Source organism: Acidovorax sp., assembly GCF_046291265.1.
Taxonomy (GTDB): Bacteria; Pseudomonadota; Gammaproteobacteria; order Burkholderiales; family Burkholderiaceae_C; genus Acidovorax.
On record NZ_JBKBTV010000011.1, the window covers coordinates 1 to 105,082 of the forward strand.

Here is a 105,082-nt window from a genome sequence, read left to right on the forward strand (position 1 = left end):
CGCCGTCAATCTGACAAAAAGTTTATGCCTGATGACCATAGCAAGTTGGTACCACTCCTTCCCATCCCGAACAGGACAGTGAAACGACTTTGCGCCGATGATAGTGCGGGTTCCCGTGTGAAAGTAGGTCATCGTCAGGCTCTTATAGCCCCAAACCCCCTCAGTCTCCAAAGGACTGGGGGGTTTTGCGTTGGGGCTCAGGAAAAATGAATGCGCGCCGTGTCAGCCCGTATCAGCCCAATATCTTTGGGATAACTTTGCTTTGGTGGTGTGTGTTTACTGCGTATGGGCGTTGTTGATATTGCTTTGTGGCTCGCTTGGCGAGGAGCCTCTACATCTGCACTCTCCTGCCTTCGCAGAACACCAGTAGCTCTCCCCGCCCGAACGCCGTCCATTCCTCATTGGTCGTCAGCGGGCTCGTGACGATTACCGCTACTTCGTCTTTCTCGTTTGTCTCTTGAGCAAAATCCAGCGCCAGGTCTTCGTCGCTCAGCCGGGCCGCTCCGAACGGGTGGCGTCTTTCGATGTAGTACAGGCTGGTCGAGGCGTGCGACCATAAGGCTGAACCGTTTGACAGCAAAAAATTGAACGTGCCGTGTTGGGTGATTCGCGCCGCCAGATCCTTCAGCGTCAACGTGAGCTCTTCTATAGTCGGCACACTGGCGTGGGACTTCGCCAACTCCTGTAGCATCCAGCAGAACGCGTGCTCGCTGTCCGTGTCTCCCACCGGACGAATTTGCCGCGTGATTGTGAATACCTGTGGCCGTCTGGGCCCTGTTCATTCCTCCTGCAAGAGTTGGAATCTGTGAACGCCCGCTGGATCCAGAACCCTTCGCAATTGCCCGGCGAACCACAACAAATGCAAATGGGCGAGTGCTTCGCCGATGGCAAACGTCATCTGGTGCGAATCCAGCTTGCGCTTGAACATGATGGGCAGCACATCGGCGGCAGACAGCGAGCCCTCTTCTGTTGAGTCGAGAATTTCTCGAAGTCGATCACGGTGATGATCTTGCAACTGGCCAATACGCTCGTGCAAGCCTTGAAAGGGTTTACCGTGCGATGGCAACACCAGTGTATTCGCCGACAAGTCTAAATACCGCAGCAGCGACGTCAGAAAAAGCTGTAAGGGATTGGACTCAGGTTCCGCTGCATGCACACTGACATTGGTTGAAATACGCGGTAGCACCATATCGCCACTGATCAGGGTGGCCAACTCTGCGCAGTAAAGCGCAATGTGTTCTGGAGCATGTCCATAGCCACTGATGCACTGCCAGATACGCCCCCCAATTTCCAACCGGTCTCCGTCCATGATCCGGCGAAAGGTGAGGGGTAAAGCGGGAACCAAGGTGGGAAAGTAAGACGCACGCCCTCGCACGTGGCTCAAAAAATCTTCATCCTGCATGCCGTGCAAGCTATAAAAGTCCGCACCGGCCTCCCCGCCAAAGCCATTGCGGTCATAAACGGCGGTTCTTGCAACGTTGTAATCGGTGGCGCTGATCCACAGGCGCACCTTCCACCTTTCGCACAACCAGTGCGCCAAGCCGATGTGATCGGGGTGCATATGGGTGACGATCACCCGCAGAATGGGCAGGCCCTCCAAGCTGTTGGAAAAAACTTGCTCCCATTGCGCCCGCGTTGTCGGGCTGTCGATGCAGCAATCCACCACCGTCCAACCGTCGATCAAAGCGCCCGTGGCGTCGGGTTGCCGGTCGCGCAGCAGCCACAGATTGATGTGATCCAGTGCAAAGGGGAGGCCCATGCGAATCCACTTGATCCCAGGCGCAACCTCCATGGTCGCGCCTTCCGGGGGAAGTGCATCGCCCAATGGATAGTGGATCTGGTGTTCAAGTGGATTCATGGCGATGGTGTGATGGGTTAGCATTGACGTTAACGTAAACGTCATGCATCTGATGCATTGTAGGGAGCGACAGACGCAGAGCTGTCTCCTGTGCGAAACCGACCCTGCCGCGCGCAATAACCACCATGGCCACCACTTACACCATCAGCGACCTCGCCAAAGAGTTTGATCTCACCACCAGGGCGATCCGTTTTTACGAAGACATGGGTTTGCTGCAGCCAGAACGGACTGGGCCCGCAGGCAGAAACCGCGTCTATAGCGCCCGTGATCGCACACGGCTTCGCCTGACGCTCCGAGCCAAGCGGCTCGGCCTGTCGCTGACAGAGGCCAAAGAGATCATCGACCTTTACGACAGCCCGCGAGACACTGGCGTGCAATTGCGCAAATTTCTCGACGTGCTCGTGGTGCATCGCAAACAACTGGAGGAGCAACTGGCTGACCTCCAGGCGAATCTGGAAGAGGTCCAGGAGCATGAGGAAGAGGCGCGAGCCCTGCTTCTGAAGGTCGAAAAACAAAAATGATTCATAATTGACGTTTACGTAAACGTAAATCAGGAGATTGCCGTGAGTACGCCCCCTTTCGAGCCTCGCCATGCCGACTTTGTGGGCCGCGTGCGTGCCAGCTTTGAACTCCAAGGCGCCATGCAGACCCTTGGAGCGCGTCTGGGCTTGCTAGCCCCAGGTGCGGTGGACATCGAACTCCCCTGGGCTCCCGGGCTGACCCAGCAACACGGGTTTTTGCACGCGGGCATGGTGGCCACGGCACTCGACTCCGCATGCGGATATGCCGGCTTCACGTTGATGGCGTCAGATGCCGCCGTGCTCACGATTGAATTCAAGATCAATTTGCTGGCCCCCGCCAAGGGCGAGCGATTCCGTATGGAAGGCCGGGTTTTGAAGCCTGGTCGCACCATCACGGTCTGTGAAGGCCGCGCCTTTGCCATTGATGGCAACCAAGAAAAACTCGTGGCCACCATGGGTTGCACCCTGATGGCGATCACAGGCCGCGACAACATCCAAGGCTGAACAAGCCGCTTTCCTTTATCTGTTTGAGGAGACAACCACCATGAGCATTCCTGCCAACCTTCCCGGCCTGAACTTCCAATTGGGAGAAGACATCGACGCTCTGCGCGACGCCGTGCGCGATTTTGCGCAGGCTGAGATCGCGCCGCGTGCTGCCGAGATTGACCGCAACGACCAGTTTCCGATGGACCTCTGGCGCAAGATGGGCGACCTAGGCGTCCTCGGCATTACCGTGCCCGAGCAGCACGGTGGTGCCGCCATGGGTTACCTCGCCCACATGGTGGCCATGGAAGAAGTCTCGCGCGCGAGTGCCTCCGTGGGCCTGTCCTACGGCGCGCACAGCAACCTTTGCGTGAACCAGATCAACCGCAACGGAACCGAGGAACAAAAGGCCAAATACCTGCCCAAGCTGATCAGCGGCGAGCACGTGGGCGCGCTGGCCATGAGCGAGCCCGGCGCTGGTTCCGACGTGATCAGCATGAAGCTCAAGGCCGAGGACAAGGGCGGCTACTACCTGCTCAACGGCAGCAAGATGTGGATTACCAATGGTCCCGATGCCAACACGCTGGTGGTGTACGCCAAGACCGAGCCCGAATTGGGCGCTCGCGGTGTCACGGCCTTCCTGATCGAAAAGGGCATGCCCGGTTTCAGCGTGGCGCAGAAGCTCGACAAGCTCGGTATGCGCGGTAGCCACACGGGCGAGCTGGTGTTCAACAATGTGGAAGTGCCCGCCTCCCAGATCCTCGGCGGCCTCAACCAGGGCGCCAAGGTGCTGATGAGTGGCCTGGACTACGAACGTGCGGTGCTCACCGGCGGTCCGTTGGGCATCATGCAGTCCGTCATGGACAACGTCATCCCTTACATTCACGACCGTAAGCAGTTCGGCCAGAGCATTGGCGAATTCCAGCTCATCCAGGGCAAGGTCGCCGACATGTACACCGTGCTGCAGGCCGGGCGCTCGTTTGCGTACACCGTGGCCAAGAACCTGGACATGCTCGGTACCGACCACGTGCGCCAGGTGCGTAAGGACTGTGCGTCTGTGATCCTTTGGACCGCTGAAAAAGCCACCTGGATGGCGGGCGAAGGCGTGCAGATTTACGGTGGCAACGGCTACATCAACGAGTACCCGCTTGGCCGCCTGTGGCGCGATGCCAAGCTGTATGAAATCGGTGCAGGCACCAGTGAAATCCGCCGCATGCTGATTGGCCGCGAGCTGTTTGCTGAAACCTGCTGAGCTTCATTTCTTATTTACTCAGACCCCAAGGACAACATGCCTTCATCGATCGACGACCTGTTTGTTCACAACCGCGCCTGGGCCGCCCAGATGGAGCGTGAGCGCCCCGGTTTCTTCACCGGCCTGCTCGCGCAGCAAAAGCCCAAGTACATGTGGATCGGCTGCTCCGACAGCCGCGTGCCCGCCAACCAGATCACCGGCCTGGAGCCTGGTGAAGTCTTTGTGCATCGCAACGTCGCCAATGTGGTGGTGCCCACCGACCTGAACTGCCTGTCCACCATCCAGTACGCGGTGGACCAGTTGCACATCGAGCACCTCATGGTGGTGGGCCACTACGGCTGCGGTGGCGTGCTGGCAGCGTTGGAAGGAATCCGGGTCGGCCTGGCTGACAACTGGATCCGCCACGTGCAGGACGTGCGTGACCGCCACCGCGACCTGATTGCGTCCGTAGCGCCCGAGTGGCGCCACGATGTGTTGTGTGAGCTGAACGCCATCGAGCAAGTGGTCAACATTGCACAGACCACCGTCATGCTGGACGCATGGGGCCGGGGTGAAAAGGTCACCCTGCACGGCTGGTGTTACGGGCTCAAGGACGGCCTCATCAACAACCTGCACATGACCGTGGACAGCACCGAAGGGCTGGACGCGATCTACAAGGCTGCGATTGCAGGCGTGGCGGCTGCCAAGCGGCAATAGCCAACCACGGCCTCCCACCGCGACACGGCTGAGAACCCGGCATGTTCCCGCAACGCCTCGACGCTCCCCAGGCCTACGGTATTGCCAAGGCCATGATGGACGGGTTCAACCGGCACTACCGGTTGTTCCGCACCGAGTCGGCACGGGCCAAACACCGGTTTGAAACCGCGGACTGGCACGGCCAGCAGCGGGCCCAGCGCGAGCGCATCGAGTTCTATGACCTGCGTGTCAAAGAGTGCGTGCGCAGGCTGGAGAAAGAATTCAGCGCAGGCTCGCAGCCCATGGACGTGTGGCACCAGGTCAAGCTGCATTACATCGGCCTCTTGGTCAACCACCACCAGCCCGAGCTGGCCGAGACCTTCTTCAACTCGGTCACCACCAAGATCCTGCACCGCACGCACTTCCACAACGATTTCATCTTTGTGCGGCCTGCCGTCAGCACCGAGTACATCGAGAACGAAGAACCTGCTGCGCGGCCCACCTACCGGGCCTATTACCCGTCGCGCGACACGCTGGGTGACACGCTCCAGCGAATCATCGAGAACCTTCAGTTGCAGCCCGAGTTTGCCGATCTGGCGCGGGACACCGGCAGCGTGGTTGCAGCCATGCGCAGCCGGCTCGACAAGGTCAGGCTGCGCGCCAACTTCCAGATCCAGGTGCTCACCAGCCTGTTCTTTCGCAACAAGGGCGCGTACCTGGTGGGCAAGATCATCAACGGCTTTAACGAAGTGCCGTTTGCACTGCCCATCCTGCACGACGACAACGGCAAGCTGTTCATCGATGCGGCGCTGTTCGGTGAAGACGACATGCAGATGCTGTTCAGTTTTGCGCGTGCGTATTTCATGGTGGACATGGAGATCCCCAGCGCCTACGTGCAGTTTCTGCGCAGCCTCATGCCGCGCAAACCACGCGCCGAGATCTACAACGCGCTGGGCCTGGCCAAGCAGGGCAAGACGCTGTTCTACCGCGACTTTCTGTACCACCTCAAACACTCCAGCGACCAGTTTCGCATTGCCCCTGGCATCAAGGGCATGGTGATGCTGGTCTTCGACCTGCCGAGCTTCCCGTTTGTGTTCAAGCTCATCAAGGATTACTACCCGCCGCAAAAAGAAACCACGCGCGAGCAGATCAAGGCCAAGTACCAACTGGTCAAACAGCATGACCGCGTGGGCCGCATGGCCGATACGCTGGAGTACAGCGAAGTCGCCTTTCCGCGTGACCGGTTTGACGACGCCCTCATCGCCGAGATCGAAAAGTTCGCCCCCAGCCAGTTGGAGATCAGCGACCGCGATGGCGATGGCCAGACCGAAGTCATCATCAAACACCTGTACATCGAGCGCCGGATGATCCCGCTCAACCTTTACTTGCAAGAGGCGTTTGACACCGGCCTGCAGGACCCGCGCGCACACCAGCAGATGGAGCGCAGCGTGATCGAATACGGCAACGCCATCAAAGACCTGGTGGCTGCCAACATCTTCCCCGGCGACATGCTGTGGAAGAACTTCGGCATCACGCGCAACGGCAAGGTCGTGTTCTACGACTACGACGAGATCGAGTACCTCACCGACTGCAACTTCCGCAGTGTGCCCACGCCGCGCAATGAAGAGGAAGAGATGAGCGGCGAGGTCTGGTACAGCGTCGGCCCGCGCGATGTGTTCCCCGAAACCTTCGGCCCCTTCCTGCTCGGCAACGATGCTGTGCGCGAGGTGTTCATGCAGTACCACGCCGACCTGCTCAACGCCGCTTTCTGGCAGTCGCACAAGGAACGCATCCAGGCCGGCCACATGTTTGACGTGTTTCCCTACGACACGGACCGGCGCTTTGCGCATGGCACTGCGGCCCGCTGACCACCGTTTTCACCCCCACCTTTTTGTCTGAACCACCCTGAGGAGACCACCACCATGTCCGCATCCCCCCAAGACCCCATCGTCATCGTCGGCGCCGCACGCACCCCCATGGGCTCGCTGCAAGGCGACTTTTCCAGCCTGGCCGCCCACGACCTGGGCGGCGCCGCCATCAAGGCCGCCATGGAGCGCGCCGGTGTCTCGCCCGACGCCGTGGGCGAGGTGCTGTTTGGCAACTGCCTGATGGCCGGCCAGGGCCAGGCGCCCGCGCGCCAGGCAGCCTTCAAGGGCGGCCTGCCCAAGGGCGCAGGTGCGGTTACGCTCAGCAAGATGTGCGGTTCGGGCATGAAGGCCGCGATGATGGCGCACGACATGCTGCTGGCCGGCACGCACGACGTGATGGTGGCGGGCGGCATGGAGAGCATGACCAACGCCCCGTACCTTCTGCAAAAGGGCCGCGGCGGCTACCGCCTGGGCCATGACCGCATCTTCGACCACATGATGCTCGACGGCCTGGAAGACGCCTACGAGGCCGGCCGTTCCATGGGCACCTTTGGAGAAGACTGCGCCGCCAAATACCAGTTCACCCGCGAGCAGCAGGACGCATTTGCCACCGCCAGCGTGCAGCGCGCCAAGGCGGCCACAGAGTCCGGCGCGTTCGCTGCCGAGATCGTGCCCGTCACCGTCAAGACCCGCGCGGGCGAAACCGTGGTGTCGGTGGACGAAGGCCCGGGCAAGGTCAAGCTCGAAAAGATCGCCAGCCTGAAGCCCGCCTTCAAGAAGGACGGCACCATCACCGCCGCTTCCAGCTCCAGCATCAACGACGGCGCCGCCGCGCTGGTGATGATGCGCGAATCCACGGCCAAGAAGCTGGGCTGCAAGCCCCTGGCCCGCATCGTGAGCCACGCCACGCATGCGCAAGAGCCAGAGTGGTTCGCCACCGCGCCCCTGGGTGCCACACAAAAGGCGTTGGCCAAAGCAGGCTGGTCTGCGGGCGACGTGCAGCTGTGGGAGATCAACGAAGCCTTTGCCGTGGTGCCCATGGCGCTCATGAAAGAGCTGGACCTGCCCCACGACAAAGTCAACGTGAACGGTGGCGCCTGCGCCCTGGGCCACCCCATTGGCGCCAGCGGTGCGCGCATCATGGTGACGCTGATGTATGCGCTCAAGGCGCGCGGCCTGAGCAAGGGCCTGGCCACGCTGTGTATCGGCGGTGGTGAGGCCACGGCCGTGGCGCTCGAACTGGTGTGATGCTCTGCAGAGAGATGGGATGATTCCCATCTCTCTTCAAGGACCGCGATGACCGCACCATCTCCCGAGATTGCCGCCTTCTGGCGCGAGTTTTCCGATGCCCAGGCATCGCTCCAAGCACAGCCTTTGCGCGAACGGGTCGAGTCGGCCAACGTGATCATCGAGCGCCATCTGGCGGGCCTGGCGCTGGAAATGTCCGGCGGTGAAGACGATGCGGTGGTGGACCTCATCGTCACCGCCCATGGCAGCACCGACAACTTTCCGCTGCTCATGCAGGTGGTGGCGGCTGCGCCCGTGTTGCAGAGCTACCGCGTGCGCGCGTTCCGTGAGCGCACCACGCAGCCGGACTTCCCGATTGGCATGGATGGATTCGAGCTGGCCACGTCCGATGTGCTGATTGCCTGCGGGCAGGACGATGGGCAGGCCGCGCTGGAGATCCGCTTTGGCCGCGAGATCCCCGAGGATTATTGGGACCATGCACGCAACATGGCGTTCATCATGCTCGACCACGTGTTGGGCGAATATGACTTTGCCGTGAAAGTGGGGGCGGTGGACTTTGTGGATGAAGCCTCTGACCCGCTGACCCCGTGGGTTCCCCTGAGCCAGTTTGCGCCGGTGTTCGACCGCTACTGGGTGGACACCCTGGGCCGCACCAGCGACTTCCCCATGGGCGAGCACGATTGGACCGGCATGACCTTGGCGTTCAGCGGGCAGGGCGATCCAACCGGTGACAAGGACGATGGACAAGAGTCCGAGGACACCGCCATCGTCATGGTCAACCGCAGCGCCAACCCCGTGGCCATGCGCGCAGACCTGACGTACGCACTGACCCTGGACCTCTCGGTGGGCACCCGCGATGAACTGGCCGCCGTGCAAGACCTGCAAGACCAGGCGGCCACGCTGCTGGAGCTGCCGCAGCTGGGCATCATGGCCTACACCATGACCCGCGCCGGTCGCCGCAAGGCCGTGTACTACGTGGGCGACGAGCAACTGGCCAAACAGGCGCTGGCACCCTTGCTGCTGCGCGACGAGGCCGAGTCTTTGGAGCTGACCATCGCGTTTGACCCCGCCTGGTCCGGCTATTTCGAGTTTGCTGTGCATTGCGAGTGACTGTGTCAGCCACCCCCTTGGAACAAGTTCTTAGGCCACACCATGATTGAAACCCTCGAACAACTCCGCAGCTTGTACGCAGCCCCCGGCGAGCGGGCCCTGCGCAAGCAACAGCCACAGCTGGATGCGCACTGCCAGCGCTTCATTGCCTTGTCGCCGTTTTGTGTGGTGGCCACTGGTGGTGCGGGTGGCGTGGGTGGCGTGGGAGGTGCACTGCTCGATGCCTCGCCGCGTGGCGGCGCCCCGGGTTTTGTGAAGTCGCCCGACCCGCACACCCTGCTGCTGCCCGACGGCAGTGGCAACAACCGGCTCGACACCCTGAGCAACTTGCTCGAAGACCCGCGCATCGGTCTGCTGTTCATGATTCCGGGTGTGGACGAAACCCTGCGGGTGAACGGCACGGCGCGCCTGCGCGACGAGGCGCTGTACACCGACTTCTTCACGGCCGAGCGCCAGCGCCCAAAAATAGTGATCGAAGTGCGCGTGGCCGAGGCGTATCTGCACTGCTCCAAGGCCTTCATGCGCTCACGCTTGTGGTCGGCCGATGCGCAGGTGGACCGTGCACAACTGCCCACCATGGGCCAGATGCTTCACGACCAGATGGGTCTCGCTACCGAGCCCGAGTCGCAAGTGGCGATGCTGCAGCGCTACCGCGCCCAACTGGCGCAAGAGCAGCAACTGGGCGATGCATGATCGTGTTGGCGTTGAGTACTTCAATTTTGATAGCTCCTAGCGCTTGATAGATAAGCGCTAGAGCCCAATTTCATTCAAAGTTCCCCCATGAAATCCATATTGGTCATCGGCGCATCGCGCGGCATTGGGCTGGAGCTGGTGCGCCAGTACACAGAAGCGGGTCGCCGCGTGATTGCCACCGTGCGCGACGATGCGGGCCGCGAGCGGGTACAGGCCGTGGGCGCCGAGGTGCTGACCGTGGACGTGGCCAACCCTGCCAGCGTCAGCGGGCTGGCTTGGCAACTCGACGGCGAGAAGATCGAAACCGCCTGGTATGTGGCGGGTGTCCTCCGCCGCCCCAATGCGCTCACGCCGCCCACGCAGCAGGACTTTGATGCCGTCATGCACACCAACGTGCTGGGTGCCATGCAGACGCTGCCGCAGGTCGCGCCCATGGTGTCCGACGCGCAGGGCGTGTTCGCCTTCCTGTCCTCGTCCATGTCGCAGATCGGCAGCGTGCCGAACAGCGGCTCGTGGCTGTACCGCACCAGCAAGGCGGCGCTGAACATGGCCGTGGCGGCTGCCCAGCACGACTACCCGAATGCCACGCTCATCACCATCGACCCCGGCTGGGTGCAGACCGACATGGGCGGCGAAGGCGCTGCGCTGACTGTGCAAGACAGCGTGCGCGGCCTGCGCGCCACCGTGGCGGGCGTCACCGCCGCTGACAAGGGCCGCCTGCTGCACCACGACGGCCGCCGCGCTGCCCATTGGTAGCCCTCGAATTTCTGAACAACAACTTCCGGAGACAACCCCATGCTGCTGACCCAAGACCAGGAAATGATCCGCGACGCTGTGCGCGACTTTGCGCAGGAACAGCTGTGGCCCCACGCCGCGCGCTGGGACAAGGAGCACCACTTTCCCAAAGAGGCGCACCAGGGCCTGGCCGCGCTGGGCGCATACGGCATCTGCGTGCCCGAAGAATTTGGCGGTGCCAACCTGGACTACGTCACCCTCGCGCTGGTGCTCGAAGAAATCGCTGCGGGCGACGGCGGCACCAGCACGGCAATTTCCGTGACCAACTGCCCCGTCAACGCCATCCTCATGCGCTACGGCAACGCACAGCAGAAGAAGGATTGGCTCACGCCGCTGGCCCAAGGCCAGATGCTCGGCGCTTTCTGCCTGACCGAGCCGCATGTGGGCTCCGACGCCTCCGCACTGCGCACCACGGCGGTGAAGCAGGGCGACGAATACGTGATAAACGGCGTCAAGCAGTTCATCACCAGCGGCAAGAACGGGCACGTCGCCATCGTCATCGCCGTCACCGACAAGGGCGCGGGCAAGAAGGGCATGAGCGCCTTCCTCGTGCCCACCAGCAACCCCGGCTACGTGGTGGCGCGGCTGGAAGACAAACTCGGCCAGCACAGCAGCGATACGGCGCAGATCAACTTCGACAACTGCCGCATCCCGGCCGAAAACCTGATCGGCGCGGAAGGCGAGGGCTACAAGATTGCGCTCGGCGCGCTTGAAGGCGGCCGCATCGGCATCGCTGCGCAAAGCGTGGGCATGGCGCGCAGCGCGTTTGACGTGGCGCTGGCGTATTCCAAAGAGCGCGAGAGTTTTGGCACCGCCATCTTCAACCACCAAGCCGTGGGTTTCCGCCTGGCCGACTGCGCCACGCAGATCGAGGCCGCGCGCCAGCTCATCTGGCACGCCGCCGCGCTGCGCGATGCAGGCCGCCCGTGCCTCAAGGAAGCCGCCATGGCCAAGCTGTTTGCCAGCGAGATGGCCGAGCAGGTGTGCAGCGCCGCCATCCAGACGCTGGGCGGCTACGGCGTGGTGAACGACTTTCCGGTGGAGCGCATCTACCGTGACGTGCGCGTCTGCCAGATCTATGAGGGCACGAGCGATGTGCAGAAGATCATCATCCAGCGCGCGCTGGCGTGATGTTGTTTGCTATTTAAATAATAGCTGCTAGCGCTTATGGGATAAGCGCTAGAGCCTGTTTTCATTCAAATTTCTGCCCGCGCAGCCACTGGCTGAGCACCGCGTGCAGTTCGTCCACATCCACGGGTTTGCGCAGCACCAGGTAGCCCTCGTCCTGCGCGGTCTGTAGCTCGGGCGAATCGTACTCGCCGCTCACCATCGCGCCGCGCGCGTCGGGGCAGCGGTCCAGCAGCGCGCGCAGCACGTCAAAGCCGCTCTCGCCGGACCGCAGTCGCTGGTCGCACAGGATGGAATGGGGTGCAAAGCCGGTGTCCAGGTGGGCAAAAGCCTCTGCCGCGTTGGAGGCCAGGCGCACGTCGATGCCCCAGGTCACCAGCAGCGTGGACCAGGCGTTCAGCACATGCGGGTCGTCGTCCAGCACCAGACAGCGGCCCCGCAACGGTGGGCTGGTGCCGGGTGCTGCGGTGGGTACGGTGGTCAGCGTTGCGGCGGCCTGCTGTGTGGCAGGCAGCTCCAGCCAGAAGCACGACCCCTTGCCCAGGCGGGACTGCAGCCCTTGCCTGGCTTGCATCAGCGCCACGCAGCGCGCCACCACGGCCAAGCCCAGGCCGTGCCCGCTGCGGTGAACCTGCCAGGCGTGCTCGGGGCGGTAAAACGCCTGGTAGATCTGAGCCTGCTCGTGCAGGGCCACGCCCACCCCGGTGTCCCACACCTCGATGCGCCAATGCACGCCCCGTCGCCGTGCGCCCACCAGAACGCCGCCTTCGGGGGTGTAGCGCAGCGCGTTTTGCACCAGGTTGGCCACCGACTGGCGAACCAGTGCGGGGTCGGCCAGCACGGCGGCGCCGTGCGGTGGTGGGTGCAAACGCAGCACCAGGCCGCGTGCGCTGGCATCGGTCGCGAACTGGGTGCGTAGGTCCTCGAACAGTGCAGCCAGCGACACGGGGGCGGGGCGCAACTCCACCGCGCCGGATTCAATGCGTGACAGGTCGAGCAGCGCGTCGAACATGTGGTTCACCGACCGCATGCTCAGCCGCCATTGCACCAGCAGGTTGTCGATGTGGGGGTGGCCACGTCCGTGCAAGGCGATGGCTTCGGCCAGCAATGCCATCGCATGCACGGGCTGGCGCAGGTCGTGCGCGGCGGTGGTCAGAAAATGGTTTTTTTCTGCCAGCGCCCGTTCGGCCGCCTGGCTCGCCTCGCGGTAGCGCTCGGCCAGGTCGCGGCTGCGCTCTTCCAGCACCACCTGGCGCACGAAGAACCGGTGCGAATTCACGGCACTGCGGTAGATCACGGCGGCCGTGATCAGTGTCATGGGCAGAATAAACGGCCACTGCCCGGGAAACGCCCAGGGGATCATCGCCAGCCCACCCACGGCGCCGATGAAGTACATGCGGTAAACGGCGAGCGTGGCGGTCATCTGGGCTGCATTGCCGGCCAGAATGCCCGCCAGCGTGATGTACAGCAACAGCATGAATTCGTAGCTGGCCTGGCCCAACGGCAATACCACCGAGAGCGAAACCCCCACCCCGTGCGCCAGCGCCAGGCGGCGTACGCGGCGGGTCCAGGTGGTCAGCAGGGCTTCGGGTGACTGCACTGTGCGCTCGTGCAGGTAGCGGCGGTGTCCCCACCGAACGAACAGCAGCACCGGCAGATACACGCCTCCCCACACCAGCAGCGGTGCGACGGGACCGCCCTCCCAGCCCAGCAGCAGGCCAAACAGCAGCCCCATGCTGGGCATCACCGTCATGCCCAGCCGCAGGCGCGCAAACGAGGCTTCGAGCAGCAGCAGCCAGCCTTGTGTGCTGGGGGTTTCCTGCACGCTGGACGTGGCGGCGTTGCGCGCGGTCATGCGGGGGCGGACACGCGATCCATGGAGTGCAGGACGGAGGCACGGATCATGGCGGCGGCGGCTGCGGCTGCGGCAGCACCAGCAGACGCCCCCGCAGCCGCGTGATGGCCTCGACGCGGGTGCGGGCGCCCAGGCGTTGCAGGATGGCGGTCATGTGTTCTTTGACCGTGCTTTCGGACAGCGCGTATTGCTGGGCAATGCGCTTGTTGGGCAGCCCCTGCAGCACCAGCGCCAGGATCTCGCCCTGGCGTGCCGACAGGCCCAGCTCGGCCGGGGTGACGGGCAGTTCGCGGCTGCGCGCAGGGCGCTGCGCATGGGTGCCGGGCGTGAACCAGGCCAGGCCGCCCATCAGGGCCTCGATGGCCTGGGCGAAGGTCTCGGGGGGCTCTTGTTTGTGGATGAAACCATGGGCGCCTGCTGCGCGCACCTGGTCGATCACGGCGGGGTCGTCGTCGCCGCTCATCACGGCCACGGCGGTGGCGGGGCACCGGGTGCGGAGGTGGGCAATCAGGTGCAGCGTCGCGCCATCGGCCAGCCAGAAGTCGATGAGCGCGATCGCCGGGGCGCCGCGCGCTTCGATCAGCGGCTCCAGCTCGTCCGCATGCGCTGCCACGGCCACCTCCAGGTGCGGCAGCCGTGAGCGCAGGAACTCGGCAACGCCGCGCGCCACCAGCGGGTGGTCGTCCAGGATGAGTGCGTAGGGAGGCATGGCCAGAGGTGAGCGTTGGCGTCCGAAAGGGGCGGTGGATAGAGGCCTACGCTGGGCGGAATTCTGCCAAGTGTTCCCGCATTGGCGTGGGAGCGCAAACCCTACCAGCGTAGGGTTCCCTTGCGCGGGGTGCGCTGCACAGAATCCGCCCTCTATTCACGACCGACGAGGTTTCCGTTCATGACCACTGCAAGCACCCCGCACACCTGGCACCCCGCACGGCACGCACGGCCCACATTCCGCTGGGCCCCCCTTGGATTGGCGGCCGTGCTGCTGATGGGTTGCGGAGGTGGTGATAACGATGACGATGGCACGTCACCGCCGCCCTCTGCCGGGGCCTTTACGGTGGGCGGCACCGTTGTGGGCCTGGGCGCTGGCAAGACGCTGACCCTGCAGAACAGCGCTGCGGACGACCTGGCGTTGAACGCCAACGGCAGTTTTGTATTTGTTACCCGGCTGAACAGTGGCGTGGCCTATGCCGTGACCGTCAAGACGCAGCCGAGCGGCCAGCGCTGCACCGTGACGCAGGGCACCGGCTCCGCCACAGCGAATGTGAGCGATGTCCAGGTGCGCTGCGAGAACCTGGCGGCAGCCACGTTCACGGTGGGCGGATCGGTCTCAGGGCTGGCGGGCACCGTGGTGCTGCAGAACAACGGGGGCAACGATTTGTCGGTGGCCAGCAACGGCGGGTTTACCTTTGCCACGGCGGTGGCAGGGGGCAGCGCCTACGCAGTCACGGTCAAGACCCAGCCTGCGGGCCAAAGTTGCGCGGTGCGCAACGGCAGTGGCACGGTGGGCTCGGCCAACGTGGGTTCGGTGGAAGTAGCCTGTGCCACCTCGGCGGCAGTGTTGCCGCAGGGGGACTGGAAGCAGGAACTGTGCGTACAGACTGGCCCCGGCCAATGGGGCCGCTCGATGTTCCGTATTTCCAAGCAAAGTGAAACACGCGCTACCGCCGAACAGGGTCTGGCAACTTACGCCGATGCCAACTGCACCGCGGCCGGGCCCATCATTGGCGGGGCGGGAAGCGACCTCGGCACGTTCAACTTTGATCGCACCGGCGCCACGTCCACGCTCAGCGCCTTCTGGGGCAGCTGGGCGCAGCCGACAGGGCAGACGTCACGCACCGTGTGGGCGCGCAAAGGCCCTTATCTGTGCCTGCTGGGTGACCAGACACCCACAGTTTTCCCCACGGCGGCCAGCGTGGAGAGCTACATCAACATCGTCCTTTCGAGCAAGGCCTGCTACACGCAGAACTAACCGGGGCAACGCTGCGGCGGCTTTGGCCGCCCGGCATCGCGCCTTAGCCCGCAGGCATGGCTGTGCCCTGCAACTGCTCCAGCGTCACAAAGTCCAGCGCCCGGGCGTGGGTGCACTCCAGGATCACGGGGGGCGCCACGCCCGCCTCCCACGCCTCCTTCCAGCGCAGCGCACACAGGCACCAGCGGTTGTTGGCGCGCAGGCCTGCAAACCGGTGCTCGGGCCGGGGTGTGACCAGGTCGTTGCCACGGGCCAGCGAAAAATCAAGAAACGCCTGCGTGATCCGCGCGCACACCACGTGTGTGCCGTGGTCATGTTCGTCGGTGTTGCAGCAACCGTCGCGCAGGTAGCCCGTCAACGGGTCGTACGAGCAGGGCATGAGAAGGGTGCCCAGAACATTCAATACAGTCATCGGTGGGTTAGCGCGTGTGCGTGCTCGTGGTGTAGATGGATTTCAGGGCCGTCCGGCGGTCTGGTGGGCAGGGCGCACGGCGTTGCAGTGCCGTGCAGTAAGCCACAGGTTTATCGGCGCCGCAGCACCACGGTGATCTGCCCGTTGGTTTCAATGGTGGCACGCGCCACCTCATGCACGTCCAGGCATCCGCCTGCACGCAGCGCGGCCTCCAGGTCTTCGATGGACAGCAACTCCTTGCGCATCAGTGCCTCGTTCACCTGCCCGTCTTGCACCAGCACCTGCGGCGTGCCGTCAATCAGCCGTTCGAGCCGTTCAAACCGGAACGTGAGCTGCGCCAGCACCACATGGCAGCCGATCAGCGTGAGCGCCGAAACGAGCCCGCCCACCAACGAGTTGTCGCCCGCGTTCATGGAGTTTTGCACCGCGTTGGACAGGATCAGCAGCAACACCAAGTCAAACGGCGCGAATTGCCCGGTCTGCCGTTTGCCCGTCAGGCGCAGAAAGATCAGCAGAAAAACATAGACGATCACCCCCCGCAGCACAAACTCCCACCAGGGCACGCTGGTTTCCCACATGGCAATACTCCTTGTTGCATGACTGTCACGGTGTGCAGTCTATGGTGATGGCGGCGTGGGTGAAAATCAGCGCAGTTCCTGTCGGTCTGTACAAGCCGTGGCCGCACGCTGGCAAAACGCCAGCGCCTTGAGGCTGTTGACGCGTTGCACTCCCGCCACCCTCCAAGAATCCAAGAAAGAACACACCATGCTGCGTCGCCAGTTTCACCACGCCAGTGCAGGGGCCCTGGGCGCGCTGCTTTTGTTGGCCCACCAGCGGGCGCAGGCATTGTCGCTCGCGGACCTGTCCAACGCGGATGCGTCGGGCGGGGTCAAGGCGGCCCTGAGCCAGGGCGCGCAGGCGGCGGTGGCACTGCTGGGCCGTCCGGACGGTTTTTTGGGCAATCCCCAGGTGCGCATTGGCCTGCCCGGCTATCTGGATGACGCGGCCAAGGTGATGAAATCGCTGGGACAAGGGCGGCGCATCGACGAGCTGATCACCTCCATCAACCGCGCCGCCGAGGCGGCCGTGCCCATGGGCAAAGACCTGCTGGTCAACGCCGTGCAGACCATGACCGTGACGGACGCCAAGAACATCCTCACCGGCGGCAATACCTCGGTAACGAACTTTTTTGCCGAAAGAACCCGCTTGCCGTTGGGCGAACGCTTTTTGCCTGTGGTGAACCAGGCCACCGAGAAGGTCGGCCTCACGCAAAAGTACAACGCCTTTGCAGGCAAGGCCGCCAGCTTTGGCCTGCTGAAACCCGAAGAGGCCAATCTGGCGCAGTACGTGACCGGTAAAACGCTGGATGGCCTGTACCTGATGATTGGCGAGGAAGAACGCCGCATCCGCCAGAACCCGGCGGGCGCGGGCAGCGCCATCCTGAAAAAGGTCTTTGGGACCATGAAATGAAGCACCCCCTGAGTCGCTTCGCGCCTTCACCCCTCTCTCGTCTCGCTTCGCGAGTCGGGAGGGGGACGCCCCCAGCGCGGCGGGGCGGCCCTTGCGCGGGGGCACTGGCCTTGGCCGCGCCAAGTTCAGAGCAGCGCTAGTTGATATGGCAATTTAAACCCATGGCCTCCCCTGAACCCAACAATGCCTGCCCCTGTGGCCAGACCACTGCGCGCCAGCAACCCCTTGCCTATGCCGCATGCTGCGCCCGCTATGTCGAGCATTTCGACACCGCTCCCGCCCCGGATGCGGAAAGCCTGATGCGGTCGCGCTACACCGCCTTCGTGACCGAACGGGCCGACTATCTGCAGGCCACTTGGCACGCCACCACGCGGCCCGCGGCGCTGGATTTTGATGCAGGCACGAAATGGCTGGGGCTGGAAGTGCGAGCCCACCGCACAACGGGCGACGACCGGGCTGAGGTGGAGTTTGTGGCCCGCTACCGCGTCGGCGGACGGGCGGTGCGGCTGCATGAAACAAGCCGCTTTGTGCGAGAAGGCGGCCGGTGGTTTTATGTCGATGGCGACATGTCGGCCTGATTTTTAATAAAAATGACCTCTAGCGCTTATCCCATAAGCGCTTATAGCTATGAAATTTGAAGCAATCTTGTTTGACTGTGATGGCGTGCTGGTTGACAGCGAACCCATCACCAATGGCGTTCTGCGCGACATGCTGGTGGAAGCGGGCTGGGCGCTCAGCACCGAAGAATGCATGGCCCACTTCATCGGCAAAACGGTGCGCAGCGAGGCCGCGCTGATCGAACGGCACACCGGCCGCCCGCTGACCGACGAGTGGATGAATCTTTTCTATGCGCGCCGCAATGCCCGGCTGGACGCCGAGCTGCTGGCCGTGCCCGGTGCCAACGACATGGTGCATACGCTGCACACGGCGCTGGGCGGGCGCATTGCCTGCGCCTCGGGCGCAGACCGCTTCAAGGTCGAGATGCAGCTGACCAAGGTGGGCATGGCGCCGTACTTTGCCGGCCGCATTTTCAGCGGCCATGAAATGCCCGCCACCAAGCCTGCACCCGACGTGTACCTGGCCGCCGCCGCCGCCCTGCAAACCCCGCCCAGCCGTTGCGCGGTGGTCGAAGACACGGTCACCGGCATCACCGCCGGTGTGGCCGCGGGCGCCACGGTGTTTGCCTACGCCCCGCTGGACGATGGCGCTGCCCTGCGCGCGGCCGGAGCTGCGTGGGTGTTTGCCGACATGGCCCAGCTCCCGGGTTTGCTGGCCGGTTGGTCGCAGTGACCCGCCACCGGTTGACCTTCTGACACAGATCGGGCGACGCAGCGACATGAAAGGGATTTTGTCTATGCCAGCGATGTGGAAACCATTCCGCGCTAACGCCGCGTTCACCCCGGGTCCGGGCGATGCCGCCGAGCGCCTGGCCCGCTGCTGGGTCCGCCGTGGGGCCCAGGGCGCCGCTTTGGCCGCGGCGGTGTTGCTGTCCGCATGTTCATCGGTGCGCCCGTGGATCAATGAGCCCATGCCCGCCACCGAGCAGGCGGTGTACCAGCACATCTCGTCGCGCGACCCCACCATTCTGGTGGCGGTCACGCTGTCGGGCGGGGGCGCGCGTGCGGCGGCCTTCGGGTTTGGGGTGCTGACCGAGATGCAGGAAACGCGGTTCGAGTGGAATGGCCAACGCACCACGCTGCTGGACGCTACCGACGTGGTCAGCGGCGTGTCGGGCGGCAGCATTGTGGCCGCCTATTTTGCGGCGCATGGCATTGACGGATTGCCACGCTTTGAGCAAGACTTTTTGCGCCAGAACTTTCAGAACAGCCTGATCACGCAGGCCCTGCGACCGGGCAACCTGGTGGACCTGACATCGCCGTGGCTGGGGCGCTCTCACCTGCTGGCGCGGCGGCTGGACGAGCTGTATGGCGGCCTCACGTTTGGCGATGTGGAGCGGCGCCCGCGGCACCCGCAGTTGTTCATCACCGCCACCGACATGTCGCTGGGCACCGGCTTTGAATTTACGTGGGACCAGTTCGCGCTGATCTGCTCGGACCTGCGCACCGTGCCCCTGTCGTTTGCGGTGGCGGCATCGTCGGCCGTGCCGCTGCTGCTGAGCCCGATGACGCTCAAAAACCACGCTCACCATTGCCCCGAGCGCAAGGCCGCATCCGCCACCAGCTCGCTGGCCGCCGTGGGCGACTACCGGGCCCGGCTGTACCGCGCCCATGAGTTGAGCTACCTGGATTCACAGCGCAAGCCTTACATCCACCTGGTGGATGGCGGCTTGGCCGACAACCTGGGCGTGCAGCGCCTGCTCGACCGCGCGCTGGCCGGTGGCGGCCTGCGCCAGACCTTCAGCGAGGTGGGCATTCCCCCCGGCACCATCCGCAAGCTGGTGCTGATCACCGTGAATGCAGAGCGTGACCCCTCGGTCAATATCGACATGAACGACACCGTGCCCAACATGGCGCAGGTGGTGGATTCGCTGTTGTTTGGCACGGGCGCACGCGCCACGCGCGAGACCCAGGAGTTTCTGCGCGACATCACCCGCCAGTGGCGGCAGGCACTGGCCGCGGGCTCCACCGGCAGCACCGACGCATTTGCGCCCGATGCCGAGATCCATGTCATCCCCGTCAACCTGCGCGACGCGCCGGACGACGTTGCACGCCGCCGCCTGCTGCAGGTGCCCACGGCGTTTTCGATTGCGTCTGAAGAGGTGACCGACCTGATCGAAGCCGGTGGCAGCGTGCTGCGCCATTCGCCCGAGTTCCGGGCGCTGGTGCAGTCACTGCAGCGGAATTCGCAGCCGCTGCAGGCCAAAGAATAGGCGGCCCTCGCCAGGGTTGAAAGCGAGGGGCCGGGCGGATCCGGTGCGATCAGGGGCGCGTGTCGGGCGCAGGGGTCGTGGGCACGTCCTGCTCCTTGGCCGCGGCGATCTGGGCGGCCATCGCGCGCTGGTAGCCGGGGCGCTGTTGCAGCCGGTGCCAGTACATCAGCGTGGCCTCGCCAAACTGCGGTGACAGGCCCAGGTGCTCCGCCAGCAGCAGTGCGTAGCCCACGGACACGTCTGCAGCGGTGAACCGGCCCGCGCACAAATAGTCGCTGCGGCTGTGGGTCATGGCCGTTTCCACCGCCCGCAACCGGGCCAGAAACCAGCGGCTGTAGTCCTCCACCACCTGGGGCTGCTTGCGTTCCGCGGGTTCAAAGCGGCTGTAGCGCAGCACCAGCGTTTGCGGAAACGTCAGCGTGGCATCGCTCATGTGCAGCCAGTTCAAGTAAGCGCCGAACGCCGGGTCGGGTGGGCGCACGTCCAGCCCTGCGTCGGGGTGTGCAGCGGCCAGGTATTGGCACATGGCCGCCGACTCGGTCATGCGCGTGTCGCCTTGCACCAGCAGGGGCACCGTGCCCAGCGGGTTCTCGTCCAGAAACCACCGGGCCTTGGTGCGCGGCGGGAAGGGCAGCATGTGGAGCTGGTAGGGCAGTTGCAGTTCTTCGAGCATCCACAGAGGGCGGAAGGAGCGGGCGCTGACGCAGTGGTGGAGGTGGAGCATGTAGATATCTGAGGGTGATGGTGCCGGACCTGACATTCAAGCCTGGACAAAGATTGTGGCGTTGCTAGAGTCTGGCGCCACAGTCAGCAACGAGGGACCCGAATCGCATTCGGCGCTGAAAGGGATCGCCTTGGTGCTTGCCTACCTGGGATTGCTAGATACGAGGAGTGCCTACATGGGTGCGATTTTTCAAACGCTTTACAACTTGAATCCACTGCTACCCGTGATGTATGTGGTCATCATGGCGAATGGTCTCATCGCACCGACCATCTACTGTGCCGCACGCAGGATCCCATACGACATTACGCGAGTATGGGAGCTGGTGAAGAAAGGCGATCGGGGAGCAAGGTATGTATTTTTCTCCTGGGTGGTTTTTTCCATTGCTTCGGTTTTTGTGATCGCGGTCTCCATGTATTTCTGAGTCGCGATAAAGCGTGCAATGTGAAGGTGGAGACCGTAGGCTTTTGGGAGCTTCAGGCTTTACACCCGCACCGCCCTCCGAAACTCCGCCGGTGACTGCCCCGTCCACCCCCGGAACGCCCGAATAAAACTCTTTTCGTTCACAAACCCCGCCGCCTCGGCCACCTGCTTGATGGGGCGGTCGGTGCGGTGCAGCAGGTCGACCGCGCGGGTGCGGCGCACCTCGTCTTTCAGGCCCTGCAGCGTGGCGCCTTCTTCCTTGAGCTGGCGGTGCAGCGTGCGCGGCGATACGTGCAGCAGGTGGGCCAGTGTCTCGGCGCTGTGTTGGGGCAGGGCTGCGGCCGCATGTCCGCCGTGCCCCCCCTGCGGTGCGCCCAGCAGCTGTCGTACCCGCTGCACCAGCAAACGGTCGCGCCGGTACTGCAGCACCGTCAGCGGCAGGGCGTGCTGCAGCATCTCGCGCAGGGCCACCTCGTCGCGCCGCAGGGGCAGGGCCAGGTAGCGCGCGTCGAAGGTGATGGCCGTTTGCGCCGCGCTGAAGGTGACCGGCGCGCGGAACAGTACGCCATAGGCCTCGGCATGCGCAGGCGCCGCAAACGCAAACTGCGCCGACAGCAGCGGAATGCGCGAATCCACCATCCAGCACGACAGGCCCAGCGCATTGCGCAGCATCGACACCAGACAGAACTCGCGCAGTGGCCCCAGGTCGCGCGCCTCGGTGATGCGCAGGGTGGCGGTGTCGCCCTCGGCACCCAGGTGCAGGGCAATGTCGTCGGTGAGCAGCCCATGGTGGCGGCACCAGCGCGCGAGCGCCACGCCAAGATGCGGCGAGCTGATGGACGCCCGCGCCAGCATGCCGTAGCTGCCCCAGGGCAAGCGGCGGTGGAACCAGCCCAGCGCCTCGTCATCCAGCTCTTGCATGGCGGCGTCGGAGATTTGCTCCATTTGCCAGGCGGTGATGCGGGCCTGGTCGTCCAGCAACAGCTCCGGCGCAATCTGTGCCTGGGCCAGGGCGCGGTCGGGGCGCATGTTCCTGCGTTCGTAAGCCAATGCAATGGCGCGCACGAACGCAATGGGCGTTGCTGCAGGGGCTTGTGTGGCAGAAAGCGCCGACCAGGGCGGCTCTGCGGTTGTGGCAAGGGATTTCACCGTGCAGAGTGTGCCGCAGGCGTGGCACGATTTGCAACCTTTGTGGCAACCCGACGAGGGGGCAGGCTCCTATGCTTACGGATCGCCGCCCGCTGTGCGCAGGGCCGACAGGGCACCGTGACCCAGGAGACAAAAAACCAATGACGATTGCAGCCGCTGCCAATCCCGAACCCTTGGTGAACAGCTACGCCCGCGGCGCCACCGATGTGCCGCTGATCGAGCAGACCCTTGGCGCCTTCTTCGCCGACATGGTGGCCCGCCAGCCCGACCGCGAGGCGCTGGTCAGCGTGCACCAGCAACGCCGCTTCACGTATGCCCAGCTGCAGACCGAGGCGCATCGCCTGGCCAGTGCACTACTGGGGCTGGGCCTGAACCCTGGTGACCGCGTCGGTATCTGGTCGCACAACAACGCCGAGTGGGTGCTGATGCAGTTGGCCACCGCGCAGGTGGGCCTGGTGTTGGTCAACATCAACCCGGCCTACCGCACTTCCGAGGTGGAATACGCGCTGAACAAGGTAGGCTGCAAGCTGCTGGTGACCATGGCGCGCTTCAAGACCAGCGACTACCTGGGCATGCTGCGCGAACTGGCACCCGAATGGCAGGGCCAGCAGCCGGGCCACCTGCACGCGGACAAGCTGCCGCAGCTGAAAACCGTGGTGTGGATTGACGAAGCGGGGCAGGGCACGGACGAGCCGGGCCTGCTGCGCTTTACGGACCTGATCACACGCGGCAACACCGCCGACCCGCGCTTGGCGCAAGTTGCCGCCACGCTCAAGGCCACCAACCCCATCAACATCCAGTTCACCAGCGGCACCACGGGTTTCCCGAAGGGCGCCACGCTCACGCACCGCAACATTCTGAACAACGGCTTCTTCATTGGCGAGTGCATGCGGCTCACGCCCGCAGACCGGCTGTGCATCCCCGTGCCGCTGTACCACTGCTTTGGCATGGTGCTGGGCAACCTGGCGTGCCTGACGCACGGCTCCACCATCGTGTATCCCAACGACGGATTCGACCCGCTGACCGTGTTGCAGACGGTGCAGGACGAACGTTGCACCGGCCTGCACGGCGTGCCCACCATGTTCATCGCCGAGCTGGACCACCCGCGTTTTGCCGAGTTCGACCTGTCCACCCTGCGCACCGGCATCATGGCCGGCTCGCCATGCCCCACCGAAGTGATGAAGCGCGTGGTGGAGCAGATGAACCTGCGCGAGATCACCATCGCTTACGGCATGACCGAGACAAGCCCGGTCAGCTGCCAGAGCAGCACCGACACACCGCTGGACAAGCGCGTGTCGACCGTGGGCCAGGTGCAGCCGCACCTGGAAATCAAGATCGTGGACCCGGAAACCGGCGCGGTGGTGCCCATCGGCCAGCGCGGCGAGTTCTGCACCAAGGGCTATTCGGTGATGCATGGCTACTGGGGGGATGAGGCCAAGACCCACGAGGCGATCGACACCGAAGGCTGGATGCACACCGGCGACCTGGCCACCATGGACGCCGAGGGCTACGTGAACATTGTCGGCCGCATCAAGGACATGGTGATCCGCGGCGGCGAGAACATCTACCCGCGCGAGATCGAAGAGTTTCTGTACCGCCACCCGCAGGTGCAGGACGTGCAGGTGGTGGGCGTGCCCGATGCCAAGTACGGCGAGGAGCTGTGCGCCTGGATCATCGCCAAGCCCGGCACCGCACCGACCGAGGACGACGTGCGCGCCTTCTGCAAGGGCCAGATTGCGCACTACAAGGTGCCGCGCTACATCCGCTTCGTCACCAGCTTCCCGATGACGGTGACGGGCAAGATCCAGAAGTTCAAGATCCGCGACGAGATGAAGGACCAGCTGGGGCTGGCCGAACAGACAACCGCCTGAACCTATGACCCCCCTGAGCCGCTTCGCGCCTTCCCCCGAGGGGGACGCCGCCCCTGGCCCGGCGAAGCCGGTTCCACGGCGGCGCGCGCATGGCCTGCTCCGCGGCCTCCAGTGCCACCGGCCAGCCCGGGGCACCACACCACCCATACGACATTCGACGGAGCCTGCATGATTCTCGACACCCAACTCAACGCCCGCTCGGCGGACTTCCTGGCCAACGCCGCGGCCATGCGCACGCTGGTCGACGACCTGCGCGCCCAGCTCGACAAGGTCGCCCAGGGCGGCGGCGAAGCGGCCCGCGCCAAGCACACCGCCCGCGGCAAGCTGCTGCCGCGCGAACGGGTGCAGATGCTGCTCGACCCTGGCACGCCCTTCCTGGAGCTGGCGCCGCTGGCCGCGCTCAACATGTACAACAACGATGCGCCCAGCTCGGGGCTGATTGCCGGCATCGGCCGCGTGAGCGGTGTGGACTGCATGATCGTGTGCAACGACGCCACGGTGAAGGGCGGCACCTACTACCCGCTCACCGTCAAGAAGCACCTGCGCGCGCAGGAAGTGGCGCAGCAGAACCACCTCACCTGCATCTACCTGGTGGACTCCGGCGGCGCCAACCTGCCCAACCAGGACGAGGTTTTTCCTGATCGCGACCACTTCGGCCGCATCTTCTTCAACCAGGCCAACATGAGCGCCATGGGCATCTCGCAGATCGCCGTGGTCATGGGCAGCTGCACGGCGGGCGGCGCCTACGTGCCCGCCATGAGCGACGAGTCCATCATCGTCAAGAACCAGGGAACCATCTTCCTGGGTGGCCCGCCGCTGGTCAAAGCCGCCACGGGCGAGGTCGTCACGGCTGAAGACCTGGGCGGTGGCGACGTGCACACGCGCCTGTCGGGCGTGGCCGACCACCTGGCGCAAAACGACATGCACGCGCTGCAGTTGGCGCGCAACGCGGTGCGCAATTTGAATAAAAACAAGGCTCCAGCGCTTGCTGATCAAGCGCCAGTAGCTCCTAAATTTGTAGCAGAAGAGCTCTACGGCGTGATCCCGGTGGACACGCGCAAGCCCTTCGACGTGCGCGAGATCATCGCCCGCATCGTCGACGGTAGCGAGTTCGACGAGTTCAAGGCGCGCTACGGCACCACGCTGGTCACGGGCTTTGCGCGCATCGAGGGGATGATGGTCGGCATCATCGCCAACAACGGCATCTTGTTCAGCGAATCGGCGCTCAAGGGCGCGCACTTCATCGAACTTTGCTGCCAGCGCAAGATCCCGCTCGTGTTCCTGCAGAACATCACCGGCTTCATGGTCGGCCGCAAGTACGAGAACGAAGGCATCGCGCGCAACGGCGCCAAGATGGTCACGGCCGTGGCCACGGCCGCCGTGCCCAAGTTCACCATCATCATCGGCGGCAGCTTTGGCGCGGGCAACTACGGCATGTGCGGCCGGGCGTACAGCCCCCGCTTTTTGTGGATGTGGCCCAACGCGCGCATCAGCGTCATGGGCGGCGACCAGGCGGCGGGCGTGTTGGCTACCGTCAAGCGCGACGGCATCGAGGGCAAGGGCGGCCAGTGGAGCGCCGAGGAAGAAGAAGCTTTCAAAGCCCCCATCCGCCGCCAGTACGAAGACCAGGGCCACCCCTACTACGCCACCGCGCGCCTGTGGGACGACGGCGTGATCGATCCGGCCGACACCCGCCGCGTGCTGGCGCTGGGCCTGGCCGCCACGCGCAATGCGCCCATCGAAGACACCAAGTTCGGCCTGTTCCGCATGTAAACCACGCAGTAGTCGCCATGGACGCTGTTGCCCACTTCACCCAGCTTGCGCGCTACAACGTGTGGGCCACGGCGCGCCTGCTTGATGCGGTGCTGGCCGTGGGGGACGGGGACTATCGGCGCGATGTGGGTCTGTTCTTCCAAAGCATCCACGGCACGCTCAACCACCTGCTGGTGGGTGAGCACCATCTGTGGTTTGTGCGGTTTGCCGAGGGCATCTCGCCCAAGGTAGAACTGGATGCCGAGCTGGAGACAGACCGCGCCCTGCTCGATGCCCGCTTGCGAGAGGGCGCTGCTCGCTGGGCACCACTGATTGCGTCTTTTGCCCCGGGCCGTTGGAGCGAAACGCTCGACTACACCACCATGCGCGGCACGGCGGCATCGCTGCCGTTTGCGGCCACGCTGGCGCATGTGTTCAACCATGGCACGCACCACCGGGGCCAGATCACCGCCGCCTTGACCGCCCTGGGCCAGCAGTGCCCCGAGCTGGACCTTGTCTACTTCTTGCAAAACCCGTCCAAGCCATGAGCCAGAACCTCTCCATCACCCAATCCGGCGCCGTGGCGCGCATCACGCTCACGCAGCCCGAGATCCGCAACGCCTTCAGCGACGAAGTCATTGCCGAGATCACCGCCGCCTTTTTGGACGTGGGCAGCCGCGCCGATGTGCGCGCCGTGGTGCTGGCCGCAGAGGGCCCCGCGTTCTGCGCGGGCGCCAACCTGAACTGGATGCGCCGCATGGCCGACTACACGCGCGACGAGAACATCGCCGACGCGGGCAAGCTGGCCGAGATGCTGCGCGTGATCTACGAATGCCCCAAGCCAACAATAGCCCGCGTGCAGGGCGATGTGTACGCGGGCGGCATGGGCCTGGTGGCCGCATGCGACATGGCGGTGGCGGTGGACACGGCGGGTTTTTGTCTCAGCGAGGTGAAGCTGGGTCTCATCCCCGCCACCATCAGCCCCTATGTGATCCGCGCCATGGGCGCACGAGCTGCGCACCGCTACTTCCTCACGGCGGAGCGGTTTGGCACAGCCGAGGCGTTGCGCATCGGTTTTGTGCACGAGGTGGTGGCCGCCGACCAGCTCGACGCCAAGGTGGACGAACTGCTCAAAGCCCTGACCAGCGCCAGCCCCAACGCCGTGCGCGCGTGCAAGAAGCTGGTCATCGACGTGGCCGAGCGCGAGATCAACGCCAGTCTGATTGCCGCCACAGTGCAGGGCATTGCCGACATCCGCGCGAGTGACGAGGGCAAGGAGGGCGTGCAGTCCTTCCTGAACAAACGCAAGCCGAATTGGCTGCTGGCCTGACCCGCCCGTACTGAGCAACCCACACCATGGACACCCTCTGGTTCAACATCGTGCAATGGCTCCACACGCTGGGGCTGCATGTCGACGGCGGCACGGCCCGTGCCGTGGGCGACGCGGCGGCAACGGCCACCGCGCAACTCGACATGCCCAGCCTGCTGGCGCTGGCCGCCGCACTGGGCTGGGCCAGTGGCTTTCGGCTGTATGCCGTGGTCTTCCTCGTTGGCATGATGGGGGTGCTGGGCTGGATGCCCCTGCCGCCCGGCCTGGCCATGCTGCAGCACCCCGTGGTGCTGATGGTCAGCGGCTTCATGCTGCTGGTGGAGTTTTTTGCCGACAAGGTGCCCTGGGTGGACAGCGCCTGGGACGCCGTGCATGCCTTCATCCGCGTGCCCGCCGGCGCCGCGTTGGCGTATGGCGTGTTTGGCTCTGACAACGCCACGATGGCGGTGGTGGCGGGGCTGCTGGGCGGCTCCCTCTCTGCCACGTCGATGGCGACCAAGATGACCACGCGCGCGGCGGTCAACACCTCGCCCGAGCCATTTTCCAACTGGGGCCTGTCGTTCTTTGAGGATGGCCTGGTAGTGGCCGTCGTGTGGCTGGCCACGCAGCACCCGGTGGCGTTTGGTGTTGCGCTGGTGGTGATGGTGGTCGTGTCGGTGCTGCTGCTGGTGGTGCTGTTCAAGTTTCTGCGCGCCGTGGTGCGGCGCCTTTCCCGTTTCTTTTCTGGCTCCCCTGGAGTGGCTTAAATGTTTACAAAATTCCTGATTGCAAACCGTGGGGAAAACGGTTGCATGGCACCCGTTTCTACAAATCGCTTGGCACGCGCAGCGTGTGCAGGCGATCTCGCCGCGGGAGGGCAGCATGTTTAAAAAGATCCTCATCGCCAATCGCGGCGAGATCGCTTGCCGTGTGGCGGCGACTGCCAAGCGCCTGGGCGTGAAGACCGTGGCGGTGTACTCCGATGCCGACGCCAACGCCAAGCACGTGGCCGTATGCGACGAGGCCGTTCACATTGGTGGCAGCGCGCCCAAGGAAAGCTACCTCCGCTGGGAGCGGATCATCGAAGCCGCGCAAGCCACGGGCGCGCAGGCCATTCACCCCGGCTACGGGTTCCTCAGCGAAAACGAAGACTTTGCCAAGGCCTGCGCCGAAGCGGGCCTGGTTTTCATCGGTCCGCCACCGTCTGCTATCAAGGACATGGGGCTCAAGGCCGAGTCCAAACAGCTCATGGAAAAAGCCGGTGTGCCGCTGGTGCCCGGCTACCACGGCAGTGACCAGGACCCCGCGCTGCTGCAGCGCGAGGCCGACCGTATTGGCTACCCCGTGCTCATCAAGGCCAGCGCGGGCGGTGGCGGCAAGGGCATGCGCGCGGTGGACAAGAGCGAAGACTTCGCCGCGGCGCTGGAATCGTGCAAGCGCGAGGCCATCAACAGCTTTGGCGACGATGCCGTGCTGGTCGAAAAATACGTGCTGCGCCCCCGCCACATCGAGATCCAGGTGTTTGGCGATACCCAAGGCAACTGCGTGTACTTGTTCGAGCGCGACTGCTCGGTGCAGCGCCGCCACCAAAAAGTGCTGGAAGAGGCGCCAGCCCCTGGCATGACGCCAGAACTGCGAAAGCAGATGGGCGAGGCCGCCGTGGCCGCTGCACGCGCCGTGAAATACGTGGGTGCGGGCACGGTGGAATTCATCGTAGAGCAGCCCGGCGGATACGCAAAGCCTGAGGACATGAAGTTCTATTTCATGGAGATGAACACCCGTCTGCAGGTGGAGCACCCCGTGACCGAAGCCATCACCGGCCTGGACCTGGTGGAGTGGCAACTGCGTGTGGCCTCCGGCGAGCCGCTGCCGCTGCGCCAGGACGAACTGCGCATCACCGGCCACGCCATCGAGGCGCGCATCTGCGCCGAGAACCCCGACAACAACTTCCTGCCCGCCACGGGTTCGCTCAACGTGTACGCGCTGCCTGAATGCGTGACGTTTGAACGCGGTTCTGTGCGCGTGGATTCCGGCGTGCGCCAGGGCGATGCGATCAGCCCGTTCTACGACTCCATGGTGGCCAAGCTCATCGTGCACGGCGACACGCGCGAGCAGGCGCTGGCGCGGCTGGATGAAGCCCTGGCGCAGACCCACATCGTGGGCCTGGCGACCAACGTGCAGTTTCTGCGCCGCGTGGCCCGCACCGACGCATTTACCAACGCCCAGCTGGATACCGCTCTGATACCGCGCGAGCAGGCCGTTCTGTTCCACCAGGAACCGGTGGGCCTGCCCCTGGCCGCAGCGGCCGCCGTGGCGCAAACCCTGCTGCGCGAGCGCGCCAGCGAGGGCGTGGACCCGTTCAGCCGCCGCGATGGTTTCCACACGCATGGTGTGGTGCAGCGCCGCTTTGAGTTTGAGTTTGGTGGCGAACATGCCAAAGCCTGGCTGACCTACGAGCGTGGTGGTTGCCTGCATCTGGCAGTCGGCGAGGGTGATGCCGCCGTGGCCGGACCGCTGGTGTTTTCTGCGCGGGCCGACGGCATCGAGTTGCAGTTCGCAGGCCAGCGCACGCGCGCCGCGGTGTACGCCCAGGGCGAGGTGGACCATGTATTCACCCCGCTGGGTGCCACGCAGATCACCGCCATCGACCTGCTGGCCCACGCGGGCGAGGCAGCGGCCGAAGGCGGGCGCCTGACGGCCCCCATGCCCGGCAAGGTCGTGTCGTTTGCCGTGAAGGCTGGCGATACCGTCACCAAGGGCCAGCCCCTGGCGGTGATGGAAGCGATGAAGATGGAGCACACCATTGCCGCACCGACCGACGGTGTGGTGCAAGAGCTGCTGTACGCACCGGGCGATCAGGTGACCGAAGGCTCTGAGCTGCTCAAGCTGGTGGTGGCTGAAAAGGCTTGATGGAATCTGGCCTGGTTTTGAAGTGCGACGATACCCACCGCATCCGTTCGGGCTGAGCTTGTCGAAGCCGTGGCACTTTTGCGGCCAGCCCTTCGACAGGCTCAGGGCGAACGGGGGTGCGATGCCCCGCGTGACAGCGCGCTGGGTGCAATGCCGTTACCCTTGCACGCCATGAAAATCACCTTTTGTTGTACCGACACCAAGGCCGAGCCTTGGCTCCAGGGCCTCAGCGCCGCATTGCCTGGCGCTGACATTTCTGTGTGGCAATCCGGCGCGCCGCAGGCCGACTACGCCGTGGTCTGGGCGCCGCCCCAGCAGTTCATGGACGAGCAAGCCGACCTAAAGGCCTTGTTCAACATCGGCGCGGGGGTGGACGCGCTGCTCAAGCTCCGCCTGCCCTCCAATGCGCTGGTGGTGCGACTCGACGATGCAGGCATGGCCGTGCAGATGGCCGAATATGTGTGCCACGCGGTCATCCGCCACTTTCGCGAGTTCGATGGCTACGAGGCCGACATGGCGGCCGGACGCTGGGGCTACCGCAAGCCCCGCCTGCGCGGCGATTACCCCATCGGCGTGATGGGCCTGGGCGTGCTGGGCGAGCGGGTTGCCAAGGCGCTGGCCCAGTTTGACTTTCCCATCAACGGCTGGAGCCGCAGCCCCAAGGCCATCGATGGCGTGCGCGGCTTTGCAGGCGCCGAGCAGTTCAACGACTTTCTGGCGGCCAGCCGTGTGTTGGTTAACCTGCTGCCACTCACGCCCGACACCGCCAACGTCATCAACAAAGACACGCTCGCTCGCCTGCAGCCGGGCGCCTACGTGATCAACGTGGCGCGCGGCGCACACCTGGTGGACGAAGACCTGCTGGCGGCCATCGACAGCGGCCATGTGGCGGGCGCCACGCTCGACGTGTTCCGCACCGAGCCACTGCCCGCAGGCCAAGCGTTCTGGAACCACCCGCGCATCACCATCACGCCCCACACCTCGGCGCGCACGCTGCGCGACGAGAGCATTGCCCAGATTGCGCGCAAGATGGCAGCGCTGGAGCGGGGTGAGGCGGTGGCGGGCGTGGTGAACCCCGGGCGCGGGTACTGATTGATCCAGCGCGCGGCACGGCGGACTTGGCAACCAAAGAAAATCGCAGGCATGACCACAACAGCCCCTACCATCCGTCGATTTTTTGGCCTCATTGGCTGGCTCTTGCTCGTGCCCAGCGCCCTGACCGCCTTGGGCGCGGCCTGGATACTTGCCTCGGGCATGAACATGCTGGGTGGTACCCACACGGCGCAAGGCCGGGTGGTGGCGCTTCAAGAGCTGTTTGTGGGCCCGTCGAATCGCAAGGGTATCGCCCACCAAAGCGTCGTGGAGTTTGTCGCCCCGGATGGCCGCGCGGTGCGGTTTACCGATTCGATGGCGCGTCAGAACCAGGCCGCCCACAAGGTGGGTGAAAGTGTGACGGTGCGGTATGACGTCAAAGACCCGTCGCAGGCAGAAATCAGCAGCTCCAGCATCGTCAAGGTCGTGTTTGGCGCCGTCATGCTGTTCGGCAGCGCCGTGGGCATGGGTTTGGGTGGGCTGTTGTTGCGCCTGCGGTCCAGAGCAGACGCCATTGCCGCCAGCGCCACTTCGGAGTGACCTCGGCCCACGTGGACCTGAAGCCATCCATTTCACGAAAGAGACCCCCCCCATGAGCATTCCTTCCCGCGTCCAACTCATCGACGTAGGCCCGCGCGACGGCCTGCAAAACGAAAAGACCCCTGTGCCCGCCGCCGTCAAGATCGAGCTGGTGCACCGCCTGCAGCAGGCTGGTCTGAAAGAGATCGAGGTCACCAGCTACGTATCTCCCAAGTGGGTGCCGCAGATGGCCGACAACCACAAGGTCATGGAAGGCGTCGCGCGGCAGGCGGGTGTGGCCTATTCGGTGCTCGCGCCCAACCTCAAGGGATTCGAGGCGGCGGTGCTCGACAAGCCCGATGAAATCGTGGTGTTCGGCTCCGCCAGCGAGGCCTTCAGCCAGAAGAACATCAACTGCAGCATTGCCGAGAGCATCGAGCGTTTTGCCCCCGTGGTCGAAGCCGCCCTGGCTGCTGGCATCCGCGTGCGGGGTGCCATGAGCTGCACCGTGGGCTGCCCGTACGAAGGCGAGATTGCGCCCGAGCGTGTGGCGTATCTGGCAGGCCTGCTTAAGGGCATTGGCGTGCAGCGCGTGGACGTGGCCGACACCATTGGCGTGGGCACACCGCGCAAGGTGCAAAAAGCGCTGGAGGCGACGTTGCAGCACTTTGGCATCGACGATGTATCGGGCCACTTCCACGACACCTACGGGCAGGCACTGTCCAATACGCTGGCCGCGCTGGAGCTGGGCGTGTGGAACTTCCAGTCGTCCGTGGCCGGGTTGGGCGGTTGCCCTTATGCCAAGGGCGCGACGGGCAATGTGGCCACTGAGGACGTGGTGTACATGCTGCAGGGCATGGGCATCGAGACGGGGATTGACCTGGACAAGCTCATTGATGCCGGGGCCTACATCAGCGACTACCTGGGACGTCGGTCCGGCTCGCGCGTGGCGGTGGCGGTGCTCGCCAAACGAAACCACTGACGCGTCACGGCACCCTGCGCGCTGGCTGTGTGCTTGTTGAAGCAGCCATTGGCCGACTTCACTGCCCGTCAATCCGTGTGAAAGGCGTGGCCGCTGCGAGTCTGCTTGGCCTGGTACATGGCCCGGTCGGCGCAGCGGATCAACTCGCTCAATGTGCGGCCGTCCTGCGGGCTGCACGCGATGCCCGTGCTGACCCCGATGGTGAGGGCCTGGCCCTGAAACTCCACGGGCTGTCGCACGGCTGCGGCCAGGCGCCCGGCCAGTGTGGCCAGCTGTTCTCTGGACAACGGTTGCGCGAGCAGGATGACGAACTCGTCGCCGCCCAGGCGTGCAACGATGTCGCCTGCGCGGACATGGGCCTGCAGCCGTGTAGCCACGGCGCGCAGCACCGCGTCGCCAGCGTCATGCCCGTGTACATCGTTGACGGGCTTGAAGCGGTCCAGGTCGAGCAGCATCAAGGCATGTTCGGCGCCATCGTCCAGCACCCGCGCCGCGCCTTGGGCCAACCCGGAGCGATTGGCCAGGCCGGTCAGCGGATCGGTGGCGGCGGCTTCGGCCAGGTGGGCGGCGTGCAGGCGCAGTTCGATCTGCGACGTGCGCATGCCACTGATGCGGCTGCCCAGTGCAATGGCAAACACCACCATTTCGGCGGCCACACCGATCTGCAGGCCGTTGGCCAGAATGAAGGGTGAATGGATAACACTCCAGTTGCCCAGCACCACCAACAACACCGTCACAAACAGCAGGGCCTGGCCGCCCAGGTACCACCGCGCGGGCGTGAAGCCCCGCCGCATGATGACCACGCCCGCCACCACGGCGAGCACCGCCCCCACACTGGCGATGATTTCGTTCAGGGTCTGGGCGGTGCCAAACAGGCCCAGCAACCCCAGCAGCGCTGTAAACCCCGACAGCACGCCCACGGCCAGTACCAGCCGGTCCAGCCACGGCACCTGCCGCGTGTTGAGGAAACTGCGCGCAAACAGCGTGCCAAAGACCAGCCACAAGCTGGGCAGCACCACATTGCCGCGCTCCTGCCACCAGGGCCACTGGCCCCACAGGTAATGGGCTGCGTGGCCGTTGAAGCTGGCCAGCGTCAGCAGCGCAAAGGCGCACTGGCCGATGTAGTAGCCGTAGGTAGGGTCGCGAAAGATGCCCGCCAGAGCGAGGTTGTAGACCAGCAGCGCCAGCAGGATGCCGTAGCAGATGCCATCGAACAGCCGCTTGTGCTGGCGCCACTGCAGGTATTCGGCGGTGTTCCAGACCGAAAGACCGACCAGTGGCGTTGTTTCGGCAAACATCCGGACATAGACCGTGTAGGTGCCCGGCCCGGGCAGGTGCAGGCGCATGAGGTAGCGCTCGCTGCCCAGCGGGCGAGAGGAGAAGGGACGTGACAGGCCGGTGTGGACTGGTGGGGCCAGCGCTTGGCCCTCAGCGTCAAAGGGGCCGTAAAAACGCACGTCCTTGAGCGCGGTGGTCTGCGTGGCCAGCACCCAGTCGGCGAAGGGCTCGGAGCGTTGCTCCAGCACCACCTTGAACCAGTAGGTCTGTGCACTGTCACCATGCCGCTGTGTGGTTGGCACGGTCTTGAAGCGGACGGCGTTGGCGGGTTCAAGCACCTGGTCCAGCGTCAGCGTGCCGCTGTCGTCCGCAAGCCACAACAGCTGGCCGGTTTCAGCAAGCGACAGCCCTTGCGGATGCGCTTGAAGGACAACAGGCGTGGCCCAGCCACCAGACAGGTTGCCCAGGAGAAGACACAGGAACAGGCAGGCGCGAAGCAGCTTCATGGACAATGGATGGCAGTACTGGGAGCCTGTCGGACGGGGAGCGCGATAGCGTAAACCGCAGGTTTCAACAAAATTGGCCCTGTGAGGACAGAGCGGCATAGCCAAAATTGAACCACTGCGGTCAATTTGCAGCCGACGATTTTTCGGCCCGACAGGCTCCTAGCACTGTAACCGTGCGCGCACCGCATTCATGGGGCGCGGCATGCCAACTGTGGCTGCCGTTGTGCCCGGCGCGGGACCTGTTTTTTCCTGTTTTGCATTGCCTTTCATGAACACCTTCCCCGAAAGTACCGAGAGAGTGGCTGCCGAGCTGCTGCGGTTGTCCCACCCCCATGCGCCCCGCGTGCTCGACGACGCCGCGCGCACGGCGCAGCAGGCAGCCGACCAGTTGGGCGTGGCGCTGGGCCAGATCGCCAAGAGCATCATTTTTCGCCGCAAAAGCGACGACGTGGCTGTGCTGGTTGTCACCTCGGGCGACCGGCGTGTGGACGAGAAAAAGGTGGAAGCCCATGTGGGCGGCAAGATCGGCCGCGCCGATGCCGAGTTTGTAAAGGCGCGCACCGGTTTTTCGATTGGTGGCGTATCGCCCGTAGCGCATGCCACGCCGCCCGTCACGCTGATCGACCAGGACCTGCTGCGCTTTGAGGTGGTGTGGGCGGCGGCGGGGCACCCGCACAGCGTGTTTTCCCTGCACCCCACCGATTTGCAGCGCCTGACCGGCGCGCCCGTGGTGGACGTGGTGCAGGCGCCCATCGCGGCGCCTGACGCTGTGGACGGAAAGCTGGTTGCATGAATGCTACCGAATTGCTAGCTGCACGCGCTTTGCAGATAAGCGCTAGCGGCCATTTTGATGCTAAAAACACCGAGGCCGTGCCTTCGCCCTGCATTTCGGTGTGCCGCATGTCGTCCGACCGCAGCCACTGCGAGGGCTGCTTTCGCACGCTGGATGAAATCCGCATCTGGTCGCGCGCCGATGCCCACTTGCGGCGCGGCATCTGGCAGCAACTGATGGAACGCGCGGGCATTGCGGCACCCACGCCGACGCACGCGCCTGCACGGACACAGACCGCCAAGGCCGAGCCATGAAGCGCATCACCTTCTACCTGGACTTTGTCTCGCCCTATGCTTGGCTGGCCTTCGAGCGTTTGCCGGAGGTGCTGGAGGGCCTGAGCTACAGCGTGGCCTACCAGCCGGTGCTGCTGGGCGCGCTGCTGCAGCAGCATGCCAACCCCGGCCCCGCGGGCATTGCGCCCAAGCGCGAGTGGACCTATCGCCACGTGACGTGGCTGGGCCACGCGCAGGGCACCCCGCTACAGATGCCCGCGCGCCACCCATTCAACCCGCTGCCGTTGCTGCGCCAGGCGCTGGCCTGCAGCGACGATGGCTTCATCAACCGCTATGTGGCAGGCACCGTGCTGCGCCACGTGTGGCAGGGCGGGCACGATGCGCTCGATGCCGAGCGCCTGGCCGCGCTGGCGGCCGAGTTAGCCGAGCAGATCCGCGCGGGGCAGGACATGAACAGCGACGGCCCCAAGGCGCTGCTGCGCGCCAACACCGAGGCCGCGCAGGCGGTGGGAGTGTTCGGCGTGCCTGCGTTTGCGGTGGACGGCAAGCTGTTCTGGGGGCTGGACGGCCTGCCTATGTTGCGCGCCTATCTGGCGGGCGACGACTGGTTTGCCGGGGCCGAGGGCGAAGCACGCTGGGCTGCGCCCGAGCTGCTTCCTTCAGGCCTCAAGAAAAACTGATCGACCTTAGCCCCCGCCATCGCGGTGGCGTGCCAGCCACCGGTGCCGGGCGGCCAGGCGTTGCACATCGCCCCAGCTGCTGCATTGCGCCGCCACCCGGGGCCAGATGCGCTGCAGCAGGTCACATTCCACCAGCGTGTCGGCGGCGGCCTGGTGCCGCACGGCGCAGCGGATGCCGAAGTGCGCCATCCAGTCGTCCAGTGCGCGCGCACGTACTTGCTCGTGGGTGACGGCGCACAGGTGGTCCACGTCCACCCAGGGGTTGGGCAGGGCGTGTCCGAGGTATTCGCGCGCATGGCGGTTGATCATCGTGCGGTCAAAGGCCGCATGAAAAGCGAGCAAGGGGCTGTCTTGCACATAGTTTTCAAAGGCCAGCAGCGCCTGCGCGGGAGGCATGCCGTTGCGCTGCATCTGCGCGCCGATGCCGTGCAGCAGGATGTTGTCTTTGCTGGATGCCTCGTCCTGTTGCAGCACCACTTCAAAACTGTCGCCCAGCGCCACGCTCAGCGTGCGGCGCGGCCAGTCCACCCGCAGCGCAATGGCGGCGATGGCCAGCAGGCGGTCGCGGCGCATGTCCAGGCCGCTGGTTTCGACGTCCAGCATCACCCAGCGGGTGCCGGTGTAGGCGGGCGCTTGTCCGAGGGCGCGCCTGAGCGGGTTCAGCCAGCGCATGGCGGCTACCGGTCGTAGTCCAGCTGCAACCGCTGCTGCAACTGCCGCGCCACGCGAAAGGACTCGCGCAGGATGCGCCGGTCAATGTCGTTGAGCCGCGCCACCACGATGCGGTTGGGCGGTGTTTCTTCACCTTCCCCTGCTTCCAGCTGCACCCGCAGGCGCAGGATCTGCAAGAACTCGAAGCCTCCCACCCAGGCGCCGTACTCCGTCTCCGGCAGGCGCCATTGCGCACCGGCTGCCTCCAGGCGCAGCCGCGTGTTGGTCTCGTGCACCCCCAGCGCCAGGCTGTAAATGCGCGCTGCGTCCACAAACAGCGCCGTGCCCTGCAGCTTCAGGTCCAGCGCGCCTTGCTCGTCGGTGTCGATGGCGCCGCGCCAGTTCAGTGGCGCGCTGCGCCCCAGGGCGTTGTGGGCCAGCATCTTGAGAAACCGCGGGCTGTTGCGCGCGGCCGCGGTCACATCGGCACGCAGCGCCCGCGCCAGCGAGACATCGCCGCACAGGGGGCGAAAATCGAAATAGATGGAGGCGTTGAGCAGGTCCTGGGGCGAGCCCTGCGCCACCCAGTGCCCGAAGCGCTCGCGCCATTCATCGAGCTTGAGGCAGCAGGCGCTCTCGCCCGCCATGATGCCGCCCCGGCACAGCGGATAACCGCAGGTGTCCAGCGCCAGGTTGACGGCATGTGCGAAGTGGCGCACTGCCTCGCGCGACTCGTCCGACACATCGTTGTTCAGGATGATCGCGTTGTCCTGGTCGGTGGCAATGGTCTGCTCGGCGCGCCCCTCCGAGCCCAGGCTCAGCCAGCACAGCCACTGGAGGTCAATGCCGAACTCGTCGGCCTTGAGCTGTACCAGCCGTTCGGTCAGCACATCATTGAGGTGGCTGATCATCGACGTCAGCTGCCGCGCATGCACACCCTGTGCGAGCAGACTGCGCGCCAGGCGCCGGATGTCCTGGGCCGAGGCTTTCAGTGCTTCTACATCGGTGGCCGAGCGCAGCGCAGTGCTGACGCTTTTGAGGCTTTGCCGCTGCATGGCGAACAGATCGCGCTCCGACACCATGCCAATCGCCACGCCTTCGCGGGTGACGGGCACATGGCGGATGCCGTGGCGCGACATCAGCAGCGCAGCGTCTTGCGCCGTGTGTTCGCTGGTGAGCGTGCGCACGGGCGCCACCATGACTTCGGAGATGGGTGTCTCCAGCGGCAACCTGGCCAGCGCCACACGGCCCAGCACGTCGTAGCGCGTGAGGATGCCCACGGGGTGCTGGGCCGCATCCACCACCAGCATCGAGCCCAGGCGCGACTGGTGCATGGTCTGCAATGCGGCCTGCAGCGGTGTGGCGGCTCCGCACGTCACCAGCTTCTTGCCGACGAGCGTGCCCAGAGGGGTTTCAAGGGACTGCTCCGCAGTGGCATGCGTGGCATAGGCGGCCTGCAATGCCTGGCGCGAGAGCGCGAGGAATTGCGCGGTGCGCTGCCCCAGGTACTGCGCAAAGGCCGTGCTGCGGCCGGCCAGCCGGTGCATGTGCGCCACGGCCAGCGCGAGCACGAAGGTGTCGGTGTTGGCGCGGTAAGTGGCGGTAACGGCGCGGCCCGCCCAGGCGGCACTCACCGGGAACAGGTCGCCCGCCTCGTATTCAAAAGCACCCACGGCTTCCGCCAGACCGCGCGTGCCCGTGACGGCGCCCTGGCGCACGTAGTAGAGCCACTGCACGTTCCCGCTTTCTGGGCCGATCACCAGTTCACCGGGGGCGAAATACTGCTGTTCGCAGTGCGACAGGAAATCGTCCACCTCGGCATCGGGCATTTGCGCAAAGGGCGCGTGCTGCTTGAGGTCCTGGCGAAAGTTGGCCAGCAGGTGGTGCGAGGGCTGCAGCGCCTGCACACCAGCGCCGGGCAATGGACTTTGCGGCTTCTCCATGGCCGCAGTCTATGCGTGCATCGGCGTGGCGCAAAGCCCTGTCATGCGCCCTGCAGGTGGTGCCCGGCGTGTCAGTGTTTTCCCGCGATGCTGCGCAGATTGTCTCGATTTATCGCATCACAAAAACGCAGTGCAGGGTTTCTGCTGGTTTTGTAAGTTAGCGATAAGTTACGCGTCAGGTAGCTGTCAGAAGTCCTGCTCAGAGTACGCAGACCTTTCTTTTTCCTTACAGCGAGGCGTCGAGTTCACCATGCTCATGACCGTTGTCATTTTGAAAAGCCTGATCGAGCTGTCCCTGATGTTCATCGTGGGGCGGTTCCTGCTGGGGTTGCTGGCCGGGGCCAAGCGGCACACCAATGTGTTCTGGCAGATGCTGGATGTGGCCGCCAAGCCTTGCCTGTGGGTGACACGCAAGGTCAGCCCGCGGCAGGTGCTGGACCAGCACATTCCGCTGGCCACGGCCAGCTGGTTGCTCATGGCCTGGGTGCTGGTCGTCAAGCTCAAGATCGACCTCTGCCTGGAACTGGGAGCGCAAGCATGCCAGTAACGCAGACCCTTCCCCTTCCCGCGGCCCGCTGGTCGCAGCGGCTGGAGCGCAGCGCGCTGGTCTGGCGTGCAAAAGCCCTGCTGTTTGTGGGCCGCAGGGCGGCGGCCAAGGCGGTGTTCGAGCGGATTCTGGAGCGCTGGCCGCACGACGTGCTGGCCCTCAATAGCCTGGCCTATGACGCGCTGCTCAGCGACCGCAAGGCGCAGGCGCTGCAGCACTACGCCCAGGCACTGGCACTGCAGCCCGAAGTCTGCAATGCCCACTTCAACCATGCCTACGTGGCCGAGCAGCTGGGCCAGCTGGCGCTGGCCGAGGACGGGTTTCGCGCCGCCCTGCTGATCGATGAAAAGATGGACCGCGCCTGGTATGGGCTGGGTCTGGCGCTGGTGCGCCAGGGTCGGCTCCCCGAGGCCCTGGAGGCCCTGCAGCGCAACACCAGCCTGCAGCCCATGAGCCCCTTTGGCTGGTACCAGATGGCGCGCGTCCACGTTGATCTGCACCAGCCCGAGGAGGCACGCGCCGTGATACGGCATTTGAAAGGATTCGAGCCCAAGGTGGCTGCGCAACTGGAGCGGGAGACCGGTTTGCGTGCAGATTTTTAGCGCTGAAGTCCGAGTGAGTTTTCTTTTAACGACATGGAGGAGCAAGCAATGAAACTGACGGCCAAGCACCAGGAGTACTGGCGCAAAAACCTAAAAATCACGGCCCTGTTGTTGGGCATATGGTTCTTTGTCACTTTTGTCGTGGTGTTCTTCGCCCGCGACCTGACGTTCAGCTTCTTCGGCTGGCCGTTTTCGTTCTGGGTTGCCGCCCAGGGCGCCTTGGTGGTGTATTGCCTGATCATCTGGTACTACGCCCGCCACATGAACAAGCTTGACATCGAATACGGCGTTGCCGAAGGAGAAGAATGATGGGACTCTTCGGCGGAGATGGACAGTCGCAAGGCGACTTCAAGAAAGGCCTGAACAAGGTCTACACCTGGTACACCGGCGGCTTCATCGGCTTTGTGCTGGTGCTGGCGGTGCTCGAACAGATGGGCCTGCCCAAAAACTGGATCGGCTACCTCTTCCTGGCGGCCACCGTGTTCCTGTATGCCGGCATCGGCGTCATGAGCCGCACCAACGATGCGGCGGAGTACTACGTGGCGGGCCGCCGCGTGCCAGCCATGTACAACGGCATGGCCACGGGGGCGGACTGGATGTCAGCGGCCTCTTTCATCGGCATGGCGGGCACCCTGTACCTGTCGGGTTATGGGGGGCTGGCGTTCATCCTGGGGTGGACAGGGGGCTACTGCCTCGTGGCTTTGTTCCTCGCGCCCTACCTGCGCAAGTTCGGCCAGTTCACCATTCCCGATTTTCTGGGGGCGCGGTATGAGGGCAACCTGCCCCGGCTGATCGGCGTGGGGGCGGCCATCCTGTGCTCCTTCACCTATGTGGTGGCACAGATCTACGGCGTGGGCCTGATCACTTCGCGCCTCACGGGCCTGGCTTTCGAGATCGGTATCTTTGCGGGCCTGGCCGGTATCCTGGTTTGCTCGTTCCTTGGGGGCATGCGTGCCGTGACCTGGACCCAGGTCGCGCAGTACATCATCCTGATCATTGCGTACCTGCTTCCGGTGGTGTGGCTGTCGGTCAAACACACGGGCGTGCCGGTGCCGCAGGCGGTCTACGGCTACACCCTCGAAAAGGTGACAGCCAAGGAAGCCGAGCTGATCAAAGACCCCAAGGAGCTGGAGGTGCGCGGCATCTACAAGGCCCGCTCGGATGCAGCGGTGGAAAAGCTCAAGGACGTGAACGCCTCGCTGGCCGCCGACCGTGCGGCAGCGCAAAAGAAGCTGGACGACCTGAAGGCCGCCAACGCGCCTGCGCCTGACATTGCCGCTGCTGCGGCCGCGTTGGCCGCAGTGCCCAGCAATGAGGCGGACGCCCGCACTGCCTACACGGCGGCGCGCACCTCAAATGCGGCCAAGTCGGCACCGCCCATCCGCCATGCCGAGCCATTCCCCGGCAAGGACGAAGCAGCACAAAACATAGCGCGCAAGAACTTCATGGCGCTGGTGTTCTGCCTGATGATCGGTACGGCCGCGTTGCCGCACATCCTCATGCGCTACTACACCGTGCCCTCGGTGCGCGAGGCGCGGGAGTCGGTGAGCTGGTCGCTGTTCTTCATCTTCCTGCTGTACTTCACAGCGCCAGCGTTGGCGGTGCTGGCCAAGTACGAGGTCTACACCGTGCTGGTGAACACGCCGTTCGCCAACCTGCCGGAGTGGATTGCGCGGTGGAGTGCGGTGGACAAGTCGCTGCTGTCGGTGGTGGACATCAACAACGACGGCATCCTGCAGCTGGCGGAGATATCGATTGGTGGCGACATCATCGTGCTGGCCACGCCAGAAATCGCCGGGCTGCCGTACGTGGTGTCGGGCATGGTGGCTGCAGGGGGGTTGGCGGCGGCGCTGTCTACCGCAGACGGTTTGCTGCTGACCATCGCCAACGCGCTGTCGCACGACCTGTACTACAAGGTGCTGGACCCCAACGCCTCCACGGCACGCCGCGTGATGGTGTCCAAGCTGCTGCTCCTAGTGGTGGCCCTGGCCGCAGCCTACGTGGCGGCGCAGAAACCGGCGGACATTCTGTTCCTGGTGTCGGCGGCCTTCTCGTTTGCCGCGGCGGCTTTCTTCCCGGCGCTGACACTGGGCATCTTCTGGAAGCGGGCCAACAAGTGGGGGGCATCCCTGGGAATGCTGGCGGGTCTGGGCATCACCTTCTACTACATGGTCACCACCCAGCCCTGGCTGTACAAGCTCACCCATGGAACCGCCATCACGCCCGAGATCGCCAAAGCCAACACATGGTGGGATATCGCCCCCATCTCGGCGGGCCTGTTTGGTGTGCCGCTGGGCTTTGCAGTGATCATCATCGTCTCGCTGCTGACGAAGGCACCTGGCAGGGACATCCAGGAACTGGTGGAGCATGTGCGTTACCCCAGCCTGGATGGAAAGACCTCTGGAGCCAGCGCTGCGCATTGAGCGGACAGCGGTCAATAGACTCTTTAAACCAAAAAGCCCCGCCACGAAAGTGGCGGGGCTTTTTTTGTGATGTTGACGGGTCAGCGGCCCAGCGCTGCCGCCACAAATTCGTCGGCCTTTTTCTCTGAACGCATGGACGCCACGATGGCGCGCAACTCCAGGACCTTGGCCTCGAGTTCTGCGAGGGACTTGCACTTCTCCAGCTGCAAAGCCAAAGGCTCGCACGCGGGCCCCAGCAGGTCCTCCAGCGCCCTGGTGGCACGCCGTGTGCTGCTGCGCAGGTCCTGCGGTGGTGCGGGGGGGCTGGCCCCGGCCTTGGAACTGCGTTCGGATGCGCCAGCTGGCGGGGTTGCTGCTGCACCAGCCGCAGGGGGCGCAGCGCCATCGGACACCACAGCAGCCAGGCCGAGGCCCACCAGCGTTTCGGCAATACGCAATGCCTCGTCCAAGCCGCCACATGCTTGCGCCAGATCCTGCACGCGTTTGGCGCCATCCACAAGGATCAGGGTGGTGCGTTCTCGCGGAGGGAGGGCGCGGTCACGGTGCTTGATCGCCTCCTGGCCAAGGTCCGTCTTTATGAGGATCGTGTGGGTGTGCATGGCTCCCTTGCAAAGGTCGACTGTCGCGGTCTATCAAGGATGGGTGATGTGTATCACCCGGGCGTCTTGTGCAGAGCCCGGCCGTGCACAACAGGTCCATGTGCGTTTGTATCCGCCTGTGTAGGTGCACACAGTCCGTGCACACAAAAACTGTTCGGTGTTTACCCTGCCCATGGTTGTGAAGTCCGGAGTCCCTGAGCACAGCTCACGCTGTGCTGCGCTTTGTAAGTATCAATTCAGTTTACTGCAAGCTTCTGGTGGTCGCCGTCAGAGGGTAGTCACTGCGTGCACGAAGAATGCCCCCAGCCCGCCTCTACGAGGTCTTCAAATTCACCAGGAGACATAGACAGCATGGCGACCGATCTGCAGCAGTTGACAGGTGCTCCGTGGTGGTGTGGTGCAGGTGATTGCCCCCGAGTCTGTAGCATGAATGCTACTAATTTAATAGCTATTTATGCTTTGCAGATAAGCGCTAATGGCCATTTTTATGCTGAAAACACCGAGACTGCGGCCCGGGTGCCTTCGGGCTTGGCGCCCAAAGCGGGCAGACAGCATTCAGGTCAGGGGCTTTGGGGCGCGGCGTACCGCCGCACAGTTTGAGGTGTGGAGTGCAAGCCCGCGCCAAGGCGGCTGTCAGAACGGGGTCAGTGAGCGCTTCAAGAATGGGCGGGCGTTGGAGGTGGCAGCGGGAAACCCCACCACCCCCCACGCCCCCCACAACAACAAGCCGCCTCTGGAGACAACCGCCATGGCCGACGCTGCCGCCGCCCGCGCCATGACGCGGGAGGAAAGAAAAGTCGTCTTCGCGTCCACGCTCGGCACCGTGTTCGAGTGGTATGACTTTTACCTCTATGGCGCGCTGGCGGCCATCATTGCGCGGGAATTCTTCAGCCCGGCAGACCCCGGGGCGGCGTTCGTTTTTGCGTTGCTGGCCTTTGCGGCGGGTTTTGTCGTGCGGCCGTTCGGGGCGCTGGTGTTTGGGCGCCTGGGCGACATGATCGGGCGCAAATACACCTTTCTGGTGACCATCCTCATCATGGGCCTGTCCACATTCATCGTGGGCATTCTTCCGTCGTACAGCAGCATTGGTGTGGCGGCCCCGGTCATCCTGATCGGGCTGCGGCTGCTGCAAGGCCTCGCCATGGGGGGCGAGTACGGCGGCGCTGCTATCTACGTGGCCGAATATGCGCCGCAGGGGCGGCGGGGCGCCGACACCGCCTGGATACAGACCACGGCCACGCTGGGGCTGTTGATGTCGTTGCTGGTGATTCTGGGTACGCGCACGCTGCTGGGAAACGATGCGTTTGCCGACTGGGGCTGGCGCATTCCGTTTCTGGTGTCCATCGTGCTGCTGGTGGTGTCGGTGTGGATCCGACTGTCGCTCAACGAGTCGCCCGCGTTTCGCCGCATCAAGGCGCAGGGGCGCACGTCGCTGGCGCCGGTGTCCGAATCTTTCGGGCGGTGGAAGAATCTGCGCGTGGTGCTGCTCGCCCTGGCAGGGCTGACCGCGGGGCAGGCGGTGGTCTGGTACACGGGGCAGTTTTATGCGCTGTTTTTTCTCACGCAGCAGCTCAAGGTAGACCCCACCACCGCACAGCTCATGCTGGCCGCGGCGCTGCTCATCGGCACGCCGTTTTTTATCGTGTTTGGCGCGCTGTCAGACCGGGTGGGGCGCAAGCCCATCATCATGCTGGGCTGTGTGCTGGCGGCGGCCACGTACTTCCCGGCGTTTCAGGCGCTGGCATGGGCCGCCAACCCCGCGTTGACAGAAGCCCAGTCGCGCAACCGCGTGGTGGTGGTTGTGGCAGACCCGGCGGATTGCTCCTTTCAGTTCAACCCCACCGGCACCGCACGGTTTGCCAGTGCATGCGACCTGGCCAAACAGACACTGGCGGCCCAGTCGGTGAGTTACGACACCGAACCCTCCGTGACATCCGGTGCAAAGGGCCCGCCCGGGCACACGCTGATCCGCATTGGCACCACCGAGATCGTCAGTCCTTCAGCCCACGGCGTACCTGCTGACGAGGCACGGCGCAGTGCCATCGCCTTCCGCCAGGCGGTGGGCCGCGCGCTTGCAGACAGCGGCTACCCGTCGCGCGCCGATCCCGAACGGGTCAACACGCTGTTGGTGGTGGCCATCCTCAGCTATTTGATGGTGCTGGTCACCATGGTTTACGGCCCCCTTGCGGCGATGCTGGTGGAGATGTTTCCCACCCGCATCCGCTATACCTCGGTGAGCCTGCCGTACCACATTGGCAACGGCTGGTTTGGCGGATTGCTGCCCACCTTGTCCTTCGCCATCGTGGCGCAAACGGGCAACATGTACAGCGGCCTGTGGTATCCGGTAGTCGTTGCAGGCGCCACTGCGGTGGTGGGCGTTCTGCTACTGCGCGAGACCAAGGATGTGGATATCTACGCCAATGATTAAAGGGATGGCGTGCAAGGTTCCCGTCCCGGGAGCTGCCATGCCCGCAAGTCGCTGAAACTGGCGCGCCCAAATACCAGCGCCACCGCGGAACCGGCTCTGCCGGGCCGCTGGAGGCGTCCCCCTGAGGGGGACGCGGCAAAGCCGCTCAGGGGGCTTATCGCCTAAACCGCCCGTCGCTGCCAATGATCGACAGATCCGAAAAGTCCAGCCCGGTGTGGTCTGTAGCGCTGTACGTCACTTCCAGCCCGCCCACGTCGAACTTCTTGATGCCTTCGAGTGCGGCATGCAGGCGCGCACGGTCGGGCTTGGCGCCAGCGCGTTTGATGCCTTCCACCAGCACCTTGGCGGCGACAAACCCTTCCACCATGGCGGGGGTCAAATCGCCCACGTTCTTGGCCTTGGCGAGGTCCATGGCTTCTTTGATAACGGCGTAGTTCAGCGAGCGCTCTGACGGAAACACCTGCGTGACCACCACGCCCCGCGCGCTGTCGCCCAGTGCCTTCACAAATCCACCCGATGCATTGTTGGACAGCGTCACGATCTGCCCGCTGACGCCTGCTGTGCGCAGCGCCTTGATGCCGTCCACCACCGCAGCGCCGGTGCCGATGAAGATCACCGCCTGCGGCTGCTTTTGCGACACGCGAGGCGCAATGGCTGCGTAGTCGGGCTTGGCGCGGTCAAACTTCTCGATGAACAGGGCTTCGATGTTGTTGGCCTTGAAGCCAATCAGCGCACCGGCCAGGCCGTCTGCACCAAACGTGTCGTCCACATGCACCACGCCAATGCGTTTGATGCCCAGGGTGTTGAGGTGGGTGATGGCTTTTTCGACCTCGCGCTGGTAGGTGGCGCGCACGTTGAAAACGTATTTGCTGACCGGCTCATGCAGCACCATCGCTCCCGTGGAGGGCCCCACCAAGGACACGCCGTGCTGTTCAAGCACGGGCACGATGCCCTGGGTGTGTGGTGTGCCGCGGGTCATGAACATCCCGATCACGCCCCGCTGCTCGATGAGGGTGCGGGTGTTTTCCAGGGTCAGCTTGGGGTCGAACTTGTCGTCCAGCGAGATGACTTCCACCTTCTGTCCGCCCACGCCGCCTTTGGCATTCACGCTGTCGATGTACAGCGCCGCGCCCTGCATGGACTCTGCCACCGTAGCAGCAGCCGATCCGGTGATTCCCACCGTTTGCCCAATCAGGATCTGTCCCTGGGCGAGGCCCGTGCCCAACACCGCCAGGGCAGCGCCCGCGCGTAACCAATGGGTAAATCTCATGCGGCGGCCCTGTTCCAGAATTGCGTCAATATAGATACAAATTGTGACGAACAACCCGTAAAAACACGCAGGCCCGGGCAAAGCCGGGCCTGCGACCTGGGAATAAAGCTCCGCGTCAGTTTGGGGTGCTATGCGGCATTGAGGGGCTGCTTGGTGGGCTCGCAATGCCCAAGGAAACAGGGCTCAGCGGCGGAATCGCCCATCGGTGCCGATGATGGAAAGATCGGCAAAGTCCAGGCCGGTGTGATCGTCAGCGCCGTAGGTCACTTCCAGCCCACCCAGGTCAAACTTCTTGATGCTTTCAAGCCCTGCGTGGATTTTTTCGCGGTTGGGCTTGGGTCCGGCGCGCTTGAGTCCTTCCACCAGCACCTTGGCGGCGGCATAGCCTTCCAGCATGGCGGGGCTGATTTCGGTCAGCCCCTTGGCCTTGGCCAGCTCCTGGGCTTCTTTGACCAGGGAATAAGTGACGGCGCGTTCGTTGGGGTACACCTGCGTCACGATCACACCCCGTGCGTTGGCCCCCAGGCTCTTGATAAAACCGCCGGATGCGTTGTTGGACAGCGTCACGATCTGCGCCGCCGACCCGGCCGCGCGCAGTGCGGCGCCTGCGTCCACCACGGCCGACCCTGACGCCACCATCAGCACGGCCTGGGTGTCCGCCTTGGAAATCTTGGCGACGATGGGTGCAAAGTCCGGCTTGGTGCGGTCGAACTTTTCCAGCACCACAGGGGTGAGTTTGGCGGCTGCGAGGCCCTTTTGGGCGCCTGCTACGCCATCGGCACCGAAACTGTCGTCGGCATACATCAGCGCAATGCGCGTGATACCCATGGAGACCAGGTGGGTCATCGCCTTTTCGGCTTCACGCTGGTACGTGGCGCGCACGTTGAACACGTATTTGCGCACCGGCTGGTGCAGCACCATCGCCCCGGTGGATGGCCCCACCAGCGCCACGCCGTGTTTCTCCAGCAGCGGAATGATGGCTTCGGTGTGGGGGGTGCCGCGTGTCAGAAACAGCGCAGACACATTGTTCTCTTCGATCAGCTTGCGGGCGTTTTCGGCCGCAATCTTGGGGTCAAACTTGTCGTCGAGCGAGGTCAGCTCGATTTTCTGGCCGTTGACGCCGCCCTTGGCGTTGATGGACTCGATGTACAGCAGGGCACCATCGGTCGTCTCTTTGACGCCTGCCGCGACCTGGCCTGAGAAGCCCGCCGTCTGGCCAATCTGGATCTGCGCATGGCCGGTGCTGCACACCGACAGCGCGAGGGCAGCGCTGGCCCACAGTGTTTGCCATTGCTTCATGGCTGTCTCCTCTTATGAAAAGGGCAGTCTAAACCGATGTTTCGCCAGCCTTCCAAGGGTTTTTTCCGAGGCAGGGCCTGTCGGTGACAAATTTGTGTTTCATCCAGAGCACCGCAGCACGGTTCGGGGGTACTCACACGCAGTGGGCGCAGCGGCCGATGCATCCCTAGAATGTTCCGCCTCACCCTCGAAAGACTGCCTCCATGACCCAGGGACTGATCCGTATCCGCGGCGCACGCCAGCACAACCTCAAGAACCTGGATCTGGACATCCGCACCGGCGAGCTGACGGTGGTCACGGGCCCCAGCGGCTCGGGCAAATCCAGCCTGGTGTTCGACACGTTGTATGCCGAAGGCCAGCGCCGCTATGTCGAAACCTTCAGCGCCTACGCGCGCCAGTTTCTGGACCGCATGGACAAGCCTGCCGTGGACAAGGTCGAAGGCGTGCCCCCGGCCATTGCCATCGACCAGACCAACCCCGTGCGCTCCAGCCGCTCCACCGTGGGCACGATGACGGAGCTGAACGACCACCTGAAGCTGTTGTTTGCACGCGCGGGCCAGTTGTTTGACAAGCAGACGGCGCAGCCGGTGCGGCATGACACGCCGGAAACCATCTATGCCGAGCTGGCCGCACGTTGCGCTGCCGCCAGTGATCCGCGCATCGTGTTGACCTTCCCGGTCGAACTGCCCGCCAACACCTCTGCCGAGCAGGTCGAGCAGTGGCTGTCGGCCAGCGGTTTCACCAAGGTTCAGGCTGAGCGCGAGGTGGCCACGCCCACCGGCCCGCGCAAGGTGCTGGATGTGGTGGCCGACCGGTTCCGCCTGGGCAATGCCGAGAAGGTACGTGTGATCGAAGCCATCGAGGTCGCGCTCAAGCGTGGCACGGGGCGGTTGAATGTGTATGTCATCCCCCAACCCGTTCAGCCTGAGCCTGTCGAAGGCCGGGAAAGCGTTTCGACAAACTCGACGCGAACGGAGCCCGCACCAGAACTGTGGCGCTTCTCCACCGGCCTGCACTGCCCCGACAGCGACCTGCGTTACAGCGACCCCATCCCGTCGGCCTTCTCATTCAACTCCGCCGTGGGCGCGTGCGACAGCTGCCGGGGCTTTGGTCGCGTGATCGGCGTGGACTACGGCCTGGTCATCCCCAACGACAAGCTCACGCTGCGCGCGGGTGCCATCAAGACCATCCAAACCCCTGCGTGGAAAGAGGCGCAGGACGACCTCATGCGCCATGCCGAAACAGCAGGCATCCCGCGCGATACCCCTTGGTACAAGCTCACCGACGACCAGAAAAAGTGGGTGATCGGCGGCACGCCTGGCTACAAGGACGGGCAGTGGAGCAAGCAGTGGTACGGCATCAAGCGCTTCTTTGAATACCTGGAGAGCAAGGCTTACAAGATGCACATCCGCGTGCTCTTGTCCAAGTACCGCAGCTATACGCCGTGCCCCACCTGTGCGGGTGCGCGGCTCAAGACCGAGAGCCTGCTCTGGCGCATCGGTCGCAAGGAAGACGCCGATGCGGTGCTGGAGCCCGGCAAGCGCTTCATGCCTGAGGGGGTGCAATGGTCGCGCGAGCAGCTCGAAGCGCTGCCCGGCCTGTGCCTGCACGACCTGATGCTGCTGCCCATCGACCGCCTGCGGCAGTTCTTTGATCGCATGCAGTTGCCGGTGGGCGACGATGCCAAGGGCGGCGATGCGCAAGCGCTCAAGCTGCTGCACGCGGAAATCACCACGCGCCTCAGATACCTGTGTGACGTGGGCATTGGCTACCTCACGCTGGACCGGCAAAGCCGCACGCTGAGCGGCGGCGAGGTGCAGCGCATCAACCTCACCACAGCGCTCGGCACCTCGTTGGTCAACACGCTCTTCGTGCTCGACGAGCCCAGCATCGGCCTGCACCCGCGCGACATGCACCGCATCACCGAGGCCATGCTGCGCCTGCGCGATGCAGGCAACACCCTGGTGGTGGTGGAGCATGACCCGGCCGTAATGCTCGCGGCGGACCGCATGATCGACATGGGCCCCGGCCCCGGTCGCCTGGGCGGGCAGATCGTTTTTGACGGCACCACGGCCGACCTGCGCAATGCCGACACATTGACCGGCGCCTACCTGGGCGGCCGCAAACACGTGGGCTTTGGCTTCAAGCGCATGGTGACCGAATCCACGCCGCGCCTCATCCTCGAAGGCGCGCGCGAGCACAACCTGCAGAACGTGTCGGTCGAGTTCCCGCTGCAGCGCCTGGTCACCGTCACGGGCGTCAGCGGCTCGGGCAAGTCCAGCCTGATCCAGGATGTGCTGGCCCCCGCGCTGCTGCGCCACTTTGGCAAGGCGACTGATACGCCCGGCGCGCACGACCGCATGCTGGGTGCCGACCACCTGTCGGACGTGGTGTTTGTGGACCAGTCGCCGATTGGCAAGACCGCGCGTTCCAACCCCGTGAGCTACGTGGGCGCGTGGGACAGCATCCGCGAGCTGTTTGCGGTGGCGCCGCTGTCGCGCCAGCGCAGCTATACCGCCAGCAAGTTCAGCTTCAACAGCGGCGACGGGCGCTGCCCGACCTGCGGCGGATCGGGCTTCGAGCATGTGGAGATGCAGTTCCTGTCGGACGTGTACCTGCGCTGCCCGGACTGCGACGGCAAGCGCTACCGGCCCGAGATTCTGGAAATCACCATCGAACGCGGCGGCCGCAGCCTCAACGTGGCGGACGTGCTCGCCCTCACGGTGGCCGAGGCAGCGGATCTGTTTGCGGGCGACCGCGATGTGATCCGCGCGCTGCAGCCCATCGTGGACGTGGGGCTGGAATACGTGGCGCTGGGCCAGCCCGTGCCCACGCTGAGCGGCGGCGAGGCGCAGCGCCTCAAGCTCGCGGGTTTCCTAGCCGAGGCGGCACGCAGTGCGTCCAAGTCCCGCCAGTCGGTCGCCCGCAAGGGCACGCTGTTCCTGTTCGACGAGCCCACCACCGGCCTGCACTTTGACGACATCGCCAAGCTCATGCGCGCGCTGCGCAAGCTCATCGATGCGGGGCATTCGCTCATCGTCATCGAACACAACTTGGACGTGATCCGTGCGAGCGACTGGCTCATCGACCTCGGCCCCGAGGGCGGCTATGCAGGCGGCCTCGTTGTGGCAGAAGGCACGCCCGAAGACGTGCGCGCTCATGCCACTTCGCACACCGGCCTGGCCCTGCGCGACTACGAACTGACGCTGGGCATCGGCGGCCACTCGGTGCATGAAAAAGCCGCAGCGCTACGAAAAAGAGAGCTGGTAGCGCTTGATGGTAAAGCGCTAGAGGCCAAAAACGCCATACAAATCGTCAACGCCAAGGAGCACAACCTCAAGAACCTGAGCGTGGACATCCCGCGTGGCAAGTTCAACGTGGTGACGGGCGTGAGCGGCTCGGGCAAGTCCACGCTGGCGTTTGACATCCTGTTCAACGAAGGCCAGCGCCGCTACCTCGAATCGCTCAACGCCTATGCCCGCAGCATCGTGCAGCCCGCCGGTCGGCCGGAGGTGGATGCGGTGTATGGCATCCCGCCCACCGTCGCGATCGAGCAGCGCCTCTCGCGCGGTGGTCGCAAGTCCACCGTGGGCACCACGACCGAGGTGTGGCACTTTCTGCGCCTGCTCTACGTCAAGCTCGGCACCCAGCACTGCACCAAGGACGGCGCCGCCGTGCAGCCGCAAACGCCCGAGAGCATCGCCGCCCAGCTGCTCACGCAGTTCCGTGGCCAGCACATCGGGCTGCTCGCACCACTGGTGATGAACCGCAAGGGTGTCTACACCGAGCTGGCCGACTGGGCCCGCCCGCGCGGCCACACGCATCTGCGCGTGGACGGCAACTTTTTGCCCACCACCAACTTCCCGCGCATCGACCGGTTCAAGGAGCACACCATCGAGCTGCCCGTGGCCAGCCTGGATGTGTCTCCCGAGAACGAAGCCCAGCTCCGCAAGGCGCTGGCCGACGCGCTCACACACGGCAAGGGCGTGGTGCATGTGCTCAGCAGCATTGAGACGCTGGCCGCCGCCATGGAAAGCGGCTTGCCCACGGCGGGCATCGGGCATCTGCAGGCGTTCTCGACCAAGCGCGCCTGCCCGGTGTGCGCCACGAGCTATGCCGAGCTGGACCCGCGGCTCTTCAGCTACAACAGCAAACACGGCTGGTGCCCGGACTGCGTGGGCACCGGCGTCAAGCTGACCAAGGACCAGCGCAAGGTGTTTGACGACTCGGTGCAGGAAGACAAGGAAAAAGGCCGCGAGCAAACCTTTGCCGAGCCCGAGGTGGAAGACCTGCAGGACACCGCCTGCCCCACTTGCAGTGGTACGCGGCTGAACGCCACAGCAAGAGCGGTCCGATTTGTGGGTGTAGGAATTACCGACATCGCCGCGCTGTCGGTGACCGATGTGCGCCGCTGGATCGAGACTCTGCGCATCGAAGGTGGCATGACCCAGCGCGAAGGCGACATCGCCCGCGACCTGGTGCCCGAGATCCAGAGCCGCCTCGAATTCCTCGAAGAAGTGGGCCTCTCCTACCTCACGCTGGACCGGGGCGCGCCCACGCTCAGCGGCGGCGAGGCACAGCGCATCCGCCTGGCCGCGCAGCTGGGCAGCAACCTGCAGGGCGTGTGCTATGTGCTCGACGAGCCCACCATCGGCTTGCATGCGCGCGACAACCAGATCTTGCTCAACGCCTTGCACAAGCTGGGTGACAAGGGCAACACGCTGGTGGTGGTGGAGCACGACGAAGACACGATTCGCCGCGCCGACCACATCATCGACATCGGCCCCAGCGCGGGCAAACGCGGCGGTCGCCTGGTGGCGCAGGGCAGCGTTGCCGACATCACGGCTGCAGAAGATTCGCAAACCGGCCGCTACCTGCTGCACGCGATGAAGCACCCGCTGCAGCTGCGCCGAAGCATGTCGGCCAGCGAGGTGAGCGCTGAAGCGACGGCCGCCTACGCCCGTGCAGAAGCCGCTGCCCCCACCGGGCGGCAAAGCGCAGCCGTCAAGAAGCGCGCCGCCCAGGCCGCATCGTTGGCGGTCGACGCGCTGACCGAGGCGAAGGAACGCGCCGCGATGCGCTGGCTCACCGTGCATGGCGCGCAGCTGCACAACCTGCAGAACGTGACAGCCACCGTGCCGCTGCATCGCTTGGTCGCCGTGACGGGCGTGAGCGGTTCAGGCAAGTCCACGCTGGCGCGCGACGTGTTGCTGGCCAACGTGCAGGCCTGGGTGCAGCAGCGCAGCACCAAGGCGGGCCGCGATGCCATGGACGCAGGCAAGGCGCCGCCACTGGTCGGTTGCACGGGCCTGTCGGGCTTCGAGAGCATCGACCGCGTGCTCGAAGTGGACCAGACGCCCATCGGCAAAACGCCGCGCAGTTGCCCCGCCACCTACATCGGCTTCTGGGACACCATCCGCAAGCTGTTTGCCGAGACGCTGGAAGCCAAGGCGCGCGGCTACGCTGCGGGGCGCTTCAGCTTCAACACCGGCGAAGGCCGCTGCCCCGGCTGCGAAGGCGCCGGCGTGCGCACCATCGAGATGAGCTTTCTGCCCGACGTGAAGGTGCCGTGCGAAACCTGCCACGGCGCGCGCTTCAACCCCGAGACGCTGGCCGTGACCTGGCGCGGCAAGAGCATTGGCGACGTGCTGCAGATGGAGGTGGACGAGGCCGTGGGCTTCTTCGCCACCATGCCCAGCATTGCGCACCCGTTGCAGCTCTTGCAGGACGTGGGCCTGGGCTACCTCACGCTGGGCCAGCCTTCGCCGACGCTCAGCGGTGGGGAGGCGCAGCGCATCAAGCTCGTGACCGAACTCACCAAGGTGCGCGATGAAGTGGGCCGCCGCGGCCAGAAGGCGCCGCACACGCTGTATGTGCTGGACGAGCCCACCGTGGGCCTGCACATGGCCGACGTGGACAAGCTCATCCGTGTGCTGCACCGCCTGGTGGATGGCGGGCACAGCGTGATCGTCATCGAGCATGACCTCGATGTGATCGCCGAGGCCGACTGGATTCTGGACCTGGGGCCCGAGGGCGGCAACGCAGGCGGCCGCATCGTGGCCGCAGCAACGCCTGAGGATGTGGTGGCCGCAGGCACGCACACGGGCAAGGCGCTGGCGGCGGTGCTGGCGCGCTGAGGATGTGGGTGTCAGTTTGATGTGCCGGTGAAGAGGGCGGCCGCAGCGCTCAGCGCTGTCGGCCCGTGTCCTACGTGCAAGACAGGCCAAGGCGCACATGTGTTGCAAGGTGCCGTTCATACGATGCAGTTCAGGGACAAGCGCTTGGGGCGCAGCTCCCCCTGGCAACCCCATCAAACTCTACGGACGCTCATCACCATGAAATCTATCTTCAAAACCTGCATGGCCCTCGCTGCCACTTCTGTCCTGCTCGTCGCCTGCGGCGGCGGCAATGACGATGACCCGACGCCCAGCAACGAGCCGGGCGTTTTGACGGTCAGCAACGCGACGGTTGCCGGCCTCAATGGCGTGTACGGCAACGGTGCACTGAACCTCACCAACGTGGACAAGGAAAACCCCATCGGCTCGGTGCCAGAGCTGTGCTCTTTCCGTTTTGATGGCGCGAACAAGGTGGGTGCCTCGACCACTGCCTTTGGTGATATCCGTTACCGCCCAGATGCCACTGGTCTGCACCAGGTGTTCGTTACGTTTGAAGGCAAGGAATACGGCAGCGGCGAGCCCACCGATACCGCCGTGGTCCGCGAAAGCGACCAGATCCGTTTCAACGGTAAAACCCTGACCGCCAGCGATGGCTCCAACGCTACGCTGCGTGTCACCGGCATCGTTCCCATGCGTCCTGGCCGTCCTTCCGGCTGCTGAACGCAGCGCGCTCAGCCAACTACCTTTCGATCCCTCCCACCGGTCTTCTGAAGACCGGCTTCGGCCTCCGCTGCTCTGGCAGCGTGAGGCCTTTTTTGCGGCCCGGGAGGGTCCGATATTGGGCCAGGCAAACAACGGTGTTCAGCGTCGCAGTCTTGAGACCAGGAGCGTACCCGCAAGAGCGAGCACCAAGATAATTGAGTTGGAGATCAGCCCCGCGAGAATGGCTTCTGCGACGCTTGCCGAGCCCTTGGGCATGGTGGTGGGCAGCATCACCGCTACAAACACCACACCCAGAACCAGGGGGATTATGCGCCCCGTCACTGCGGCGTTTCGGAGCGTTGTCACCACGAGGGCGATGATCAGGCCGATGCGAAATAAGTCGCTTAATTGCGAAATCACAAGTTCGATCATTGTGACTTTTTCCTTCACCGTAAGTATTCAGGTTCGACACGCCAAAAAAGAACAGGCCAGTGTCCAGAGAGGACACTGGCCTGTTTAGCTAGTCGAGTTTATCGAGCAGCAGAGTCGCCTTCGAAAATATCCTTCTTGTGAGTTCCACCCGGCACGAACAGCGTGCCGATCACCACCGTCATCACGGCAATAACGATGGCGTACCACAAGCCTGAGTAGATGTTCCCGGTCTGGGCAGAGATCGCGAAGGCGGTCGCAGGCATCAGACCACCGAACCAGCCGTTGCCGATGTGATACGGCAGGGAGAGGCCGGAGTAGCGAATGCGAGTCGGGAACAACTCGACCAGCATGGCCGCAATGGGACCGTAGACCATGGTCACCAAGATGACCAGATAGGTCAGGATGACGATGATGGTGGCCTTCTGCGTCGTGTAGATATCGAAAAAGTGCTTTGCCTTGGCGATGGAAGTGTTGTCGGCCGGAACCAGCGGATAGCCTGCACTCTTCAGTGCAGCGTTCAGGCTGGATTCGAAGGTGGCTTTCGCATTCTTCAGCTCGTCGCCCGTCAGCTTGTTCGCGTCATACGACGGGATCACGGTTTCACCGACCTTCACGGAGGCTGCCGTGCCTGCCGCGCTCTCGATGGTTTCGTAGTTCACCGAGGTGCGGGCCAACTGGGCCTTGGCGATGTCGCAAGACGACGTGAACTTCGCCGTGCCGGTCGGGTTGAACTGGAACGAGCAGTCGGTTGGCGACACGGTCACGGTGACGGGGGTCTGGTGCGCCGTGTACAGCGCTGGGTTGGCTGTCTTGGTCAGGAGTGTGAACACTGGCAGGAAGGTGAGCGCTCCCAGCAGGCAGCCCGTCAGGATGATCGGCTTGCGGCCAATGCGGTCAGACAGTGCACCAAAGATCAGGAAACCGCCGGTGCCGAGGATCAGCGACCAGGCCACCATGACGTTGGCAGTAAAGCTGTCGACCTTGATCACGTTCTGCATGAAGAACAGTGCGTAGAACTGGCCGGTGTACCAGACAACGGCCTGACCTGCGACCAAACCCAGCAGGGCCAGCAGGGCGATCTTGCCGTTTTTCCAGTTGCCGAAGGCTTCGCTCAGCGGAGCCTTGGACGTGCGACCTTCTTCCTTCATCTTCTTGAAGGCCGGGCTTTCGTTCATCTGCAGGCGGATGTAGAGCGAAATGGCCAGCAGGAAGATCGAGCCAATGAACGGAATGCGCCAGCCCCAGGCGTTGAACGCCTTGACCATGGTCGGCTTGCCGTCCGCCATCAGAACGGCAACGCCATCCTTCAACAGGGGAACATCTGGATAGGCTCCGTTGACGTAGCCTTGCACCGCCAGAATCACGATCAGGGACAACAGCAGGCCCAGCGTCGCCGTGGTCTGGATGAACGCCGTGAAGTAGCCGCGTTGGTTGGCGGGGGCGTGTTCGGCCACATAGATGGCTGCACCACCATACTCGCCGCCCAATGCCAGGCCCTGCGCCATGCGCAACACGATCAGGATGATGGGAGCGATCGTGCCGATGCTTTCATAGTTGGGCAGGATACCGACCAGGAATGTCGACAGACCCATGATGACGATGGTCATCAGGAAGGTGTACTTGCGACCGATCATGTCGCCCAACATGCCGAACACCAGCGCGCCGAACGGACGCACGATGAAGCCGGCCGCGAAAGCCAGCAGCGCGAACACATTGCGTGTGCTTTCCGGGAACGCGGTAAAGAACTGCGCCCCGATGATGGCGGCCAAAGAGCCGTACAGATAGAAGTCGTACCACTCGAAAATGGTGCCCGCGGAGGAGGCCATGATGACCTTCCTTTCCTCGCGGGTCATCGGGCGGGACCGTTCCCGCACATTTGTAGCTGTGTCAACTGTCGCCATTTTCATACTCCATATGTGTCCAGGCTATTTGCCAGACGGTGGGAACCCGCAGTCGGCCTGCGGATCGCATTTGCTGCTCCGATCACCCAGACCGAAGACGTTGTTTTCTCTCAGGTTTCTTGCCACCTGCTTCTGCTCCCTTTCGTAAGAACCCAAGCTACATGTCTCCGGGACACTTTGACGTCGATGAACGGCCTCAAGCTCTTGCGTCGGCGAGTAGATTCAGAGGGCGGATCAGCAGGCCATCTCATTGCTTTCAGCTTCCAAAGATCTCATCTACCCATAGAGATTGAGAGGTATCCAGACGACTGGTAGTCGTCATGTCTTGCGCTAAAAATTCGGTCGCTAGACGCATGTACTTAGCTACCGTGCTGGACTGTGGTTAAGTTTGCTTACGCCAAGGTTTCATTTGGTCAGCCTTGGCCTGGGCTGAGGGTATGTCCTTAGGAGTCCGGTGAATCGGGTTGGGCCACGAGGCCAACCAGGCGCTTTGTTTGTGGATGTGTTGATGAGCGCTCGGCGGTGTCCAACCCTGTGTTTTGGCGCGGGCGGCGCGCACGTTCTACCTGCTGCAGTTGTGCAAACGATTTTTGCGAACAGCCAAGGCCGAGGCGCTGCTGTGGGCCGGATAGCCGTCGCGCTGTTCTGTCGTGTTGAGTCGGCATCCATCCACTGGAAGCCGTTCACGCTAAGCTTGTCGAAGCGCCGCGCGAGCTTCGACAAGTCTGCCATGAGCCCGTTGAAGGGCTCAGCCCGAACGGGTGTTCCCATTTCAAAGATGCCGATTCAGATGTCGATGGAGATGCCAATTCAATAGCTGCGTGAGCGCACTTTCCTTTTCGTCCTTCGCCAACCATGCCGTCCCCATCCCATCCCGCATCCACCGTCGTATGGCTGCACCCCGAGGCGCCTGCCAAGCCTGCAGAGGGTGCGCCGTGCAATGGCTGCGGGCTGTGTTGCCTGGCCGAGCCCTGCCCGCTGGGCGTGGTGGTGTCGCGGCGGCGCAAGGGCGCGTGCGTTGCGTTGCGCTGGAGCGATGCCGAGCAGCGCTACCTGTGTGGCATGGTGTCCGACCCCGGGGGCGTGACGGGTTTGACGCATGCTTGGGCGGTGCGAGCGATGGCTGCCCTGGCCCGGCGCTGGATCGCATCGGGTGTGGGTTGTGATGCGCGGCTGCAGACGCAGCCGTTGCCTCCGTCGTTGCCACCCACCTCCGATGGGTAGTGCGCAGCGTCTGCTGGGTGATAGCTATGGTTTTTATAGCTATCAGCGCTTTGCCATCAAGCGCTAGAGGCCTGTTTGACTCAAATTTCTGCGGTGACAGCGGCATGAGCGTAGCCCGGCGCGGCGCCGGTCCTGCGCCGCGCGAGGTGCACGCCCGCCAGCATGCAACGCACAGAGCCTCCTGCCTGCTCAACCGTGGGCACTGCCAGTGGCAGCAGGCGCGCGCTGCGTTCGATGGTGCCGCGCTGTGCGGGTGTCAGGCTGGCCTCAGCGCGATGCGATAGTGCCAGCACCCGGCCCTGGGAGCCTGTGAGTTCCAGCGCGTTGCCTGCAAATTCACCGATCTGGTGGGCGGTCAGCTCGATGACTTCGCGGCCCGTCTCGTGCAGGCGCTCGCGCACCGCGTCGCGCCGGGCGGCGTCGGTGATCATGTGGAAGCCGCCCATCGCAAACGCAGTGCCCACACAGAGCATCACGTTGGTGTGATAGCAGGGTCGGCCTTGTGTGTCGGCCGTCGCAAACACCATGGGCTCGTAGTTGAAGTGGGTGCAAAAGCGCTCCAGCGCCACCGGGTTGGCGCGGTTCGACAGCGCGGTGTAGGCCACGCGCGCGATGTGGTCCAGCACCATCGCGCCCGTGCCTTCCAGATACACGCCGTCGGCCTCCAGGCCGGAGTAGTCGATCACGTCTTGCACGCGGTATTCGGCCTTGAGCAACTCGATCACATCGCTGCGTCGCTCGCGGCGGCGGTTGTTGGCCACCATGGGGTAGATCGCCACATGCCCGCCCGCATGGGTCGAGAACCAGTTGTTGGGGAACACCGCGTCGGGGGTATTGCGCTCTCCCAGGTCGTCGAACAGGTGCACGCGCACGCCTGCGGCTTCCAGCTGCGCCGCGGCAGTGGTGACCTCGGCATGGGCCCGGCGCGCCGTCTCGGCTGCGTGTTGGGTGGGCGTGAGGGTCTGAAAGGTGTTGTCGGCCGCGGTTTCGGGGTTGGGGCGAAAGCGGTGGGGGCGCACCATCACGACGGCGCTGGGAGCTTGGGCAGAGGATTGCATGGGGGATGGCGTTAAGGGGAGTCTCTTTTCAAACCGTGTCACCACTGGGGCTTGGACCCGGCGTGGCGTGAAGAGAATTTTCTCGGCAGCCGCCCGCAAACAATAGGCATCAGACTGGTCAAAATGAGTCAAAAATTGGCGATATGCCACCCCAAGGAGACACAGTGACCAAACTCGATGACACCGACCGCGAAATCATCAGCATCCTGCGTGCCGACGCACGCACGCCCGTTTCTGCATTGGCGCAGAAGCTTCGCGTATCGCGCGGCACCGTGCACAACCGGCTGCACAAAATGGAGGAGAGCGGCGTCATCGTCGGCTACACCGTGCGACTGCGGCCCGATTCAGAACCCCAGCGCATCCGCGCCTGGATGAGCATCGCGGTAGAGGGCAACGCCGCACCCGAGGTGATCCGGACCCTGCGCGGCGAGCCCATGGTGGGCACGCTGCACACCACCAACGGCCGCTGGGACATCGTGGCCGAGGTGCGCGCCGAAAGCCTGGAGGCGTTTGATGCCGCGCTGGGACGCATCCGCCTCACGCCCGGCATTGCCAATACCGAAACCAGCATCCTGCTGTCGACCTACAAGGTGTGAAGTCGCCCTCGGCAGCACGGCGCCTCTGGCGCGTTGGCGACAGTCCCTAGGGGGTTTCCTGCATGCTGCAGCGCACCCAAGTGCAGTCCAATGGATAGATCTTTGTCTTTGCTGTTTTCAGGAGCCCGCCATGCAACGTCGTCACATCATCCAATGGGGAGCCGCCAGCCTGGCCGCCCCCGCGTTCATGGCGCAGGCCCAGAGCTTTCCGAGCAAACCCATCAAACTCATCATCGCGTTCCCCGCAGGCGGCCCCACCGACATCACCATGCGCTCGCTGGCCGACAGCGCCAGCAAAATCCTGGGCCAAACCGTGATCGTCGAGAACAAGCCCGGCGCGGGCGGCACCTTGCCCGCCCAGGCCCTGCAGACCGCCCTGGCAGACGGCTACACCGTGGCCCAGATCCCGCTGGGCGTGTTCCGCCTGCCTTACACCACCAAGATCAATTGGGACCCGGTCAAGGACATCAGCTACGTGCTCAATGTCACCGGCTACGCGTTTGGCCTGGTCGTGCCGGCCGACTCGCCGCTCAAGACCTGGACCCACTTTGTGGCCTGGGCCAAGGCCAACCCCGGCAAGCTCAGCTACGGCTCCACCGGCACCATGACCAGCCCGCACCTGACCATGGAACTGATCGCCCAGCAGCTCGGCCTGGAGCTGCTGCACGTGCCCTACAAGGGCAGCGCCGACCTCATGCAGTCCATCCTGGGCGGGCAGATCATGGCCGCCGCCGACTCCACCGGATTTGCCCCCCAGGTCGAGGCCGGCAAGCTGCGCGTGCTCAACACCTGGGGCGCTGAGCGCCTGGCGAAATTCCCCGATGCTCCGACGCTCAAGGAGCTGGGTCTGGACCTGGTGCAAAACTCGCCGTTTGGCATCGGCGCCCCCAAGGGCACGCCCGAAGCGGTGGTCAAGCGCCTGCACGACGCCTTCAAACAAGCCATGGAGCAAGAAAGCTACCGCACTGCCCTGGGCCGCTACGACATGGTGCCGATGTACATGAGCACCACTGCGTACCAGAAGTTTGCGCAAGACACTTTTACGCGGGAGAAGGCGCTGGTGGAGAAGCTGGGGCTGGCGAAGCCGCAGTGAGGCATGTGCTGAAACACATCGGCGCTCTTGCTATTGAATAAATAGCTGCTAGCGCTTATGGGATAAGCGCTGGCGGTCTTTTTGACTCAAAATTGCCCTGGCCACCTCGGCAAACCCCGCGCCCCGCTCGCCCTGCGTCACATAGTGCGGCAAGTGGGTAAGCTGCGGCACGAAGCGGGCGATGTTGGCCACGCCGATGCTGTGCGGGAAGTGCTCGAACATGATCTGGTCGTTGGTCGAATCGCCCACGTAGACCCAGCGGTCCATCTCGGCATCCAGATCCCGCCCGAATAACTCGCGCACGATCCAGCGTGCCCCCTCCAGTTTGTTGTGAGAGCCATACCAGCCGTTGATGTGGATGCTGCTGACCGTGGCGTTCATGCCCGCAGCGCGCATGATCTGCACGCAATGGTCGATGGCAGCCTGGGGCAGGGTGGTGAACTCGCTGTGGTCAATGGCGATATCGCACTCGCGGCCGGGTGAGTCGGTGGCTCGCTGGGCCCCCGCCACTTCACGCTCTATGGTTACGAGGACTTCCTGCATGCTCGCATAGTTACTCGCACGGGTTGTCTCATCTTGTTGGTATTGCTTGGCGAGCGTGCCATCGGCCGTCCGCGTCATAGCGACAGCGCCATTCTCTGCCACGATGGCGTCCACGGGCCAAGTGAGTGCGAAGGGAGCGCTCCATCCCACGGGTCTACCAGTGACAGGAATGATATGCAATCCTGCAGCCTTCAGATGGATGAGCGCTTCGAGCGCTTGGGAGGTAATTTCACCCTCCGTGGTGAGGGTGTCATCAATGTCGGTGAATAAGCCCGCAATCTGTGGCGCAGCGACAGTGGGCCAAGAGGAAAAGGCTTTCAAAGCGCGGCTTTCATGATGGGTTTTTCGATCCACCGATACCAAAGCAGGCTGATGAGCACAATGCACACTGGCATTGCCAGCAGGTAGGGTAGAACTGCCGGGGTACCGTCCAGCGCCCACTGCACGCGCAGTCGCCCCGCCCAGTCGAGTAAGAACGTATGCAGCAGATACAGGCTGTAAGAGGCGTCACCTACCGCCACCAACCACCGAGGAGGCGAGTAGCGGGTTTGCTCCAGCGTCAGCGCCACGACCAAGGCACTGAGTCCCATAAGTCCGAAGCTGATTGCACGCAGTACTTCCACGCGGTCGAAGAAGGGTGAAGTCATGCCTAAAGAGAGGCCTGCAATCATTAGCAATACGCACAGTGGGATGGTGCTGCCCGGGCGCATGAAAAAGCCTGCACGGATCGTATAAAAGTGGGCCAGCAGGGCTCCCGCGAGAAACTCCAGCCCGAGTCCGGTGAGTAGGTAGCGCAGTGGTTGGCGACCCTCCACAACACCGGCAGGGTCAACCAATAACCAACCAATCCCCCAGGCTGCCAGCACCGACATAACCCAGATGATTGCTTTGATTTGGTAGCGAGCTGGCAATAGAGCGATCAGACCGATCCACAGATAAAAGTAGATCTCCATCGTTAACGACCAAGCAGGCGACAACCAGTTATCCCATATGTTGGGATATAGCAGCAGGGTGCTGAACACCATCTTTTCCAATGCAGGAAGCTGCTCTTGGTGCACGTAGACGGTCACCAAAGCGATTGCCAGCAACACGGGCCAGTAGCCGAGATAGATGCGCAGTAGTCGCTTTTTGGTGAACGCCCAAATACCGCGCATAGGAACAGTGCGCTGGGCTGAACGGTATACAACGAAGCCGCTGAGCGCGAAAAAGATGTCTACGCCAGAGAATCCCCAGCGCGCCAACCCGCTGGTCAGCGACAGTATCGGAACCAGATCCCAATGCGGGTGCATGTGAAAGAAAAGCACCATCAGCGCGGCAATCCCTCGCAGAGCCTGGATCCAGTGCAGGTCGTTCTTAACGGGGTTTTGCGCTGCCATCAATTCCATCCGAAGGTTGCAAGAAGCGCTGCACTTTGTGTTTTCAATCGAAATTTTGCTTTTAGGCCTAGTGGCGATATAGCCATTTGCTGGCCCCGAGAAAATTCACCGCCATACCCAACACGCTGCCGGCACATGCATAGATGCCAAGCCAAAAGGGGGTTTGGGCTAGCTTCCAGGCCAAAACTGAATAAGTGGCCAAATTGATCAAACCGCCGCCGAGCATGAGGCCCAGATACTGCACATATTCGCGCCAAATGCCCATGTTGGCCGACCGCCCTGCAAAGCTGAAGTGGCGATTCAGTATCCAGGTTGTAGTTGCTGCGGCCAAGAATGAGGCGACGCGCGCACCATATACCCCCAACAGATCGCGCAATACAGTAAGTAGGGTCACATCCACGGCGAGACCCACAATTCCTACAATGCCAAACCACAACAAACTTCGGTTGAGCTTCATTGCGTGATGCTGACGTTTCCGGTTTCTTTGACGCTCAGATAAACGAATCGCTTGAGTTCGCGACGCATTTGGGTGATGCCATGAAGGATCAGGCCACTCACTCCGGACACCACTCCGCAAAGCATCAAGCCCGTGACCAAGCCGAGAGTGGGAAATCGTCGGACCATTCCGGTAAGCTGAAACTCCATAACAATCGGGGTTGCAAGCGCGATAGAGATGAACATGAGAACCAGCCCCAGCCAGCCGAAGAACTGCAGAGGTTTCTCACTGAGCACTAGTCGCCCAATGGTCTTTAGAATTCGCCAGCCATCCCGATAGGTCGAGAGTTTGCTGATCGAGCCTTCTGGGCGTGTTCCATAGGGCGTGTCAATTTCTGCGCAGGGCATTCGCAGTTCCAACGCATGGACGTTCAATTCGGTTTCAATCTCAAAGCCGTGTGACTGTGCTGGAAAGGATTTGACGTATCGACGAGAGAAAACGCGGTATCCCGATAGCATGTCTCTGAAGCTGCCGCCAAAGATCTGCTGCACGCAACCCGTCAGCAGTTTGTTGCCTAAGCGATGGCCTGGGCGATAAGTAACCCCCGGGCCTGATTCGTACTCTACGCGGGCACCAACAACCATGTCTAACCGTTGATTGATCAGGGTATCAATGAGTTTGCGCACCGAAGGTGCGTGGTATGTCGCATCGCCATCCACCATCACATAGACATCGGATTCCACGTCCGCGAACATCCGGCGGACGACATTGCCTTTCCCGCGCAGGGAAACGTGGATGACGGTGGCGCCATGAGCTGCCGCGACTTTGGCCGTTTCGTCTGTTGAGTTGTTGTCGAAGACATACAAATGGGCTTCTGGTAATGCTGCCTTGAAACCGTCGAGCACTAACCCGATTGCGAGGGCCTCGTTAAAACATGGAATAACGACCGCAATATTCGGATATGGTGATTTTTTGGGGTCCATGTCTTGATTTATTTAGAGATGAATTTTAGGCTGGAGACTCCCGCAGTGACGGCGCCTTCTTCGGGTGCTGAGTGACGTGCATAGAGTGCCGGGAATAGAACCAAGGGCGCGATAAAAAATGTCAGTAGATATCGATATTCGCCTGCAATTGAAAAACCGAAAACCGCTGCGAGATGCAGCGCCAGTACTCCACAGATGATGGTCCCTGCGTAATCTCTGCGATGCCAAGTGCGGAAGCATCCATATATTATTAAAATTAGCCCCACCCATGGCGTCCATAAGATGAATCTGTAATTAAGAGAAAAATCAAACCACTTTGAAATAGTTCGATGAATCGCGCCATTGCGGAAGCGAGGCTCCGAATGCGATAAGGTCTTGGGTAAAATAATCTCGGCGCTTGCTAGGCCGGGAATCCCGCCATTGGCAAATGCCGAGTATAAGAAAATATTAATTCGACTGGCTGCAAATGCTGGGAAATTGTGCCAAACATTGTAGATAAAAAAATCTTGTAAAATCACATTCTTTTCATTTTTTTGTAGAGCCATCAATTGAGGGCCTTCAAGAAAATAAACCAGTGGATCCCAGTAGTAGTGATCATAGAATTTTCTTATGTTTTCAATGCTCTTGCCGCTGGAGGTTAATGCTGCAACTGTCCCAGAAGTTACGCGTGGTTCATTTCGTTCCCACAGGCCCATTGGACGCTCTTCGAGAAAACCGACGGTTTCGTATAGTGCTAGTGGATAAAATATTCCGTGAGATTCTCTTTTGAAATGCGAATTGGCAAAAATGGCAACGATGCACCATGGAAGCACAAGTGCCATCAATCGCCAACGGCCTGTTTTGGGTAGGGCAATGATTAATGCAATCAATGCCAATATGCTGATAATTCCATTGGGGCGGGCAAAAAGAGCAAAGGGAACTGTCAGGAGGAGCATCCAGCACGCGGTACGATCTATTTTTCGTGTGCGGTAACTGCGCCAAATTTCAAATAGCATCCCAATTGTGCAAATCGCATATATCCCATCTCCGTAGAGGCTGCTGGAGTAATAAACAACACTGGGTGCAAGCGCAATACAGAACAGGCTATACAAAAAACTCTTGTACATTCGATGGCGCAGCATCCAGTTTAAAATTCGAGTGCAAATCAGAGCGCAGACGACCATTTGAAAAATGATCGGAATTTCTGTCAAGCGCCAAGAGCCGTAAAAAATCAGGTTGTATAAATACCAAAATGCTGGTTTTCCGGATGCGAAGCTTCGATCTGTCTCAACTTCCAGCATGATGGCTAGGCTATCTTGGCCCAAAACTCCTGGCCAGCACGCAATTAACCAGGCGGAATAGCAAACAATCAGAAAGAAAAGCAAGCTAAAAAAGCGCTGAAATTCTGTCGTTTGATGAAATCTTCTTGCGAAAATTTGAGCTAAGGAGCTGACTGAATTTGTCTTGTGGGCTGAGGGTTTCCATTTCAAGGCTTGTTTTTCGATACAGTGCCAGCTTAAATAAGCTAATAGGAAAGTAGCAGTCAGAGCTAGAAGGAGGGTGCCTACAAAGCCTAAAGAGGGCCATGTGTAGAGAATAATTGTTTGCTGGATCGGAAAAGCAAATAGGTAAATTCCGTAAGACGGATCGCCCCAGCGCCCTGCTCGTCGGATAAAGGGGCTTGCTTGCGTGCCAGCATAAATCACAGCAAACGGTAATCCTATTAATAATGCTGTGTGTCGCCAGCCAACGGCCCAAGTGGCGATAACCGCGATGCTAAGTAGGCCAGCCCATAGTGCCGGGCGGCGGCTCCAGTGGGATTCCAGCGAATACAGCGCAGCACCGGCCAGAAAAAAGGCTGACAATTCGCGGCCGTAGTTCACAGCTCCCGTCAAGTCGGCGTTGCTGAGTGCCAAGAACCCGGCAATCAGGAGCGCAATGCACAGCAGAAATACTCGGGTGTACTTCAGCAGGCCAAGCAAGCCCGCCAAGCCCAATGCAATGTAGCAACGCACTTCGATCGGGATGGTCCACAGTGAGCCGTTGACACCTAGCGGATATGGGTTTTTTTCGAAAACACCCGGCAGAACGAAGTGGATTTTCATCCACAGCCCTTGCAGATAGTTAGCTGTAGCGCGGTGCGTCAGGTATTCGTTGATGGGTAGCTCAGTGACTAGCGTGCCTAAGCCATAAGCGACAATGATGATTGTGGCTGTTAAGGCGGGCCAGATCCGCAAAAATCGCCTGAGGGCAAAACGCCAAAGGCTTGGATCCCGCTGCCAGCTGGCCGTGACCAAATACCCGCTGATCACGAAAAAAATCGTCACAGCCAAGCCGCCCAAGCTGTGTACGCCGAAGAATGTGGGCTCCATTTGCCCAGTTAATGCGTAATGGTGGCTGTAAAGCACTATCGATGCCGCCACTATGCGTATTGCGTCGAAATTGTTACTCGGTGGGGCTGTTGCTTTGCCTTGCTGTGATACGAGCATGGTGATTCTCGGCCTTCTTACGCGCTCGTTTGCAACGCCAACCCCGCATGCTCCCGCAGCGGATGAAAATGAATCTTCGGAAACCGCTCCTGCGCCAACCGCACGTCATAAGGGCTGGTGCACAGATAAGCCAGCGTGTCTGCCGCGTCATGCGCCAAACGCAACGGGTAGGCGTCTGTGAACGCGCGAAGGTCGGCCGGGGTGTCGGCGGTGATCCAGCGGGCGCCGGTGTACTGGCAGCCTTCCAGTCGCACGTCGGCATCGTATTCAGCCTTCAAGCGATGCTGCACCACTTCAAACTGCAACTGACCCACGGCGCCCAGCAGCATGTTTCCGCCAGCGTCGGGCTTGAAGACCTGGATCGCGCCCTCTTCACCCAGCTGGGCCAGGCCTTGCTGCAGTTGCTTGGTGCGCAGCGGATTCTTGAGCACCACGGTCATGAACATTTCAGGGGCAAAGAAGGGCAGTCCGGTGAACTGCAGGTTGGCGCCGTCGGTGATGGTGTCGCCCAGTTGCACGCCGCCGTGCGTGGTGAAGCCGATGATGTCGCCCGCGTAGGCTTCTTCCACCGCTTCGCGGCGTTGCGACATGAAGGTCACCACGCTGGTGGGGCGCAGCTCCTTGCCGGTGCGTTGCACCTTGAGCTTCATGCCGGGCATGTATTTGCCCGAGGCCACTCGCACAAAGGCGATGCGGTCGCGGTGGTTCGCGTCCATGTTGGCCTGCACCTTGAACACCACACCGGCGAAGCCTTCGTCTTCGGGCTGGATGGTCTTGACGACAGGTTGCTTGTTCACCTGCAGTGTGCTGATGCGTGGGCCGGGTGGGGGCGACATGTCCACCACCGCGTCCAGCACCTCCATCACACCGAAGTTGTTGACGCCGGAGCCAAAGAACACGGGTGTGAGCTTGCCTGCCAGAAAATCTTCACGGCTCCATGCGGCCGATGCGCCAACGGCCAGTTCCATGCTCTCCAGCGCATCGTCAAAGCTTTGGCCGAAGCGCTTGCGCAGTCGGTCGGACTCGGTCAGTGGCACCACCTCAAAGTCTTTGGGGCCCCGATCGCTGCCGGGGGTGAACACCGTCATGCTCTGCGTGCGCAGGTTGATGATGCCGCCGAAGCTTTTGCCCTGGCCCACAGGCCAGGTGATGGGGCAGCAGGGCATGCCCAGTTCGCGCTCCACCTCGTCCAGGATGTCCAGCGGGTCACGCACTTCGCGGTCCATCTTGTTGACGAAGGTGATGATGGGCGTGTCGCGCTGGCGGCAGACTTCGATCAGGCGGCGCGTCTGCGCTTCCACACCGTTGGCGGCGTCGATGACCATCAGGGCAGAGTCAACGGCCGTCAACACGCGGTAGGTGTCCTCGCTGAAGTCCTTGTGGCCAGGCGTGTCGAGCAGGTTGACCACGTGGTCACGGTATTCCATCTGCATCACGCTGGAGGCCACCGAGATGCCGCGCTGCTTTTCAATCTCCATCCAGTCGGACGTGGCGTGGCGGCTGGCCTTGCGACCTTTGACCGCGCCCGCGATCTGGATCGCGCCCGAGAACAGCAGCAGCTTTTCTGTCAGCGTCGTCTTGCCCGCGTCGGGGTGGGAAATGATGGCAAAGGTGCGGCGGCGCCGGGTTTCTGGGGCGTAGGACACAAGGGTTCCTGAATGGGGTGGGCGCGGGGCGGATCGCCTTGCGCGGGAGTCGGTCGGCCTGTGCCTGCGAGGGAGTCGCAGGTTGGCGGTCATGGGATTTTACCGTTCCGTCCAACGCAGATCGTGGTTTCTCGGGGTGCCGTGGCGCTGGCAGGGCACTTGCTTTTATAATCCGCCGATCCGAGGAGCGTTGCAGCGTCCCCAGCACAGGCGGGGCGTGAGGCTCGGAGTCATCTAGCAACGACGCTCATCCACTTATCGTGTGGTGAGCTTTTTCACTTTCGCGACCAGTGGTTTTTCAAACATGCTTTGGAGCAAGAAACCATCATGAACGCACGCGTCAACGCCCCAGTCAACACCGACTGCATCATTGCCGACATCGGCCTGGCCGCATGGGGCCGTAAAGAAATCCGCATCGCTGAAACCGAGATGCCTGGCCTGATGGCCATCCGCGAGGAGTTTGCTGGCCAGCAGGCGCTCAAGGGCGCCCGCATCACGGGCAGCCTGCACATGACGATCCAGACCGCCGTGCTGATCGAGACGTTGCAGGCCTTGGGCGCCGAAGTGCGCTGGGCCTCGTGCAACATCTTCTCCACGCAAGACCACGCCGCCGCTGCCATTGCTGCTTCAGGCACCCCCGTGTTCGCCATCAAGGGTGAAACCCTGGCCGAATACTGGGACTACACCCACCGCATTTTTGACTTTGGCCCCGCAGGCAGCGAAGGCGAAGGCCCCAACCTGATCCTGGACGACGGCGGCGACGCCACGCTGCTGATGCACCTGGGCCAGCGCGCCGAGAAGGATGCATCTCTGCTGGACAACCCCACCAGCGAAGAAGAAACCTGCCTGTACGCCTCGATCAAGGCCAAGCTGGCCGTGGACCCGACCTGGTACACCCGCAAGAGCGCCCAGATCATCGGCGTGACCGAAGAGACCACCACCGGCGTGCACCGCTTGAAGGAAATGTCGGCCAAGGGCACGCTGCTGTTCCGCGCGATCAACGTCAACGACTCGGTGACCAAGAGCAAGTTCGACAACCTGTACGGTTGCCGCGAGTCGCTGGTGGACGGCATCAAGCGCGCCACCGACGTGATGATCGCCGGCAAGGTGGCCTGCGTGGCCGGCTACGGCGACGTGGGCAAGGGCAGCGCCCAGGCCCTGCGCGCGCTGTCGGCCCAGGTCTGGGTGACCGAGATCGACCCCATCAACGCCCTGCAGGCCGCGATGGAAGGCTACAAGGTCGTCACGATGGAATACGCCGCCGACAAGGCCGACATCTTCGTGACCACCACCGGCAACAAGGACGTGATCACCCACGACCACATGAAGGCCATGAAGGACCAGGCCATCGTCTGCAACATTGGTCACTTCGACAACGAGATCCAGGTCGCCACGCTCGAGCAGTACGAGTGGGAAGAGATCAAGCCCCAGGTGGACCACGTGATCTTCCCGGACGGAAAGCGCATCATCCTGCTGGCCAAGGGCCGCCTGGTGAACCTGGGCTGCGGCACGGGCCACCCGAGCTTCGTGATGTCCAGCTCGTTTGCCAACCAGACCATTGCCCAGATCGAGCTGTTCATGCACAAGGACCGCTACGAGAACGGCCAGGTCTACGTGCTGCCCAAGCACCTCGACGAAAAGGTCGCCCGCCTGCACCTGAAGAAGGTCGGCGCCATGCTGACCGAGCTGTCCGACGAGCAGGCCGCCTACATCGGCGTGTCCAAGCAAGGCCCTTACAAGCCTGATACCTACCGCTATTGAGTCCCTTGGGACGGCCCGATGCCGTCCCATGTGGGCCGACCCCCACGCAGGCTGGAAAACCGGGCCTGCTGGGGGCGCTGACTTTGCGGCATGCCTGTTGCAGGCGCTCTGGAGTTGTGATTGGGTTACTCCTGAAATAATAGCTGCTAGCGCTTGATGGATAAGCGCTAGAGGCCATTTTCATTCAAAAAGGATGGGCGCATGCGCGCAGATATTTTCTTGGTAGAAGCTGGCCATGCGTCAACCCGTTCGCAGGCGCAGCGGCTGATTGCCGCGGGTGTTCAGTGGCGCCTGTCGCCGCTGTCGCCGTGGCAGAAGGTGAGCAAGAATGGGGATGACATCCCGTCCATTGCCGAGGTCCATCTGCTTGATGACGCTGAGGCCAAGTACATCTCGCGCGGCGGGCTCAAGCTTGAAGGGGCGCTGCTGGCGCTGGGGCTGTCGGTGGCTGGGCGGCGCTGTCTGGATGTGGGGCAGAGCACCGGTGGTTTTACGGATTGCCTGCTTCAGCAGGGCGCGGACCAGGTGATTGGCGTGGACGTGGGGCATGACCAACTGCACGATCAGCTGCGGAGCGACTCGCGGGTGGTCTGTGTGGAGGGTGTGAATGCGCGTTCGCTCACACCGCAGGCGCTGGAGCTGGCCTGTGACGTGGCGCTGTCCGAAGTCATCGAGACCGAAGAAGACAACGAAACCCAGCCTGAGGCCCCCTACAGCTGGATGCGCAACGGCGGCCAGGTCGACGAGGAGTACGACGACAGCGACGACGCCAAGGACAAGGACATCGAGCACTTCAAGTCCGAGCGTGCAGCCCGTGCCAAGGCCCGGGAGCAAGGCACGCTGCCGGTGGAGCGCCGACGCCGCGCTGATCGCGCGGAGGTCAACATCACGCCGGAGTTTGGTGTGGTGACCGGCGATTTGTCGTTCATCTCTCTCACGCTGGTGTTGCCCGCTCTGGTGCCGCTGCTGGCGGCAGACGGCGACCTGCTGATGCTCGTCAAGCCGCAGTTCGAGCTGCAGCCGGGGCAGGTGGGCAAGGGCGGCATCGTGCGCGATGAGTCGCTGTATGCGGTGGTTGAAAAGCGCATCCGTGATTGCTGCGCCGAGCAGGGCTTGGTGGTCAAGGCGTGGCTCGACAGTCCAATCCACGGTGGTGACGGCAACCGAGAATTTTTTGTTTATGCGAGGAGGGCTGCATGACTGCTGCCAGCGCACAAGGCACCGGGTTTCCGGTGAGCTTCGAGTTTTTTCCACCCAAGACCCCGGAAGGTGCCGAGAAGCTGCGCGCAGTGCGCCAGCAGCTGTACGTCTTGCACCCGGACTTTTGCTCGGTGACCTACGGAGCCGGCGGTTCCACCCAGGAGGGCACGTTTGGCACCGTGCGTGAAATCCTGGCAGAGGGGGTCAGTGCTGCCTCGCATTTTTCGTGCATTGGCGCCACGCGCCAGTCTGTGCGCGAACAGCTCGCCACCCTCAAGGCCATGGGCGTGAAGCGCCTGGTGGCCTTGCGGGGTGACCTGCCAAGTGGGTATGGCGCAGGCGGCGAGTTCCATTACGCCAGCGACCTGGTGGCATTTATCCGTGCAGAGACTGCCAGCGACTTCCAGATCGAAGTGGCCGCCTACCCCGAGGTGCATCCGCAGGCCAAGTCGCCGGATGCCGACCTGCAGGCGTATGTGGCCAAGGTGCGGGCGGGCGCTGATGCCGCCATCACCCAGTATTTTTACAACAGCGATGCGTATTTCCGCTTTGTGGAAGACGCCCATCGCCTCGGCGCGGATGTGCCCGTGGTGCCGGGGATCATGCCGATTTCCAGCTCCACGCAGCTGATGCGCTTTTCTGACGCCTGTGGCGCGGAAATCCCGCGCTGGATCCGGTTGCGCTTGCAATCGTTTGGCGACGACACCGCCAGCATCAAGGCATTCGGGCTGGACGTGGTGACAGACCTGTGTGACCAACTGCGCAGTGCGGGCGTGCCTGCGCTGCATTTTTATACGATGAACCAGAGTGTTGCGACCCTGGAGATTTGCCGTCGGCTGGGGATTTGATCAGTGCCTTCATTGGCTACCATTGCTTCTTCAAAAAATTTTGCCGAGGGATGGGGTTGTCATGAAATTTGGAGGCGTTGCCATCTTGCTGGTCTTGTGCGGGGGAATGGCGGAGGTGCAGGCGCAGCTGCGTTATCACTGCCGCGATGACCGTGGGAACACGTTCACGTTGTCACGTCCTTGCCCGGAAGGATCCAGAACCACTGCCGCGGTGGCTGGGCCAGCCCCTGCACAGTATTCGTCACCGCGGTATGACAACACGCCGGTTCGCTCTGCTCCGGAAACGCCGGACCACCACCAGTACATGAGCGCGCGTTGTAGAGCGCTGGATGACAATATGCGGGCGGGCTATTCCCGTGGCATCAAGGCCGATGTACTCGAAGGAATGCGGCGCGAGTATCGGAGGGACTGCCGCGAGGAGGAGCAGGATGCGCAATCACGGCTGTCCACCGAGCGCAGGACCAGGGAGCGGGAGCGAAGGGACGGCGAAAAAGCGTCCCAGCAGGCTGCGCAAGCTTCGAGGGAGCAAGAGGAGCGCGCGGCTCAGCAGTGTGCGGAATCGCGTCGCATCCTTGCGAACAAGCGCGCCAGGACGGATTTGACGGAGGGTGAACGCAATGACCTTCGGCGATTTGAAGAGGCGTTTCTGGCCAGATGCAGGCGCTGAATTCATGCGCTGGGCCCTTTCGCTATCGGCGTTGCTTTTACTGACTTCGGTCTCGCACGGGGCGGAGCGTGCGGACGCTCCCGAGCAATTTCTGGGGCAGTTTGACGCGGGTGTGGAGCTTGAGGCGCAGGATGCGGAGATGCTTCCTCCAAAGCCAGAGATCGTGGAAAACGATGAATCGGTTCCGGCAGAGACTGGAATTGCCTCGTGGTACGGCCCCGGTTTCCACCGCCGCAAGACCGCCAGTGGGGAGCGTTTCGACATGTTTGCAATGACGGCGGCCCATCGCACGCTGGCTTTCGGAACGCTGATCTGTGTGCGCAGTCAGGTCACAGGTCGCGGGGTCGTGGTGCGTGTCAATGACCGCGGGCCCCACGTGCGCGGTCGCGTCGTGGATTTGAGCCGCGCAGCGGCCATTGAATTGGGGCTGCACGGCCTGGGGCTCAAGCCTGTCGAGGTCGTGCCCTTGCCCCCGGGGCGATCAACCTGTCAAGACGACTGAGCGACTTGCCTTCGGCTGGCAGCCCTCAGCCCTCAGCCCAATGATGGGTTGTCAAAACGACTTTCCCGCGAACGCGGATCAACCCCCGGATTCCAGCGTGTGCGTCGCGTGCTTGTCCTGAGTCAGCAACGCTGCCATTTGTGGCAACGCGTCTTTCAAGGCTGCTTTCAGCGTGAACGGCGGGTTGATCAGGAACATGCCGCTGGCCGGTAAGCCCGGGCGTTTGATGTCGCCCGCAGCGTTTTCGGTGAGTTTGCTGTTCTTGACGGTCAGCGTGGCGTGCAGCCAGCTCTTGCCGGCCTTGGTGGCCATGGTCTTGAGGCGACGGGGCAGGTCATGGGCCTCGGGGCGCGGGATGATGGGGTACCAGAACGCATAGGTGCCGGTGGCAAAGCGTTTGAGCGAGTCAGCCGCCATGTCCAGCACCTTGGCGTAGTCGCTCTTGATTTCATAGCTGGGATCGCACAGCACCAAAGCGCGGCGGGCTGGTGGAGGCAGGAATTTTTTGATGCCTTCAAAACCATCTTCGTGCAGAACGGCGACTTGGCGGCCCGCCTCCAGTTGAGCGACATTGCCTGCCAGCGCACGCAAGTCGGTAGGGTGCAGTTCAAACAGTTTGAGCTTGTCGTGGTCACGCAGCAGGCGCTGAATGATGAAAGGGGAGCCGGGATACACGCGCAATGCGTTTCCTTGGTTGAAGGCGCGCACCATCTCCACGTAGGCCTGCAGCGCAGGGGTGAGGGTTGGCGTGTTGGCGGCGAACAGCCGGACCACTCCATCGACGGACTCCCCGCTGGTATTCGCGTAGTCGCCATCCAGACGGTACAGACCGGCACCCGCATGGGTGTCCAGCACGGTCAATGCCGCGTCTTTCTCTGTAAGGTGTTGCAAGGCGGCGATCAATACCGTGTGTTTAAGCACATCGGCATGGTTACCTGCGTGGAAGGCGTGGCGATAACTGAACATGGCGCTATGGTAACCAGTGCAGTGTTTACACTGGGTGAAATGGGGTAGCCGACCCATCATCGGCTTCGCGGTACTTCATGAAGTAATGCGGTTTTGTCATGGTCGCGGGTGGTGTACGCTCGCGCGCCGCGGCACAATCGGCGGTTGGTTGGTCAGGCTGTGACGTATTTGGCAAACAGGAAGCCTTTTGTTTCTACTCTCCGAACTGCCATAAAGCATGATCGCGATGGCGACCACTCTTTGGTCGCTCGCGCAGTCCGCTCCAGCATTTGTAACCCGCCCAAACCCGCCCGTCACGCTTTTCACCATGACCGATAGTTCTAGCCAAGCCCCAGCCAGCGGCGTCAGCCATGTGGATGCGCTGATGCCAGGGAGTCGGCTCGCAGAATTCGAGATCCTCTCTTTGCTGGGGGTTGGCGGTTTTGGCATGGTCTACAAGGCGTTTGACCATTCCTTGCACCGGGCCGTGGCCATCAAGGAGTACATGCCCTCCGCGCTGGCGGGGCGTGCGCAGGGGCAGTCGCTTTGGGTGCGGTCCTCGTCCGATCAGCAAACCTTCCAGACCGGATTGGCATCGTTTGTCGATGAAGCGCGTTTGTTGGCGCAGTTCGATCATCCCTCGCTCGTCAAGGTGTTCCGCTTCTGGGAGGCCAACAACACCGCTTATATGGTGATGCCGTTGTACAGCGGCATGACTTTCAAGCAGGCGCGCTCCCAGATGCGCACCCCGCCGCCTGAGATATGGCTGCGAAAGCTGTTGTGGACGGTGTTGGGCGCGCTGCGGGTGTTGCACGACGGAAATACGCTGCACCGCGATATTTCCCCCGACAATATTTTTCTGCAGGACAACGGGCCGCCTGTGTTGCTGGACCTTGGCGCGGCCCGGCATGCCATCAACGACCAGGACCGCAAACACACCGCGGTCCTCAAGGTGAATTACGCGCCCATTGAGCAGTATTCGGATGGCGATGAGGAACTGCGTCAGGGGCCCTGGAGCGATTTGTATTCACTGGCAGCGGTGGTACACGGCTGTCTTTGCAACGACACACCGTTACCTGCCACGTTGCGCTCCATCCGTGACCGCATGGTGTCGTTTCCGCGGGTTGCAAAAACCGTCAAACGGCAGTTCGGCGTAGAGTATTCGGCGCCCTTTGTAGCAGCTATCGCACAGTCATTGTCCCTGCGGCCGGAGGATCGTCCACAGAGCATCGACGCATTTCTGCAGACGATGGAGATGACTTCGCCGCCGGAAGGGGTGCAGCACTTCGATTTTCGAGCCGATCTGGGCGACATCTGGGTCGAGCCCGCCGATCAACCCGGTCTGGATCTGGTCACGCCCACCGTCGATGTCACGTCAGCCCCCAAAATGGTGGCTGAAATGCATGCACATGCCCAACGTGCGACGTCCAATGGTGCGGCTGAAGGAGGCAGTCATGCTGCGGCCCAAGATGAACTCGATACGGTGATGCTTGATCCGGGAGACACGGTCTTCATCGACGCTGTGGATACGGTGGCGGCTGAAGATTCCCGACACGATGCGGTGGTGCCTGCCCGGAAAGACTCGGGGGAACGCCATCACTTGCCGTCTGACCGGCGCCCCGCGAATGGTGATCGTGACACCGGGCGGTCCGCCAAAAAAACAAAATCCCTTCACCGCGCGCCAGTGATCTGGTTGATGGTGGGTGCTGTTGCCGTAGTGATCGCAGCAGCAGGACTGCGCTGGGCGCAGCAAGCGTCCGAGCCCAAAGACGACATCATCACGGAGATTGCAGAACCGCCGGCTTCTGTTGTCGCGGCGGACGCTGCGTTGGTGGATGCCAGCGCAAGTGCTCCCTCAGCAGAACTTGCTGCTTCCGCAGCCAGTGAGGCGGTGATGGCGGCGGAGGCCGCATCGGCAGTGGTGTCCGTCTCCAAACCAACGCCCCGCGCCGCGCCCAAACGGGTGGTGGCAGAGCCTGTGCCTGCACCTGTGGTGATGCAGGAGGAACCAACGCCCGAGCCTGCGCCGGTCGTGGTTGCGCCCAGGCCCAGGCCGACGCCGGTTCGGGTGCCGCCACCGCAGGAGGTGTGTGCGGACGCCAACTTCCTCGCGCGCCCCATGTGCATCCATCAGGAGTGCCAGAAGCCTTCCCAGGCCGGGCAGTCCATCTGCGTCGAAAACCGCCGTCGCTTTGAGGCCGAGGAGCAACGCCGCCGCCAGACACCCAATTGAGCAAGGATATTGGGTTCTGAAGGGGTCCGCTTTTGGGTGGATGAAGTGGAGTGCTTGCGTTGAAGTACGACAAATTCGTATAATCGAGGGCTTCGCAGCGCCTTTGTGGTCCCGCGGCGAGGATTTTCTGCCACCTAAGAGGCTTCCTTCAGAGAAGCACCGACCGTGGAAAAGGACCCGCCAAACCCTCTTTTAAAGAGAAAACTCATGACTGCTACTTTCAGCGCAAAGCCCGCTGAGGTTGTGCACGAGTGGTTTGTGATTGACGCGACCGACAAGGTCCTCGGACGAGTAGCCAGCGAAGTTGCTCTCCGTTTGCGCGGCAAACACAAGGCCATTTACACGCCTCACGTCGACACCGGTGACTTCATCGTCATCATCAACGCCGCCCAGATCAAGGTCACCGGCACCAAGTCCCTGGACAAGGTGTACTACCGTCACTCGGGTTACCCCGGCGGTATCACGGCGACGAACTTCCGCGACATGCAAGCCAAGCACCCCGGCCGCGCGCTGGAAAAGGCTGTCAAGGGCATGCTGCCCAAGGGCCCCCTTGGCTACGCGATGATCAAGAAACTCAAGGTGTACGGTGGTGCAGAGCATCCCCACACCGCCCAGCAGCCTAAAGTGCTGGAAATCTAAGGAGCCTTGAGATGATTGGTGAATGGAACAATGGCACCGGCCGTCGCAAGTCCAGCGTCGCCCGCGTGTTTCTGAAAAAAGGCTCCGGCAAGATCACGGTGAACGGCAAGGACATTCAGTCCTACTTTGGCCGCGAAACCTCGATCATGATTGCCAAGCAGCCGCTGATGCTGACCAACCACGCTGAAACTTTCGACGTGATGATCAACGTGCACGGCGGTGGTGAGTCCGGTCAAGCGGGCGCTGCCCGCCACGGTATCACCCGCGCTCTGATCGACTACGACGCGACGCTCAAGCCCGTACTGAGCCAAGCTGGCTTCGTGACGCGCGATGCTCGTGAAGTGGAACGTAAGAAGGTCGGCCTGCGCTCTGCGCGCCGCGCCAAGCAGTTCTCCAAGCGTTAAGCTTTGGCGTTTTGCTAGGATGTCCGCCTTGTTGGGCGGGCTCCCTTGCGAAGCTCTCCTCGGGAGTGCTTTACAGAGAAAAACCGCCCTCGGGCGGTTTTTTCGTTTAAGGTGCGTTTTTTCTTGCTAACCCGCCTTCCATGATTCGCTCGTTTCTGCCATGCGCCTTCGCTTGCTTCGCCGTCGGCTGACCATCAGCGCACCACGGGTGGCCATCCGCAGTGCCTTGCCGTGGCCTTTCCGTTGGGTGGCCTTGGCCGTGGTTTTTGGCTTTTGCGCGGCAGTGGCTTTGTGGGCATTCGAGTTTGGCAAATCCATTGCAGGCTTGGACTCGGTCTCGCGCGACGAGCTGCTCCAGCTCCGTGCGGAAGTCACCCGGTTGCGCGACGAAGGCAATGAACAGCAAACGGTGTCACACACGGCGGACAGTCTTCTGGTGGCCGAGCGTGCGACCAAAGAGAGCCTCATGGCGCAGGTTCGGCAGCTGGAGGCTGACAACCGCACCTTGCGTGAAGACCTCGGTTTTTTCGAGAAACTGATTCCTGCCGCAGCGAATGAAGGACTGACGATTCGCGGGCTGCAGGCCGAAGTGCTGGGGGGGATGCAGTTGCGCTGGCAGGTATTGGTGATCCAAGCCTCACGCAATCCCCTGGATTTCAATGGTCGGCTGGAGCTGGTGTTGGCCGGAACCCAGGACGGGAAGTCATGGACGCAGACTCAGCCATCGCAAGGACAAGCGCTTCAGCTTAAGCAATATCGCCGTGTTGAAGGCGTGCTCAATCTGCCACCCAATGCCGTGGTAAAAACAGTCACGGCCCGTGTGATGGAGGGGGCGACGGTCCGCGCTACCCAAACCATGGTGCTGGATTGAGGGTGTCTCCGCGGACCATAGCAATGTTCCCGCTGCGGGATCGTTCTCCAGTTCCTCTCAGTGCCAGCTTTTTGATCAGACTCTCCGATTTTGATCACACCTAGCGGATGCTCCCAATAAGGTGCCTCCGGTAGTTTCTCAATATGCGTGCACTGCCCTCTGGCGTGCGCTTTCAGGAGTACCCGCCATGTTTTCCCGTAAAAAGCAGCCCCCGATCAAAAGCTTGATCGCAGAGGGCACCAAGATTGAAGGCAACCTGCAATTTGCTGAGGGTATGCGCATTGACGGTGAAGTGGTGGGCGATATCCGGGCAGGCTCAGAGCAGCCGAGCATTTTGGTGATCTCGGAGACTGCGCGCGTAGAAGGTGCAGTCCACGCCGATCACGTCATCGTCAATGGACAAGTGATTGGCCCGGTGCATGCCAAGGAACTGCTGGAACTGCAGCCCAAGGCGCGGATCACGGGCAATGTGCACTACAAGGCGCTGGAGATGCACCAAGGCGCCATGATTGCGGGGCAGATGTGCCCTGCGGCCCAATTGGTAGAGGAAAAGCCCCCACTCAAGTTGGCGTCAAACAGCCAGTGATCTGAATTCCCGAGCGGTTTGCAGTAGTATTCACCGCAAACCTGAACCCGGAGTACCCCATGAGCGCTGTTGCCGAAAACATCCAGACCGAAATGCCCGCCCCCATTCTGTTCACGGACAGTGCAGCGGCTAAGGTGGCGGACCTGATCGCCGAAGAGGGCAACCCAGACCTGAAGCTGCGCGTTTTTGTGCAGGGCGGCGGTTGCTCCGGCTTCCAATACGGTTTCACTTTTGATGAAATCACCAACGAAGACGATACGACCATGACCAAAAATGGCGTATCGCTGTTGATCGATGCGATGAGCTACCAGTATCTGCTGGGCGCCGAGATCGACTACAAGGAAGATCTGCAAGGAGCCCAGTTCGTCATCAAGAACCCCAACGCCACCACCACCTGTGGTTGCGGGTCGAGTTTCTCTGCATGATTCGCTCCATCGGCCGATAAGCTGATGGAAGGGAAGCAATTGAGCCGCCTTCGGGCGGCTTTTTGTTCGTCACGCCGGATGGATGGCGCCCAGTACCCGTAGGCCCGCGGCGCCGGTCACGCTGGGCAGGTTGCCGGGTGCGTTGCACACCGTCTGGCGTGCCAGCCAGGCAAAGGCTGCCGCTTCCACCTGCAATGCGGGCAGGCCCAGCGCGTCGGTAGCGACCACCTGAAGGGTGGGGCAGGCGGCCTGAAGGCGTTGCATCAGGTAGTTGTTGAGTGCGCCGCCACCACAAATCGCTAGGATTTTGCTATTATTTTTATGGCTATTGGCGCTTATTGCACAAGCGCTAGCGGTGAATTCTGTCAAGGTTGCTTGCACGTCAGCAGGTGCTGCCGATTCGAACGGCCCGAGCTGGCGGGAAAGCCAGGGTGGGTTGAACAGGTCGCGCCCCGTGCTTTTGGGCGGCGTTTTGTGCAGAAACGGCTCCTGCAGCAGGGAGGCCAGCAGCTCGGGTAGCACCGAGCCTCGGGCAGCCCACGCGCCACCGGCGTCGAATGGTTGACCCGTGTGTTGCTGGCACCAGTGGTCCATCAGCGCATTGCCGGGGCCGCAATCAAAGCCGATGACCGCGCCGTCAGCGCCCAGTACGCTCAAGTTCGAGATGCCCCCAATGTTGAGCACCAGCACCGTCTCGCTGGGACGACCGAACACGCCCTGGTGGAAGGCGGGCACCAGAGGCGCGCCCTGGCCGCCGGCAGCCACGTCGCGGCTGCGGAAGTCGGCCACCACCGCAATGCCGGCCCGCTCTGCCAGCAGGGCTGGGTTGCACAACTGCAGCGTGTAGCCCGTGCCATCAAACTCTTGCGGACGGTGGCGCACGGTTTGCCCGTGGGCACCAATGGCCCGGATCGCGCCCGCAGGCAGCGCGCTTTGCTGAAGCAACGTGTGAACAACGCCTGCATAGGCGCGCGACAGTGCATTGCCCGCCAGGGCTGCGCGATGCAATTCGTTGTCGCCGGGGGTATTGAGCGCCATGAGCTCGGCGCGAAGCTCGGGTGCAAACGGGGCGCTGGCGTGGTGAGTAACCACCATGCGGGGCCCTGAAAAATCAGCCAGCACGCCATCGATGCCATCGAGCGCCGTGCCCGACATCAGGCCGATGTACAGATCGGACATGGCCTGACGTGGGGTCTACAGGAGGGGCTTGTGACCCGGAGGTCAGTCAGCGCTGGCTTGCTCGATCAACGCGGCGGCAGACAGTTGCACGCGCATGTTGCTCGCCAGGCGTTCAAAGGCGGGGCGGCCTGCGGCGGACACGGGTGCTGCTGCATCACTTTGCGCCACGATGGTCATGGGGTCCTGGTGTTGGCCGTTGACCCGGAACTCAAAATGCAGGTGTGGCCCGGTGGCCCAGCCTGTGGAGCCCACGGCGCCCAGGGTCTGGCCCTGCTCGATGGATTGACCCTGGCGCACATCGATGCGGCTCAGGTGGGCGTACACCGTCACGTGTTGGTTGCGGTGCTTGATGAAAACCACATTCCCGTAGCCGTTTTGTACGCCCGCGAACTCCACGGTGCCATCACCGACGGTGCGCACGGCCGTGCCGGTGGGGGCCGCAAAGTCGGTGCCCAGGTGGGCGCGCCAGGTCTTCAGGATGGGGTGCATGCGCATCGAGAAGCCGCTGCTCACGCGGGAGAACTCCACAGGGGAGGTCAGGTACGCGCGGCGCATGCTTTCGCCAGCCAGCGTGTAGTAGGCGCCTTTGGTTGCGCCGGGCTCCTGGAACCAGACCGCTTCGTGGGCTTTGCCGTTGTTGACAAACTCTGCGCTCAGCACGCGGCCGGAGCTGAGCGGTTCGCCGTCGGCTTCCAGCGTTTCATACACCACCGAGAAGCGATCGCCCTTGCGCAGCGCGCGGCGGAAGTCGATGTTGCCCGAGAAGAGTTCGGCCACTTGCACGGCCACGGCATCCGGGATGTTGGCCGCGTCGGTTGCCGCAAACAGCGAACTGTTGATGATGCCGCCCGACAAGCGGCTGCTGGTCGTCATCTTGGCGGTTTCGATGCGCGTGGCGAACTTGTCGCCCGTGCGCTCCACGATCAGGCGACGGAAGTTGCCGCTGTCGTCGGGCACCCAGCGGACCGTCAGGCGCACCAGGCGGTGGTCGTCGGTGGTCTCTGCCGAGACGATGCGACCGGTGCGGCCGAGCACGTTTTGTCGTACAGGACTGTCACTGCGCAGAAAAGCGGCTGCGGCCGGGTCGGCCACGCCCAGGCGCTGCAGTAGCGATTCGGGGGTGTCACTGGTGCGCACCTGCTCAGAGCGATACAGGGAGAAGCCTGGGACTTCCAGCTGGCCCAGCACGAGGTTCTCGGCCAGTGACTCCACCGGGTAGCTCACCATGCGCACGGGCAGCTCGGCAGCGTCGGGGGCCAGCGATGCCACGGCGAATGCGCCGCCGCCGCCGGTCAGCAGGATGGCTGCTACCGCTGCAGTGATGCGTTTGGGGTGTTGTTGGATCGTGCGGGACAGTCGGTCAAGCAAAGCCGAACTGGCGGTGGTCAAGCCGTGAATCAATGGTCTATCCCCAGGGTGAGTGTGAATCCATGACACTTCCCCGGTGCAAATACGGGGCAAGGCAAGGAGCACAGACTGTCAGGCTGCAGCCATTCGACAGCGTTAAAAACAAGTCGAAACAGCGGGCCCACTAGAATCCGCCTCTGCAATGTGGGCTGAAGTATAGCGGCGCATGCTGTCTAGACATCCAAAAAAACCCTTATGAATCAATCTGCTGTTACAACAAACCCGGTCTCCGATGGTGTAGGACGGGCCCTCGAAATTTCGCTGCGCGGCGTGCAAGAGCTGCTGCCACAAGACGAATGGGTCAAAAAACTCGTCCGTTCGGAGGCCACAGGCCAGCCGCTGCGCATCAAGCTGGGGCTCGACCCCACGGCGCCAGACATCCACATCGGTCACACGGTGGTGTTGAACAAGATGCGGCAGTTGCAAGATCTGGGCCACCAGGTGATCTTTCTGATCGGCGACTTCACCAGCCTGATTGGCGACCCCTCCGGCCGCAACAGCACGCGCCCGCCCCTCACGCCTGAGCAGATCAAGGTGAATGCGGAGACTTATTACAAACAGGCCAGCATGGTGCTGGACCCGGCCAAAACCGAGATCCGCTACAACAGCGAGTGGAGCGAGCCCCTGGGCGCGAGCGGCATGATCCAGCTGGCCTCCCGGTACACCGTGGCGCGGATGATGGAGCGCGACGACTTTCACAAGCGCTTCACCACCGGCCAGTCGATTGCGGTGCATGAGTTTTTGTATCCGCTGATGCAGGGCTACGACTCGGTGGCTTTGAAGAGCGACCTGGAGCTGGGTGGCACGGACCAAAAATTCAACCTGCTCATGGGCCGCCATTTGCAGCAGGAATACGGCCAGGAGCCGCAGTGTGTGCTCACCATGCCGCTGCTGGTGGGGCTGGACGGCGTGGACAAGATGTCCAAGTCCAAGAACAACTACATCGGCATTGCCGAAGAGCCCAACACCATGTTCGCCAAGGTGCTGTCCATCAGCGACACGCTGATGTGGGACTGGTACACGCTGCTGTCGTTCAAGAGCCTGGCCGAGATTGCCGCGCTCAAGGCCGAGATCGCGGGCGGGCGCAACCCCAAAGACGCCAAGGTCATGCTGGCCAAGGAAATCACCGCGCGTTTTCACAGTGCCGTGGCGGCCGATGCCGCCGAGCAGGATTTCATGAATCGCAGCAAGGGCGGCGTGCCCGATGAGATTCCCGATGTGGCGCTGTCGGGTGCGCCGCTGGGCATTGGTGCGCTGCTCAAGCAGGCCAACCTGGCGCCGTCGGGCAGCGAGGCCAACCGCCTGATTGATGGCGGCGGCGTGCGCGTGGATGGCAGCGTGATCAGCGACAAGGGCCTGAAACTCGATGCGGGCACCTACGTGGTGCAGGTAGGCAAGCGCAAGTTTGCCCGGGTGACTTTGGCCTGATTTTTAAGTCAAATTGGCCGCTAGCGCTTGATGGGTATGCGCTACTAGCTATCAAAATAAAAGCGCGGGAGCCGCAAGGCCCGGCGCTTTTTTCATGCCCCGTCCAGGTTGTCGTTCAGATCGGTGTCCGGCACATCCCCAATCGCCTCGCGCGTGGCCTGGGCCTGTATTTCCAGCCAGGCGCAAAACGCCTTGATCTCCGGTCGTTGCGCGCTGCGCGGCCCCACCATGAGCCAATAGGTCAGGGGTGAGTCGATGCGGTGGCCGGGCAGCACCTCTACCAGATCGCCAGAAGCCAGGGCATCGGCGATTAGCGGCATGCGCGCCAGGGCCAGGCCCTGGCCGGCCAGCGCGGCCTGCACGATCTGGTGGGCGTAGTTGAAGTACAGCCAGCGCTCGGGCTGCAGCTTGGCCAGGTCGCGGGCGTCAAACCAGCGGCGCCAGCTCAGGTACTCCAGGTAATGCGTGCGGTGGGCGTCGCCCGCTTCGATCAGGGTGAACTGCGCCACATCGGCCGGTGTGCGCAGCGGCTTGCCGCTTTTGAGCAGCCAGGGACTCGCCACCACCGCCAGTTGTTCACCGAACAGGCGCACACCGCCCTGGGTGGCGCCGCCCGGCATGGCGTAGCGCAGGGCCAGGTCCACGTCCGATGTTTCCAGATCAATCTGCACATCACTCGCATCAATGCGGATGTCGATGCCGGGGTTGTCGCGCTGGAACTCCTCCATGCGCGGAATCAGCCACATCGACGCAAAACTGGCCCAAGTGGTGATGGCCACGCTGCGGCGCCCGGCCGTCTGGCGCACCAGGCGCACAGCAGCGTCCATGCGCTCCAGCGCCGGGGCCACGGCGCGCTGCAGCTGTGCGCCCGCGCTGGTCAGCTCGACCGCGCGCGTGTGGCGCAGGAACAGCGCCACCCCCACTTCTTCTTCCAGCGCCTGGATCTGGCGGCTGACGGCCGACTGGGTGAGCGATAGCTCATCGGCCGCCGCGCGAAAGTTGAGGTGGCGTGCCACGGCCAGAAAGGCGCGCCAGTGGCCGGTGGCCACGGGGCGGGTGCGGAGCACGGCGGGGGAGTATTCGGCAGAGGCCATGGCAGCGTTCCTGCGGAGGGTGATTCATGCGTTGATGGAATGAATAGCGTACCGCGTTTTCATTGGACTGTGTGCACGCGCAAGCGCACCATTCAGCCATCGCAACACCTTTTCATTGAAACCAAGGAGCCTGTCATGTCCCCCCGCAACGTTCTGGAATCGCAACAATCCGTCCAAGCCCCACAGGCTGGGCGTTCTGCGGCCGGTTGCTGGAAGCTGGCCAATGGCCGCGCCCTGTCGCTGGTCCCGCACACGCATGGCGTGCTGGAGATTGCGCAGGGGCGGGTGTGGGTCACCTTGGGTGGCGTTGGCAGCGGCAGTGGCGATGGGGCCGATCTGCCCAGGGCCGCCGCCGACCACGTGCTGCACGCCGGTGAACAACTGCGAATTGCACCCGGCCAGCATGTGGTGATGGAGGCCTGGGGCCTGTCCGGCAGCGTGGAGGCCGTGGCCTTTCGCTGGGATGGCGCGATGGCTTCGGCCACTTCGTCCACGGCCAGCCTGGCCGCCCGAGACTGGGAGTGTGGCGTGGTGCAGCCGCTGCGCGATCTGCTGCATGCGCTGGGGCAGGGCGGGCGTGCCCTGGGCGCAACCTTGGTGGATGTGACGGGCGCAGGCGGGCGGTTTGCCGCGGGGCTGGCCCGGTTTGCTCTCTATCGGATAGCACCACAACGCCAGCGCAGGCCCGCCTGACGACCTCATGCCAGAAAAGCATCAATCGGTGCGGTGCTTTTCATTGGACGTGTTGACGCAAGCTGAGCACCATAGCGTCTTATTAGGGTAAACCCTGAGAAAATCATGACCACCTCTCAATCGCTTTCGTTCTTCCGCCCCTCCCGCGCTGTGTCTGTTTCGGCAGCGGGTGGCCCCGGCACCGTCGCGCCGGGCGTTGCGCTCAGCCTGGCCCCCAAGTCCGCCATGACCTTGCGCATTGCCGAAGGCCAGGCCTGGGTCACCCTGGGCCATGGCGCAGACGACCGCAGCAGCGACGTGTTCCTGTGCGGTGGCCAGACGCTGCAAGTGGCCGCAGGCCAGCGCGTGGTGGTCGAAGCGATTGGCGGCCGCACGGTGCAGTACCGCTGGGCGCCGTTCAGCGTGGCCGATACGCGGCCTGTGGCCTGGTGGCGCCGCGCCTCTTTGGGCAACGGCATGCCCGCCCACGGCGAATCCTGCTACGCCTGAGGGGCGCAGATATCGGCCCCTGCGGTGTCCCGCTGCGGTCGGTAAAGAATATGAGTCAAAAGAGCTGCTAGCGCTTATCCATAAAGCGCTAGCAGCTCTTTTTTTGATAGTGACTATCAGTAACTATCGGGGTTGAGCGCCCGTGTCAGTTTGTTTCTCAACCCCCGGTGGCAGCGCCAGGCCCTTCACCCAGCAGATCGAACAACTGGGCCTGCAGCGTGGTCAGCAAAGCCTCAGACAACACGGGGCGCCCGGCGGCGGTCGCGCGGGCCAGCAGCAGTCCGCCGACCAGCGTGGCCAGCACCTGCATGGCTTGCGCCCGGTCTTCGGCCCGCGGGGTGGGGGCGGGCCCGCCCTGCGGGGCGTTGCGCTCGGCAATCAGTTGGGCATAACGCGCGATGTTGTTTTCGATGCCCTGGGCGAACACTTCTGACAGTGGCCCCCCCGCCCGCGCGGCGTCCATGGCCAGCGCGGCAATCGGGCAACCGATGCCCGGCGCATCCCGGTGCCGCGGCGAGAGGTAGGCGCGAATGCGGTCGTCGACATGGCTGGCCGCTGTGGGGGTGGCGTGGTCCAGCGTGTCGGTGGACCCATCGAACGCCCGGGCACAGGCCTCGCGCACCAGCGCGTCTTTGGATTCAAAGTGGCGGTACAGCCCGCCATGCGTCAAGCCCGCTTCGCGCGTGATGTCCGCCACGCCCACACCCGTCAGCCCGCGTTCCCGGTACAAGCGGGCGGCCGCGTCCAGAATGCCCTGCCGGTTTTCTGCAGCCTGTGCTTTCGAAACCTTCATGCCTGCCCCGTAATGATGATGGTCATTAGCAAAAACTGCCCAGACCTTTATGATGACGGCTGCAATCATAAAGGCGCCGCCCCGCGGGTGGCGCATCTGTTGACCCAATCTGTGGAGGTGACCCCATGAAGAAAACAAATGCGAACCGATGCGCGCTGAAGCGTGCGCCGTGTCAAAACCCGTGTCAGAAGGCGGTGGCGTGATGCGGCGGGTGGTCGTCACCGGCATGGGCTTGGTTTCGCCGCTGGGTTGCAGCGTGGAGCTGGCCTGGCAACGCCTGCTGGCCGGTCGTTCAGGCTTGTCGCGTTTGCCGGATGCCGTCACAGAGGGCATCGCCGCCAAGGTAGGGGGTCGCGTGCGGGATGTGCTGGAGGACCCCGAGGGTGGGTGGGATGTGGATGCCATCGTCTCGGGCAAAGACCAGCGCAAGATGGACCGCTTCATTCCGTTTGCGTTGGGTGCCGCCCAGCAGGCGCTGACCCAGGCCGGCTGGCCGCCCCTTGATGAACGCGCGCGCGAGCGTACTGCCACGGTGATCGGATCCGGCATTGGAGGCTTTGGCGCCATTGCCGAAGCCGTGCGCACCACCGACACACGCGGCCCGCAGCGCCTGTCGCCATTTACGGTGCCGTCGTTCCTGGTCAACTTGGCGGCGGGGCAGGTGTCGATCCGCCATGGCCTCAAGGGCCCGCTGGGTGCGCCGGTCACGGCCTGTGCCGCCAGCGTGCAGGCGATTGGCGACGCTGCCCGCCTCATCCGCTGTGGTGAGGCCGATGTGGCCTTGTGCGGCGGCAGCGAAGCGGCCATCGACCGCGTGAGCCTGGGTGGTTTTGCGGCGGCCAAGGCCCTGGGCGCGGGTTTCAACGACACGCCCGAGCAGGCGTCGCGGCCGTTTGATGCGCAGCGCGACGGATTTGTGATGGGCGAGGGCGCGGGCATGCTGGTGATCGAGGCGCTGGACCACGCCCTCGCGCGGGGCGCCACGCCATTGGCCGAGCTGGTGGGCTACGGCACGTCTGCCGACGCGTACCACATCACCTCCGGGCCCGAAGACGGCGATGGCGCGGCCCGCAGCATGGAGGCCGCGCTGGCGCAGGCGGGCCTCACTGCGAGCGAGGTGCAGCATCTGAACGCACATGCCACGTCCACGATGGTGGGCGACCGGGGGGAGCTGGCCGCCATTCGCCGCGTGTTTGGCACCGCGGGTGAGGTGGCCATCAGTTCCACCAAATCGGCCACAGGGCACTTGCTGGGCGCCGCGGGTGCGGTGGCCGCCATCTTTACGGCGCTGGCGTTGCGCGATCAGGTGGTGCCCGGCACCTTGAACCTGCACGAACCCGATGCCTTGGCCCAGGGCCTGGACATGGTGGCGCTGCAGCCCCGGCGCATGGCGCTGACACACGCCATGCTCAACGGGTTTGGATTTGGCGGGGTGAACGCGACGCTGATCCTGCGCCGCTGGCCCCACGCGGAGTGACACGGCAAGGGTGAGGTGCCGCGTGCGTCAGAGTTCGAGTTCGCTGCACACGGTGTTGAACGCGGCCAGCGCCGCGTCGCCGTCCAGCCGCTCCATGCGCGCGAGCGCATCGACGTCTTCCACGGTGCTGAAGGCCAGGCTGAAATTCTGAAACCGCCGACCCGCCAGGGGGCCGTGGTGCAGCACCTCGACGTTGACGTGGCGCGGGTCGTTGCGAATGCGCTCAATCAGCTTGAGCACCGCTTTTTTCGGCCCTTCCAGCTGCTGACAAAACCGCTGGCCGTCAAAGATCAGCAGCCCGGTGATGTCCAGCTCCCCGTTGACCTGCCGCGCGCGCCCGGCAATTTCGGCCACCACGCTCAGCGGTTGTTCGGGGGCCAGCGTGCTGACATAGAGGACCTCATACAGGGCGGCAACAATTTTCATAGATGGCCTGCAATGTAGGGCGCGTATCCGTTTGTTGCAATGTCAAAAGACATACGCGCAGCCGCCGTGTGGCTGCAAAAAAATGCGGCAGGCGCGGGCGCCAAACCGCGCGGCGGCTCCCTAGAATTGCGCCACCATGAATGACACGTCCCCGCTGCCCTTGCCTCACGCGTGCCCGCCGTCTTGCCGCAACTGCCGGTTGCGAAAGACCGGGGCCTTTACGCCCGTGAAGCCCGAGGTGCTGGACTTTATTGAGGGGTTTCGCACCAACACGATGGGGGTCGAGGCCGGTGGCGCCCTGGTGCGCGAGCACCAGACCAACGCCAAGCTGTTCACGCTGTATTCCGGCTGGGCGTTTCGCTACAAGACGCTGAGTGACGGGCGCCGCCAGATCCTGAACTTTCTGCTGCCGGGCGACCTGGTGGGCCTGCAACAGGAGTTTGGCGAGGTGTCCACTCACGGTATCGAGGCGCTGACCGATTGCATGCTGTGTGTGTTCCAGAACGACAGTCTGTGGGACGTTTTCCGCGAGCACCCGCGGCTGGGTTACGACATCACCTGGTTGTCGGCCCACGAAGAAAGCCATGTCGACGACAACCTGCTGACCACCGGCCGCCGCAACGCCACCGAGCGTGTGGCCATGCTGCTGATGCACCTGTACCAGCGGCTCGAACGCATCGGGCTGGTGGAGGATGGCACGGTGGCGTTTCCGCTTAATCAGCAGCACATTGCCGATGCGCTGGGGCTGTCGCTGGTGCACACCAACAAGACGCTGCGGCGCCTGTCGCTGCTGGGCCTGCACGAGCTGAAGAACGGGCGGCTGCGCCTGCTGAACACCCGGGCGCTGGCGCGCATCGCCGAGTATTACGACACGCCGCCGCGGCTGATGCCGCTGCTGTAGGCGCGACCTGTGGCTGCAGAAAAATGGTCAAAATGGCCTCTAGCGCTTATGGAGTAAGCGCTAATAGCTATTGTTTTTGTAGCGTTTTGTGCCAGCGGGGCCGCAGCCGATAATCCACGCCATGCCCGCGCGCCGGGCTTTTGCGGCGCACCCCCAACCCTCATTTTCATGACCTCACTCGACATCCTCATCATGGCGGCCGGCAAGGGCACGCGCATGAAAAGCCGCATCCCCAAAGTGCTGCAGCGCCTGGCCGGGCGCCCGCTGCTGCACCACGTGCTGGACCAGGCGGCGCATCTGCAGGCGCGCAGCGCCATCGTCATTACCGGCCACGGTGCTATAGAAGTAGAAGCGGCCACCGCAGGTGCAGAAAGCGCTGGAGGTACTTTTGACTTGAAATTTGTGCGCCAGGAGCCCCAATTGGGCACCGGCCACGCGGTGCAGCAGGCCGTGCCGCATTTGCGCGATGACGGCACGGTGGTGGTGCTGTCCGGCGACGTGCCGCTGACCCAGGCCGACACCTTGCGCGCGCTGGTGGATGCCAGTGCCGGTGGCAAGCTGGCCTTGCTGACGGTGACTCTGCCCGACCCCACAGGCTACGGCCGCATCGTGCGCAACGCCGACGGCGCCGTGCAAGGCATCGTCGAACACAAAGACGCGAGCGACGCCCAGCGCGCGATCACCGAGGTCTACAGCGGCATCATGGCCGTGCCCGCCAAGCTGCTGCGCGGCTGGCTGGCGCGGCTGACCAATGACAACGCACAGGGCGAGTTCTACCTGACCGACATCGTCGCCATGGCCGTGGCCGACGGCGTGCCCGTGGTGGCCCACCGCATCACCGACGCGCTGCAGGTGGCGGGCGTGAACAGCCCCCTGCAACTGGCCGAACTGGAGCGCGCGCACCAGCTGCGCCAGGCGCGTGCGCTGATGGAGCAGGGCGTGCGCCTGGCTGATCCGGCCCGTTTTGATGTGCGTGACGACCCCCGCACCGGCGTGCGCGGCGATCTGGTGTGTGGGCAGGACGTGGAGATCGACGTGAACTGCGTCTTCACCGGCCGCGTGGAGCTGGGCGAGGGCGTGAGCATTGGCGCCCACTGCTGCATCGCCAACGCCCACATTGCGGCAGGCGCGGTGATCCACCCCTTCACCCACATCGACGGCGAAAAGGCCGGTGCCACGGTGGGCGAGGGCGCATTGATCGGCCCGTTTGCCCGCCTGCGCCCCGGCGCCCAACTGGGCCGCGAGGTGCACATTGGCAACTTTGTGGAAGTGAAGAACAGCACCTTGGCCGATGGCGCCAAGGCCAACCACCTAGCGTATCTCGGCGACGCTACCGTGGGTGAGCGGGTGAACTATGGCGCGGGCAGCATCACCGCCAACTACGACGGTGCCAACAAACACCGCACAGTGATCGAGGCCGACGTGCACATCGGCAGCAACTGTGTGCTGGTGGCGCCGGTGACCATTGGTGCGGGCGGCACGGTGGGCGGTGGCAGCACCATCACCAAGAGCACCGCGCCGGGATCACTCAGTGTGGCGCGCGGCAAGCAAGTCAGCATTTCCAACTGGTCCCGCCCCGCCAAACAACCCAAGCCATGACCTCGCCAGACGCCAGCGCCGACCACGAACTGCAGCAACTGCAGCAACTGCGCGCGGAGCTGGCCCGCAGCCAGCAGCAGGTGGCCGACATGGCCGCCGCGCAAGAGGAGTTCTTGCGCGCTGTGTCGCACGACCTGCGCGCGCCGCTGCGGCATGTGACGTCGTACGGCACGCTGGTGCGCGAGGTGCTGGGCGACTTGCCGCCCGAAGTGCTGCAGGGCGCCGAGGTGCAGGAGGCGCTGGGTTTTCTCGCCACCATGGACCAGTCGGCCCGGCGCATGGGGCTGATGATCGACGGCCTGCAAGCCCTGGTGCAGGCCAGCCGCGTGCCGCTGCGCCTGCAGCCCGTGCCGCTGGCTGCCGCTGTGGCCGAGGCGCGTACTGCAGTGCCGAAGCTGGAGGTGGGCCGTGTCGTGGAATGGCGCCTGGGCACTGATTTGCCGATGCTGCATGCCGACCCCGCGCTGCTGCAGGATCTGCTGGTGCAGTTGCTGGCCAACGCCCTCAAGTTCACGCGCCCCGTGGCGCAGCCTTGCATCACCGTGTCGGTCGATGTGGCGCAGGCGGGCCACGTGGCCTTCACGCTGCTGGACAACGGCGTGGGGTTTGACCCGGCCCGTGCGGGCACCTTGTTCGGCGTGTTCCAGCGCCTGCACCGCGAGACCGAGTTTGACGGTGTGGGCACCGGGCTGGCGCTGTGCCGTGCCATTGCGCGGCGGCATGGTGGAGAAGTCACGGCATCGGCGGTGCTGGGCGGCGGTTGCACGGTGCGGGTGCAATGGCCCGTGGCGGGCGCCGCAGAGAATGCAGGCGCTGTGGCCCCTAGCCAGTGATGGCTTGCTTTCAAAAAAGCACCCGCCATTCACGCTGGGCTTTTTGAAGCGCTGCGCGAGGCTTCGACAAGCTCAACCCGAACGGGATGGAGTGGTTGCCTGAATCCGTAGGGAGCCGCGGTCCGGTGGCCAATGGCCCGGTGGCGGGCCTCACAGCGCAGCCTTACACCGCAGGCACCAGTTCCGGCTCCATGCACCCCGCCACCCGATTGCGCCCGCCATGTTTGGCGGCATACAAGGCCGCGTCGGCAGCATCAATCCAGGCGCGCAGGTTGTTGTGGCGGTGGTCGGCAGGTGCCACGCCGATGCTGCTGGTAATGCGCACACCGGGCAGGCTGCGCAGGCGCACGCCTTCGGTTTGTTCGCGGATGCGGTGGGCAATGGCCAGTGCGTCTTTGGCCTGCATGCCGGGCAGGATGATGGCGAATTCGTCGCCGCCGTAGCGCCCTGCGCAGTCGCCCGCGCGCACGTTGCCGCGCACCACGTGCGCCAGCGCGCGGATCACTTCGTCGCCCACGGTGTGGCCGTGGGTGTCGTTGATTTCCTTGAAATGGTCGATGTCCAGCATCAGCATGCAGGCAGGCTCGTCGCTGGTGTGGTGGCGGCGCAGCGCTGCCTCGGCCTGCTCTTGCCAGTGGCCGCGACCGAACAGGCCGGTGAGCGCGTCCACGCGCCGCAGTTCGTCCAGCAACTGGTTCTGGTGGGCGGTTTTGCGGATCAGCTGGTAGCTGACGACGCTGACCGAAATGGTGTGCAGCGCCATCACTGGCAGACAGGCCATGATGACGCGCATGGACGTATCGGGCGCCCAGTGCAGGCCCGCCAGCGCCACGCCCGCCAGGCCCCCGCCCAGCATGGCCGGAATGGAGCGCGCCCACAGCCCGCGGATGCCGGTGGTGATCTTGTCCACCATGGCCAGCGTCAGCAGCAGCACGCTGGGCAGCAGGTTGAAATGGATCAGCGGCACAAAACTGGCGGCCATGGCCGAGTCGATGAGCAAATTGCGGGTTTCAGCGCGGTATGGGTCGGCGCTTTGCCGGGTGATCAGGTAGGCCACATGCGGCCAGACAAACGCAGGCAGCAGCATGGCCAGCCAGGCCGCGACGCTGGCCTGCCGCTCCCACAACACCACGCCCACCACCATGCCCCCGAGCCCCATGCCCAGAATGCGCAGGGGGTAAATACGGCGGGGCATCTGGCGGCGGGGCGTGGGCATGAAGGGTGAAGGGTTGCGTGGCGCGGTGCGGTGCGGTCATCAGCACGCGCGCGGTGTCAGGTTTTGTGGAGGGGTGGCGCGGGAGCTTACCTGCCGACGCTGCGTGCTGCCAGCAGCAAATGACCAGATCCTGCACGCCCCACCGTATTGGCGCAGGCGAAGAGGACTTGCCACGGTGGGTGTGCCGGTTGATGTGTGGTGTGGGTTGCCTGACCGGTTTTTCAAAAATGATAGCTGCTAGCGCTTATGCAATAAGCGCTAGAGGCACTTTTGTATCAAATTTTGCCCGCCGGGTTGCAAAAAACGTTTTCACGTTGCGCACGTTGGCATCGCCCGTGAACAGGCGCTGCGACAGCGCCAGGTAGCCGGGCATGTCCCGGGTGTGCACCACCAGCACAAAGTCGGGCCCGGGCGACACGCGCCAGCATTGCTGCACGGCGTGGTCGGCCACGGCACGGGTTTCAAACGCATCCAGCTGCTCGGCGCCTTGGCGGTCGAGCGACACCTCCACGATGCACGCCAGCCCGTGGCCCTGGAGGGCGGCCAGCCGGTCGGGCTGCAGGATGGCGACCTGGCGCTCGATCAACCCGGCGTCCTGCAGGCGCTTGACGCGCCGCAGGCAGGTGGGTGGGGAGACATGCACCTGCTCGGCCAGGGACTGATTGCTCTGCGCGGCGTCGGTTTGCAAGAGGTTGAGCAATTGCAGGTCGGTGTTGTCGAGGGTGATTGATTCCATTTTTATTGATTGTTTGATTGAATATTTCATATCCAAGTGATGGTGAAATTTAAGTTCAAAAACACATAAATATCAATCATTAATTTTTCTCATGGCTGCCTACCATCGCGCCATCGCTTCCAACCCAAGGCAACCACCATGTGCGGCATCGTCGGCGCAGTCTCTGCGCGCAACATCGTTCCCATCCTCGTTCAGGGCCTGCAGCGGCTCGAATACCGGGGTTATGACTCGTGCGGCGTCGCCGTGCATGCGTCCAGCCTGGACGCGACGCGCCCCGCGGGCTTGCAGCGCGCCCGCAGCACCGCCCGCGTGGCCGAGTTGTTGGATCAGGTGACCACTGAACACATCGACGGCGCCACCGGCATCGCCCACACCCGCTGGGCCACGCACGGCGCACCGGCGGTGCACAACGCCCACCCGCATTTCAGCCACGGCACGGGCGCAGACGCGCAGGTACAAAGCGCGGGTCGCGTGGCCCTGGTGCACAACGGCATCATTGAAAACCACGAAGAACTGCGCAAGGCACTGCAGGCGCGCGGCTATGTGTTTGTGAGCCAGACCGACACCGAGGTCATCGCCCACCTCGTGGACAGCCACTACAGCGGCGACCTGTTCGACGCGGTGCAGGCCACGGTGGCCGAACTGCACGGCGCCTACGCCATTGCCGTGATGCACAAAGATGAACCCCATCGCGTGGTGGGCGCCCGTGCGGGCTCGCCACTCATCCTGGGGGTGGGCAAAGACGGCGCAGAACATTTTCTGGCCAGCGACGCCATGGCCCTGGCAGGTGTCACCGACCAGATCGTCTACCTGGAAGAGGGCGACTTGGTAGACCTGCAACTGGGCCGCTACTGGATCGTGGCCAAAGGCCAGAGCGCGCGCCAGGCGCTCACGCCCGAGCAGCGCCCCGTGCGTACCGTGCTGGCCCACAGCGGCGCAGCCGAGCTGGGGCCGTACCGCCACTACATGCAAAAAGAAATCTTCGAGCAGCCCCGCGCCATTGCCGACACGCTCGAAGGCGTGGAGGGCATCGTGCCCGAGTTGTTTGATGGTGCTGGCCAGCATGGTGAACCCGGTGCTGCCGCGTGGCGCGTGTTCAAGGAGATCGACAACGTGTTGATCCTGGCCTGCGGCACCAGCTACTACAGCGGCTGCACCGCCAAATACTGGCTCGAAGACATCGCGGGCATCCCCACCCAGGTCGAAGTGGCCAGCGAGTACCGCTACCGCACCAGCGTGCCCAACCCGCGCACCCTCGTCGTCACCATCACCCAGTCGGGCGAAACCGCCGACACCTTGGCCGCCCTGCGCCACGCGCAGTCCTTGGGCATGCAGCACACGCTCACCATCTGCAACGTGGCCACCAGCGCCATGGTGCGCGAATGCAAGCTCGCGTACATCACCCGCGCCGGGGTCGAGATTGGCGTGGCCAGCACCAAGGCGTTTACCACCCAGCTCGCAGGCCTGTTTCTACTGACACTGGCGCTGGCCCAATCCAAAGGCCGGTTGAGCGAAGAGCAGGAAGCCGCCCACCTCAAAACCATGCGCCACCTGCCCGTGGCCTTGCAGGCTGTGCTGGCGCTGGAGCCGCAAATCATCAGCTGGTCCGAAGACTTTGCCCGCATGGAAAACGCGCTTTTTCTGGGCCGGGGCCTGCACTACCCCATCGCGTTGGAAGGCGCCCTCAAACTCAAGGAAATCAGCTACATCCACGCCGAGGCCTACCCGGCTGGAGAGCTGAAACACGGCCCCCTGGCCCTGGTCACCAGCGCCATGCCCGTCGTCACCGTAGCGCCCAACGATGCGCTGCTGGAGAAGCTCAAGAGCAACATGCAGGAAGTGCGCGCGCGCGCTGGCGTGCTGTATGTGCTGGCCGACGCCGACACGCACATTGAAAGCAGCGAAGGCATCCACGTCATCCGCATGCCCGAACACTACGGCCCTTTGAGCCCGCTGCTGCACGTGGTGCCGCTGCAATTGCTGGCGTATCACACGGCGTGTGCGAGGGGGACGGATGTGGACAAGCCCAGAAATTTAGCCAAAAGTGTCACAGTGGAGTGACGTGCGGGGCGCGGATTTTTCAAATATTCTGGGTAAATAAAGTCGTAAACACGCAAATAAAGTCGTAAACAAGCCTCCAGCATTCATGCGGGTTTGCGGGGTGGTCATTTGTAACAGTAAAGTCGTAAACTCGAACTTGACGGGTAAAGACGATCTGGAAATACGAAGCAAACCGCAGCCCTGTTTGGGCTTGTTGCTATATAAAAAGAGCGCTCAGTTTGAGCGCTCTTTTTCTTTGGTTTTTCTAGAAGTTCTTGCGGTCCGAGCAGCCCCCCTAAACGCTCCGATCACTGCAAGAGGCTGCCTGCGGGTCACTCGGCCGAAGTCCTGACCGCTGCATTGAATCCCGCAAAGCGGCCGCTGAAGGTCGAGGCCCCACTGCCATCGATGATCCGATCAAGCAAAAGCGGCTCACGGTTAAGCTTGGCCCTAGCGCGCATGCACCCCGAACAGCGCGGATCATTTCGGGCGTGTCCTTGAAGGTCTCCACCAGCCGCGGCTTCACGATTGTGGGCGAGAAAGCGCCTGGGCGACTGTGTAGGCCGGACGAGCGGGTAGAACGGCGTCATTGAACAGACACCACCAGCTCTCAGCCACCTCGGTAGCCATGAGCTGATCCATCATCCCGAGCAGCAAGATCTCGAAGCCTGTCGGTAAACTGGGCGATCAAAATCTTCAAAACTTGTCCTGCGATCTAATGCCAAGGTTGCAGGCAAATTGCTGGTCTGCCGTCAGATCTGTTACGGGTAGAGGACATGAGCTGGCCGGTCACCAAGATGCCGCCTACTGTTATCGAGTTGCGCCGTGTTCAAGGCATAGGTTCTCAGCAGCCATCTCGAGTGCCCGCCGATGTCGCCACCCACTTCTGCGCGGCCATGCAGGCACAGCCGGTTGTTCACGAGCAGCACGTCTCCCGGCTCGATCGCCACAGGCTTGGCGATCTCGCCGCAAGCCTTTGCAAAATTCTCGGCGGCTATTTCTGCTGCCCCACCAGGCTCGGTTGGGGACACATTGGAGTGACTGAAACGAACCATTGTGCCGATGGCCGCGTCCTTGAGCACTGGCTCATCGATCGCGACGTGAACTTCCCCGAGGATGTCCTGCATACCTTCGAGGAAGGTTGTCTGGGACCCGATGGAAAACTGCCCCTGCTTCAACTCGTGCACATCCTCCGGAGACAGCTTCGCCAGAGCTTCGTCTAGCACCATCACTGTCGTTGGTACCTCGTTCGGATTCCGCAGGCCAACCAACGTCACCAAGTCGGGGGATGGCGCGATTCTGGCGTTCGAGGCATCGCTGTCCCCGTTGAATGGGAAGCTCACCGCATCGGTGTGGCCGCGAAGCCCACCCTGCGATTTGAGCGCAAACTTGCCCTCGCCAGGAATCGCCGTCAGACTGACAAACAGTTCGCCGCTGTTCTCGGAGCCGTAGGAAACGGTCTCCAAGCCAAGAAAAGCATGGGCAGCAATAGCCGCAGCGCGGCCCAGCTGCGTTCCGCTAACGTCCGGAACAGGCGTAAACCATTCCGGGGTGTCGGGCAGTTCGCCAGGTTCAAACACTCCAGCAAGAAGAACGAAGGGGGCGGCGACGGCGTTTTGCCGCATAGCGGTCAGATTCTCGCCTGCGCTCTCCAACCTCTTCGCCACCGCGCTGCCAAGGGTCATCCCGAGTTCATCAGGAGAAGCCAGAGCAGTCGTGCGTTGGTCTAAGGTAGTCGCCTGCTCCCAGTCTGCGACGGCAGCCCTGACGGCCACAGCCAGCTTTGGCGCAGTCATAAATTCTCCACGGGTTGATACATTATTGATATACGTCTATACTTGTGTCAAGGGGCAAGCGCACGCCCCTGTAGCCATGGAGGGCGTTTATGCGAACCGCGCTAGACCCGGCAAGCTTTGCTCAAGGGCAAATGCTCTTGTCTCGGCTCCCGGACACATTTTCTAACATTCTTCGGACAGCCAAATTGCATTCGGATGCCGATGGTCGCGTGTCCGTCTCCTATGAAGTAGCCAGTGCTGGAAGACGCCAAGTGGCCGCGACATCTTCCAACGAGGCCATCCGGCTAGTCCTCTTGGAGATCGCGTCTTTGCTCACAGCTTCCGCCGCACCATCGGAGATCGTTCAAATGAACTCAAGCGAGATTGACGCCACATTGAGGGAAGGGTCCTCCTTGCCCGAACGAGTGCTGTCGAAAGCGAGGCAGCAGACGCTTGGTGCCTCGTTGCCTTTGCGTTTGAAAGAACATCTAGATTCGGTCGCTGCTGAAGAGGCGACGAGTTTTGCGGAGGTCTGCCGCCGATTTGTGCTCTTCGGGTTTGAAGACGTCGTCGCACAGTCGCTTCATGCGAGCCCGACGTCGCTCTTCGAGATGCTTGGCCACGAGCTCCAGGAGTGGGATGGCTCGACGTCCGAGCAGGTCATGGTTCGCTTGGATCCGGGGCACGCCGTTCGCCTTCGATCCATTGCAAAGGAGTATCAGAAGTCGATCTCCGAACTGACGGTTCTGTGCACGGCTCACGGCGTTTCATTGCAGAGGACATTGGCGTCACTCGAGTCCAAAGTTTCGAGTTACAAGGGCGCTTCGATTCGAAATCTGGTGGTGAAGCTTGGACTTCAGCCCGCAGCAACCCCGCTCGTTTCCAGCATCCTTGCAGGAAACGTGAAGGCTCCGAGAAAGTTGCTTGCACGTCTTGCGTCGGCCTTCGAGGCTCCCGAATCGCTGCTGTCGACATTGTTCCGGGGTAGCTTCGACCGCCGGCTAGTGCCTGCGTTCAAGGCGGAAGGGGTTAAACCTCGGCTTTCGACGGCACCCACAACATGGACTTCCGCAGTGAAGTCATTAAATCTCTCTGCCGATGACGCTAAGGCGCTTCTTGATTTGGGAGTTTGAGACCTATGAACCCATTCCAGCGTGCTCGAAGTGAAGCGCATGCGATCCGAGCCCAGCTGGAGCCAATGCTCGCGCACGGGCCAATTGCAGCAAAGGACCTTCTTCACAAGATCGAATCCGTCCTGAACATTGCGATTGAGCCAGTCGCGCCGTCCTATACCGATCTCGGCGGTGGGACAGCCGTCCTACAGCGCGAGCAGATGTTCATCTACGTTAGCTCGGAAATTGAGGAATGGAGCGCCGACTTTTGCGGCCTCGTTGCGCACGAACTGGGCCACTACTTCCTGGACGCGACGAAGCCGGCGACCACGGTTGCCCACCTAGAGACGCTGCTTGGCAGCGCGGGGAGTCCCGCTGTCCTCAAAGTTGAGGCTTACGGAGCGAGAGAGCGGCAGGAGCTTCAGGCAAATGTGTTCGCCCGCGAGCTCTTGTTGCCGCGAGCTGTCGCTCGTCAACTTACATCGGCTGGAAAGGGGCCTGCGGAGATCGCAGTAGAACTGGGCATCCCGTTGGAGTTCGTTCGACAGCAAATGCTAGACGGGCTGCTCCTTCCCGAAGCCCCCGAGACAACGAGCACCCTGAGTGCGCCGAGTCCTGACCAGCTCGCCGCAGCCAGAGCCCAGGAACGTGCCGCGAACGTGGTCGCAGGGCCAGGTACGGGTAAGACCACGACGCTCATCCATCGGGTCAAGTACCTGGTGGAAGAGAAGCATGTGCATCCGAGCCATATTCTGGTCCTCACATTCACGAACAAGGCGGCGCTGGAACTGGTCGAGCGACTGCGCAGCGTCGGGATTCCCAACGCTTCCGACATCTGGGCCGGTACCTTCCACTCTTTCGGGCTGGAGTTCCTTCGGAAGTATCACCAGCATTTCCAGCTCGACTCGGACCTTCATGTTTCGGATCTGATGGGCTCGATGACCAGTCTGGTCAAGGCACTGCCTCGCGTCGACCTTCAGCACTTCCTACGTGTCGAAGACCCGTACGAATGGCTTAGGCCCGTCGTTGACGGCATCACAAGGCTCAAGGAGGAATTGGTCTCCCCCGCAGCCTATCGGAGCTTCGTCGAGAGCGATGAAGTTGAAGACGCCGAGCTTCTGCAAAAGAGGCTCGATGTGGCCTCGCTTTTCGAGTTGAATGAGACGCTGCTCAAGGAGCGCCGCACCGTTGACTTCGTTGACCTCATCTCGAAGCCAGCGATTGCCCTCAAAGATGACAGGGCACCCTTCGTTGAGCTGGTCGACCGCTACCAGTACGTTCTGGTCGATGAGTACCAGGACGTCACACGGGCCATGGTCGAGATGCTTCGCCAACTGGCGTACAGAAAGCATATCTGGGTTGTCGGCGACGTTCGGCAAGCAATTCACCATTGGCGAGGCGCTTCGCTGAAAAGCCTCCAGAAGTTCGATGTTGAGTTCAAAGCGCACGCAGCTGGAACTTCAATCCAACGGTATCCCCTGACGTTCAATCGCAGGAGTTCGCAGGAGGTCGTCGACCTCACGCAGCATGTTGGACGTGACCACGCTCTTGAGAGCTCACTGAGGCTCGATGAGGTCATAGCCACCAAGGGCGTATCGGGCTCAAAGCCGGTTGTTGTCACTTGCCGAGATGGCGACGCTCTACTCGGCGCGATTGCCGAAGTCATTCGCGAACTGCAGGCCGGCGGGGTACCTTTCGGACGCCAGGCAGTGCTTTGCCGCAAGTCGAGCGACGTAGAGCGGTCCGCAGAGCTATTGGAGCAGTCGGGGCTTCCCATCATTTACGTCGGTGACCTGACCGCACGGACCGAGGTCAAGCGCATCCTCTGTCTCATCCAGCTCTTGGTCGAGCGTAGACCAAAGGCGTTAGTCGGACTGGCAGGGATTCCATCTCTCAACATGCCGTTGGTGGACGTAGACGTGCTGCTAAAGGCCGCAGAGAGCGATGTGGCCTTCCAGAGAGGTCGTTGGATTCATGCGCCGCCGCCGGGGCTTAGTCCTCGCGGACTGGCGGTGACGGCATCCATCCGTGAGCTCATCGGGCGTTTCCAGCACGGCTCGAATCCATGGGCCTTCATCTGCCATCTATTGCTGGATAAGCGCTTTGGCCTCCCACCTGCCGCTGACAACAGCGTGCGAGCTTGGGTGAGCCGTGTTGCGCTCTGGCAGTTCGCCTATAGCGTGCGGAACGGCGACGGCGAGATGAAAGAGGCGAGGCTGTCTCGGTACTTGCTGCGACAACGGCTGCGGCAGCGAATCGGCGATGGCCAGGGTCAGCGTGAGCTTCCGCCGGAGGCTGCTGTGCTCGACGGCGTACGCGTGATGACCGTTCATGGCAGCAAGGGGCTGGAGTTCGAGGCTGTGCACGTCGGCTACGTGAGCGCCGACAGCTACGGAAGCCGAGAACCCAGTTGGCGGCCTGATGGAATACTCGACATTGTGCCGCCTGAAGCACTCGGCAGTACGACGGAAGAATACAAGTTTGAGGAATCGGTAGAGCGGAACAACCTGCTTTATGTGGCTGTCTCAAGAGCGAAGCATCACTTGTACCTCTATCAGGATACCAAGTTCAAGAACTCGACCGCTCCACAATTGGAGCACTACCCCAGGAAGTACCTGTCAAGGCAGTACAGCGGACCTTCGCTGACTGCGGTGAAGTCCTCTTCGGAAGCCGCGTTTTCTGCACCTAAGGCGATGCCTTTCGAAGACTTCTACAGCTACGCAATGTGCTCGTTGCGCTACTGGTATAGCCACGTCCTGGAGATGCAGAGCGAATCCGATATTGACGTTTCGCTACGTGCTCGATGGGCGGTGATGGACGCGCTCAAAGCATTCTCAAGCGGCTCGTCGGGCTCGGCACAACTCGCGCTTGGTGTCGCCTGGACTATCCGCAAGTTGCCTAGCGCCGTAGAAGACCCCTCGCTGTGGGCTGACGCACTCTATGCGCTCAAACGGGGCGAAGGTCAGGTGCAGGCCTTGAAGGAACGAGGTGGAAGGTTCGAACAGACCACGGCAAACATTGCTGGATTAACGCTGCAGATGCCATGGGGTTTTCGAATCGACGGAACCTACGGCGGGACCGAGTATGCAATCCTGCGCTTCTCTCGCCGTGGGATCAGCGACTACAAGACCATCATGAACCCGGTGCTGCGCGGGTTAGGTTTGCCCGGGCCGACCTCGATGTCGCTGCACCATGTGCTGTCCGAGAAGACCGACAAGGTCGACGGCTCGAAGGCCATAGAAATGACGAAGGCCTACAAAGCCGCTGGGCGTTTCGCCGCCGGCGACAACACGCCCGCCGTCGGTCATCACTGCGGTCGCTGTGACTTCTCGACCATCTGCCCTTCAGCGCCGCGGTAGCGCTCCGACTCGCAAGGTTGGAAGCTCTGCATGCTCAGCCGCACTTTTCAGAAGACTGCATTAGGCTGAGAGCCGCCGTTCGCACAGCCATCGGTGAACGACCGCAGTGATGAACTTTGGGCCCTCCACTCGATGAGGGACCATATCAAGTGAAAAAACGGCTTGGCTTGTCAGATGAGCTTAAGCATGCGGACCAACTCTACAAGTTTTAGTACGTCGGATGCTGAACTTACACCTACCCATTCAACCCAGCCGCGTATAGGGCCGCCAAGTTTGCTTTCCTCATACGCCATGTCGACTACTTCTTTGCTGCGCGCTGAGCTGAAGCCCATCAAGTGAGTGCAATAGCGCTCAACCTCCCATGAGGTGAAGATCCTGTGTGCATTGGCCGCGCTCAATGGAGGGCTTGCCCACTCGATGAGATCTACTTCGCTTCGAGCATGCTCCAGCGCCTGCACCAGTTTTTGCGCTTTTTCGCGGTCCAACTGCCGTTTCAACATGGACTGCCTGCGATGCACATCGTCGAGAGTTCCTTCTGGCTCGGCCAAGTCGGGAAGCAAAGCGGGGAGCATCACCCCAATGAGCGAGTCATACTGGTTGTGGCGGGCAAATTTATGCTCCCCTTTTTTGATGGATTCCCAGGCGTACCTTCTGGCTGTGGCTAACTTCTGTTTTTGTATAGCTGTGAGTTGGACGCCAAATCGCTTAATGGCACGTAGCACCAATGGGAAGAACGTGGGTTCCTTTTGGTAGAGATTCAAGACTTGGTCAACGAGTTTGTCTCGCGTCGTTGGGGGTAGTTTTTCCCCCCAGGCCAACGATATGAGAAGCGTCATGGTGCCGTCCAAGGTCCAAAAAAATCGGTCTCCGGCGTTTTTGTACCCGGCTCTACGCATTTCCACAGCAAGCTCAGAAGGCACTACGCAGCATTCCTCGGTCTTTCCGCGCATGACTTGGGTTAGGTAGTACACGACGGCATCTTTGAAAATCTCAGCCAGAGCTTCGACTGGGGCGCTGGTGATCTTGAACTTGTAATGCTCCTTGGCGATGTTGATTTCCTGAAGCCGCCGTGCTTCCTGCTCTTGAGCTTTGCGCTCAAACTCTTGGCGCTCAGCCCGTTCTATCGCTACCCGGGCGTCATGCTCTTTAATGCGTGCATGTGCCGCATCTAGGGCTGAGTCAATGACTGGGTGATGCTTCCATACCTTTGAGTTGGGGTCGTTCAGCACCAGCTCGCGCAGCTTTTTAATAGAGAGCTGGCCATGCTCCTTAAATCGAGCAACATCGACCTCTAGACAACGCAGATTTTTGACTTTGATGGTGTTGAGCTTTCGCGGGGATATACCGTGGGTGACAAATACCTCTATAGCCAGTGGGTAGGTTGTGCCGTTCTCAACGATATCGCAGTAGACATCTGGGACAATACCCGGCAAGGCATGTTCTAGCCGCACGTTCTGCAGCGTATGGCGCGCACCAGGGAGTCGCACCACTTCGTCGTACACGAAGTGATGCCCGTATGGGATGTGCTCTACGAAGTCTGGGGTGATGATGTAGCCCGCGTGCGCAATGATGTGCTTGATAACTAGGTGCAGCAGACTTTCGCTTGTGAGTTTGACGTCCCCTAGATCTATGGCTACTTCATCAGAGAGCCAGTCGAGCGCATCAATGGCATCAGCCTTGGCTTGCTCCAGCGCCTTTGCGTTTAGCTCACCATCTTCCCAGTGACGCACCCAGCATGTGTGCTGGTCACTGAGGACAACGCGTGCGAGGATTTCTTCGACCGTCAGCCCTGAAATTTCTGGATCGTCGCATCGGACACTGATAACGCCATCAAAGTCTTGGTCACTGGTATCCAGATGGCTGCTCTCAAGGACAACCAAGACCTTGCGGCCGTCTTCCAGAGTAAGGCTGGCACGCTGGTGGTCAATCCACGCGCTACGGCACACAAGCAGGCTTTGCGGCCGTCCGCGCATCTCGGATGAGTATTCCTTGCCGGACACGCCCTGAAAGCGTTGGCGTGAAATCGGAGCTGGGACCTCAATGAGTCCATGCTTCCTAAAGAGCGTCAGCGTTGCGAGCTGGGATGCTTTTTGTAGGCAGGACGTTCGGGAATGGCCCGATGGGTGCCGAAAGAACTGGCTCATGGTTCGTCCGGTGCGGCTGGCACTCCACACGGGGGTGCCCTTTGGCACATTCAGGCGAGCGTTTACGGCTTGCAGTGGCTCTTGGCAACCCGGGCATGTGCATTCGCATGCGATGCCTGTTTTCTCCGGGGGGATGCTGAAGATGTGCGTTGCTGTGCCATCGGGACCTAAGGCCCATCGCATAGGGCTATCTTTTTGCGCAGTCTCCGTCCCTTTGCTGCCACCAAGGTCCTCACCGTCCGCAATCATCCCCGTTGCCTCCTCTTTTCGGGGATTGTGGCACCGTCACAGGAGAAGAGTACATAGGAAGTTGGTATATAGCCCACACTAAGCCAATGGCAGGGGCCCGAAGTTTGAGATGGGGGACTGCTGTCAGGCTTTAATTCAAAATCACAGTGGCTATCAAGAGCCGTCTGTCACCACATTTGCCGAGCGGGCTGCTTCAGGCTGGGTACTGTCGTTCGTCGTTGATGCCGCGAGCGGCGGCTTTGACCGGCACCGGTAATTGATCGCGACGGCGCCCACCGGGGCGGCGGCGCA

The 105,082-nt window shown here is 62.8% G+C and carries 90 protein-coding genes, 1 rRNA gene, 1 pseudogene and 1 riboswitch; of the genes and pseudogenes, 59 read left to right on the top strand and 33 right to left on the bottom strand.

Features of this window, described 5'->3' with window-relative positions; translation table 11 throughout:
* The first annotated feature begins 27 nt into the window (after positions 1–27).
* Positions 28–140 (top strand): 5S ribosomal RNA (gene rrf / locus ACK41V_RS06230).
* A 191-nt stretch (positions 141–331) separates the two neighbouring features.
* Here rrf and ACK41V_RS06235 read toward each other — a convergent pair.
* Together ACK41V_RS06235 and ACK41V_RS06240 are read right to left on the bottom strand one after the other, a co-directional pair.
* Positions 332–733 (bottom strand): annotated as a pseudogene (locus tag ACK41V_RS06235) (class II glutamine amidotransferase); the annotation flags it as partial.
* Between the two features lie 45 nt (positions 734–778).
* Entirely contained in the window at positions 779–1,858 is a 1,080-nt protein-coding gene (locus tag ACK41V_RS06240; RefSeq protein ID WP_409779344.1) for an MBL fold metallo-hydrolase, read from the bottom strand.
* A gap of 125 nt (positions 1,859–1,983) precedes the next feature.
* Between ACK41V_RS06240 and ACK41V_RS06245 the strand changes: the two genes are divergently transcribed.
* The 10 genes from ACK41V_RS06245 (at position 1,984) to ACK41V_RS06290 (ending at position 11,634) form a co-directional block, all read left to right on the top strand.
* On the top strand, positions 1,984–2,379 hold the full coding sequence (locus ACK41V_RS06245) for a MerR family transcriptional regulator (protein WP_409779347.1): 396 nt from the start codon (positions 1,984–1,986) through the stop codon (positions 2,377–2,379).
* A gap of 42 nt (positions 2,380–2,421) precedes the next feature.
* Entirely contained in the window at positions 2,422–2,883 is a 462-nt protein-coding gene (locus ACK41V_RS06250) for a PaaI family thioesterase (RefSeq protein ID WP_409779350.1), read from the top strand.
* A 40-nt stretch (positions 2,884–2,923) separates the two neighbouring features.
* Positions 2,924–4,114 carry an isovaleryl-CoA dehydrogenase gene (locus ACK41V_RS06255; protein ID WP_409779352.1) on the top strand — a complete coding sequence of 397 codons (1,191 nt, stop codon included), beginning with the start codon at positions 2,924–2,926 and terminating at the stop codon, positions 4,112–4,114.
* Between the two features lie 36 nt (positions 4,115–4,150).
* Positions 4,151–4,810 carry a carbonate dehydratase gene (can, locus tag ACK41V_RS06260; RefSeq protein ID WP_409779355.1) on the top strand — a complete coding sequence of 220 codons (660 nt, stop codon included), beginning with the start codon at positions 4,151–4,153 and terminating at the stop codon, positions 4,808–4,810.
* A gap of 41 nt (positions 4,811–4,851) precedes the next feature.
* Entirely contained in the window at positions 4,852–6,657 is a 1,806-nt protein-coding gene (gene aceK / locus ACK41V_RS06265) for a bifunctional isocitrate dehydrogenase kinase/phosphatase (protein ID WP_409779358.1), read from the top strand.
* Between the two features lie 54 nt (positions 6,658–6,711).
* Positions 6,712–7,905 (top strand): acetyl-CoA C-acyltransferase, encoded by a 1,194-nt coding sequence (locus ACK41V_RS06270; protein WP_409779361.1) that lies wholly within the window; start codon positions 6,712–6,714, stop codon positions 7,903–7,905.
* A 48-nt stretch (positions 7,906–7,953) separates the two neighbouring features.
* Complete coding sequence (locus tag ACK41V_RS06275) at positions 7,954–9,015, top strand: DUF695 domain-containing protein (protein ID WP_409779364.1); 1,062 nt, start codon at positions 7,954–7,956, stop codon at positions 9,013–9,015.
* A 42-nt stretch (positions 9,016–9,057) separates the two neighbouring features.
* Positions 9,058–9,708 (top strand): MSMEG_1061 family FMN-dependent PPOX-type flavoprotein, encoded by a 651-nt coding sequence (locus ACK41V_RS06280; RefSeq protein ID WP_409779367.1) that lies wholly within the window; start codon positions 9,058–9,060, stop codon positions 9,706–9,708.
* 87 nt (positions 9,709–9,795) lie between these two features.
* Positions 9,796–10,464, top strand: coding sequence for an SDR family oxidoreductase (locus ACK41V_RS06285; RefSeq protein ID WP_409779369.1), 669 nt, complete (start codon positions 9,796–9,798; stop codon positions 10,462–10,464).
* Positions 10,465–10,503: 39 nt separating this feature from the next.
* Positions 10,504–11,634: an acyl-CoA dehydrogenase family protein gene (locus tag ACK41V_RS06290; protein WP_409779371.1), complete on the top strand. Its 1,131-nt coding sequence runs from the start codon at positions 10,504–10,506 to the stop codon at positions 11,632–11,634.
* Between the two features lie 61 nt (positions 11,635–11,695).
* On the opposite strand, the gene ACK41V_RS06295 is transcribed toward ACK41V_RS06290, so the two are convergent.
* Positions 11,696–13,486 (bottom strand): ATP-binding protein, encoded by a 1,791-nt coding sequence (locus tag ACK41V_RS06295; protein ID WP_409779374.1) that lies wholly within the window; start codon positions 13,484–13,486, stop codon positions 11,696–11,698.
* Between the two features lie 46 nt (positions 13,487–13,532).
* Positions 13,533–14,195, bottom strand: a complete 663-nt coding sequence (locus tag ACK41V_RS06300; RefSeq protein WP_409779377.1) for a LuxR C-terminal-related transcriptional regulator — start codon at positions 14,193–14,195, stop codon at positions 13,533–13,535.
* Between the two features lie 180 nt (positions 14,196–14,375).
* Here ACK41V_RS06300 and ACK41V_RS06305 point away from each other — a divergent pair, with 180 nt between their 5' ends.
* Positions 14,376–15,455 (top strand): hypothetical protein, encoded by a 1,080-nt coding sequence (locus ACK41V_RS06305; protein ID WP_409779379.1) that lies wholly within the window; start codon positions 14,376–14,378, stop codon positions 15,453–15,455.
* A 43-nt stretch (positions 15,456–15,498) separates the two neighbouring features.
* Here the strand turns inward: ACK41V_RS06305 and ACK41V_RS06310 are convergent, their stop codons facing one another.
* Positions 15,499–15,867 (bottom strand): DUF2237 family protein, encoded by a 369-nt coding sequence (locus ACK41V_RS06310; protein ID WP_409779383.1) that lies wholly within the window; start codon positions 15,865–15,867, stop codon positions 15,499–15,501.
* Between the two features lie 110 nt (positions 15,868–15,977).
* Positions 15,978–16,445, bottom strand: a complete 468-nt coding sequence (locus ACK41V_RS06315) for a DUF421 domain-containing protein (protein ID WP_409779386.1) — start codon at positions 16,443–16,445, stop codon at positions 15,978–15,980.
* A 187-nt stretch (positions 16,446–16,632) separates the two neighbouring features.
* Between ACK41V_RS06315 and ACK41V_RS06320 the strand changes: the two genes are divergently transcribed.
* The 4 genes from ACK41V_RS06320 (at position 16,633) to ACK41V_RS06335 (ending at position 20,167) form a co-directional block, all read left to right on the top strand.
* On the top strand, positions 16,633–17,337 hold the full coding sequence (locus ACK41V_RS06320) for a DUF4197 domain-containing protein (RefSeq protein ID WP_409779388.1): 705 nt from the start codon (positions 16,633–16,635) through the stop codon (positions 17,335–17,337).
* A gap of 161 nt (positions 17,338–17,498) precedes the next feature.
* Positions 17,499–17,915 (top strand): YchJ family protein, encoded by a 417-nt coding sequence (locus tag ACK41V_RS06325; RefSeq protein WP_409779391.1) that lies wholly within the window; start codon positions 17,499–17,501, stop codon positions 17,913–17,915.
* A 49-nt stretch (positions 17,916–17,964) separates the two neighbouring features.
* Positions 17,965–18,627, top strand: coding sequence for an HAD family hydrolase (locus tag ACK41V_RS06330; protein WP_409779394.1), 663 nt, complete (start codon positions 17,965–17,967; stop codon positions 18,625–18,627).
* Between the two features lie 64 nt (positions 18,628–18,691).
* Positions 18,692–20,167 (top strand): patatin-like phospholipase family protein, encoded by a 1,476-nt coding sequence (locus tag ACK41V_RS06335; protein ID WP_409779397.1) that lies wholly within the window; start codon positions 18,692–18,694, stop codon positions 20,165–20,167.
* 49 nt (positions 20,168–20,216) lie between these two features.
* Here ACK41V_RS06335 and ACK41V_RS06340 read toward each other — a convergent pair whose 3' ends face one another.
* Positions 20,217–20,891, bottom strand: a complete 675-nt coding sequence (locus tag ACK41V_RS06340; RefSeq protein WP_409779400.1) for a glutathione S-transferase family protein — start codon at positions 20,889–20,891, stop codon at positions 20,217–20,219.
* Between the two features lie 175 nt (positions 20,892–21,066).
* Here ACK41V_RS06340 and ACK41V_RS06345 point away from each other — a divergent pair, with 175 nt between their 5' ends.
* Positions 21,067–21,312: a hypothetical protein gene (locus tag ACK41V_RS06345; RefSeq protein ID WP_409779403.1), complete on the top strand. Its 246-nt coding sequence runs from the start codon at positions 21,067–21,069 to the stop codon at positions 21,310–21,312.
* Positions 21,313–21,371: 59 nt separating this feature from the next.
* Here the strand turns inward: ACK41V_RS06345 and ACK41V_RS06350 are convergent, their stop codons facing one another.
* Positions 21,372–22,460, bottom strand: a complete 1,089-nt coding sequence (locus ACK41V_RS06350) for an AraC family transcriptional regulator (protein WP_409779406.1) — start codon at positions 22,458–22,460, stop codon at positions 21,372–21,374.
* A 140-nt stretch (positions 22,461–22,600) separates the two neighbouring features.
* Between ACK41V_RS06350 and ACK41V_RS06355 the strand changes: the two genes are divergently transcribed.
* The 9 genes from ACK41V_RS06355 (at position 22,601) to ACK41V_RS06395 (ending at position 32,895) form a co-directional block, all read left to right on the top strand.
* Positions 22,601–24,331: an AMP-binding protein gene (locus ACK41V_RS06355; protein WP_409779408.1), complete on the top strand. Its 1,731-nt coding sequence runs from the start codon at positions 22,601–22,603 to the stop codon at positions 24,329–24,331.
* Between the two features lie 168 nt (positions 24,332–24,499).
* The gene (locus ACK41V_RS06360; RefSeq protein WP_409779411.1) at positions 24,500–26,104 is read left to right on the top strand and encodes a carboxyl transferase domain-containing protein; all 1,605 of its coding nucleotides are present in this window, start codon (positions 24,500–24,502) and stop codon (positions 26,102–26,104) included.
* Positions 26,105–26,121: 17 nt separating this feature from the next.
* Entirely contained in the window at positions 26,122–26,631 is a 510-nt protein-coding gene (locus tag ACK41V_RS06365) for a DinB family protein (RefSeq protein WP_409779413.1), read from the top strand.
* Positions 26,628–27,413, top strand: a complete 786-nt coding sequence (locus ACK41V_RS06370; protein WP_409779416.1) for an enoyl-CoA hydratase/isomerase family protein — start codon at positions 26,628–26,630, stop codon at positions 27,411–27,413. The genes ACK41V_RS06365 and ACK41V_RS06370 overlap by 4 nt, the downstream gene beginning before the upstream one ends.
* A 26-nt stretch (positions 27,414–27,439) precedes the next feature.
* Positions 27,440–28,159: a DUF4126 domain-containing protein gene (locus tag ACK41V_RS06375; protein ID WP_409779419.1), complete on the top strand. Its 720-nt coding sequence runs from the start codon at positions 27,440–27,442 to the stop codon at positions 28,157–28,159.
* Positions 28,160–28,274: 115 nt separating this feature from the next.
* Positions 28,275–30,302, top strand: coding sequence for an acetyl/propionyl/methylcrotonyl-CoA carboxylase subunit alpha (locus ACK41V_RS06380; protein WP_409779422.1), 2,028 nt, complete (start codon positions 28,275–28,277; stop codon positions 30,300–30,302).
* Between the two features lie 171 nt (positions 30,303–30,473).
* Positions 30,474–31,394: a 2-hydroxyacid dehydrogenase gene (locus ACK41V_RS06385; protein WP_409779425.1), complete on the top strand. Its 921-nt coding sequence runs from the start codon at positions 30,474–30,476 to the stop codon at positions 31,392–31,394.
* A 51-nt stretch (positions 31,395–31,445) separates the two neighbouring features.
* Complete coding sequence (locus tag ACK41V_RS06390; protein ID WP_409779427.1) at positions 31,446–31,934, top strand: DUF3592 domain-containing protein; 489 nt, start codon at positions 31,446–31,448, stop codon at positions 31,932–31,934.
* Between the two features lie 52 nt (positions 31,935–31,986).
* Positions 31,987–32,895, top strand: a complete 909-nt coding sequence (locus ACK41V_RS06395; RefSeq protein WP_409779430.1) for a hydroxymethylglutaryl-CoA lyase — start codon at positions 31,987–31,989, stop codon at positions 32,893–32,895.
* A gap of 68 nt (positions 32,896–32,963) precedes the next feature.
* Here the strand turns inward: ACK41V_RS06395 and ACK41V_RS06400 are convergent, their stop codons facing one another.
* Complete coding sequence (locus ACK41V_RS06400; protein WP_409779433.1) at positions 32,964–34,679, bottom strand: 7TM diverse intracellular signaling domain-containing protein; 1,716 nt, start codon at positions 34,677–34,679, stop codon at positions 32,964–32,966.
* Between the two features lie 268 nt (positions 34,680–34,947).
* Between ACK41V_RS06400 and ACK41V_RS06405 the strand changes: the two genes are divergently transcribed.
* Genes ACK41V_RS06405 through ACK41V_RS06415 form a run of 3 tightly spaced genes read left to right on the top strand, consistent with a single transcriptional unit; the run spans position 34,948 to position 36,424 of the window.
* On the top strand, positions 34,948–35,472 hold the full coding sequence (locus tag ACK41V_RS06405; protein WP_409779435.1) for a YbaK/EbsC family protein: 525 nt from the start codon (positions 34,948–34,950) through the stop codon (positions 35,470–35,472).
* Positions 35,469–35,765 (top strand): DUF1289 domain-containing protein, encoded by a 297-nt coding sequence (locus tag ACK41V_RS06410; RefSeq protein WP_409779438.1) that lies wholly within the window; start codon positions 35,469–35,471, stop codon positions 35,763–35,765. The genes ACK41V_RS06405 and ACK41V_RS06410 overlap by 4 nt, the downstream gene beginning before the upstream one ends.
* Positions 35,762–36,424: a 2-hydroxychromene-2-carboxylate isomerase gene (locus ACK41V_RS06415; RefSeq protein WP_409779441.1), complete on the top strand. Its 663-nt coding sequence runs from the start codon at positions 35,762–35,764 to the stop codon at positions 36,422–36,424. The genes ACK41V_RS06410 and ACK41V_RS06415 overlap by 4 nt, the downstream gene beginning before the upstream one ends.
* 6 nt (positions 36,425–36,430) lie before the next feature.
* On the opposite strand, the gene ACK41V_RS06420 is transcribed toward ACK41V_RS06415, so the two are convergent.
* Positions 36,431–37,096, bottom strand: a complete 666-nt coding sequence (locus tag ACK41V_RS06420) for a 3'-5' exonuclease (protein WP_409779443.1) — start codon at positions 37,094–37,096, stop codon at positions 36,431–36,433.
* A gap of 5 nt (positions 37,097–37,101) precedes the next feature.
* Positions 37,102–39,018 (bottom strand): DUF294 nucleotidyltransferase-like domain-containing protein, encoded by a 1,917-nt coding sequence (locus tag ACK41V_RS06425; RefSeq protein ID WP_409779446.1) that lies wholly within the window; start codon positions 39,016–39,018, stop codon positions 37,102–37,104.
* 250 nt (positions 39,019–39,268) lie between these two features.
* On the opposite strand from ACK41V_RS06425, the gene ACK41V_RS06430 reads away from it, so the two are divergent.
* From ACK41V_RS06430 to ACK41V_RS06445, 4 genes are read left to right on the top strand one after another with little or no spacing between them, the layout of a single operon-like run.
* Positions 39,269–39,565 carry a hypothetical protein gene (locus ACK41V_RS06430; RefSeq protein WP_409779448.1) on the top strand — a complete coding sequence of 99 codons (297 nt, stop codon included), beginning with the start codon at positions 39,269–39,271 and terminating at the stop codon, positions 39,563–39,565.
* A complete protein-coding gene (locus tag ACK41V_RS06435; protein WP_409779451.1) occupies positions 39,556–40,167 on the top strand; it encodes a tetratricopeptide repeat protein in 612 nt (203 codons plus the stop codon). The genes ACK41V_RS06430 and ACK41V_RS06435 overlap by 10 nt, the downstream gene beginning before the upstream one ends.
* A 48-nt stretch (positions 40,168–40,215) precedes the next feature.
* Positions 40,216–40,476 (top strand): DUF4212 domain-containing protein, encoded by a 261-nt coding sequence (locus tag ACK41V_RS06440; RefSeq protein ID WP_409779454.1) that lies wholly within the window; start codon positions 40,216–40,218, stop codon positions 40,474–40,476.
* Positions 40,473–42,590 carry a sodium:solute symporter family protein gene (locus tag ACK41V_RS06445; RefSeq protein WP_409779457.1) on the top strand — a complete coding sequence of 706 codons (2,118 nt, stop codon included), beginning with the start codon at positions 40,473–40,475 and terminating at the stop codon, positions 42,588–42,590. Before ACK41V_RS06440 ends, ACK41V_RS06445 begins: the two co-directional genes overlap by 4 nt.
* An 80-nt stretch (positions 42,591–42,670) precedes the next feature.
* On the opposite strand, the gene ACK41V_RS06450 is transcribed toward ACK41V_RS06445, so the two are convergent.
* Complete coding sequence (locus tag ACK41V_RS06450) at positions 42,671–43,189, bottom strand: hypothetical protein (RefSeq protein ID WP_409779460.1); 519 nt, start codon at positions 43,187–43,189, stop codon at positions 42,671–42,673.
* A 748-nt stretch (positions 43,190–43,937) separates the two neighbouring features.
* Between ACK41V_RS06450 and ACK41V_RS06455 the strand changes: the two genes are divergently transcribed.
* A complete protein-coding gene (locus tag ACK41V_RS06455; RefSeq protein WP_409779463.1) occupies positions 43,938–45,617 on the top strand; it encodes an MFS transporter in 1,680 nt (559 codons plus the stop codon).
* A gap of 154 nt (positions 45,618–45,771) precedes the next feature.
* On the opposite strand, the gene ACK41V_RS06460 is transcribed toward ACK41V_RS06455, so the two are convergent.
* Positions 45,772–46,887, bottom strand: coding sequence for an ABC transporter substrate-binding protein (locus ACK41V_RS06460; protein ID WP_409779466.1), 1,116 nt, complete (start codon positions 46,885–46,887; stop codon positions 45,772–45,774).
* 183 nt (positions 46,888–47,070) lie between these two features.
* Complete coding sequence (locus ACK41V_RS06465; protein WP_409779469.1) at positions 47,071–48,186, bottom strand: ABC transporter substrate-binding protein; 1,116 nt, start codon at positions 48,184–48,186, stop codon at positions 47,071–47,073.
* 203 nt (positions 48,187–48,389) lie between these two features.
* On the opposite strand from ACK41V_RS06465, the gene uvrA reads away from it, so the two are divergent.
* Positions 48,390–54,323 (top strand): excinuclease ABC subunit UvrA, encoded by a 5,934-nt coding sequence (gene uvrA / locus ACK41V_RS06470; RefSeq protein WP_409779472.1) that lies wholly within the window; start codon positions 48,390–48,392, stop codon positions 54,321–54,323.
* 198 nt (positions 54,324–54,521) lie between these two features.
* The gene (locus ACK41V_RS06475; protein ID WP_409779475.1) at positions 54,522–55,022 is read left to right on the top strand and encodes a hypothetical protein; all 501 of its coding nucleotides are present in this window, start codon (positions 54,522–54,524) and stop codon (positions 55,020–55,022) included.
* Between the two features lie 141 nt (positions 55,023–55,163).
* Here the strand turns inward: ACK41V_RS06475 and ACK41V_RS06480 are convergent, their stop codons facing one another.
* Together ACK41V_RS06480 and ACK41V_RS06485 are read right to left on the bottom strand one after the other, a co-directional pair.
* Positions 55,164–55,436 (bottom strand): hypothetical protein, encoded by a 273-nt coding sequence (locus ACK41V_RS06480; RefSeq protein ID WP_409779478.1) that lies wholly within the window; start codon positions 55,434–55,436, stop codon positions 55,164–55,166.
* Positions 55,437–55,534: 98 nt separating this feature from the next.
* Positions 55,535–57,289, bottom strand: a complete 1,755-nt coding sequence (locus ACK41V_RS06485; RefSeq protein ID WP_409779481.1) for an MFS transporter — start codon at positions 57,287–57,289, stop codon at positions 55,535–55,537.
* A gap of 903 nt (positions 57,290–58,192) precedes the next feature.
* Here ACK41V_RS06485 and ACK41V_RS06490 point away from each other — a divergent pair.
* Positions 58,193–58,561, top strand: coding sequence for a hypothetical protein (locus tag ACK41V_RS06490; RefSeq protein ID WP_409779484.1), 369 nt, complete (start codon positions 58,193–58,195; stop codon positions 58,559–58,561).
* Between the two features lie 80 nt (positions 58,562–58,641).
* On the opposite strand, the gene ctlX is transcribed toward ACK41V_RS06490, so the two are convergent.
* Positions 58,642–59,619, bottom strand: coding sequence for a citrulline utilization hydrolase CtlX (ctlX, locus tag ACK41V_RS06495; RefSeq protein WP_409779487.1), 978 nt, complete (start codon positions 59,617–59,619; stop codon positions 58,642–58,644).
* Between the two features lie 164 nt (positions 59,620–59,783).
* Here ctlX and ACK41V_RS06500 point away from each other — a divergent pair, with 164 nt between their 5' ends.
* Together ACK41V_RS06500 and ACK41V_RS06505 are read left to right on the top strand one after the other, a co-directional pair.
* The gene (locus ACK41V_RS06500; protein WP_409779490.1) at positions 59,784–60,215 is read left to right on the top strand and encodes an Lrp/AsnC family transcriptional regulator; all 432 of its coding nucleotides are present in this window, start codon (positions 59,784–59,786) and stop codon (positions 60,213–60,215) included.
* 130 nt (positions 60,216–60,345) lie between these two features.
* Complete coding sequence (locus tag ACK41V_RS06505; protein ID WP_409779493.1) at positions 60,346–61,308, top strand: Bug family tripartite tricarboxylate transporter substrate binding protein; 963 nt, start codon at positions 60,346–60,348, stop codon at positions 61,306–61,308.
* Between the two features lie 48 nt (positions 61,309–61,356).
* On the opposite strand, the gene ACK41V_RS06510 is transcribed toward ACK41V_RS06505, so the two are convergent.
* From ACK41V_RS06510 to ACK41V_RS06535, 6 genes are read right to left on the bottom strand one after another with little or no spacing between them, the layout of a single operon-like run.
* Positions 61,357–62,172, bottom strand: coding sequence for an HAD-IIB family hydrolase (locus ACK41V_RS06510; protein WP_409779496.1), 816 nt, complete (start codon positions 62,170–62,172; stop codon positions 61,357–61,359).
* Positions 62,169–63,236 carry an acyltransferase family protein gene (locus ACK41V_RS06515; RefSeq protein ID WP_409779498.1) on the bottom strand — a complete coding sequence of 356 codons (1,068 nt, stop codon included), beginning with the start codon at positions 63,234–63,236 and terminating at the stop codon, positions 62,169–62,171. Before ACK41V_RS06515 ends, ACK41V_RS06510 begins: the two co-directional genes overlap by 4 nt.
* 58 nt (positions 63,237–63,294) lie before the next feature.
* Complete coding sequence (locus ACK41V_RS06520; protein WP_409779501.1) at positions 63,295–63,684, bottom strand: GtrA family protein; 390 nt, start codon at positions 63,682–63,684, stop codon at positions 63,295–63,297.
* Complete coding sequence (locus ACK41V_RS06525) at positions 63,681–64,646, bottom strand: glycosyltransferase family 2 protein (protein ID WP_409779503.1); 966 nt, start codon at positions 64,644–64,646, stop codon at positions 63,681–63,683. The genes ACK41V_RS06520 and ACK41V_RS06525 overlap by 4 nt, the downstream gene beginning before the upstream one ends.
* 8 nt (positions 64,647–64,654) lie before the next feature.
* Positions 64,655–67,114 carry an acyltransferase family protein gene (locus tag ACK41V_RS06530; RefSeq protein WP_409779506.1) on the bottom strand — a complete coding sequence of 820 codons (2,460 nt, stop codon included), beginning with the start codon at positions 67,112–67,114 and terminating at the stop codon, positions 64,655–64,657.
* A 17-nt stretch (positions 67,115–67,131) separates the two neighbouring features.
* Complete coding sequence (locus tag ACK41V_RS06535; protein WP_409779508.1) at positions 67,132–68,760, bottom strand: peptide chain release factor 3; 1,629 nt, start codon at positions 68,758–68,760, stop codon at positions 67,132–67,134.
* 176 nt (positions 68,761–68,936) lie between these two features.
* Positions 68,937–69,016, top strand: a riboswitch (S-adenosyl-L-homocysteine riboswitch).
* 71 nt (positions 69,017–69,087) lie between these two features.
* Here ACK41V_RS06535 and ahcY point away from each other — a divergent pair.
* The 4 genes from ahcY to ACK41V_RS06555 all read left to right on the top strand — a co-directional run bounded on the left by ahcY (position 69,088) and on the right by ACK41V_RS06555 (position 73,738).
* Positions 69,088–70,521: an adenosylhomocysteinase gene (gene ahcY, locus ACK41V_RS06540; protein WP_409779510.1), complete on the top strand. Its 1,434-nt coding sequence runs from the start codon at positions 69,088–69,090 to the stop codon at positions 70,519–70,521.
* Positions 70,522–70,722: 201 nt separating this feature from the next.
* The gene (locus tag ACK41V_RS06545) at positions 70,723–71,721 is read left to right on the top strand and encodes a TlyA family RNA methyltransferase (RefSeq protein ID WP_409779513.1); all 999 of its coding nucleotides are present in this window, start codon (positions 70,723–70,725) and stop codon (positions 71,719–71,721) included.
* The gene (metF, locus tag ACK41V_RS06550; RefSeq protein ID WP_409779515.1) at positions 71,718–72,569 is read left to right on the top strand and encodes a methylenetetrahydrofolate reductase [NAD(P)H]; all 852 of its coding nucleotides are present in this window, start codon (positions 71,718–71,720) and stop codon (positions 72,567–72,569) included. The genes ACK41V_RS06545 and metF overlap by 4 nt, the downstream gene beginning before the upstream one ends.
* Positions 72,570–73,186: 617 nt before the next feature.
* Positions 73,187–73,738: a septal ring lytic transglycosylase RlpA family protein gene (locus ACK41V_RS06555; RefSeq protein WP_409779518.1), complete on the top strand. Its 552-nt coding sequence runs from the start codon at positions 73,187–73,189 to the stop codon at positions 73,736–73,738.
* Positions 73,739–73,816: 78 nt separating this feature from the next.
* Here the strand turns inward: ACK41V_RS06555 and ACK41V_RS06560 are convergent, their stop codons facing one another.
* Positions 73,817–74,704 carry a 23S rRNA (adenine(2030)-N(6))-methyltransferase RlmJ gene (locus ACK41V_RS06560; RefSeq protein WP_409779521.1) on the bottom strand — a complete coding sequence of 296 codons (888 nt, stop codon included), beginning with the start codon at positions 74,702–74,704 and terminating at the stop codon, positions 73,817–73,819.
* Between the two features lie 307 nt (positions 74,705–75,011).
* On the opposite strand from ACK41V_RS06560, the gene ACK41V_RS06565 reads away from it, so the two are divergent.
* From ACK41V_RS06565 to erpA, 6 genes are all read left to right on the top strand, one after another.
* Positions 75,012–76,916 carry a serine/threonine protein kinase gene (locus tag ACK41V_RS06565; RefSeq protein ID WP_409779585.1) on the top strand — a complete coding sequence of 635 codons (1,905 nt, stop codon included), beginning with the start codon at positions 75,012–75,014 and terminating at the stop codon, positions 76,914–76,916.
* A gap of 207 nt (positions 76,917–77,123) precedes the next feature.
* Positions 77,124–77,555, top strand: coding sequence for a 50S ribosomal protein L13 (gene rplM / locus ACK41V_RS06570; RefSeq protein ID WP_409779524.1), 432 nt, complete (start codon positions 77,124–77,126; stop codon positions 77,553–77,555).
* Positions 77,556–77,566: 11 nt separating this feature from the next.
* The gene (gene rpsI, locus ACK41V_RS06575) at positions 77,567–77,959 is read left to right on the top strand and encodes a 30S ribosomal protein S9 (RefSeq protein WP_100409161.1); all 393 of its coding nucleotides are present in this window, start codon (positions 77,567–77,569) and stop codon (positions 77,957–77,959) included.
* 160 nt (positions 77,960–78,119) lie between these two features.
* On the top strand, positions 78,120–78,830 hold the full coding sequence (locus ACK41V_RS06580; RefSeq protein WP_409779528.1) for a DUF6776 family protein: 711 nt from the start codon (positions 78,120–78,122) through the stop codon (positions 78,828–78,830).
* Positions 78,831–79,017: 187 nt separating this feature from the next.
* Complete coding sequence (locus ACK41V_RS06585) at positions 79,018–79,416, top strand: polymer-forming cytoskeletal protein (RefSeq protein WP_409779531.1); 399 nt, start codon at positions 79,018–79,020, stop codon at positions 79,414–79,416.
* Positions 79,417–79,475: 59 nt separating this feature from the next.
* Positions 79,476–79,841, top strand: a complete 366-nt coding sequence (erpA, locus tag ACK41V_RS06590; RefSeq protein ID WP_100409164.1) for an iron-sulfur cluster insertion protein ErpA — start codon at positions 79,476–79,478, stop codon at positions 79,839–79,841.
* 69 nt (positions 79,842–79,910) lie between these two features.
* Here erpA and ACK41V_RS06595 read toward each other — a convergent pair whose 3' ends face one another.
* Positions 79,911–81,020, bottom strand: a complete 1,110-nt coding sequence (locus tag ACK41V_RS06595; protein ID WP_409779535.1) for an anhydro-N-acetylmuramic acid kinase — start codon at positions 81,018–81,020, stop codon at positions 79,911–79,913.
* Between the two features lie 42 nt (positions 81,021–81,062).
* On the bottom strand, positions 81,063–82,421 hold the full coding sequence (locus ACK41V_RS06600; RefSeq protein ID WP_409779538.1) for a peptidoglycan DD-metalloendopeptidase family protein: 1,359 nt from the start codon (positions 82,419–82,421) through the stop codon (positions 81,063–81,065).
* A gap of 201 nt (positions 82,422–82,622) precedes the next feature.
* Between ACK41V_RS06600 and tyrS the strand changes: the two genes are divergently transcribed.
* Positions 82,623–83,855 (top strand): tyrosine--tRNA ligase, encoded by a 1,233-nt coding sequence (gene tyrS / locus ACK41V_RS06605; protein WP_409779541.1) that lies wholly within the window; start codon positions 82,623–82,625, stop codon positions 83,853–83,855.
* A gap of 92 nt (positions 83,856–83,947) precedes the next feature.
* On the opposite strand, the gene ACK41V_RS06610 is transcribed toward tyrS, so the two are convergent.
* The gene (locus ACK41V_RS06610) at positions 83,948–84,949 is read right to left on the bottom strand and encodes a LysR substrate-binding domain-containing protein (protein WP_409779543.1); all 1,002 of its coding nucleotides are present in this window, start codon (positions 84,947–84,949) and stop codon (positions 83,948–83,950) included.
* A gap of 135 nt (positions 84,950–85,084) precedes the next feature.
* Between ACK41V_RS06610 and ACK41V_RS06615 the strand changes: the two genes are divergently transcribed.
* Together ACK41V_RS06615 and ACK41V_RS06620 are read left to right on the top strand one after the other, a co-directional pair.
* A complete protein-coding gene (locus tag ACK41V_RS06615) occupies positions 85,085–85,642 on the top strand; it encodes a DUF2917 domain-containing protein (protein ID WP_409779546.1) in 558 nt (185 codons plus the stop codon).
* Between the two features lie 105 nt (positions 85,643–85,747).
* Positions 85,748–86,131, top strand: coding sequence for a DUF2917 domain-containing protein (locus ACK41V_RS06620; protein ID WP_409779549.1), 384 nt, complete (start codon positions 85,748–85,750; stop codon positions 86,129–86,131).
* A gap of 157 nt (positions 86,132–86,288) precedes the next feature.
* Here ACK41V_RS06620 and ACK41V_RS06625 read toward each other — a convergent pair whose 3' ends face one another.
* Entirely contained in the window at positions 86,289–86,924 is a 636-nt protein-coding gene (locus ACK41V_RS06625) for a TetR/AcrR family transcriptional regulator (protein WP_409779551.1), read from the bottom strand.
* A 202-nt stretch (positions 86,925–87,126) separates the two neighbouring features.
* On the opposite strand from ACK41V_RS06625, the gene fabF reads away from it, so the two are divergent.
* Positions 87,127–88,401 carry a beta-ketoacyl-ACP synthase II gene (gene fabF, locus ACK41V_RS06630; protein WP_409779588.1) on the top strand — a complete coding sequence of 425 codons (1,275 nt, stop codon included), beginning with the start codon at positions 87,127–87,129 and terminating at the stop codon, positions 88,399–88,401.
* A 27-nt stretch (positions 88,402–88,428) separates the two neighbouring features.
* Here fabF and ACK41V_RS06635 read toward each other — a convergent pair whose 3' ends face one another.
* The gene (locus tag ACK41V_RS06635) at positions 88,429–88,827 is read right to left on the bottom strand and encodes a BLUF domain-containing protein (protein WP_409779554.1); all 399 of its coding nucleotides are present in this window, start codon (positions 88,825–88,827) and stop codon (positions 88,429–88,431) included.
* A 136-nt stretch (positions 88,828–88,963) separates the two neighbouring features.
* Here ACK41V_RS06635 and ACK41V_RS06640 point away from each other — a divergent pair, with 136 nt between their 5' ends.
* The 3 genes from ACK41V_RS06640 (at position 88,964) to ACK41V_RS06650 (ending at position 92,160) form a co-directional block, all read left to right on the top strand.
* The gene (locus tag ACK41V_RS06640) at positions 88,964–89,728 is read left to right on the top strand and encodes a Crp/Fnr family transcriptional regulator (RefSeq protein WP_409779557.1); all 765 of its coding nucleotides are present in this window, start codon (positions 88,964–88,966) and stop codon (positions 89,726–89,728) included.
* Positions 89,729–89,896: 168 nt separating this feature from the next.
* Positions 89,897–91,327, top strand: coding sequence for a bifunctional UDP-N-acetylglucosamine diphosphorylase/glucosamine-1-phosphate N-acetyltransferase GlmU (gene glmU / locus ACK41V_RS06645; RefSeq protein WP_409779560.1), 1,431 nt, complete (start codon positions 89,897–89,899; stop codon positions 91,325–91,327).
* A complete protein-coding gene (locus ACK41V_RS06650; RefSeq protein WP_409779563.1) occupies positions 91,324–92,160 on the top strand; it encodes a sensor histidine kinase in 837 nt (278 codons plus the stop codon). The genes glmU and ACK41V_RS06650 overlap by 4 nt, the downstream gene beginning before the upstream one ends.
* Before the next feature lie 163 nt (positions 92,161–92,323).
* Here the strand turns inward: ACK41V_RS06650 and ACK41V_RS06655 are convergent, their stop codons facing one another.
* Together ACK41V_RS06655 and ACK41V_RS06660 are read right to left on the bottom strand one after the other, a co-directional pair.
* Positions 92,324–93,376: a diguanylate cyclase gene (locus ACK41V_RS06655; RefSeq protein WP_409779566.1), complete on the bottom strand. Its 1,053-nt coding sequence runs from the start codon at positions 93,374–93,376 to the stop codon at positions 92,324–92,326.
* A 244-nt stretch (positions 93,377–93,620) separates the two neighbouring features.
* Positions 93,621–94,112 carry an Lrp/AsnC family transcriptional regulator gene (locus ACK41V_RS06660; protein ID WP_409779569.1) on the bottom strand — a complete coding sequence of 164 codons (492 nt, stop codon included), beginning with the start codon at positions 94,110–94,112 and terminating at the stop codon, positions 93,621–93,623.
* A gap of 138 nt (positions 94,113–94,250) precedes the next feature.
* On the opposite strand from ACK41V_RS06660, the gene glmS reads away from it, so the two are divergent.
* Complete coding sequence (glmS, locus tag ACK41V_RS06665) at positions 94,251–96,173, top strand: glutamine--fructose-6-phosphate transaminase (isomerizing) (RefSeq protein WP_409779571.1); 1,923 nt, start codon at positions 94,251–94,253, stop codon at positions 96,171–96,173.
* Positions 96,174–96,913: 740 nt separating this feature from the next.
* Here the strand turns inward: glmS and ACK41V_RS06670 are convergent.
* Positions 96,914–97,837 (bottom strand): hypothetical protein, encoded by a 924-nt coding sequence (locus tag ACK41V_RS06670; RefSeq protein WP_409779574.1) that lies wholly within the window; start codon positions 97,835–97,837, stop codon positions 96,914–96,916.
* A gap of 419 nt (positions 97,838–98,256) precedes the next feature.
* Here ACK41V_RS06670 and ACK41V_RS06675 point away from each other — a divergent pair, with 419 nt between their 5' ends.
* Both ACK41V_RS06675 and ACK41V_RS06680 read left to right on the top strand, forming a co-directional pair.
* Positions 98,257–99,060, top strand: coding sequence for a hypothetical protein (locus tag ACK41V_RS06675; RefSeq protein ID WP_409779576.1), 804 nt, complete (start codon positions 98,257–98,259; stop codon positions 99,058–99,060).
* 5 nt (positions 99,061–99,065) lie between these two features.
* The gene (locus tag ACK41V_RS06680) at positions 99,066–102,398 is read left to right on the top strand and encodes a UvrD-helicase domain-containing protein (RefSeq protein ID WP_409779579.1); all 3,333 of its coding nucleotides are present in this window, start codon (positions 99,066–99,068) and stop codon (positions 102,396–102,398) included.
* 170 nt (positions 102,399–102,568) lie between these two features.
* Here ACK41V_RS06680 and ACK41V_RS06685 read toward each other — a convergent pair whose 3' ends face one another.
* Positions 102,569–104,542 carry a hypothetical protein gene (locus ACK41V_RS06685; RefSeq protein ID WP_409779582.1) on the bottom strand — a complete coding sequence of 658 codons (1,974 nt, stop codon included), beginning with the start codon at positions 104,540–104,542 and terminating at the stop codon, positions 102,569–102,571.
* Between the last annotated feature and the right edge of the window lie 540 nt (positions 104,543–105,082).

Excerpts from the sequence above, each read along its gene's own strand:
- ACK41V_RS06405 (WP_409779435.1), top strand. The coding sequence starts at position 34,948 with ATGAACACCTTCCCCGAAAGTACCGAGAGAGTGGCTGCCGAGCTGCTG.
- glmU (WP_409779560.1), top strand. The coding sequence starts at position 89,897 with ATGACCTCACTCGACATCCTCATCATGGCGGCCGGCAAGGGCACGCGC.
- glmS (WP_409779571.1), top strand. The coding sequence starts at position 94,251 with ATGTGCGGCATCGTCGGCGCAGTCTCTGCGCGCAACATCGTTCCCATC.
- ACK41V_RS06485 (WP_409779481.1), bottom strand. The coding sequence starts at position 57,289 with ATGACCCGCGAGGAAAGGAAGGTCATCATGGCCTCCTCCGCGGGCACC.
- ACK41V_RS06615 (WP_409779546.1), top strand. The coding sequence starts at position 85,085 with ATGTCCCCCCGCAACGTTCTGGAATCGCAACAATCCGTCCAAGCCCCA.
- ACK41V_RS06380 (WP_409779422.1), top strand. The coding sequence starts at position 28,275 with ATGTTTAAAAAGATCCTCATCGCCAATCGCGGCGAGATCGCTTGCCGT.
- rplM (WP_409779524.1), top strand. The coding sequence starts at position 77,124 with ATGACTGCTACTTTCAGCGCAAAGCCCGCTGAGGTTGTGCACGAGTGG.
- ACK41V_RS06430 (WP_409779448.1), top strand. The coding sequence starts at position 39,269 with ATGCTCATGACCGTTGTCATTTTGAAAAGCCTGATCGAGCTGTCCCTG.
- ACK41V_RS06360 (WP_409779411.1), top strand. The coding sequence starts at position 24,500 with ATGATTCTCGACACCCAACTCAACGCCCGCTCGGCGGACTTCCTGGCC.
- ACK41V_RS06460 (WP_409779466.1), bottom strand. The coding sequence starts at position 46,887 with ATGAGATTTACCCATTGGTTACGCGCGGGCGCTGCCCTGGCGGTGTTG.
- ACK41V_RS06610 (WP_409779543.1), bottom strand. The coding sequence starts at position 84,949 with ATGGCCTCTGCCGAATACTCCCCCGCCGTGCTCCGCACCCGCCCCGTG.
- ctlX (WP_409779487.1), bottom strand. The coding sequence starts at position 59,619 with ATGCAATCCTCTGCCCAAGCTCCCAGCGCCGTCGTGATGGTGCGCCCC.
- ACK41V_RS06620 (WP_409779549.1), top strand. The coding sequence starts at position 85,748 with ATGACCACCTCTCAATCGCTTTCGTTCTTCCGCCCCTCCCGCGCTGTG.
- metF (WP_409779515.1), top strand. The coding sequence starts at position 71,718 with ATGACTGCTGCCAGCGCACAAGGCACCGGGTTTCCGGTGAGCTTCGAG.
- ACK41V_RS06670 (WP_409779574.1), bottom strand. The coding sequence starts at position 97,837 with ATGACCCTTGGCAGCGCGGTGGCGAAGAGGTTGGAGAGCGCAGGCGAG.
- aceK (WP_409779358.1), top strand. The coding sequence starts at position 4,852 with ATGTTCCCGCAACGCCTCGACGCTCCCCAGGCCTACGGTATTGCCAAG.
- ACK41V_RS06420 (WP_409779443.1), bottom strand. The coding sequence starts at position 37,096 with ATGCGCTGGCTGAACCCGCTCAGGCGCGCCCTCGGACAAGCGCCCGCC.
- ACK41V_RS06395 (WP_409779430.1), top strand. The coding sequence starts at position 31,987 with ATGAGCATTCCTTCCCGCGTCCAACTCATCGACGTAGGCCCGCGCGAC.
- ACK41V_RS06365 (WP_409779413.1), top strand. The coding sequence starts at position 26,122 with ATGGACGCTGTTGCCCACTTCACCCAGCTTGCGCGCTACAACGTGTGG.
- ACK41V_RS06305 (WP_409779379.1), top strand. The coding sequence starts at position 14,376 with ATGACCACTGCAAGCACCCCGCACACCTGGCACCCCGCACGGCACGCA.
- ACK41V_RS06465 (WP_409779469.1), bottom strand. The coding sequence starts at position 48,186 with ATGAAGCAATGGCAAACACTGTGGGCCAGCGCTGCCCTCGCGCTGTCG.
- ACK41V_RS06555 (WP_409779518.1), top strand. The coding sequence starts at position 73,187 with ATGACCTTCGGCGATTTGAAGAGGCGTTTCTGGCCAGATGCAGGCGCT.
- tyrS (WP_409779541.1), top strand. The coding sequence starts at position 82,623 with ATGAATCAATCTGCTGTTACAACAAACCCGGTCTCCGATGGTGTAGGA.
- erpA (WP_100409164.1), top strand. The coding sequence starts at position 79,476 with ATGAGCGCTGTTGCCGAAAACATCCAGACCGAAATGCCCGCCCCCATT.
- can (WP_409779355.1), top strand. The coding sequence starts at position 4,151 with ATGCCTTCATCGATCGACGACCTGTTTGTTCACAACCGCGCCTGGGCC.
- ACK41V_RS06400 (WP_409779433.1), bottom strand. The coding sequence starts at position 34,679 with ATGAAGCTGCTTCGCGCCTGCCTGTTCCTGTGTCTTCTCCTGGGCAAC.
- ahcY (WP_409779510.1), top strand. The coding sequence starts at position 69,088 with ATGAACGCACGCGTCAACGCCCCAGTCAACACCGACTGCATCATTGCC.
- ACK41V_RS06525 (WP_409779503.1), bottom strand. The coding sequence starts at position 64,646 with ATGGACCCCAAAAAATCACCATATCCGAATATTGCGGTCGTTATTCCA.
- ACK41V_RS06385 (WP_409779425.1), top strand. The coding sequence starts at position 30,474 with ATGAAAATCACCTTTTGTTGTACCGACACCAAGGCCGAGCCTTGGCTC.
- ACK41V_RS06415 (WP_409779441.1), top strand. The coding sequence starts at position 35,762 with ATGAAGCGCATCACCTTCTACCTGGACTTTGTCTCGCCCTATGCTTGG.
- ACK41V_RS06595 (WP_409779535.1), bottom strand. The coding sequence starts at position 81,020 with ATGTCCGATCTGTACATCGGCCTGATGTCGGGCACGGCGCTCGATGGC.
- fabF (WP_409779588.1), top strand. The coding sequence starts at position 87,127 with ATGCGGCGGGTGGTCGTCACCGGCATGGGCTTGGTTTCGCCGCTGGGT.
- ACK41V_RS06475 (WP_409779475.1), top strand. The coding sequence starts at position 54,522 with ATGAAATCTATCTTCAAAACCTGCATGGCCCTCGCTGCCACTTCTGTC.
- ACK41V_RS06545 (WP_409779513.1), top strand. The coding sequence starts at position 70,723 with ATGCGCGCAGATATTTTCTTGGTAGAAGCTGGCCATGCGTCAACCCGT.
- ACK41V_RS06685 (WP_409779582.1), bottom strand. The coding sequence starts at position 104,542 with ATGAGCCAGTTCTTTCGGCACCCATCGGGCCATTCCCGAACGTCCTGC.
- ACK41V_RS06275 (WP_409779364.1), top strand. The coding sequence starts at position 7,954 with ATGACCGCACCATCTCCCGAGATTGCCGCCTTCTGGCGCGAGTTTTCC.
- ACK41V_RS06480 (WP_409779478.1), bottom strand. The coding sequence starts at position 55,436 with ATGATCGAACTTGTGATTTCGCAATTAAGCGACTTATTTCGCATCGGC.
- uvrA (WP_409779472.1), top strand. The coding sequence starts at position 48,390 with ATGACCCAGGGACTGATCCGTATCCGCGGCGCACGCCAGCACAACCTC.
- ACK41V_RS06625 (WP_409779551.1), bottom strand. The coding sequence starts at position 86,924 with ATGAAGGTTTCGAAAGCACAGGCTGCAGAAAACCGGCAGGGCATTCTG.
- ACK41V_RS06640 (WP_409779557.1), top strand. The coding sequence starts at position 88,964 with ATGAATGACACGTCCCCGCTGCCCTTGCCTCACGCGTGCCCGCCGTCT.
- ACK41V_RS06330 (WP_409779394.1), top strand. The coding sequence starts at position 17,965 with ATGAAATTTGAAGCAATCTTGTTTGACTGTGATGGCGTGCTGGTTGAC.
- ACK41V_RS06660 (WP_409779569.1), bottom strand. The coding sequence starts at position 94,112 with ATGGAATCAATCACCCTCGACAACACCGACCTGCAATTGCTCAACCTC.
- ACK41V_RS06490 (WP_409779484.1), top strand. The coding sequence starts at position 58,193 with ATGCCGTCCCCATCCCATCCCGCATCCACCGTCGTATGGCTGCACCCC.
- ACK41V_RS06355 (WP_409779408.1), top strand. The coding sequence starts at position 22,601 with ATGACGATTGCAGCCGCTGCCAATCCCGAACCCTTGGTGAACAGCTAC.
- ACK41V_RS06455 (WP_409779463.1), top strand. The coding sequence starts at position 43,938 with ATGGCCGACGCTGCCGCCGCCCGCGCCATGACGCGGGAGGAAAGAAAA.
- ACK41V_RS06325 (WP_409779391.1), top strand. The coding sequence starts at position 17,499 with ATGGCCTCCCCTGAACCCAACAATGCCTGCCCCTGTGGCCAGACCACT.
- ACK41V_RS06290 (WP_409779371.1), top strand. The coding sequence starts at position 10,504 with ATGCTGCTGACCCAAGACCAGGAAATGATCCGCGACGCTGTGCGCGAC.
- ACK41V_RS06300 (WP_409779377.1), bottom strand. The coding sequence starts at position 14,195 with ATGCCTCCCTACGCACTCATCCTGGACGACCACCCGCTGGTGGCGCGC.
- ACK41V_RS06435 (WP_409779451.1), top strand. The coding sequence starts at position 39,556 with ATGCCAGTAACGCAGACCCTTCCCCTTCCCGCGGCCCGCTGGTCGCAG.
- ACK41V_RS06410 (WP_409779438.1), top strand. The coding sequence starts at position 35,469 with ATGAATGCTACCGAATTGCTAGCTGCACGCGCTTTGCAGATAAGCGCT.
- ACK41V_RS06655 (WP_409779566.1), bottom strand. The coding sequence starts at position 93,376 with ATGCCCACGCCCCGCCGCCAGATGCCCCGCCGTATTTACCCCCTGCGC.
- rpsI (WP_100409161.1), top strand. The coding sequence starts at position 77,567 with ATGATTGGTGAATGGAACAATGGCACCGGCCGTCGCAAGTCCAGCGTC.
- ACK41V_RS06515 (WP_409779498.1), bottom strand. The coding sequence starts at position 63,236 with ATGGAATTGATGGCAGCGCAAAACCCCGTTAAGAACGACCTGCACTGG.
- ACK41V_RS06390 (WP_409779427.1), top strand. The coding sequence starts at position 31,446 with ATGACCACAACAGCCCCTACCATCCGTCGATTTTTTGGCCTCATTGGC.
- ACK41V_RS06295 (WP_409779374.1), bottom strand. The coding sequence starts at position 13,486 with ATGACCGCGCGCAACGCCGCCACGTCCAGCGTGCAGGAAACCCCCAGC.
- ACK41V_RS06240 (WP_409779344.1), bottom strand. The coding sequence starts at position 1,858 with ATGAATCCACTTGAACACCAGATCCACTATCCATTGGGCGATGCACTT.
- ACK41V_RS06280 (WP_409779367.1), top strand. The coding sequence starts at position 9,058 with ATGATTGAAACCCTCGAACAACTCCGCAGCTTGTACGCAGCCCCCGGC.
- ACK41V_RS06375 (WP_409779419.1), top strand. The coding sequence starts at position 27,440 with ATGGACACCCTCTGGTTCAACATCGTGCAATGGCTCCACACGCTGGGG.
- ACK41V_RS06440 (WP_409779454.1), top strand. The coding sequence starts at position 40,216 with ATGAAACTGACGGCCAAGCACCAGGAGTACTGGCGCAAAAACCTAAAA.
- ACK41V_RS06445 (WP_409779457.1), top strand. The coding sequence starts at position 40,473 with ATGATGGGACTCTTCGGCGGAGATGGACAGTCGCAAGGCGACTTCAAG.
- ACK41V_RS06530 (WP_409779506.1), bottom strand. The coding sequence starts at position 67,114 with ATGCTCGTATCACAGCAAGGCAAAGCAACAGCCCCACCGAGTAACAAT.
- ACK41V_RS06335 (WP_409779397.1), top strand. The coding sequence starts at position 18,692 with ATGCCAGCGATGTGGAAACCATTCCGCGCTAACGCCGCGTTCACCCCG.
- ACK41V_RS06565 (WP_409779585.1), top strand. The coding sequence starts at position 75,012 with ATGACCGATAGTTCTAGCCAAGCCCCAGCCAGCGGCGTCAGCCATGTG.
- ACK41V_RS06635 (WP_409779554.1), bottom strand. The coding sequence starts at position 88,827 with ATGAAAATTGTTGCCGCCCTGTATGAGGTCCTCTATGTCAGCACGCTG.
- ACK41V_RS06450 (WP_409779460.1), bottom strand. The coding sequence starts at position 43,189 with ATGCACACCCACACGATCCTCATAAAGACGGACCTTGGCCAGGAGGCG.
- ACK41V_RS06270 (WP_409779361.1), top strand. The coding sequence starts at position 6,712 with ATGTCCGCATCCCCCCAAGACCCCATCGTCATCGTCGGCGCCGCACGC.
- ACK41V_RS06520 (WP_409779501.1), bottom strand. The coding sequence starts at position 63,684 with ATGAAGCTCAACCGAAGTTTGTTGTGGTTTGGCATTGTAGGAATTGTG.
- ACK41V_RS06425 (WP_409779446.1), bottom strand. The coding sequence starts at position 39,018 with ATGGAGAAGCCGCAAAGTCCATTGCCCGGCGCTGGTGTGCAGGCGCTG.
- ACK41V_RS06345 (WP_409779403.1), top strand. The coding sequence starts at position 21,067 with ATGGGTGCGATTTTTCAAACGCTTTACAACTTGAATCCACTGCTACCC.
- ACK41V_RS06680 (WP_409779579.1), top strand. The coding sequence starts at position 99,066 with ATGAACCCATTCCAGCGTGCTCGAAGTGAAGCGCATGCGATCCGAGCC.
- ACK41V_RS06320 (WP_409779388.1), top strand. The coding sequence starts at position 16,633 with ATGCTGCGTCGCCAGTTTCACCACGCCAGTGCAGGGGCCCTGGGCGCG.
- ACK41V_RS06310 (WP_409779383.1), bottom strand. The coding sequence starts at position 15,867 with ATGACTGTATTGAATGTTCTGGGCACCCTTCTCATGCCCTGCTCGTAC.
- ACK41V_RS06245 (WP_409779347.1), top strand. The coding sequence starts at position 1,984 with ATGGCCACCACTTACACCATCAGCGACCTCGCCAAAGAGTTTGATCTC.
- ACK41V_RS06580 (WP_409779528.1), top strand. The coding sequence starts at position 78,120 with ATGCGCCTTCGCTTGCTTCGCCGTCGGCTGACCATCAGCGCACCACGG.
- ACK41V_RS06285 (WP_409779369.1), top strand. The coding sequence starts at position 9,796 with ATGAAATCCATATTGGTCATCGGCGCATCGCGCGGCATTGGGCTGGAG.
- ACK41V_RS06255 (WP_409779352.1), top strand. The coding sequence starts at position 2,924 with ATGAGCATTCCTGCCAACCTTCCCGGCCTGAACTTCCAATTGGGAGAA.
- ACK41V_RS06340 (WP_409779400.1), bottom strand. The coding sequence starts at position 20,891 with ATGCTCCACCTCCACCACTGCGTCAGCGCCCGCTCCTTCCGCCCTCTG.
- ACK41V_RS06560 (WP_409779521.1), bottom strand. The coding sequence starts at position 74,704 with ATGTTCAGTTATCGCCACGCCTTCCACGCAGGTAACCATGCCGATGTG.
- ACK41V_RS06370 (WP_409779416.1), top strand. The coding sequence starts at position 26,628 with ATGAGCCAGAACCTCTCCATCACCCAATCCGGCGCCGTGGCGCGCATC.
- ACK41V_RS06585 (WP_409779531.1), top strand. The coding sequence starts at position 79,018 with ATGTTTTCCCGTAAAAAGCAGCCCCCGATCAAAAGCTTGATCGCAGAG.
- ACK41V_RS06315 (WP_409779386.1), bottom strand. The coding sequence starts at position 16,445 with ATGTGGGAAACCAGCGTGCCCTGGTGGGAGTTTGTGCTGCGGGGGGTG.
- ACK41V_RS06505 (WP_409779493.1), top strand. The coding sequence starts at position 60,346 with ATGCAACGTCGTCACATCATCCAATGGGGAGCCGCCAGCCTGGCCGCC.
- ACK41V_RS06650 (WP_409779563.1), top strand. The coding sequence starts at position 91,324 with ATGACCTCGCCAGACGCCAGCGCCGACCACGAACTGCAGCAACTGCAG.